General features: G+C 72.6%; 95 protein-coding genes, 5 tRNA genes, 2 pseudogenes and 1 riboswitch (2 of these 103 running past the window's edge). Of the genes and pseudogenes, 54 read left to right on the top strand and 48 right to left on the bottom strand.

Features of this window, described 5'->3' with window-relative positions:
* The 6 genes from Nocox_RS29125 to Nocox_RS29100 all read left to right on the top strand — a co-directional run.
* A protein-coding gene (locus tag Nocox_RS29125; RefSeq protein ID WP_246649910.1) for a carboxyl transferase domain-containing protein crosses the window boundary here: on the top strand, window positions 1-661 show its 3' end. 893 nt of this gene lie to the left of the window's left edge; the window shows 661 of its 1,554 coding nt (coding positions 894-1,554); its start codon lies off the left edge, out of view; its stop codon occupies window positions 659-661.
* A 2-nt stretch (window positions 662-663) separates the two neighbouring features.
* The gene (locus Nocox_RS29120) at window positions 664-2,637 is read left to right on the top strand and encodes an acetyl/propionyl/methylcrotonyl-CoA carboxylase subunit alpha (protein WP_211212510.1); all 1,974 of its coding nucleotides are present in this window, start codon (window positions 664-666) and stop codon (window positions 2,635-2,637) included.
* Window positions 2,638-3,543 carry a hydroxymethylglutaryl-CoA lyase gene (locus Nocox_RS29115; RefSeq protein ID WP_020540602.1) on the top strand — a complete coding sequence of 302 codons (906 nt, stop codon included), beginning with the start codon at window positions 2,638-2,640 and terminating at the stop codon, window positions 3,541-3,543.
* Between the two features lie 2 nt (window positions 3,544-3,545).
* Window positions 3,546-4,682 (top strand): acyl-CoA dehydrogenase family protein, encoded by a 1,137-nt coding sequence (locus Nocox_RS29110; RefSeq protein ID WP_020540601.1) that lies wholly within the window; start codon window positions 3,546-3,548, stop codon window positions 4,680-4,682.
* A gap of 66 nt (window positions 4,683-4,748) precedes the next feature.
* Window positions 4,749-5,183 carry a GNAT family N-acetyltransferase gene (locus tag Nocox_RS29105; RefSeq protein ID WP_020540600.1) on the top strand — a complete coding sequence of 145 codons (435 nt, stop codon included), beginning with the start codon at window positions 4,749-4,751 and terminating at the stop codon, window positions 5,181-5,183.
* A 49-nt stretch (window positions 5,184-5,232) separates the two neighbouring features.
* A complete protein-coding gene (locus Nocox_RS29100; RefSeq protein ID WP_020540599.1) occupies window positions 5,233-8,244 on the top strand; it encodes a helix-turn-helix transcriptional regulator in 3,012 nt (1,003 codons plus the stop codon).
* Window positions 8,245-8,366: 122 nt separating this feature from the next.
* Here Nocox_RS29100 and Nocox_RS29095 read toward each other — a convergent pair whose 3' ends face one another.
* The 4 genes from Nocox_RS29095 to Nocox_RS29080 all read right to left on the bottom strand — a co-directional run bounded on the left by Nocox_RS29095 (window position 8,367) and on the right by Nocox_RS29080 (window position 14,168).
* The gene (locus Nocox_RS29095; RefSeq protein ID WP_020540598.1) at window positions 8,367-9,572 is read right to left on the bottom strand and encodes an MFS transporter; all 1,206 of its coding nucleotides are present in this window, start codon (window positions 9,570-9,572) and stop codon (window positions 8,367-8,369) included.
* A gap of 240 nt (window positions 9,573-9,812) precedes the next feature.
* Window positions 9,813-12,233, bottom strand: a complete 2,421-nt coding sequence (locus Nocox_RS29090; RefSeq protein WP_219495515.1) for a hypothetical protein — start codon at window positions 12,231-12,233, stop codon at window positions 9,813-9,815.
* 82 nt (window positions 12,234-12,315) lie between these two features.
* Window positions 12,316-13,245, bottom strand: coding sequence for a carbohydrate kinase family protein (locus Nocox_RS29085; RefSeq protein ID WP_020540597.1), 930 nt, complete (start codon window positions 13,243-13,245; stop codon window positions 12,316-12,318).
* Window positions 13,242-14,168, bottom strand: a complete 927-nt coding sequence (locus tag Nocox_RS29080; protein WP_020540596.1) for a pseudouridine-5'-phosphate glycosidase — start codon at window positions 14,166-14,168, stop codon at window positions 13,242-13,244. Before Nocox_RS29080 ends, Nocox_RS29085 begins: the two co-directional genes overlap by 4 nt.
* A gap of 172 nt (window positions 14,169-14,340) precedes the next feature.
* Here Nocox_RS29080 and Nocox_RS29075 point away from each other — a divergent pair, with 172 nt between their 5' ends.
* On the top strand, window positions 14,341-15,855 hold the full coding sequence (locus Nocox_RS29075; protein WP_020540595.1) for a phytoene desaturase family protein: 1,515 nt from the start codon (window positions 14,341-14,343) through the stop codon (window positions 15,853-15,855).
* 91 nt (window positions 15,856-15,946) lie between these two features.
* Here the strand turns inward: Nocox_RS29075 and Nocox_RS29070 are convergent, their stop codons facing one another.
* Window positions 15,947-16,507 carry a TetR/AcrR family transcriptional regulator gene (locus tag Nocox_RS29070; RefSeq protein ID WP_020540594.1) on the bottom strand — a complete coding sequence of 187 codons (561 nt, stop codon included), beginning with the start codon at window positions 16,505-16,507 and terminating at the stop codon, window positions 15,947-15,949.
* Between the two features lie 84 nt (window positions 16,508-16,591).
* Here Nocox_RS29070 and Nocox_RS29065 point away from each other — a divergent pair, with 84 nt between their 5' ends.
* The 4 genes from Nocox_RS29065 to Nocox_RS29050 all read left to right on the top strand — a co-directional run bounded on the left by Nocox_RS29065 (window position 16,592) and on the right by Nocox_RS29050 (window position 21,101).
* A complete protein-coding gene (locus tag Nocox_RS29065) occupies window positions 16,592-17,794 on the top strand; it encodes a cytochrome P450 (protein ID WP_020540593.1) in 1,203 nt (400 codons plus the stop codon).
* Between the two features lie 62 nt (window positions 17,795-17,856).
* Window positions 17,857-18,555 (top strand): response regulator transcription factor, encoded by a 699-nt coding sequence (locus Nocox_RS29060; protein ID WP_026213803.1) that lies wholly within the window; start codon window positions 17,857-17,859, stop codon window positions 18,553-18,555.
* A complete protein-coding gene (locus Nocox_RS29055) occupies window positions 18,552-19,916 on the top strand; it encodes a HAMP domain-containing sensor histidine kinase (protein ID WP_051112411.1) in 1,365 nt (454 codons plus the stop codon). The genes Nocox_RS29060 and Nocox_RS29055 overlap by 4 nt, the downstream gene beginning before the upstream one ends.
* A 9-nt stretch (window positions 19,917-19,925) precedes the next feature.
* Window positions 19,926-21,101: a bifunctional glycosyltransferase family 2/GtrA family protein gene (locus Nocox_RS29050; protein WP_033407902.1), complete on the top strand. Its 1,176-nt coding sequence runs from the start codon at window positions 19,926-19,928 to the stop codon at window positions 21,099-21,101.
* Between the two features lie 61 nt (window positions 21,102-21,162).
* On the opposite strand, the gene Nocox_RS29045 is transcribed toward Nocox_RS29050, so the two are convergent.
* The 10 genes from Nocox_RS29045 to Nocox_RS29000 all read right to left on the bottom strand — a co-directional run bounded on the left by Nocox_RS29045 (window position 21,163) and on the right by Nocox_RS29000 (window position 33,705).
* On the bottom strand, window positions 21,163-21,429 hold the full coding sequence (locus tag Nocox_RS29045) for a hypothetical protein (RefSeq protein ID WP_020540589.1): 267 nt from the start codon (window positions 21,427-21,429) through the stop codon (window positions 21,163-21,165).
* A gap of 69 nt (window positions 21,430-21,498) precedes the next feature.
* Window positions 21,499-22,350, bottom strand: coding sequence for a helix-turn-helix domain-containing protein (locus Nocox_RS29040; RefSeq protein WP_020540588.1), 852 nt, complete (start codon window positions 22,348-22,350; stop codon window positions 21,499-21,501).
* Between the two features lie 56 nt (window positions 22,351-22,406).
* Complete coding sequence (locus Nocox_RS29035) at window positions 22,407-22,667, bottom strand: hypothetical protein (protein ID WP_020540587.1); 261 nt, start codon at window positions 22,665-22,667, stop codon at window positions 22,407-22,409.
* Between the two features lie 102 nt (window positions 22,668-22,769).
* Window positions 22,770-23,783, bottom strand: coding sequence for a phosphotransferase family protein (locus tag Nocox_RS29030; protein WP_026213801.1), 1,014 nt, complete (start codon window positions 23,781-23,783; stop codon window positions 22,770-22,772).
* A gap of 58 nt (window positions 23,784-23,841) precedes the next feature.
* Window positions 23,842-25,545, bottom strand: coding sequence for an acyclic terpene utilization AtuA family protein (locus tag Nocox_RS29025; RefSeq protein ID WP_020540585.1), 1,704 nt, complete (start codon window positions 25,543-25,545; stop codon window positions 23,842-23,844).
* Complete coding sequence (locus Nocox_RS29020; protein WP_020540584.1) at window positions 25,542-26,315, bottom strand: enoyl-CoA hydratase-related protein; 774 nt, start codon at window positions 26,313-26,315, stop codon at window positions 25,542-25,544. The genes Nocox_RS29025 and Nocox_RS29020 overlap by 4 nt, the downstream gene beginning before the upstream one ends.
* Window positions 26,312-28,246 (bottom strand): ATP-binding protein, encoded by a 1,935-nt coding sequence (locus Nocox_RS29015; protein WP_020540583.1) that lies wholly within the window; start codon window positions 28,244-28,246, stop codon window positions 26,312-26,314. Before Nocox_RS29015 ends, Nocox_RS29020 begins: the two co-directional genes overlap by 4 nt.
* On the bottom strand, window positions 28,243-29,775 hold the full coding sequence (locus Nocox_RS29010) for an acyl-CoA carboxylase subunit beta (protein ID WP_084685239.1): 1,533 nt from the start codon (window positions 29,773-29,775) through the stop codon (window positions 28,243-28,245). Before Nocox_RS29010 ends, Nocox_RS29015 begins: the two co-directional genes overlap by 4 nt.
* A 166-nt stretch (window positions 29,776-29,941) precedes the next feature.
* Window positions 29,942-32,161, bottom strand: coding sequence for a serine/threonine-protein kinase (locus Nocox_RS29005; protein WP_084685226.1), 2,220 nt, complete (start codon window positions 32,159-32,161; stop codon window positions 29,942-29,944).
* Between the two features lie 182 nt (window positions 32,162-32,343).
* Window positions 32,344-33,705: an FAD-binding oxidoreductase gene (locus tag Nocox_RS29000; protein ID WP_246649586.1), complete on the bottom strand. Its 1,362-nt coding sequence runs from the start codon at window positions 33,703-33,705 to the stop codon at window positions 32,344-32,346.
* A 52-nt stretch (window positions 33,706-33,757) separates the two neighbouring features.
* On the opposite strand from Nocox_RS29000, the gene Nocox_RS28995 reads away from it, so the two are divergent.
* A complete protein-coding gene (locus tag Nocox_RS28995) occupies window positions 33,758-34,327 on the top strand; it encodes a hypothetical protein (protein ID WP_157382763.1) in 570 nt (189 codons plus the stop codon).
* Window positions 34,328-34,337: 10 nt separating this feature from the next.
* Here Nocox_RS28995 and Nocox_RS28990 read toward each other — a convergent pair whose 3' ends face one another.
* Window positions 34,338-35,549 (bottom strand): aspartate aminotransferase type Ic, encoded by a 1,212-nt coding sequence (locus Nocox_RS28990; RefSeq protein ID WP_020540578.1) that lies wholly within the window; start codon window positions 35,547-35,549, stop codon window positions 34,338-34,340.
* A 168-nt stretch (window positions 35,550-35,717) separates the two neighbouring features.
* On the opposite strand from Nocox_RS28990, the gene ctaD reads away from it, so the two are divergent.
* The 3 genes from ctaD to Nocox_RS28975 all read left to right on the top strand — a co-directional run bounded on the left by ctaD (window position 35,718) and on the right by Nocox_RS28975 (window position 41,250).
* Window positions 35,718-37,376, top strand: a complete 1,659-nt coding sequence (gene ctaD, locus Nocox_RS28985) for an aa3-type cytochrome oxidase subunit I (RefSeq protein WP_020540577.1) — start codon at window positions 35,718-35,720, stop codon at window positions 37,374-37,376.
* Window positions 37,377-37,519: 143 nt separating this feature from the next.
* Window positions 37,520-40,267, top strand: coding sequence for an immune inhibitor A domain-containing protein (locus tag Nocox_RS28980; RefSeq protein ID WP_246649585.1), 2,748 nt, complete (start codon window positions 37,520-37,522; stop codon window positions 40,265-40,267).
* A gap of 44 nt (window positions 40,268-40,311) precedes the next feature.
* The gene (locus Nocox_RS28975; protein ID WP_051112409.1) at window positions 40,312-41,250 is read left to right on the top strand and encodes a diacylglycerol/lipid kinase family protein; all 939 of its coding nucleotides are present in this window, start codon (window positions 40,312-40,314) and stop codon (window positions 41,248-41,250) included.
* A gap of 16 nt (window positions 41,251-41,266) precedes the next feature.
* Here the strand turns inward: Nocox_RS28975 and Nocox_RS28970 are convergent, their stop codons facing one another.
* Window positions 41,267-42,055, bottom strand: coding sequence for an SWIM zinc finger family protein (locus Nocox_RS28970; protein WP_020540574.1), 789 nt, complete (start codon window positions 42,053-42,055; stop codon window positions 41,267-41,269).
* Window positions 42,056-42,058: 3 nt separating this feature from the next.
* Entirely contained in the window at window positions 42,059-45,037 is a 2,979-nt protein-coding gene (locus Nocox_RS28965) for a DEAD/DEAH box helicase (protein WP_020540573.1), read from the bottom strand.
* Window positions 45,038-45,344: 307 nt separating this feature from the next.
* Here Nocox_RS28965 and Nocox_RS28960 point away from each other — a divergent pair, with 307 nt between their 5' ends.
* From Nocox_RS28960 to Nocox_RS28945, 4 genes are read left to right on the top strand one after another with little or no spacing between them, the layout of a single operon-like run.
* Complete coding sequence (locus Nocox_RS28960; RefSeq protein WP_020540572.1) at window positions 45,345-45,725, top strand: phage holin family protein; 381 nt, start codon at window positions 45,345-45,347, stop codon at window positions 45,723-45,725.
* Complete coding sequence (locus Nocox_RS28955) at window positions 45,722-47,008, top strand: DUF3618 domain-containing protein (protein WP_020540571.1); 1,287 nt, start codon at window positions 45,722-45,724, stop codon at window positions 47,006-47,008. The genes Nocox_RS28960 and Nocox_RS28955 overlap by 4 nt, the downstream gene beginning before the upstream one ends.
* A complete protein-coding gene (locus Nocox_RS28950; protein ID WP_020540570.1) occupies window positions 47,009-47,989 on the top strand; it encodes a YihY/virulence factor BrkB family protein in 981 nt (326 codons plus the stop codon).
* A complete protein-coding gene (locus Nocox_RS28945; RefSeq protein ID WP_020540569.1) occupies window positions 47,986-48,471 on the top strand; it encodes a protease inhibitor I42 family protein in 486 nt (161 codons plus the stop codon). Before Nocox_RS28950 ends, Nocox_RS28945 begins: the two co-directional genes overlap by 4 nt.
* Here the strand turns inward: Nocox_RS28945 and Nocox_RS28940 are convergent.
* Entirely contained in the window at window positions 48,407-49,003 is a 597-nt protein-coding gene (locus tag Nocox_RS28940) for a TetR/AcrR family transcriptional regulator (RefSeq protein WP_020540568.1), read from the bottom strand. The genes Nocox_RS28945 and Nocox_RS28940 overlap by 65 nt on opposite strands.
* A gap of 7 nt (window positions 49,004-49,010) precedes the next feature.
* A complete protein-coding gene (locus tag Nocox_RS28935; RefSeq protein ID WP_020540567.1) occupies window positions 49,011-50,537 on the bottom strand; it encodes a DHA2 family efflux MFS transporter permease subunit in 1,527 nt (508 codons plus the stop codon).
* 55 nt (window positions 50,538-50,592) lie between these two features.
* Between Nocox_RS28935 and Nocox_RS28930 the strand changes: the two genes are divergently transcribed.
* From Nocox_RS28930 to Nocox_RS28910, 5 genes are read left to right on the top strand one after another with little or no spacing between them, the layout of a single operon-like run.
* Window positions 50,593-50,997, top strand: coding sequence for an HIT family protein (locus Nocox_RS28930; RefSeq protein WP_020540566.1), 405 nt, complete (start codon window positions 50,593-50,595; stop codon window positions 50,995-50,997).
* A 55-nt stretch (window positions 50,998-51,052) separates the two neighbouring features.
* On the top strand, window positions 51,053-52,234 hold the full coding sequence (locus tag Nocox_RS28925; protein WP_020540565.1) for a sensor histidine kinase: 1,182 nt from the start codon (window positions 51,053-51,055) through the stop codon (window positions 52,232-52,234).
* Window positions 52,235-52,267: 33 nt separating this feature from the next.
* On the top strand, window positions 52,268-53,017 hold the full coding sequence (locus Nocox_RS28920) for a LytR/AlgR family response regulator transcription factor (RefSeq protein WP_020540564.1): 750 nt from the start codon (window positions 52,268-52,270) through the stop codon (window positions 53,015-53,017).
* The gene (locus tag Nocox_RS28915) at window positions 53,014-53,454 is read left to right on the top strand and encodes a hypothetical protein (protein ID WP_020540563.1); all 441 of its coding nucleotides are present in this window, start codon (window positions 53,014-53,016) and stop codon (window positions 53,452-53,454) included. The genes Nocox_RS28920 and Nocox_RS28915 overlap by 4 nt, the downstream gene beginning before the upstream one ends.
* Window positions 53,451-54,938 (top strand): sodium/solute symporter, encoded by a 1,488-nt coding sequence (locus Nocox_RS28910; RefSeq protein ID WP_020540562.1) that lies wholly within the window; start codon window positions 53,451-53,453, stop codon window positions 54,936-54,938. Before Nocox_RS28915 ends, Nocox_RS28910 begins: the two co-directional genes overlap by 4 nt.
* 3 nt (window positions 54,939-54,941) lie before the next feature.
* Here the strand turns inward: Nocox_RS28910 and Nocox_RS28905 are convergent, their stop codons facing one another.
* Entirely contained in the window at window positions 54,942-55,937 is a 996-nt protein-coding gene (locus Nocox_RS28905; RefSeq protein ID WP_033407900.1) for a LacI family DNA-binding transcriptional regulator, read from the bottom strand.
* 152 nt (window positions 55,938-56,089) lie between these two features.
* Between Nocox_RS28905 and Nocox_RS28900 the strand changes: the two are divergent.
* From Nocox_RS28900 to Nocox_RS28875, 6 genes and pseudogenes are all read left to right on the top strand, one after another.
* Window positions 56,090-57,284: pseudogene (locus Nocox_RS28900) on the top strand (RNA-guided endonuclease InsQ/TnpB family protein); the annotation flags it as partial.
* A gap of 51 nt (window positions 57,285-57,335) precedes the next feature.
* Window positions 57,336-58,547, top strand: coding sequence for a trans-sulfuration enzyme family protein (locus Nocox_RS28895; RefSeq protein WP_020546449.1), 1,212 nt, complete (start codon window positions 57,336-57,338; stop codon window positions 58,545-58,547).
* A gap of 103 nt (window positions 58,548-58,650) precedes the next feature.
* Entirely contained in the window at window positions 58,651-58,980 is a 330-nt protein-coding gene (locus tag Nocox_RS28890) for a DUF485 domain-containing protein (RefSeq protein ID WP_026215012.1), read from the top strand.
* Between the two features lie 17 nt (window positions 58,981-58,997).
* Entirely contained in the window at window positions 58,998-60,596 is a 1,599-nt protein-coding gene (locus Nocox_RS28885) for a solute symporter family protein (protein WP_051112729.1), read from the top strand.
* A gap of 211 nt (window positions 60,597-60,807) precedes the next feature.
* On the top strand, window positions 60,808-61,539 hold the full coding sequence (locus tag Nocox_RS28880; RefSeq protein WP_020546446.1) for a TioE family transcriptional regulator: 732 nt from the start codon (window positions 60,808-60,810) through the stop codon (window positions 61,537-61,539).
* A gap of 71 nt (window positions 61,540-61,610) precedes the next feature.
* The gene (locus tag Nocox_RS28875; protein WP_020546445.1) at window positions 61,611-62,636 is read left to right on the top strand and encodes a polyprenyl synthetase family protein; all 1,026 of its coding nucleotides are present in this window, start codon (window positions 61,611-61,613) and stop codon (window positions 62,634-62,636) included.
* A gap of 23 nt (window positions 62,637-62,659) precedes the next feature.
* Here Nocox_RS28875 and Nocox_RS28870 read toward each other — a convergent pair whose 3' ends face one another.
* The gene (locus Nocox_RS28870; protein ID WP_020546444.1) at window positions 62,660-63,595 is read right to left on the bottom strand and encodes an aldo/keto reductase; all 936 of its coding nucleotides are present in this window, start codon (window positions 63,593-63,595) and stop codon (window positions 62,660-62,662) included.
* Window positions 63,596-63,631: 36 nt separating this feature from the next.
* Here Nocox_RS28870 and Nocox_RS28865 point away from each other — a divergent pair, with 36 nt between their 5' ends.
* Both Nocox_RS28865 and Nocox_RS44030 read left to right on the top strand, forming a co-directional pair.
* Entirely contained in the window at window positions 63,632-64,618 is a 987-nt protein-coding gene (locus tag Nocox_RS28865) for an alpha/beta hydrolase (protein WP_020546443.1), read from the top strand.
* A gap of 77 nt (window positions 64,619-64,695) precedes the next feature.
* Window positions 64,696-64,785 (top strand): annotated as a pseudogene (locus Nocox_RS44030) (TetR family transcriptional regulator); the annotation flags it as partial.
* Window positions 64,786-65,073: 288 nt separating this feature from the next.
* On the opposite strand, the gene Nocox_RS43335 reads toward Nocox_RS44030, so the two are convergent.
* The 5 genes from Nocox_RS43335 to Nocox_RS28830 all read right to left on the bottom strand — a co-directional run bounded on the left by Nocox_RS43335 (window position 65,074) and on the right by Nocox_RS28830 (window position 71,721).
* Window positions 65,074-66,831, bottom strand: a complete 1,758-nt coding sequence (locus Nocox_RS43335; protein ID WP_020546441.1) for a wax ester/triacylglycerol synthase family O-acyltransferase — start codon at window positions 66,829-66,831, stop codon at window positions 65,074-65,076.
* A 142-nt stretch (window positions 66,832-66,973) separates the two neighbouring features.
* On the bottom strand, window positions 66,974-68,023 hold the full coding sequence (locus Nocox_RS28845) for a sulfite oxidase (protein WP_020546440.1): 1,050 nt from the start codon (window positions 68,021-68,023) through the stop codon (window positions 66,974-66,976).
* Between the two features lie 142 nt (window positions 68,024-68,165).
* Entirely contained in the window at window positions 68,166-68,756 is a 591-nt protein-coding gene (locus Nocox_RS28840) for a TOPRIM nucleotidyl transferase/hydrolase domain-containing protein (RefSeq protein WP_020546439.1), read from the bottom strand.
* A 269-nt stretch (window positions 68,757-69,025) separates the two neighbouring features.
* Window positions 69,026-70,711 carry a DNA polymerase/3'-5' exonuclease PolX gene (gene polX / locus Nocox_RS28835; RefSeq protein ID WP_020546438.1) on the bottom strand — a complete coding sequence of 562 codons (1,686 nt, stop codon included), beginning with the start codon at window positions 70,709-70,711 and terminating at the stop codon, window positions 69,026-69,028.
* A gap of 41 nt (window positions 70,712-70,752) precedes the next feature.
* Window positions 70,753-71,721, bottom strand: a complete 969-nt coding sequence (locus Nocox_RS28830) for an aldo/keto reductase (RefSeq protein ID WP_026215011.1) — start codon at window positions 71,719-71,721, stop codon at window positions 70,753-70,755.
* A gap of 77 nt (window positions 71,722-71,798) precedes the next feature.
* On the opposite strand from Nocox_RS28830, the gene Nocox_RS28825 reads away from it, so the two are divergent.
* A complete protein-coding gene (locus Nocox_RS28825) occupies window positions 71,799-72,287 on the top strand; it encodes a carboxymuconolactone decarboxylase family protein (protein ID WP_020546436.1) in 489 nt (162 codons plus the stop codon).
* Here Nocox_RS28825 and Nocox_RS28820 read toward each other — a convergent pair.
* On the bottom strand, window positions 72,265-73,302 hold the full coding sequence (locus tag Nocox_RS28820; RefSeq protein WP_020546435.1) for a zinc-dependent alcohol dehydrogenase family protein: 1,038 nt from the start codon (window positions 73,300-73,302) through the stop codon (window positions 72,265-72,267). The two genes, Nocox_RS28825 and Nocox_RS28820, sit on opposite strands and share 23 nt — an antisense overlap.
* 89 nt (window positions 73,303-73,391) lie before the next feature.
* On the opposite strand from Nocox_RS28820, the gene Nocox_RS28815 reads away from it, so the two are divergent.
* Both Nocox_RS28815 and Nocox_RS28810 read left to right on the top strand, forming a co-directional pair.
* Window positions 73,392-74,789 carry a glutamate-cysteine ligase family protein gene (locus Nocox_RS28815; RefSeq protein WP_026215010.1) on the top strand — a complete coding sequence of 466 codons (1,398 nt, stop codon included), beginning with the start codon at window positions 73,392-73,394 and terminating at the stop codon, window positions 74,787-74,789.
* A 78-nt stretch (window positions 74,790-74,867) separates the two neighbouring features.
* Window positions 74,868-75,881 (top strand): LVIVD repeat-containing protein, encoded by a 1,014-nt coding sequence (locus tag Nocox_RS28810; RefSeq protein ID WP_157383390.1) that lies wholly within the window; start codon window positions 74,868-74,870, stop codon window positions 75,879-75,881.
* A 19-nt stretch (window positions 75,882-75,900) separates the two neighbouring features.
* Here Nocox_RS28810 and Nocox_RS28805 read toward each other — a convergent pair whose 3' ends face one another.
* A complete protein-coding gene (locus Nocox_RS28805) occupies window positions 75,901-76,632 on the bottom strand; it encodes a PaaX family transcriptional regulator C-terminal domain-containing protein (RefSeq protein ID WP_026215009.1) in 732 nt (243 codons plus the stop codon).
* Window positions 76,633-76,662: 30 nt separating this feature from the next.
* On the opposite strand from Nocox_RS28805, the gene Nocox_RS28800 reads away from it, so the two are divergent.
* On the top strand, window positions 76,663-78,360 hold the full coding sequence (locus Nocox_RS28800) for an acyl-CoA dehydrogenase family protein (protein ID WP_020546431.1): 1,698 nt from the start codon (window positions 76,663-76,665) through the stop codon (window positions 78,358-78,360).
* A gap of 43 nt (window positions 78,361-78,403) precedes the next feature.
* On the opposite strand, the gene Nocox_RS28795 is transcribed toward Nocox_RS28800, so the two are convergent.
* Window positions 78,404-79,198: an RpnC/YadD family protein gene (locus Nocox_RS28795; RefSeq protein WP_157383389.1), complete on the bottom strand. Its 795-nt coding sequence runs from the start codon at window positions 79,196-79,198 to the stop codon at window positions 78,404-78,406.
* A gap of 55 nt (window positions 79,199-79,253) precedes the next feature.
* Between Nocox_RS28795 and Nocox_RS28790 the strand changes: the two genes are divergently transcribed.
* The 3 genes from Nocox_RS28790 (at window position 79,254) to Nocox_RS28780 (ending at window position 82,438) form a co-directional block, all read left to right on the top strand.
* Complete coding sequence (locus Nocox_RS28790) at window positions 79,254-79,994, top strand: crotonase/enoyl-CoA hydratase family protein (protein ID WP_020546429.1); 741 nt, start codon at window positions 79,254-79,256, stop codon at window positions 79,992-79,994.
* Window positions 79,995-80,066: 72 nt separating this feature from the next.
* Complete coding sequence (ligD, locus tag Nocox_RS28785; protein ID WP_020546428.1) at window positions 80,067-81,266, top strand: non-homologous end-joining DNA ligase; 1,200 nt, start codon at window positions 80,067-80,069, stop codon at window positions 81,264-81,266.
* 203 nt (window positions 81,267-81,469) lie between these two features.
* Window positions 81,470-82,438, top strand: a complete 969-nt coding sequence (locus Nocox_RS28780) for a trypsin-like serine peptidase (RefSeq protein ID WP_020546427.1) — start codon at window positions 81,470-81,472, stop codon at window positions 82,436-82,438.
* A 68-nt stretch (window positions 82,439-82,506) separates the two neighbouring features.
* Here the strand turns inward: Nocox_RS28780 and Nocox_RS28775 are convergent, their stop codons facing one another.
* Window positions 82,507-83,958, bottom strand: a complete 1,452-nt coding sequence (locus Nocox_RS28775; RefSeq protein WP_246649583.1) for a cellulase family glycosylhydrolase — start codon at window positions 83,956-83,958, stop codon at window positions 82,507-82,509.
* Window positions 83,959-84,128: 170 nt separating this feature from the next.
* Between Nocox_RS28775 and Nocox_RS28770 the strand changes: the two genes are divergently transcribed.
* From Nocox_RS28770 to Nocox_RS28760, 3 genes are read left to right on the top strand one after another with little or no spacing between them, the layout of a single operon-like run.
* Entirely contained in the window at window positions 84,129-84,713 is a 585-nt protein-coding gene (locus tag Nocox_RS28770) for a PadR family transcriptional regulator (RefSeq protein WP_026215008.1), read from the top strand.
* Window positions 84,710-85,450: an ABC transporter ATP-binding protein gene (locus Nocox_RS28765; protein WP_020546424.1), complete on the top strand. Its 741-nt coding sequence runs from the start codon at window positions 84,710-84,712 to the stop codon at window positions 85,448-85,450. Before Nocox_RS28770 ends, Nocox_RS28765 begins: the two co-directional genes overlap by 4 nt.
* A 5-nt stretch (window positions 85,451-85,455) precedes the next feature.
* A complete protein-coding gene (locus Nocox_RS28760; protein WP_020546423.1) occupies window positions 85,456-87,276 on the top strand; it encodes an FtsX-like permease family protein in 1,821 nt (606 codons plus the stop codon).
* 2 nt (window positions 87,277-87,278) lie between these two features.
* Here Nocox_RS28760 and Nocox_RS28755 read toward each other — a convergent pair whose 3' ends face one another.
* Window positions 87,279-88,208, bottom strand: a complete 930-nt coding sequence (locus tag Nocox_RS28755) for an SDR family oxidoreductase (RefSeq protein ID WP_157383388.1) — start codon at window positions 88,206-88,208, stop codon at window positions 87,279-87,281.
* Window positions 88,209-88,400: 192 nt separating this feature from the next.
* On the opposite strand from Nocox_RS28755, the gene Nocox_RS28750 reads away from it, so the two are divergent.
* Window positions 88,401-89,555, top strand: a complete 1,155-nt coding sequence (locus tag Nocox_RS28750; RefSeq protein WP_246649582.1) for a thiamine pyrophosphate-binding protein — start codon at window positions 88,401-88,403, stop codon at window positions 89,553-89,555.
* Window positions 89,556-89,655: 100 nt separating this feature from the next.
* Here the strand turns inward: Nocox_RS28750 and Nocox_RS28745 are convergent, their stop codons facing one another.
* Window positions 89,656-90,429: an IclR family transcriptional regulator gene (locus Nocox_RS28745; protein ID WP_026215006.1), complete on the bottom strand. Its 774-nt coding sequence runs from the start codon at window positions 90,427-90,429 to the stop codon at window positions 89,656-89,658.
* An 80-nt stretch (window positions 90,430-90,509) separates the two neighbouring features.
* On the opposite strand from Nocox_RS28745, the gene pobA reads away from it, so the two are divergent.
* On the top strand, window positions 90,510-91,697 hold the full coding sequence (gene pobA / locus Nocox_RS28740; RefSeq protein ID WP_020546419.1) for a 4-hydroxybenzoate 3-monooxygenase: 1,188 nt from the start codon (window positions 90,510-90,512) through the stop codon (window positions 91,695-91,697).
* Window positions 91,698-91,706: 9 nt separating this feature from the next.
* Complete coding sequence (locus Nocox_RS28735) at window positions 91,707-92,018, top strand: DUF6401 family natural product biosynthesis protein (RefSeq protein ID WP_211212805.1); 312 nt, start codon at window positions 91,707-91,709, stop codon at window positions 92,016-92,018.
* Window positions 92,019-92,339: 321 nt separating this feature from the next.
* Here Nocox_RS28735 and Nocox_RS28730 read toward each other — a convergent pair whose 3' ends face one another.
* The 6 genes from Nocox_RS28730 to Nocox_RS28705 all read right to left on the bottom strand — a co-directional run bounded on the left by Nocox_RS28730 (window position 92,340) and on the right by Nocox_RS28705 (window position 95,816).
* Entirely contained in the window at window positions 92,340-93,191 is an 852-nt protein-coding gene (locus tag Nocox_RS28730; protein ID WP_085996072.1) for a mechanosensitive ion channel family protein, read from the bottom strand.
* Between the two features lie 164 nt (window positions 93,192-93,355).
* A tRNA-Val gene (locus Nocox_RS28725) sits at window positions 93,356-93,427 on the bottom strand.
* 19 nt (window positions 93,428-93,446) lie between these two features.
* Window positions 93,447-93,518: transfer RNA gene (locus tag Nocox_RS28720), tRNA-Gly, on the bottom strand.
* A gap of 48 nt (window positions 93,519-93,566) precedes the next feature.
* Window positions 93,567-93,637 (bottom strand) — tRNA-Cys (locus Nocox_RS28715).
* A gap of 15 nt (window positions 93,638-93,652) precedes the next feature.
* Window positions 93,653-93,724, bottom strand: a tRNA-Gly gene (locus Nocox_RS28710).
* Window positions 93,725-93,815: 91 nt separating this feature from the next.
* Window positions 93,816-95,816, bottom strand: coding sequence for an N-acetylmuramoyl-L-alanine amidase (locus Nocox_RS28705; protein WP_246649580.1), 2,001 nt, complete (start codon window positions 95,814-95,816; stop codon window positions 93,816-93,818).
* Between the two features lie 172 nt (window positions 95,817-95,988).
* Between Nocox_RS28705 and Nocox_RS28700 the strand changes: the two genes are divergently transcribed.
* The 7 genes from Nocox_RS28700 to Nocox_RS28670 all read left to right on the top strand — a co-directional run bounded on the left by Nocox_RS28700 (window position 95,989) and on the right by Nocox_RS28670 (window position 104,175).
* The gene (locus Nocox_RS28700) at window positions 95,989-96,264 is read left to right on the top strand and encodes a hypothetical protein (protein WP_026215198.1); all 276 of its coding nucleotides are present in this window, start codon (window positions 95,989-95,991) and stop codon (window positions 96,262-96,264) included.
* A 23-nt stretch (window positions 96,265-96,287) separates the two neighbouring features.
* On the top strand, window positions 96,288-98,108 hold the full coding sequence (glmS, locus tag Nocox_RS28695; RefSeq protein ID WP_020547355.1) for a glutamine--fructose-6-phosphate transaminase (isomerizing): 1,821 nt from the start codon (window positions 96,288-96,290) through the stop codon (window positions 98,106-98,108).
* Window positions 98,109-98,177: 69 nt separating this feature from the next.
* Complete coding sequence (locus tag Nocox_RS28690) at window positions 98,178-98,966, top strand: SAM-dependent methyltransferase (protein ID WP_020547354.1); 789 nt, start codon at window positions 98,178-98,180, stop codon at window positions 98,964-98,966.
* Window positions 98,967-99,082: 116 nt separating this feature from the next.
* Complete coding sequence (locus Nocox_RS28685) at window positions 99,083-100,060, top strand: Bug family tripartite tricarboxylate transporter substrate binding protein (RefSeq protein ID WP_020547353.1); 978 nt, start codon at window positions 99,083-99,085, stop codon at window positions 100,058-100,060.
* Window positions 100,061-100,064: 4 nt separating this feature from the next.
* Window positions 100,065-100,259: riboswitch (cobalamin riboswitch) on the top strand.
* 92 nt (window positions 100,260-100,351) lie between these two features.
* Window positions 100,352-102,529: a ribonucleoside-diphosphate reductase subunit alpha gene (locus Nocox_RS28680; RefSeq protein WP_020547352.1), complete on the top strand. Its 2,178-nt coding sequence runs from the start codon at window positions 100,352-100,354 to the stop codon at window positions 102,527-102,529.
* 35 nt (window positions 102,530-102,564) lie between these two features.
* A complete protein-coding gene (locus Nocox_RS28675; RefSeq protein WP_020547351.1) occupies window positions 102,565-103,560 on the top strand; it encodes a ribonucleotide-diphosphate reductase subunit beta in 996 nt (331 codons plus the stop codon).
* A 541-nt stretch (window positions 103,561-104,101) separates the two neighbouring features.
* A tRNA-Leu gene (locus tag Nocox_RS28670) sits at window positions 104,102-104,175 on the top strand.
* Here the strand turns inward: Nocox_RS28670 and Nocox_RS44240 are convergent.
* From Nocox_RS44240 to Nocox_RS28620, 9 genes are all read right to left on the bottom strand, one after another.
* Entirely contained in the window at window positions 104,135-105,541 is a 1,407-nt protein-coding gene (locus Nocox_RS44240) for a family 20 glycosylhydrolase (RefSeq protein ID WP_425517804.1), read from the bottom strand. The two genes, Nocox_RS28670 and Nocox_RS44240, sit on opposite strands and share 41 nt — an antisense overlap.
* Window positions 105,538-107,418, bottom strand: coding sequence for a hypothetical protein (locus Nocox_RS28655; RefSeq protein ID WP_020547349.1), 1,881 nt, complete (start codon window positions 107,416-107,418; stop codon window positions 105,538-105,540). The genes Nocox_RS44240 and Nocox_RS28655 overlap by 4 nt, the downstream gene beginning before the upstream one ends.
* A complete protein-coding gene (locus Nocox_RS28650) occupies window positions 107,415-108,401 on the bottom strand; it encodes an ABC transporter ATP-binding protein (RefSeq protein WP_219495512.1) in 987 nt (328 codons plus the stop codon). Before Nocox_RS28650 ends, Nocox_RS28655 begins: the two co-directional genes overlap by 4 nt.
* Complete coding sequence (locus tag Nocox_RS28645) at window positions 108,394-109,365, bottom strand: ABC transporter ATP-binding protein (RefSeq protein ID WP_020547347.1); 972 nt, start codon at window positions 109,363-109,365, stop codon at window positions 108,394-108,396. The genes Nocox_RS28650 and Nocox_RS28645 overlap by 8 nt, the downstream gene beginning before the upstream one ends.
* Entirely contained in the window at window positions 109,362-110,207 is an 846-nt protein-coding gene (locus Nocox_RS28640; protein WP_020547346.1) for an ABC transporter permease, read from the bottom strand. The genes Nocox_RS28645 and Nocox_RS28640 overlap by 4 nt, the downstream gene beginning before the upstream one ends.
* Entirely contained in the window at window positions 110,204-111,208 is a 1,005-nt protein-coding gene (locus Nocox_RS28635) for an ABC transporter permease (RefSeq protein ID WP_033411260.1), read from the bottom strand. Before Nocox_RS28635 ends, Nocox_RS28640 begins: the two co-directional genes overlap by 4 nt.
* On the bottom strand, window positions 111,209-112,900 hold the full coding sequence (locus tag Nocox_RS28630; RefSeq protein ID WP_157383470.1) for an ABC transporter substrate-binding protein: 1,692 nt from the start codon (window positions 112,898-112,900) through the stop codon (window positions 111,209-111,211). It abuts the gene before it with no gap.
* A 349-nt stretch (window positions 112,901-113,249) separates the two neighbouring features.
* Window positions 113,250-113,804 (bottom strand): dihydrofolate reductase family protein, encoded by a 555-nt coding sequence (locus tag Nocox_RS28625; RefSeq protein WP_020547342.1) that lies wholly within the window; start codon window positions 113,802-113,804, stop codon window positions 113,250-113,252.
* 143 nt (window positions 113,805-113,947) lie between these two features.
* On the bottom strand, window positions 113,948-114,448 hold the full coding sequence (locus Nocox_RS28620; protein ID WP_033411257.1) for a GNAT family N-acetyltransferase: 501 nt from the start codon (window positions 114,446-114,448) through the stop codon (window positions 113,948-113,950).
* A gap of 110 nt (window positions 114,449-114,558) precedes the next feature.
* On the opposite strand from Nocox_RS28620, the gene Nocox_RS28615 reads away from it, so the two are divergent.
* A complete protein-coding gene (locus tag Nocox_RS28615) occupies window positions 114,559-114,969 on the top strand; it encodes a hypothetical protein (protein WP_020547340.1) in 411 nt (136 codons plus the stop codon).
* Between the two features lie 2 nt (window positions 114,970-114,971).
* Window positions 114,972-115,075, top strand: partial view of an FAD-dependent oxidoreductase gene (locus tag Nocox_RS28610; protein WP_033411254.1) — the start only. 1,402 nt of this gene lie beyond the right edge of the window; 104 of the gene's 1,506 nt are visible here — the first part of the coding sequence; its start codon is at window positions 114,972-114,974; its stop codon lies off the right edge, out of view.

Here is a 115,075-nt window from a genome sequence, read left to right as displayed (position 1 = left end):
CTACGACGTGCGCGAGGTCATCGCGAGGATCGTGGACGGCTCGCGCTTCCTGGAGTTCAAGGCCGAGTACGGCCACACCCTCGTCACCGGCTTCGCCCACCTGCACGGCCACCCGGTCGGCATCGTGGCCAACAACGGCATCCTGTTCAGCGAGTCGGCCATGAAGGGCGCCCACTTCATCGAGCTGTGCGACCAGCGCCGCATCCCCCTGGTCTTCCTGCAGAACATCAGCGGCTTCATGGTCGGCAAGGCGTACGAGGCGGGCGGCATCGCCAAGCACGGCGCGAAGATGGTCACGGCCGTCTCCTGCGCGCGGGTGCCCAAGTTCACCGTGGTCATCGGCGGGTCCTTCGGGGCGGGCAACTACGCGATGGCGGGCCGGGCGTACGCGCCGCGCTTCCTGTGGATGTGGCCCAACGCCCGCATCTCCGTGATGGGCGGCGAGCAGGCCGCGAACGTCCTCACCACCGTCGGCACCGCCGACGCCGACGCCATCAGGGCCCAGTACGAGCACCAGGGCAACCCGTACTACTCCACGGCCAGGCTGTGGGACGACGGCGTGATCGACCCGCTCGACACCCGCACCGTCCTCGGCCTGGCGCTGTCCGCGGCGGCCAACGCCCCGCTCGAACCCGCCGGATACGGCGTCTTCCGGATGTGATCATGATCTTCGACCGTGTTCTCATCGCCAACCGGGGCGAGATCGCCGTGCGGATCGCCCGCACGCTGCGCCGGCTCGGCGTCACGGCGGTGGCCGTGCACACGCCGTCCGACGCCGGGGCCCGGCACGTACGCGAGGCGGACCTCGCCCTGGAGGTGCCGAGCTACCTGGACGCCGAGGCGATCGCGGGGGCGGCGCTCGCGTCCGGGGCGCAGGCCGTGCACCCCGGCTACGGGTTCCTCGCCGAGAACGCCGCGTTCGCGCGGGCCTGCGCCGCCGCGGGGGCCGCGTTCGTCGGGCCGCCGGCCGAGGCCATCGACGCCATGGGCGACAAGATCCGGGCCAAGGCCACGGTGTCGGCCGCCGGGGTGCCTGTGGTGCCGGGCGGGGCCGAGCCGGGCGACGTCCTGGAGGAGTGGCGGGAGTTCCCCGCCCTGATCAAGCCGTCCGCGGGCGGCGGCGGCAAGGGCATGGTGCTGGTGCGCTCGGCCGCGGAGCTGCCCGACGCGCTGGCGTCGGCGCGGCGGACCGCGCGGGCCGCGTTCGGCGACGCCACGCTGCTCATCGAGCGCTACGTCGACAGCCCCCGCCACATCGAGATCCAGGTCCTGGCCGACTCCCTCGGCGGCGCGGTGCACCTGGGCGAGCGCGAGTGCAGCCTGCAGCGCAGGCACCAGAAGGTCATCGAGGAGGCGCCGTCGCCGTTCGTCACCCCCGAGCTGCGGGCCCGCATGGGCGCGGCCGCCGTGGAGGCGGCGCGGGCGGTCGGCTACGTCGGCGCGGGCACCGTCGAGTTCATCGTGGACGGGGCCACCGGCGCCTACCACTTCATGGAGATGAACACCCGCCTCCAGGTCGAGCACCCCGTCACCGAGCTGGTGACCGGCCTCGACCTCGTGGAGCTGCAGCTCCGGGTGGCGGCCGGCGAGCCGCTGCCGTTCGGCCAGGACGACGTGCGGCTGAGCGGGCACGCCGTCGAGGCCCGCGTCTACGCCGAGGACCCCTCGCGCGGCTTCCTGCCGACGGGCGGGCGCGTCCTGCTGCTCCGCGAGCCGGGCGTCCCCGGCCCCGCCGCCCAAACGGCCGGCGCCGGCCCGCTGGTCCGTACGGACTCGGGGCTGGCCGAGGGCGGGGTCGTCGGCAGCGAGTTCGACCCCATGCTCTCCAAGGTGGTCGCCTGGGCGCCGGACAGGAAGGGCGCGCTGCGCGCCCTCGACCGCGCGCTCGCCGGCACCGCCGTGCTCGGCGTCGTCACCAACGTGCCGTTCCTGCGCGCCCTGGCCGCCCACCCGGCCGTCCGCGCGGGCGAGCTGGACACCGGCCTGGTCGAGCGGGCGCTGCCCGAGCTGGTCACCGACGCCGCAGCCCCCGCCGACGTGCTCGCCGCCGCCGGGCTGGTCTTCCACGCGCTGCCGCAGGGCGACGACCCGTGGGAGGTCACCGACGGCTGGCGGGTCGGCGAGCGGGCCTGGACGACCTGGCGGCTGGCGTCCAGGGACGGCGTCCACGAGGTACGCGTCCGCGGCCTGCCCGCCGAGTCGGCCGAGGTGCTGCTCGACGAGCGCCCGGCGCCCGCCCGCCTGCGCGCGGACGGCCAGGAGGTGGCCGTCACGCTGGACGGCGGGACCACCCGCTACCTGTGCGCCCGCGACGGCGACACGCTCTGGCTCGGCCGCGACGGCCGGGCGTGGGCGTTCACCCGCCACCTGATCGGCGACCCCGGCGACCGCCCCGGTGCCGCCGCCTCCGGCGACGGCGTCGTACGCAGCCCGATGCCGGGCACCGTCCTCGTCCTCAAGGCGCAGCCGGGCGACCGGGTGAGCGCCGGGCAGCCGCTGGTCGTCGTCGAGGCCATGAAGATGGAGCACGCCGTCACCGCCCCCTGCGCCGGCGTGCTCGCCGAGCTGCCGGTCCAGCCCGGCCAGCCGGTCGACATGGACGCCGTCCTCGCCGTCGTGACTCCTGAGGAGGCTTAGATGCCGCATCCCATGGACGGTCTTCCCAAGCAGGTCACCGTCTACGAGGTCGGCCCGCGCGACGGGCTCCAGAACGAGGCCGCGGTCGTGCCCGTCGAGGTGAAGGCCGAGTTCATCGACCGCCTCGCGGACGCCGGCCACAGGGTCATCGAGGCGACGAGCTTCGTCCACCCCAAGTGGGTGCCGCAGCTCGCCGACGCCGACGAGCTGCTGGCCCGGCTGCACCGCAGGCCGGGTGTCCGCTACCCGGTGCTGGTGCCGAACGAGCGCGGCCTGGACCGGGCGCTCGACCGCGGCGTCGACGAGATCGCCGTCTTCGCCAGCGCCACCGAGACGTTCGCCGCCAAGAACCTCAACCGCAGCCTGGAGAGCCAGTTCGAGATGTTCGAGCCGGTCGTCGCCAGGGCGCTCGACAACGGGATGCGGGTGCGCGCGTACGTGTCGATGTGCTTCGGCGACCCCTGGGAGGGGCCGACCCCGATCGCGCAGGTCGTCCGGGTGGGCGAGCGGCTGCTCGGGCTCGGCTGCTACGAGCTGTCGCTCGGCGACACCACCGGCGTCGGCACCCCGGGCCACGTCACCGCGCTGATCAAGGCGTTCCGCTCCCCTGAACGGCTGGCCGTGCACTTCCACGACACCTACGGCCAGGCGCTCGGCAACACCCTGGCCGCCCTCCGCGCCGGCGTGACCACCGTGGACGCCTCCACCGGCGGCATCGGCGGCTGCCCCTACGCCGAGTCCGCGACGGGCAACCTCGCCACCGAGGACCTCGTCTGGATGCTGCGCGGACTCGGCATCGACACCGGGCTCGACCTGGGCAAGCTCGTCGCCACCAGCACCTGGCTGGCCGGGCTGCTCGGCCGGCCCAGCCCATCCCGCGTCGTACAGGCGCTCGCGAAAGGCTGACCATGCTCAAGGACGAGTACGAAGAACTGCGCAAGACGGTCGAGGCGTTCGCCCGTGACGTGGTGGCCCCCGTGATCGGCGACTACTACGAGCGCGAGGAGTTCCCGTACGACATCGTGCGCCAGATGGCCGCGATGGGCCTGTTCGGCCTGCCCTTCCCCGAGGAGTACGGCGGCATGGGCGGCGACTACTTCGCCCTCTGCCTGGCCCTGGAGGAGCTGGCCCGGGTGGACTCCAGCGTGGCGATCACCCTGGAGGCGGCCGTCTCGCTCGGCGCGATGCCGATCTACCGCTTCGGCACCGGCGAGCAGCGCGCCCACTGGCTGCCCCGGCTCGCCTCCGGCGCGGAGCTGGGCGCGTTCGGCCTGACCGAGCCGGGCGGCGGCACCGACGTGCCCGGCGGCATGCGCACCACCGCCGTGCTCGACGGCGACGAGTGGGTGATCAACGGGTCGAAGGCGTTCATCACCAACTCCGGGACCGACATCACCAGCGTCGTCGGCGTGGCCGCGCTCACCGGCGAGCGGGAGATCTCCACGATCCTCGTACCGGCGGGGACGCCCGGCTTCACCGTGTCGAAGAAGTACTCCAAGGTCGGCTGGAACGCCTCCGACACCCGCGAGCTGTCCTTCTCCGACTGCCGCGTACCCGCGGCCAACCTGCTCGGCGAGCGCGGCCGCGGCTACGCCCAGTTCCTCCAGACCCTGGACGAGGGCCGCATCGCGATCGCCGCCCTCAGCGTGGGCCTCGCCCAGGGCTGCGTGGACGAGTGCCTCAAGTACGTCAGGGAGCGCCGCGCCTTCGGCAACCCGATCGGCCACTACCAGGCCATCCAGTTCAAGGTCGCCGACATGGAGGCCCGCGCCCACACCGCCCGCCTGGCCTACTACCACGCGGCCGAGCGCATGCTGGCCGGGGCGCCGTTCAAGAAGGAGGCCGCGATCGCCAAGCTGGTCTCCTCCAACGCCGCCATGGACAACGCCCGCGACGCCACCCAGGTGTTCGGCGGCTACGGCTTCATGAACGAGTTCCCCGTCGGCCGCTTCTACCGCGACGCCAAGATCCTGGAGATCGGCGAGGGCACCAGCGAGGTCCAGCGGATGCTCATCGCCCGCCAGCTCGGCCTGGCCGACCTGTGAGGTTCCCGGCCCGCGAGGGCTTCCATGTTTGCGCCACCGGCGCGGAAGGATCTACTGTCAAGGGTCATGACGGCTGACGATCTTCTCATCAGGAGGGCGGAGAAGGCGGACGCGGACGAGGTGTTCGCGCTGGCCCGCGACTTCGGGCTGACGTTCCGGCCCGAGCGCGACGCCTTCGACGCCGCCCTCCCCGAGCTGCTGGCGAACGACTCCGCCCTGCTGCTCGTGGCCGTCGCGGAAGGCAGGGTCCGCGGCTATCTGCTGGGCTTCACGCACCTCACGCTGTTCGCCAACGGGCCGGTCGCCTGGGTCGAGGAGGCCATGGTCCAGCCGGGCTCGCGCCGTCAGGGCATCGGGCGGACGCTGCTGGAGGAGTTCGAACAGTGGGCCCGCTCGCGCGGCGCCCGCTACGTCGCCATGGCCACCCGGCGGGCGCCGGAGTTCTACCACGCGCTCGGCTACGAGGCTTCGGCCACGTTCTTCCGCAAGGTGCTGCGCTGAGCGCGATCAGCGCGCGGATCTGTCGGGGTGCGGTGGCATCCTTGCGTACGTGACCGTTCATGCCGTCAGCCCGCTGTTCGTCGGGCGTGTCCGCGAGCTCGCCGTCCTCCGCGACGCGCTCGCCGAGGCGCGCGCCGGCGTGCCCGCCACCGTGCTGGTGGGCGGCGAGGCCGGGGTCGGCAAGACCCGGCTGCTGGTCGAGTTCGCCGACCGCGCCGACGACGCTCTCGTGCTCGTCGGCGGCTGCCTGGAGCTGGGCACCGAGGGCCTGCCGTTCGCGCCGTTCACCGCCGTGCTGCGCGGGCTCGTGCGGCGGCTCGGCCGCGACGGCGTCGCGGCGCTCGTGCCCGGCGGCGCGACGGGCGGGCTGGCCCGGCTGCTGCCCGAGTTCGGCGAGCCGGGCAGGGAGGGCGCCGAGGCCCGCGCGCGCCTGTTCGAGCTGGTGCTCGGGCTGCTGGAGCGGCTGGCCGAGGAGCGCCCGGTCGCGCTCGTCATCGAGGACGCCCACTGGGCCGACCGCTCCACCCGCGACCTGCTGTCGTTCCTGGTCCGCTACCAGCGCACCGCCGGGCGGCTGCTGCTCGTGGTCACCTACCGCAGCGACGAGCTCCACCGCACCCACCCGCTGCGGCCCATGCTGGCCGAGCTGGGCCGGGTGGAGTGGGTCACCCGGGTCGAGCTGCGGAGGCTGACCCGCAGGGAGGCCGTCGCACAGGCGGCCAGCATCCTGGAGCGCCGGCCGGCGACCGCCGACATGGACCTCATCTACGCCCGCAGCGAGGGAAACCCGCTGTTCGTCGAGGCGCTGCTGAGCGAGGGCGGCGGCCGGGGCGACCTGCCCGAGTCGCTGCGCGACCTGCTGCTCGCCCGCGTCGAGCGGCTGCCGGAGGAGACGCAGGAGCTGCTGCGGGTGGCCAGCGCGGGCGGCCAGCGCATCGAGCACGACCTGCTGTCGGCCGTCGCCGGGCTCGACGACACCGCCCTGTCCCGTGCGCTGCGCCCGGCCGTCGCCGGCAACGTGCTCGTGGTCGACGGCGAGGGCTACAGCTTCCGGCACGCGCTCATCCGCGAGGCGCTCCACGACGACCTGCTGCCGGGCGAGCACACCCGCCTGCACACCCGCTACGCCGAGGCGCTGGAACGCGACCTGTCGATCCTGCCCGCCCCGCGCGGTGCGATCGAGCTGGCCCACCACTGGCACGCCGCCCACGACTCCACGTGGGCGCTGGTCAGCGCCTGGCGGGCGGCCGCCGCCGCGCGCACCTCCACCGCCTACGGCGAGCAGCTCCGCATGCTCTCCCGCGTCCTGGAGCTGTGGGACCAGGTGCCCGACGCCGCGGGGCGGATCGGCGCCGACCGGCTCGACGTGCTGCGGCAGACCACCGTGGTCGCCCACCTGGCCGGCGAGTACGAACGCAGCATCGCCCTGGCGGGCGCCCTCCTGGCCGAGCTCGACCCCGAGACCGATCCGGTGCGCACCGCCGTCGTCCTGCGCCAGCGCGGCCTGACCCGCTACGACCTGGGCCGCCCCGGCAACCTCGACGACCTGCGCCGCGCCGCCTCCCTGGTGCCCGCCGAGCCCCCCACGCGGCTGCGCGCCCAGGTGCTGGAGAGCCTGTCCCGCATGCTCTTCAGGCCCGAGGACGAGGACGAGAAGATCGCCACCGCCGAGATCGCCCGCGAGATCGCCCGCGCGGTCGGCGACGCCAACGTCGAGGCCAACTCCCTGATCACCGCCACCTGGGCGCGCTACCGCTTCCACGAGGTCGAGGCGCAGATGGAGGCGTTCGCCGAGGCGCGCCGCATCGCCGCCGCCGCCGACGCCTACAACGCGCTCATGCGCTGCGCGATCTCCGAGTCCGACGCGCTGGAGGGCGCGGGATGGCACGAGCGGGCCGCCGAGGTCGCCCGCGCGGGCATCGACGACTCCGCCCAGTACGGCCTGGCGCGCACCTCCGGCACGTTCCTCACGATCAACCTCGCCGAGCCGCTGGTCTCGCTCGGGCGGTGGGACGAGGCGCTGGAGGTCATCGAGCAGGCCCTCGACCTCACGCCGCCCGCCCCCTACCGGGCGAGCCTGCAGGGGTTCGCCACCGACATCGCGCTCGCGCGCGGGCAGCTCGACCGGGCCGAGCACCTGCTCGACGTCTCGCGCGGGGTGCTGTCGCGGGGCGCCCACCGCGACCAGACGCTGCTGCCGCACCTGCGGCGGAAGGTGCGGCTGCTGGAGGCGCGCGGCCAGGTCGCCGAGGCGGTGCGGGAGGTGACCGAGGCGCTGGCCGAGCGCGACCTGATCTCCAGCCCGCGTTACGTGTGGCAGCTCCTGGTGACCTTCGCCCGTCTCCTGACCGGCGTCGCGGCCGGCGCGGCCGGCGGCAGGATGTCCATCGAGCGGGCCTCCGTGGCGGAGCAGGCGGCGGCCGCGCTGCCCCGCCTGCGTGAGGTGGCCCGGCGGATCGGCACGGAGGGCGCGCTGCAGGAGGCGCAACGGCTCACCTTCGAGGCACTGATGGGACCAGAGCCGGCCGCCTCCGGTGCGGAACCGTCGGTTGGCGACGTGGCGGCGCGGGCCGGGTGGCGGGTTAAGGCGTGGGAGGCCGCGGCCGGCGCCTGGGTCGATCTCGGGCAGCCCTACATGGAGGCCCGCGCCCAGCTGTGGTGGGCGCAGGCGCTGCTCGCGGCGGGCGACCGGCAGGAGGCGGCGGCCCGGCTGGAGCGGGCCCGCGAGCTGGCCGCCCGGCTCGGCGCCGCGCCGCTGCTGGAGCAGCTCGAAGCCGTCCGCCGCCGGGCCCGCATCGGTGGCGGTGGCGGTGCCGGGGTTGGCGCGGCCGACGAGCCCGCAGGCGACGGGCCGCCGCTCGGCCTGACGGCGCGCGAGCTGGAGGTGCTGCGCGAGGTGACGAACGGCCGCAGCAACCGCGAGATCGCCGAGACGCTGGTCATCTCGGTGAAGACGGTGAGCGTGCACGTCTCCAACATCCTGGCCAAGCTCGGCGTCGCCGGCAGAGGCGAGGCCGCCGCCACCGCCCACCGCCTGCACCTCTTCGACGACCTCCCCTGACCGTCCCGCCCTGACCGGCCCTGCCCTGTTTTGGTCGGACCCGCTCCGACCGACCCGCTCTGACGTGCCCGCCTTGCCCGCCGGCGAAGCCGTCCAAAGGGCCGGCGACCCCGCTGCCGGGGTCAGCCGGCGGGCAGTGGCCGGGTGGTTCTGCGGCCGACCAGCAGGAGTACGCCGACGGAGATCACGATCCCCACGGCGATGACCGGCACCAGCGCCTGCAGGTCGAGTCCTTCGGCCACCAGGCCGAACAGCGGCGGGCCGAGGAGGGAGCCGATGCTGCCCGCCTGGGCGACGACGCCGTTGCCGACGTCGGCGTGGTCGAGCCGCTCCAGCACCAGCGGCAGGGCGGCGATGACGAGGGCGCCGAGAAAGCCGTTCTCGATCGAGATGACGCCCGCCCCGGTCAGCGCGGCCGGCGACGAGCCGTGGCCGCCGAACATGAGCCAGGCGGCGGGCAGCGTGAGCAGCCCGGCCAGCGCCAGGACGCCGACCGGCGTGCCCCGGCGCAGCAGCACCCCGACGGTGACCCCGCCGAGCGCGCTGAGCAGCGAGATCACGGCGGTGACCGCGCCCGCGGAGGCGGCCGAGTGGCCGTACCGCTCGACCAGGAGCGTGGGCAGCAGGACGAGCACGGGGATGGTCACGAGCACGGCCAGGCAGAAGGCCGCGGCCAGCAGGCCGGGCCAGGCCAGCGCCCGCACGCGGGGCACGGGCCCGGTCTCCTGGTGCCGGGCGGAGCCGCGCGGCAGGCGCACCCGTACGACGAGCGCCATCACGAGCGTCAGCCCGGCGAGGACGCCGATCCAGCCGCGCCAGCCGATCGCCGTGCCGATCGCGCCCCCGGCGAGCGTGCTGGCGCCCAGGCCCACCGCGACGAACGTGGCCCAGACGGACAGCGCGGTCCCGCGGTCGCGTTCCCTGGCCAGCCGGACGATCAGCGCGGGGCAGGCGATGGTGACCAGCAGGTATCCGACGCCTTCGACGCCCCGGGCGGTCAGCAGCCAGGCGTAGCCGCTCGCGACCGCCCCCGCCGCGCTCGCCACCGCCGTCAGGACGAGCCCGGCGACCAGCGACCGCTCGGCGCCGAAGCGGCGGATCAGGTAGCCGGCGAGCAGGCCGACGGCGGCTCCGACGCCGACCACCGTGGAGATGACCCAGCCCAGTTGCGCCAGCGACAGCCCGAGTTCGGCCGCCACGGCCGGCCCGACGGGGGCGAACTTGCCGAGGCTCATGGCCGCGACGACCCCTCCGAGGTAGACGACGGCGATCGTGCCCCAGGGGGTGCGTGGCTGGGCCGAGGTTTCGGCGGTCGTCCCGGCGTCCATGGATCTCCTTCGCGTCGTTCCGTACATGCTCGTCCGGGTTCGAGCATCGTCGCGTCGGATGTGGCGATCAAGACGGTGGCCGGAACCGCGACGCCGGCAGTTCCCTGGATCGGCGGTGGCAGCTCGGATGGCCGCGTGTTCAGGTGCGCCGCCGGCTCAGCGGAGGCGTTTTCGTCGCCGAGGATCGCATCCGCCGGGCTCCTCGGCCGGCGGGGCCGTTCGTGTGGATGAGCGTGGGGCTCAGCCGGTCAGCTGGGCCTCCAGGCGGTAGCCGTCCACTGTCACGTACACCTGGTCGCCGGGGCGGGCGTTCAGGCGCATGAGCACCGGCTGGAGCGAGTCGAAGACCGGCTGGTGGCCCTGCCAGACGAGGACGATCGCGTTGTCGCCGGGGCCGGTGACCGACAGCAGCGTGCCGGGGCGCATGCCGAGCTGGGCGGCGTACCCCTCGGGGACCGGCACGGGGCCGCCGCGCAGGTGCTCGGGCGTGACCTCGATGCGCTGCCAGCGGCGCGGGTCGGAGGACGGGCTCGGCAGCGGCGGGGGCGGCGTCGCCGGGGCGCCCGCCAGGCCGGCCGGCAGCATGCCGGACCGGCCGCCGGACAGCGCCGACAGCGTGGCGAGCGCGGCCGACGGGTCGATCGAGCCGCTCGTGGCGGCCGGGATCGGCTGGCCGCCGCGGTGGTGGTGGCCGTTCGCGCCCGGTGTGCGGCGGGGGAGGGGCTGGGACGGGGACGGCGCCGAGGCCATCGGGTCGGCGGACTCCGGCGGCAGGGCCTCCAGCCATGCCTTGGCGGAATGGGCGCGGATGCCCAGCTCGGCCATGAGCTCCACCATGTCGGCGTCCGGCAGGGCCGTGGCCAGGAGCCGGCGCGTACGGGCCTGGAGGCCGTGGATGTCGCCCACCACGAGCCAGCCGTCCTGGAGACGGCGGTCGGGCATGAGGGTGACCAGCACCCGCCAGAGCGGGGTGCGCAGCGAGGGCACCATCACCGGGTGGGCCGGGTCGGCGCCGATCAGCTGCTCCTCGGTGGCCGCCGCGCCCAGCCACTCGGTCAGGCGGAACATGTGCCCGGTCACCGGCGCGGACTCCGAGGAGCGTAGCCAGGTCAGCACCCGCTCCTCGGCCGTGCGCTGCGCGTGGGAGAGGGCTTCTCGCTCGACCAGCAGCTTGTGGGCGAGCGTGCGGAGGCTGATCGGGTCCTCGGCGAACAGCCGGTGCACGGCCACGGCCAGCTCCAGCTTGTCCAGGCCGCGGAAGAGGTTGTCGACGACGCGGACCATGGCGTGGTCGGTGTCGAACGGCACCGGGGACGATGCGGCGCCGCCGGTCTTCGCCGGGGCCGCGCCGGGGACGCCCGGGACGGCGGGGAAGGAGCCGGTCTCCTCGCGGCCCGGCTGCCGGGCCGCGGGGCGCTGCGGCAGGCGGTCGGCCGCGCCGGGCTGACCGGCCGACGCCTGGCCAGGCTGACCGGGCAGCTGAGAAGGCTGACCGGGCGCCTGAGAAGGCTGGCCCGGCTGGCTCTGCTGGGCCTGTTGTCCGGGCTGCGGCGATTGGCCGGGCTGAGGCGGCTGGCCGGGGGTCTGGCGCTGGGGCAGGGCGCCGTTCTGCGGCTGGGCGGCGAACGCGCCGCTCTGCGCCGGGAACGACCCCGTCTGGCGCGGCTCCCCGGGTACGGCCGGGAACGACCCCGTCTGGCGCGGCTCCCCGGGTACGGCCGGGAACGACCCCGTCTGGCGCGGCTCCCCGGGTACGGCCGGGAAGGACCCTGTATGACGCTGTTCGCCGGGTACGGCCGGGAAGGAGCCCGTGTGGCGGTCGCCGCCCTGTGCGGGGAACGAGCCCGTCTGGCGCGGCTCGCCGGGGTGCCCTCCTGCCTGCGGCTCCCCCGAGCGTCCGGGGAACGCCGCCGCGGGGCGCTGCGGCAGCCCGTTGCCCTGCCCGCCGGACGGCCCGCCTGGCTGCCCGGCGCCCGGCCCGCTCTGTCCGCCGGGCTGCGCGGCGAAGGGACCGCTCTGGCCGCCCGCGGAGGCGGCGAGCGGGTCGTTCCGGCCGGGGGAGGAGGGGAGCGGGTCGTCGGCGGGGGCGGCGAAGGGGCCGCTCTGGCCGTTGGGGGAGGGGGCGACGAAGGGGCCGCTCGAAGGCACGGCGGGGAAGGAGCCGGTGTTCCTGGACTCCTCAGCGCCGCCCGCCCCCCGCTGCACCGGCAGCGTCAACTCGGGCCGGCCGGCGGCGGGGAGGGCCGGGATGCGGCCGAGGATCTCGCGGAGGACCGCGCCGACCACCACCTCGGGCGTGGCGGACGGGGTGCCGAGGTCGCTGGGGGACAGCCGGCGCAATCGCTGCCAGCCGCCGAGGCCGATGACCGCCGTACGGGTGGCCTCGGACCAGCCGGGCAGCGCCGGGTCTACGGGATGCACGGTCAGGGCGGGCACCAGGTCGCACAGGGGCAGGTGGTCCCAGCGGGCGGTGGCCAGCCGGCCGAGGCGTTCGCAGATCCAGTCGAGTCCCGCCGTGCCGAGCGCCTTGGAGAGGGGGAGGGAGGACCACCATCCCGCGGGCAGGCGCGGGTCGCCCAGCGCCTCGGCCACCTGCTGTGGCCGGCTCCAGCGCAGAGCTGGGACTAGGTCGCTCAGGCAGATCGATGACTCGACTTCCATCGGCGGACCTTATCCTCCCCAGTGTGCCGCGTGTGCTGCCCGTTGCGCATGTGGCTCATGGTGCAGCCTACGCGGCAAGCTATCAATCAGTGTGAATAGGGTAAAGACGGTTCAGATCCAAACCGTACCGTGGACGACCCCCCACCTGGGCCACACATGCGGCACCCGCACGACATCCTTCCTCCAGAGCGGCTCTTTCCCCGCATCCCCGCAAGGTGGCGGCGAGAAACCCGGCGGCGAAGGCGTCCCCAGCTCCGGTCGTGTCCACGACCTCGCCCGGCAGGCCAGGCACCCGCGCGGTGATGGTTCCGTTCACCGCCGCCAGGGCGCCGTCGGCGCCCAGTTTCACCACGGCTGTGCCGTATTTCTCACTCAGCGCCTCCGCCGCCCGCTCCGCCGTGGGCGCGCCGGAGAGCAGCAGGGCCTCGTCGAGATTGGGGATGACGAGGTCGGCCGCGGCGGTCTCGGCCATGAAACGTTCGGCGCCGAAGTCGCGCAGGGGCTTGGTCGAGGCCGGGTCCACGCTGACGGTGACCCCGGCCGCCGCCGCGTCCGCCAGGGCGGCCCTGACGAGGCCCAGGCCCGGCGGGGCGAACAGCACGTACCCGGACAGGTGCAGCCGGGCCACCCCCTCCAGCAGGGCGGGGTCCCAGTCGCGTTCGGAGATCAGGCCGCCCGCGCCCCGGTTGGTGAGCATGGACCGCTCGCCGCTCGGGTCCACCATCGCGATCACGACGGCGGTGGGGTGGTCGGGGTCCACGGTCACCTGGGGCCGTACGCCGGCCTTGACCAGCTCGGCGACGTGCCAGTCGCTGCTGTCGTAGCCCAGCCTGGCCAGCAGCCGGGCGTCGGCGCCCAGGTGGGCGGCCCAGGCGGCGGTGTTCGCGCCCGAGCCGCCGGGACGCAGCACGATGTCGGCCGCGGTGTCGGTGCCCGCCAGGACGGGGGAACCGTGCAGCGCCACCACATCGGTGACCGCGTCCCCGACGACCAGGAGACCGTGGTCGGTCATGAGTCGGCCCAGCTCACGGCGATCCTCGCGGCGAGGGCGACGTTGCCGCGCACGGCGGCGAGGTTGGCCTCCAGGGAGGCGCCGCCCGTGCCGTCGACCAGGTAGCCGAGCAGGAACGGGGTGATCGCCTGGCCCTTGACGCCCTCGCGCTCGGCGGCGGCCAGCGCCTCGGCCAGCACGCGGTCGTGCAGCTCGGGGTCGAGCTGCCGGTCCACGGGGACGGGGTTGGCGACGATCAGTGCCGTCTCCTGGCCGCCGAGGGAGTCCTGGCCGCGCATGATCGCCGCCGCCTCCTCGGGCGACTCGATCCGCCAGTCGATCGGCAGGCCGGAGGTGTTCAGGTAGAAGCCGGGGAAGGCGTCGGTGCGGTAGCCCACGACGCTGACGCCGCGGGTCTCCAGGCGCTGGAGCGTCGCGGGCACGTCGAGGATCGACTTCACGCCCGCGCAGACGACGGTGATCCGGGTACGGGCGAGCGTGTCGAGGTCGGCCGACTCGTCCTGGTCCTCGGTCCAGCCCCGGTGCACGCCGCCGAGCCCGCCGGTGGCGAAGATCCGCACCCCGGCCCGCGCGGCGAGGAACGACGTGGCCGACACCGTGGTCGCGCCGCTCGCCTTGAGCGCGGCGGCCACGGGAAGGTCCCGCTGGCCCAGCTTGCGCAGGCCGGGCTCGGTCGCGATGCGCTCAAGCCCGGCCGCGTCCAGCCCGATGCGGGGCACGCCGTCGAGCACGGCGATCGTGGCCGGCACCGCTCCCGCAGCACGGACGATCTCCTCCAGTTCGCGCGCGACCTCCAGGTTGCGCGGCTGCGGCAGGCCGTGGGAGATGATCGTGGACTCCAGCGCCACGACCGGGGCGCCGCCGGCCAGGGCCTCGGCTACCTCGTCGGACGGCTGGAGGACGGAGTCGGCGGTGCTGCGCATGGTGGGTCTCGTACTCCTTGCGAAATCCTGGGGCTTTGTGCAGAAGAGCGAACTTTACGGCATCGCTCGCCGGCAATGCAGGTTACGGCCCTTCCCGTGATCGGTCATCCCGTCGATGATCACACGTCCCGGGCGTTGACGTGGGGCGTGGTATGGGACGTAAAGTGCGGGGATGGGCGCGTATGACGTGATCGTGGCGGGAGCCGGGCACAACGGGCTGGTGGCCGCGGCCTACCTGGCCCGGGCCGGTCGGCGGGTGCTGGTGCTGGAGCGGTACGACCACGTGGGCGGCCTGGCGATCTCCACGCGCGCCTTCCCCGGGGTGGACGTACGGCTGTCCCGCTACAGCTACCTGGTCAGCCTCCTCCCGGCCGGGATCGTCCGCGACCTCGGCCTCGACCTGGAGCTGCGCCGCCGCCGCTACGCCTCCTACACGCCGGTGGGCGGCACGGGCCTGCTGGTCGACAACGAGGACGCCGGCCGTACGGCGGCCTCCTTCGCCGCGGTCACCGGCGGCGAGAGCGACCACAAGGCCTGGCAGGACTTCTACGCCATGACCGGGCGGGTGGCCGAGACCCTGGCCCCCACCCTCCTCGAACCCCTCCGCCCGCCCGCCGAGATCGAGCGCCTGGTCGGGCCGGAGGCGTGGCGGGCGCTGTTCGCCGAGCCGATCGGCCGCGCCGTGGACGCGCGCTTCGCCGACGACACCGTCCGCGGGGTCGTCCTCACCGACGCGCTCATCGGCACCTTCGCCGACCCGTCCGCCGACCTGCTCGCCAACCGCTGCTTCCTCTACCACGTGATCGGCGACGGCACGGGCGAGTGGAACGTCCCGGTGGGCGGCATGGGCGCGGTCTCGGGCGCGCTGGAGGCGGCGGCCCGCCGCGCGGGCGCGGAGATCAGGACCGGCGCCGAGATCATCGGGATCGCGCCGTCCGGGGAGGTCACGTTCGCCGACGAGCGCGGCGAGCACACCGTGACCGGCGGCCACGTGCTGGTCAACCTGCCGCCCGCGGTGCTCGACCGGCTGCTCGGCCGCGAGCCGGCCGTCCCCGAGGGGGCGCAGCTCAAGGTCAACATGGTGCTGAGCCGGTTGCCCAGGCTCAAGGACGCCTCCGTGGACCCACGCGCGGCCTTCAGCGGCACCTTCCACATCAACGAGACCCGCGACCAGCTCGCCCGCGCCCACGCCCAGGCGGCGGCCGGGCGGATCCCGGAGCTGCCGCCCGCCGAGGTCTACTGCCACTCGCTCACCGACCCGTCGATCCTCGGGCCGGAGCTGCGCGGCCGGGCCGAGACGATGACGCTGTTCGGCCTGCACATGCCCGCCCGGCTGTTCCGCGAGGACCCGGAGGGGGCGCGCGCGGCGGCCCTGCGTGCGACCTTCGCCTCGCTGGACGCCGTGCTCGCCGAGCCCATCGAGGACTGCCTGCTCCGGACGCCCGACGGCGCCCCGTGCGTCGAGGCCAAGAGCCCGGTGGACCTGGAGCGGGAGGCCGGACTGCCCGGCGGCCACATCTTCCACACGGACCTGAGCTGGCCGTACGACGAGGACGGCCGGGGCGGCTGGGGCGTCGAGACCGAGCACGAGCGCATCCTCATGTGCGGCGCGGGCGCCCGGCGGGGCGGCGGCGTGAGCGGCATCGGCGGCCACAACGCCGCGATGGCCCTGCTCACCCGCGCGTAACCCCACCCAGCCGCCCGCCGCCCAGCCGCCCGCCGCCCAGCCGCCGGTCGCCCCCGCCCACCGGCCCCACCGCCGGCCGCGCGGCCCGCCGCTAGTAGCCGCCGGAGACCAGCTTGCCGGCGACCTCCAGTGCCACCGCCGTGCGCCGCTCGTCCGGCAGCTCCAGGTCGAACAGGAACGGCACGCTGCCCAGGACCACCGCGAGCACCGCCAGCCGGGCCTCGAACCCCCGCACGGGATCGTCGCCGGGCGCGGCCAGCACCGAGATCATCGCGATCAGGCCCTGCTGCATGCGCTCCCCGGCCGGCAGCTCGCGCATCACGCCCTGGTTCACCTGGGCGAACCGGAACAGCGGCCGCCACTGGTCCTCCAGCAGCCCCGAGATGCGCGCCAGGACCTCCTTCCTGGCCTCGGCCGTCGAAGGCTGCTCCCCGGCCCACGCCACCAGCTCGTCCATCGACTCGGTGAGCCGCTCCACGACGCTGGCGAGGATCGCCTCCTTGGTCCGGAAGTGGTAGTAGAGCGCCGGCCGGGTGATCTCCAGCCGTTCGGCGACCTCCTGCAGCGTGGTCTTGTCGTATCCGCGCTCGGCGAACAGCTCCAGCGCGACCTGCTGGATCCGCTCTCGTGTGTCCGTCCGCCGCCCTGCCATGCCGCTCCTATCCTTGACGCACGCTCCCGCATTGCTTACTTTCATGTAAGTAAGCAATGCGGTCCCGCCTGTAGGGAGCAGACTATGGCTCAGATCTTCCCCGTCCAGCGCAGGTGCCCCTTCGCGCCGCCCCCCGAGTACGCGGACCTGCGCGAGCAGGCCCCGCTCGTCCGCGCCGAACTGCCCGGCGGCGCCGTGTGGCTGGTCACGCGGCACGCCGAGGCGCAGCGGGTCCTGTCCGGGACGGGCATCAGCACCAGCCCCGCCACGCCCGGCCACCCCCACCACGTCTTCCTCCCCGGCGGGGCCACCCCGGAGCGCAGGGCGCTCCTGGCCGAGAACGCCCCCGGGCACTTCATCGACCTCGACCCGCCCGAGCACACCCGCTTCCGCAAGCTGCTCATCCCGGAGTTCACGGTCCGCCGCGTACGGGAACTGCGCCCCGGCATCCAGGACATCGCCGACCGGCTCATCGACGACATGCTGGACAAGGGACCGGAGGCCGAGCTCGTCGCCGACTTCGGGCTGCCGCTGCCGTCACTGGTCATCTGCCGGCTGCTCGGGGTCCCGTACGCCGACCACGAGTTCTTCCAGTCGCGCACCCGCGCGATGCTCGGCGCGCTCGGCGACGAGCAGGTCCGGCTCGCCGCGGCGTCCGAGATCAGGAACTACCTCGACGCGCTCGTCACCGCCGCCGAGAAGGGCCCCGAGGACGACCTCCTCGGCCGGGTCATCACCAGCGGCCGGCTCACCCACGACGAGATCGTCGGCGTGATCTTCTTGCTGCTCGTCGCCGGCCACGAGACCACCGCCAACATGATCCCGCTGGCCGTGCTCACCCTCCTGCGCCACCCCGGCCAGCTCGCCGCGCTGCGCGCCGACCCGGACGGCTGGCCGATGGCGGTCGAGGAACTGCTCCGCTACCTCTCCGTCGTCGACTGGGTGGCCTTCGACCGGGTCTCCACGGAGGACCAGGAGATCGGCGGGCAGCTCGTACGCAGGGGCGAGGGCATCTTCGTCCTCGGCGCCTCCGCCAACCGCGACGAGCGGGCCTTCGAGCGTCCCGACGACTTCGACGTCCGGCGCGGCGCCCGCCACCACGTGGCCTTCGGCTACGGCGTGCACCAGTGCCTCGGCCAGAACCTGGCCCGCGCCGAGCTGGAGATCGCCCTGCGCGCGCTGTTCGAGCGCCTGCCTGGCCTGCGCGCCACGGTGCGCGACGAGGAGGTGCCCGCCAGGTACGACGCCGCCGTCTTCGGCCTCACGTCCCTGCCCGTCACATGGTGAAACCAGAGCGTAAGGACGACCCGTTCATAGGGTTCTCATGATGTTCCCTTAGCGTTTGCTGCATGAGTGAGGCCGCACGGTTGCTGGTAGTCGACGACGAGCCCGCGTTGCGCGAGGCGCTCCAGTCCAGCCTCGAGTTCGAGGGCTACAAGGTCGTCACCGCGAACGACGGGCAGGCCGCGCTCGACGAGCTGGCCCGCGCCTCCTACGACGCGGTGCTGCTCGACGTCATGATGCCGCGGCTCGACGGGCTGACCGCCTGCCGCCGCCTGCGGTCCTCGGGCAACCACATCCCGGTCCTCATGCTCACCGCCCGCGACGCGGTGGGCGACCGGGTCTCGGGGCTCGACGCCGGGGCCGACGACTACCTGGTCAAGCCGTTCGAGCTGGACGAGCTGCTGGCCAGGGTCCGCGCCCTGCTGCGGCGCGGCGCGCTGAGCGCCGGCGGCCCTGAGGGTGACACGCTGACCTACGCCGACCTGCGCATGGACCCGGCCACCCGCGAGGTCACCCGCGGCGACCGCCGGCTCGACCTGACCAGGACCGAATACCTGCTCATGGAGCTGTTCCTGTCGCACCCGCGCCAGGTGCTCACCCGCGACCAGATCCTGAGCGAGGTGTGGGGCTTCGACTTCGAGCCCACCTCCAACTCCCTCGACGTCTACGTCATGTACCTGCGGCGCAAGACGGAGGCGGGAGGCGAGCCGCGGATCATCCACACCGTCCGCGGGGTGGGTTATGTCCTGCGGGCCGCCGCGTGAGACCTCGCAGCCTCCGGGCTCGGCTGACGCTCCTGGTGACGGGCGCGGTGTCGTTCGCCGTCGTGCTGTGCGCGGTCCTGTCGTGGTTCATCATCCAGATGCTGGTCCTCGCGCAGGTGGACCAGAGCATCCTGGAGAACCAGGGGGACGTGAAGTACCTGCTCCACGAGTGCCGTCCGGAAGGCACGCAGGGCCCCTACTTCGAGGGCATGGCCACGGTGCTCCGTCCCGACGGCACCACCTGCTCGCTCGGCCGGCCCATCGCGCCCACCCAGGACGACCGCAAGGCGCTGGAGCCCATACCGGAGCCCCTCTACCGCAACGGGGTGACGACGGACGGCAAGCGGGTGCGCGTCGTGACCGTCAACGTGGAGCCGGGCCTCGCCGTGATGGCGGCCCGGCCGCTCTGGCACGTCGAGCGCACCCTCCGCTACGCCGCGGTCGGGCTCGGCGGCATCGCCGCGCTGGGCGCGCTCGGCGCGGCCATGGCGGGCCTCGCCGTCTCGCGCGCCGCCCTGCGCCCCGTGGGCGAGCTGACCAGGGCGGTCGAGCACATCGCCCAGACCGAGGACCTCGACACCCGCATCCCCGTACGCGGCACCGACGAGATCGCCCGCCTGTCGTCGTCCTTCAACGCGATGACCGCCGCCCTGGCCGGCTCGCGCGAACGCCAGAAACAGCTCGTCGCCGACGCCGGCCACGAGCTGCGCACCCCGCTGACCACCCTGCGCACCAACATCGACCTGCTGCTGCGCAGCGAGCAGACCGGCCGCAGCATCGACCCCGACGCCAAGCGGCGGCTGCTGGTCAACGTCAAGGCGCAGTTCGCCGAGCTGTCCACGCTGGTCGCCGACCTGCTCCAGCTCGCCCGCGGCGACAACGACCACGAGCCGCACGTCGAGCTGGCCTTCCACGAGGTCGTGACGGCGGCGGTGGAGCGCGCCCGGCTGCGCGGCGCGCGGGTCGTCACCGACCTCGAACCCTGGTACGTCGCCGGCAACGCCGCCTCCCTGGAGCGCGCGGTCATCAACCTGCTCGACAACGCGGCCAAGTTCAGCCCCGACAGCGGGGTCGAGGTGTCGCTGCGGAACGGGCGGCTGACCGTCCGCGACCACGGCCCCGGGCTGCCGGAGGAGGAGCTGCCGCACGTCTTCGAACGGTTCTGGCGCTCGCCGTCCGCGCGTGGCCTGCCCGGATCCGGGCTCGGCCTGGCCATCGTGGCCCAGGCCGTGGCCGAGGCGGGCGGTCAGGTGAGCCTGGCGAACGCGCCCGGTGGCGGAGCCGTCGCAACAATGGACCTTCCCGGAACTCTCCTTCGTGGCTCAGAATCGGATAAGTCCGGTCAAAGATCCGAATCGTGAGCTGGGTGCATGGACACGACAGCAGTGGGGACCCGCCTGGTCGAGGTGGTCGTCCCCGTGTACGACGAGCAGCGGGCGCTCCGCGCGAGCGTCACCCGCCTCCACGGGTACCTCACCAGGAACTTCCCCTACGGATTCCGGATCACGATCGCCGACAACGCCAGCACCGACGACACCTGGCGGATCGCCACCGAACTGGCGCAGGAGCTGCCGCACGTCCACGCCGTGCACCTCGACGAGAAGGGCCGCGGGCGGGCGTTGCGGCTGGTCTGGTCGCGCAGCGAGGCCGACGTCGTCAGCTACATGGACGTCGACCTCTCCACCGACCTGGACGCCTTCCTGCCGCTGGTCGCGCCGCTGCTGTCGGGGCACAGCGACCTCGCCATCGGCACCCGGCTGGCGCGCGCCTCGCGGGTCGAGCGGGGACCGAAGCGGGAGTTCATCTCCCGCTCCTACAACCTGCTGCTGCGGTCGCTGATGGGCGCCGGGTTCTCCGACGCCCAGTGCGGCTTCAAGGCCGTGCGCACCGACGTCGCCCAGGCCCTGCTGCCCGGTGTCGAGGACGAGGAGTGGTTCTTCGACACCGAGCTGCTGCTGCTGGCCGAACGCTACGGGCTGCGCATCCACGAGGTCCCCGTCGACTGGGTGGACGACCCGGACAGCCGGGTCGACATCCTGCGCACCGCCCTGGACGACCTGCGCGGGATGGCCAGGGTGGCGCGCAAAACGCTCTCCGGCGCCGCCGGGATCCCCGTACCGCCCCGGATCCAGCGGGCCGAGCTGCCGCGCGGCATGGCCCGCCAGCTTCCCCGCTTCGCGGTCGTCGGGGTGGCCAGCACCCTGGCGTACCTGGCGCTCTACTCGCTGCTGCGGCCGGCCATCGCGCCGCTCGCCGCCAACGCCGTCGCGCTGCTGGTCACCGCCCTCGCCAACACCGCCGCCAACCGGCGCTTCACCTTCGGCGTCACCGGCTCGGCCGGGGCGCTGCGGCACCAGTTCGAGGGGCTGATCGCTTTCCTCGTCGGGCTGGCGCTCACCTCGGGAACCCTCGCGCTGCTGCCCTCGGGGGTCCCGCACGGCGTCGAGGTGGCCGCGGTCATCGCCGCCAACGCCGCCGCCACGCTCGTCCGCTTCCTGCTCCTGCGCGTGTGGGTGTTCAACCCCCGGCGGAGGACCGCGCGATGAACCTCGCGGCCGGCACGCCGGGCCGCCGGCTGACCGGCCGGGCCGCGGAAGGGCCCGCGGCTCAGGCGGGGAGGGCGGCGAGGAGGAAGGCGAGGCGGGCGGCGGCGGACTCGACGTCGTCCGTCGTGCCGAGCCGGTAGCCCCACGAGGTGACAAACGCGCCCTCGTCGGAGCAGGTGACCGTCTCCGCGAGCGTGGCGGAGAAGCGGTTGCGGACCGACACGTAGGCCGGGTCGCTGGACAGGGCCAGGCTCTGGACGGACAGGTCGGCGTGACGACCCGCGTGCCAGGCGAACCGCTCGAGGCTGAGCGCCGTATCAAGCATCATGCGTCACCTCCGCAACGTCTCGCGCCAGAATTGCACGATCTTGCGGCGGGAGGCAAGCAATTGCTGCGGTTAAAATGGCGTTTGTTTCCGGTACGTGTGCAGAATGCGCATCATCACCTCCCGCCCGCTCTCGTCGAACTCGGCGACCTTCGCGAAACCGTCGAAAGCCTGCACGTAGAAGGCGATGTCATCCGGCTCGCGCAGGACGAGGTCCTTCGTCATGGTGGCCACGCCCACCATGGTGTCGTTGTAGATCCAGAAGCCGTTGATCGGCGCGGACGGCAGCTCGGTCTCGGCGGGGATCACGCCGAACTCGACGTTGGGCAGCGTGCTGACCGCGAGCAGCCGGTCGATCTGCCCGCGCATCACGTCGGCCGGGGCCAGCATTGTGCGCAGCGCGGACTCCGGCACCACGAACCGGAAAGTGCGGCCCCGGTCGTAGAGGATCTCCTGGCGCTGCATGCGCACCCGTACGGCCGCGTCGATCTGGTCGGCGGCGCTGTAGAGGCGCTTGACCTTGCGGAAGACGTGCCGGGCGTACTCGGTGGTCTGGAGCAGGCCCATGATGATGCCCGGCTCGAAGGCGCGGAACAGCTTGGTGCGCGCCTCCAGGTCGCGCATGTCCTCCTGGATCGCGGCGAGGCCGCTGCGGTAGCGCTGCTTCCAGCTGTCGTGCCGCTCCTGGAGCGCGAGGGCCTGGCTGATCAGGTCGTCCGTCGTGTCGGGGGCGGCGCCGACCGCCTGCGCCCACGTGACCACGTCGTCCTCGGTGGGGGTCTGCCTGGCGTTCTCCAGGCGGGAGACCTTGGACGGCTGCCAGCGCACCCGCTCGGCCAGCTCCTTGCCCGACAGGTGGGCGGCTTCCCTGAGCTGGCGCAGCTGACCGCCGAGGTCGATCCGCGCCTGCTGAAACGACGTCACGCCGCAAGAGGCTAGCCCTGGTTGCGCCGATCAGCCAGGGCCCGCCGCAATTGTGATCAAGCGGTGGCCGAGGGTGTTCCGCCGCTGGTGGGGAAAGCGGTTGCCGGCCCGCTGGGGAGGACCCGGCGGGCGATCTCGGTGATGAGTTCGCGGGGGACCTCGACCGCGGTCTCGCCGGCGAGGACGTCGCGGAGATCCGCGAGCGCCTCGGCGTCGGTGACCTCGAGGCCCTGGACCACGATCGTGCCGCGGTCGGTCTCGTACAGGGTGGGACAGGCGCCGGCCTCCGAAGTGGAGCCGAGGAACCTCATGCGCATGACGATCCTTCCCCGATGCAAAGGTGCAATTGCGCGCAATTGTACGACTCGGGGAGTGCTTTGTGATCGTTTTTCCGGAAATTGTGCTTTTGAGAAGTGAGCTCAGTCCAGGGCGCCCTCCATGAACTCCCCGGCCCGCTGGAAAAGACCCAGCGTCATCGCGTGCAGCAGGTCACCGGTCTCCTTCGGGGCCTTGCCGGCGTAGGCCCGCGCGTGCGTGCCCTCCAGCACGATGCCGAGCTTGAAGCAGGCCATCACCGCGTACCAGCCGACCGCCGACAGGTCGCGCTCGGACAGCGCCGTGTAGTAGGACGCCAGCTCCTGGGGCGAGGGAAGACCCGGCACGTGAGCGTTGCCTGTCGGCCAGGTCGCCAGCAGCCAGCCCAGGTCGAGCAGCGGATCGCCGACCGTGCACATCTCCCAGTCAACGATCGCCGCCAGCCGCGGGCCGTCCCAGGCGAACATGAGGTTGGCGAAGTGGTAGTCGCCGTGCATGATCCCCGGCGTGTACGAGCGGGGCAGCCTGCGGCTCAGCCAGTCGGCGGTCTCGCGCAGCCCGGGGATGTCGGGGCCGGGATAGCCGTCGAGCTCGGAGTAGGAGTCGAGCTCCTTGAGCCAGCGCGGCACCTGCCGCTCCAGGAAGCCCTCGGGGCGCCCGAACCCCGGCAGCAGGCCGGGATCGACCCGGCCCAGCTCGGCCAGCGCGGCGGCGGCCTCCAGGCCCATCCTGTGCCGGATCGCCGGATCGGAGGCGTGCGGCTCGGGAAGTCCCGTGGAGGGGTTGAACCCGTCCACCGGCTCCATGAGGTAGAAGACCGGCTCCCGCTCGGTCTGGGCGGCCACGAGCGCCGGCGCGGGCACGCGCGTGCCGCGCAGCGCCGTCAGCACCCGCGCCTCGCGGCGCAGCACCTCGTTGCTCCTGCTGCGGGCGTGGAGGGGCGGGCGGCGCAGGACGTACGACCGGCCGCCGCGCTCCAGGCGGACCATGACGTTCTGGGTGCCGCCGGCCACCGGGGCCACCCCGGTGATCGGGCCGCCGGGCAGCCCTTGGGCGTCCATCCACGCGCCGAGCGCGTCGAAGTCGATCGCGCCGACGTCGATGTGCGTGGAGGTCATGATCACCCCTCGACAGAATCATGTTCTAGCGGGACCTTACGAGAGCCCCACCCCTCGGTCAACCCGCCGGTCGCGCCAGCGCGGCGGGGACGTCGACCAGCTGCGCGCGCAGCTCCTCGCCCAGGGCCTTGGCCTGCGGATCCATGCGTGGGCTCGCGGCCACGCCCCTGCCGAGCAGGCCGTGGACGACGAAGTTGAGCGCCCTGAGATCGGGCAGCTCGTGTCGCTCGACGCGGTGAGCGGCCAGCTCGGGCAGGAGCGCGGCCAGCCGCCCGGCCGTGAGGTACGACTCCAGCCAGGCGTACCGCTCGTCGGTGTCCACCCAGACGCCGAGGTTGGCGTTGCCCCCTTTGTCGCCGGAGCGCGCCCCCGCGATCCGGCCGAGCGGGAGCCGCACGCACGGCCCCGAGGGGACGGCGGCCCGCCTCCCGGCCGCCGGCGCGGGAACCGGCTCCGCCGCCGCCACCGCCGCCGAGGCCGCGGGCGCCGGATCGGACGGCAGCTCCTCGCCGTTGACGAAGACCCGCGGGTGCACCTCGGCGGCCGGGACGAGCACCGGCCAGTAGACCCCGTACGGGGAGGCGTCGCCCGGCGGCGAGAGGGCGTAGAAGCCCGGATAGCCGGCCAGCCCCGTCTCCACCACCGCCGAGGAGAAGGCGCGGCCCGCCGTGCGGCGGTCGGCGTCCATGACCGTGATCCGGAGCAGGCCCGAGCCGGTGAGCGTCACGTCCACCGCGTCGAAGGACTCCTTCGGGATCCGCGCCCAGATCGCCTCCTCGGCCGCCCGCGCCTTGGCCTCGACGTCCAGCCCGGTCAGCACCAGCGTCATCGTGTTGCGGTAGCCGCCGAGGAAGTTGACCGCGACCTTGAGCGTGTCCGGCGGCGGCTCGCCGCGCACCCCCGAGATCAGCACCCGGTCCGGCCCGTCGTCGGTGAGCGTGATCGTGTCGAACCTGGCGACCACGTCCGGGCCGAGGTAGCGGGGGCCGCCCAGCTCGTACACGAGCTGCGCCGTCACCGTCCCCACCGACACCAGGCCGCCCGTCCCCGGATGCTTGGTGATCACGGCGGAGCCGTCGGCGCGCAGCTCGGCGAGAGGGAAGCCGCAGTGCGCCAGGTCCGGCACGTCCTGGAAGAAGGCGTAGTTGCCGCCCGTCGCCTGGCAGCCGCACTCGATCACGTGCCCCGCCACCACGGACCCGGCGAGCGCGTCCAGGTCGCCGGGACCCCAGCCGTGGCGCCAGATGCCGGGACCCGTCACCAGCGCGGCGTCCGTCACCCGGCCGGTCACCACCACGTCCGCCCCCGCCGCGAGAGCCTGGGCGATGGGCCGGCCGCCGAGGTAGGCGTTCGCGGTCAGGGGCGTGGCGCGCAGGCGCTCGCCGGTGTCGGCGTTGACCAGGTCGAGGTCGCGGCCCATGAGGTCGTCGCCCGTCACGTGCGCGACGGTCGCGGACACCCCCAGGCGGGCGGCCAGCTCGCGCACGGCCTCGGCGCAGCCGGCCGGGTCCAGACCGCCCGCGTTCGAGACGATCCTGATGCCCCTGTCGAGGCACGTGCCGAGGACGTCCTCAAGCTGCCGCAGGAACGTCGGCGCGTATCCTGGCCGGCCCTTCAGCCGGTTGCCGGCCAGGATGAACATCGTCAGCTCGGCCAGCCAGTCGCCGGTCAGCACGTCGATCGGGCCGCCCTCGACCATCTCGCGGGCGGCCGAGAGCCGGTCGCCGTAGAACCCGCTGCAGTTGGCGATCCGCAGCGTCATCCCGAGACCCACTTCGGAGGGCGCTTCTCCCAGAACGCCGCGATGCCCTCCTGCCCCTCCTCCGAGGTGAACCGCTCCGCCGACAGCTCCGTCATCCGCCGCAGCCCCTCCTCGAACGGCAGCCCCGGCACCTCCCGCACCAGCCGCTTGGTGATCGCCAGCGCCTCCGGGCCGCCCTTGACCAGCAGCTCGGTGTAGTGCGCGACCGCCGCGTCCAGCTCCTCCTCCGGGACCGCCCGCGACACCAGCCCGATCTCGGCCGCCCGCGCGGCGTCGAAGACCTCGCCGGTCAGGAAGTACTCGGCCGCGGCCCGCGGGTCGAGCCGCCGCAGCACCGGCACGGAGATCATCGCCGGCACCACGCCCAGCCGCACCTCGGTGAACGCGAACGAGGCCGTCAGCGGCGCCACCGCGAAGTCGCACGAGGCCACCAGCCCGAGCCCGCCCGCCCGCGCGGTGCCGTTGAGCCGGCACACGACCGGCTTCGGGCTCTCCCACAGCAGCGTGAAGACCTCCGGCAGGGACGCCGTCACCGGCGCGCCCGGCCGGCCCTCGGCGGCGCGCTGCTCCTTCAGGTCGGCACCCGAGCAGAACACCGTGCCGGTGGCCGTCAGCACGATCACCCGGCACTCGGGCTCGGCCAGCGCCCAGGTCAGCCGTTCCTTCAGGTCGGCCAGCAGGCGGGCCGACAGCGCGTTGCGGTTGGGCGGCGAGTCGAGCGTGACGGTCGCGACACCGTTCGCCAGGCTTGCGTGCACCAGGCTCGTCATAGGTCCCCCTCGTGAATGACGGCGAGCACGGCTCCCGCCTCGACCTGCCGGCCCTGCTCGACGTGCAGGCCGGACACCACGCCGTCGGCCGGAGCGGTGATCCGATGCTCCATCTTCATCGCCTCCAGCACCAGCACCGCCTGGCCCTTGACGACGCGGTCGCCGGGCGCCACCTCGACGCGCAGCACGCTGCCCGGCATCGGGGCCAGCAGGGAGCCGGGGACGACGTGCTCGACGGGCTCGGGCAGGCGGGGGAGCGGGGTCAGCTCGGCGCGGCCGCCCGGGTGGCCGCCCGTGTGGTCCACGTACACCGGGCCGCCGGCGTCGTAGCGGGCGACGGCGAAGGCGTGGCGGACGCCGTCCCGCTCCAGGACCACCCGGTCGGGCGCGGCGCTGACGGCGGTGACTCCGGCGGGCAGCGGGTCGTAGACGACGTCGGCCGTGCGGCCGTCCCCTGTGGTGAAGGCGGTGCGGCGCGGCTGGGAGCGGACGTTGCGCCACCCGCCCGGCAGGCCGCCGAGCACGGGGGCGCGGCGGCGGTTGTCCGCGGCCAGCGCGAGCGCGGCGGCCAGCCCGGCCAGCCCACTCTCCCCGGCCGGCCCACTCTCCCCGGCCGGCGCGGGCGGGGCCGTCGCGAAGGGGCCGCCGGGGTCGAGGAAACCGGTGTGGGTGTCCCCGGCCACGAAATCCGGATGGGTCAGGATCCGCAGCAGCAGGTCGCGGTTCGTGGCGAGGCCGTGCAGCCGCGCCCGCCGCAGCGCCGTCACGAGCTTCCTGACCGCCTCCGCCCGCGACGCCCCGTGCGCGATCACCTTCGCCAGCATCGCGTCGTAGTAAGGCGGCACCACCGACCCGGACTCCACCCCCGAGTCCACCCGGACGCCGGTGCCGGGCCCGCCGACCTCGAAGCGCCGCAGCACCCCCGACTGCGGCAGGTAACGCTCGTCCTCCGCGTAGAGCCGCACCTCGACGGCGTGCCCGGACGGCCCCGGCGGCTCAGGCGGCAGCGCGCCGCCCTCGGCCACCTCCAGTTGCAGCCGTACGAGATCCACCCCGTGCACCAGCTCGGTGACCGGATGCTCGACCTGGAGCCGGGTGTTCATCTCCAGGAACGCCACCCGGTCGCCCCGCACCAGGAACTCGACGGTCCCGGCCCCGACGTAGCCGATCGCGGCCGCCGCCCGCCGGGCCGCCTCGCACAGCCGCTCGCGCGCCTCCGCCGCGATCCCGGGGGAGGGGCACTCCTCGACGACCTTCTGGTGCCGCCGCTGCACGCTGCACTCGCGCTCGCCCAGCGTCCACACGGTGCCGTGCGCGTCGGCCAGCACCTGCACCTCGACGTGCCTGGCCCGCTCCCACAGCGGCTCGGCGAACACGGCGGGATCGCCGAACGCCGCCTCCGCCTCCCGCCGCGCCGAGGCGACCTCACGCGCTAGCTCCTCCGGCCCGCGGACGATCCGCATGCCCCGCCCGCCGCCTCCGGCCGACGCCTTGACCAGCAGCGGGAACTCGCCGGGCGCCGCCAGGTCGAGCGAGGGCAGCACGGGCACCCCGGCCGCCGCCATGAGCCGCTTGGCCTCGATCTTCGAGCCCATCGCGGCGATCGCCCCCGGTGGCGGGCCCACCCACACCAGCCCGGCCGCCAGGACCGCCCGCGCGAACTCCGCGTTCTCCGACAGGAACCCGTAACCCGGATGCACGGCGTCCGCCCCGGAGGCGCGGCAGGCGGCCACGACGCGGCCAATGTCCAGATAGGTCTCGGAAGGGCGGGCGCCCGGCAGGCGTACCGCGAGATCGGCCTCCGCCACGTGCGGCGCGCCGGCGTCGGGGTCGGCGAAGACCGCGACCGTCTCGATCCCGAGCGCCCGGCAGGTACGGAAGACGCGCCGGGCGATCTCACCCCGGTTCGCGACGAGCAGGCGGCTGATCACGGCCGGAACACCCCGAACCCGGCCGGCTCCGGCACCGGCGCGCTGTTGACCGCCGACAGGCACATCCCCAGCACCGTACGGGTGTCGCGCGGATCGATCACCCCGTCGTCGTAGAGCCGGCCCGACAGGAAGAACGGCAGCGACTCGGCCTCGATCTGCGCCTCCACCATGGCGCGCATCGCCGCGTCCGCCTCCTCGTCGTACGCCTGCCCCCTGGCCTCGGCCGCCGCCCGCCCCACGATGGACAGCACCCCGGCGAGCTGCGCGGGCCCCATCACCGCCGACTTGGCGCTCGGCCAGGCGAACAGGAACCGGGGCTCGAAGGCCCGCCCGCACATGCCGTAGTTGCCGGCGCCGTACGACGCCCCCATGACGATCGTCAGGTGCGGGACCGTCGAGTTGGACACCGCGTTGATCATCATCGCGCCGTGCTTGATGATCCCGCGCTGCTCGTAGTCCCTGCCGACCATGTAGCCGGTCGTGTTCTGCAGGAACACGAGCGGGGTCCTCGACTGGTTGGCGAGCTGGATGAACTGCGTCGCCTTCTGCGACTCCTCGCTGAACAGCACGCCCCGCGCGTTCGCCAGCACCCCCACGGGATAGCCGTGCACACGCGCCCACCCGGTCACCAGCGACGTCCCGTACAGCGGCTTGAACTCCTCGAACGCGCTCGCGTCCACCACCCTGGCGATCACCTCGCGCGGGTCGAACGGCACCCTCAGGTCCTCGGGGACGACGCCCAGCAGCTCCTCCGCCGGATAACGGGGCTCCTCGGCGGGCAGCGGCGTGACACCCCGCTTGCGCCAGTTGAGCGAGCGCACCACGCGGCGGCCGATGCGGAGCGCGTCGTACTCGTCCTCGGCCAGGTAGTCGGCCAGGCCGCTCACCCGGGCGTGCATCTCCGCGCCGCCCAGCGACTCGTCGTCGGACTCCTCACCGGTCGCCATCCGCACCAGCGGCGGGCCGCCCAGGAACACCTTGGCCCGGTCGCGGACCATCACCACGTGGTCGCTCATGCCGGGGACGTACGCGCCGCCCGCCGTCGAGTTGCCGAACACCAGCGCCACCGTCGGCACGCCGGCCGCCGACAGCCGCGTCAGGTCGCGGAAGACCCGGCCGCCCGGGATGAAGATCTCCTTCTGCGTGGGCAGGTCCGCGCCGCCGCTCTCGACCAGGTTGACGTACGGGAGCCGGTTGCGCAGCGCGATGTCGGCCGCGCGCAGCGTCTTGCGCAGCGTCCACGGGTTGGTCGCGCCGCCGCGCACCGTCGGGTCGTTCGCGGTGATCACGCACTCGACGCCCTCGATCACCCCGATGCCGGTCACCACGCTCGCCCCGACCGGGTAGTCGCTGCCCCACGCCGCCAGCGGCGACAGCTCCAGGAACGGCGAGTCGGCGTCCACGAGCAGCTCCACCCGCTCGCGGGCGAGCAGCTTGCCGCGCCGCCGGTGCCGCTCGACGTACTTGCCGCCGCCGCCGGCCACCGCCCTGGCGTGCTCGGCGTCCAGTTCGCCCAGCTTGGCCAGCATGGCCTCGCGGCGCGCCAGGTATTCCTCGCTCCCGGGATCGAGCCTGCTTCTGATCACGGCTTCCCCGCCGGAGACGCGACGATCACGCCAAGTACGGTAGCGTCCGGCCCCCCGATGCGGAAGAGCCGGACGCCTCGGCCTGACCGGCGCGGCCTCCTTGCAGTGGCTACTTGCAGTGGCTCCAGCCGGACTTCCAGCTCGCCGTCCCGATGGAGCCGCCCCAGATCACGCACTTGCCCTTCGCGGGCAGGCGCACCGGGCCCGCGTAGGCGCTGAACATGCCCGGGTTGCTCGCGCTCGATCCGCCCTTGACCTGGAGGATGGCGTTCATCTTCACCTTGCCGGTGAACAGCAGGGCCGACATCATGACGACGCAGTTCTTGCCCGCGGTCGCGTTGTACAGCAGGTAGACCCGGTCGCTCTCGCCGACCACGTGAGAGTCGACGATCTTGTAGCCCGATCCGCACACCGCGGCCGGCTTGTACGGGTTCGGCTTCGGAGCGACCGTCGGCTTGGTGGTGGCAGGCTTCTTGGTCGGCGCCACAGAGGGGACGCTGGGACCGGCCGTATTGGTGGCGGCCGGCTCGCTCGGCTCCACCTCGGGGTCCACCGAGGTGGTCGACTTCTTCTTCGTCCTGGTCGGCTTGGGCGTCGAGGTGGCCTGCGGGCGCTCGGTGGTCGTCTGCGGGCGCGGCTGCGTCGTCACCGGGGCGGTCGGGATCTGGGCGACCGGCTGCTCGGAGTTCTTCTTCTTGCCGGTCTTCTCCGGCTCCTCGATGTCCAGGGTGCCGACCGGGACGGGGCTGTCCGTGGGCAGCACCGGGTCGGCGGTCGGCTGAGTGGACGGGGGCTCGCCGGGCTTGCCCGCGCCCGAGCCGCCGTCCTCGGTGCTCCGCGAGGCGTCGCCCACGGCCACCACCGGCACCTGCTTGCTGTTCGCCTGCACCACGACGGCGCCGGCGACCACCAGCAGCGCCGCCGCGGCGGCCCCCGACAGGGCGAGCGTCATGGTCCGCCGCTGCTTGGCCGGCGCCCCATCACCACCGCCCTGGCCTCCGGCGGGCTGGGAGCGAGGAGCACTGTACGCCCCGTGGCCGCCACCCTGCCCGGGCCTCCCGGGCCCACCCGCCTGGGGCGGAACCCCCGGCCCGCCCGCCTGCGGCGGAACACCAGGCCCGCCCGCCTGCGGCGGAACACCAGGCCCGCCGGCCTGCGGCCCGCCCTGAGCGCCGGGCTGGACCGCACCGGCGCCACCGTGCCCCGACCTCGCTCCACCAGACGCGCCGGGACCCGCGGCCTGGGCGCCGGGAATGCCCTGGCCTGCGGGATGGCCGGGGCCGGTGGTGGGGGGCTGGGCGGGGCCGTTCTGGATGGCGGCGGCGAGGTGCGGGAAGGCGCCCTGCTGGGGCGGGAACATGGGCTGTGGCCCGCTCCCGGCCTGTCCCCAAGGGCTGGGAACGGCGTCCTGCCCCGGCTGTCCGGAATGCCCCGGCTGTCCGGGGTGCCCGGCGTGGCCAGGCTGGGCGGGGCCGGTGAGGTGTTGGCCGGTGACCGGTTCGATGGCGGCCTTGGGGGCGGGCTGGCCGGTGAGGCGGAGGATGAGGTCGCCCGCCGTGGGCCGCTGCGCCGGGTCCTTGGACAGGCAGGCGGCGACCAGCTCCCCCAGCTCGCCGTCCATCCCGCCCAGCTCGGGCTCCTCGTTGAGGATCCGGTTCATGACCACGGGGATGGAGTCGGCCCCGAAGGCGGGCTTGCCGGTGGCGGCGAAGACCATGGTGACGCCCCAGGCGAACACGTCCGCCGCCTCCGACACCGCCGCCCCGCTGAGCTGCTCGGGCGCCAGGTACGACGGCGTCCCCATCGCCATGCCCGTGGCCGTGGCGCCGGGCGAGTCGAGGGCGCGCGCGATGCCGAAGTCGATCACGACGGGCCCTTCGGGCCCCATGAGGACGTTGGCCGGCTTGAGGTCGCGGTGCAGGATCCCGGCCCGGTGGATGGCGGCGAGCGCGGTGGCCGTGCTGATGGCGAGCCGTTCGAGCGCCGCGCCCCGCCGCGGCCCCTCGGTGAGGACGAGTTCGCGCAGCGACGGCCCGGGGACGTACTCGCTCACGATGTACGGCCGGCTGCCGTCCAGGTCGGCGTGGAGCACGGGCGCGGTGCAGAACCGCGCGACCCGCTGCGCCACCGCCACCTCGCGCAGGAACCTGGTGCGCGCGTCGGCGTCGGCCACGAGCGCGTGGTGCAGCAGCTTGACGGCGACCTGTTCCCCGGTGTCGCTCTTGCCGAGATAGACAACGCCTTGGCCGCCCTCGCCGAGCCGGGCGACGATGTCATACGCCCCCAGCCGCCGCGGATCGTCCGCCGCCAACGGCTGGAACTGATTCACGTCGGACCCCCATTACAACCCCAACAGATGGGGCAAAACGCTACCAGCGTGGTAACCGGGGCGTCTGCCGGTCCGGTCAGAAGTTTCTCGTCCTGACCCGGCGAGTCAGCTCCCACCGCAGGTCGTGTGCACCTCGAAAGTCAAGGTCACGGCTTGGCAAACTCCGGACGCCCGGCATGCTCCTAGATCGCTTTCCCCGGGTTGAGCAGGCCCAGAGGGTCGAAGACGGCCTTGATGCCCCGCTGCACCTCGGCGGCCACCGGCCCCGACTCCAGCGCCAGCCACCGCTGCTTCAGCAGCCCCACCCCGTGCTCACCGGTCAGCGTGCCGCCCAGCTCCAGCGCCCGCGTGAACACCTCGTCGGCCGCGGCCCACACCTCGGGGGGTGGCTCGGCGGCGCCGTGGCCGAAGACGAAGACAGGGTGCAGGTTGCCGTCCCCGGCGTGCGCGACCGTGCAGATGCGCACCCCGTGCCGGGCGGCGGCGGCCTCTATGGCGGTGATCATGTCGGGCAGCGCCGAGCGCGGCACGCACACGTCCTCCACCAGGCACGCGCCGAGACGCTCGGTGGCCGGGTACGCCAGCCGCCGCAGCCCCACGAGCTCCTCGGTCTCGGCCGGGCCGGCGGACACCGCCACGAACGAGGCCCCGTTGTCCCCGCAGATCCGCTCCATCCGGCGGACCGCCGCCTGCCCGTCGCCCGCGTCCGACTGGCCGATGAGCATGGCCTGCGTGCCGGGTTCCAGCCCGATGTTGCGCCAGTCGTCGATGGCTTCCAGCGTGGCCCGGTCGAGCAGTTCCATGAGCGACGGCCGGCAGCCCGCCGCGATGATCGCCGACACGGCCGCGCCCGCGTCCCGCAGCGAGCCGAACTCGGCCGCGAACGTCGCCGGCGGCGCCGCGGGCGCGGGCCGCAGCCGCAGCGTGGCGGCGGTGATCACGCCGAGCGTGCCCTCGGAGCCGACGAACAGCCCGGTCAGGTCGTAGCCGGTGACGCCCTTCATCGTGCGCCTGCCGGTCTCCAGCACCCGTCCGTCGGCCAGCACGACCTCAAGGCCGAGCACGGAGTCCCTGGTCACGCCGTACTTGACGCAGCGCAGCCCGCCCGCGTTCGTCGCCAGGTTGCCGCCGATCGTGGAGATCTCGTACGACGACGGGTCCGGCGCGTACATGAGGCCGTGCTCCCTGGCCGCCCGGTCGAGGTCGGCGGTGATGACGCCCGGCTCGGCGACGGCGATCTCGTCGGCCGGCGACAGCTCCCTGATGGCGGTCATCCGGGCCAGCGACAGCACGATCGCCCCGTCCCCGGCGACGGCGCCGCCCGCGAGGCCGGTGCCCGCGCCGCGCGGCACCACCGGCACCCGGTGCTCGCTCGCCCACCGCAGCGTGGTCACCACGTCGTCGCGGGAGGCGGCGAGGACGACGGCGAGGGGCCTGCCGGGCTCCAGGAACGTCCGGTCCCGGGCGTAGGAGTCGATCACGTCGGGGTCGGTCACGACCTGGGCTTCGGACAGGGAGTGCACCAGGGCATCAATCGGTCTCACGCTGAGCAGCCTACGGTTTGCGCAAGGCGGCCCTAAAGGACAAACTGCCCGGGTGGAAGTCAGGTGCCCGGTGTGTTCGGAGACCGACCAGGTCGTCGCGGTCCCCGGAGCGGTCGCCGCCGGGACCACGTACAAGATCGGTCGGGCCCGTCTCCCCGGCGCCAGGGAGGTCGCCGACCTGCCCACCGCCGCCGTGCTAGGCGCGTCCAAGCACGTGATGAGCCGCACCCAGCTCGCGGTGTGGCTGTCGTTCCCCAGCCGCCACTACACGGCCTGGACCAGGAACCAGGGCTATCTGCTGCTCCTCGGCGCGGCCCTCGTGCACCTGGTCGTCTCGCTGGTCATCGCGATGGGGCAGGACCCGCAGTGGGGCGAGGTCCTGCTCGCGCCGTTCTGCCTGACGGGCCTGTTCTGGGGGTTCGGGCTGCTCAACGTGCTCGGCGCGCGCGGCGCCCGCAAGCGCGACGCGCAGGAGGCGCCGGCCAGGGAGCAGGCCCTGGCCGTGTGGGAGCGCCTTCACTACTGCGCGCGCGACAACGTCGTCTACGAGCCCGGGGTCGGCGTCTCGTTCCATCCGAGCGAGACGCGCGAGTACATCTTCGGCTTCCGCCCCGGCCGCTGAGCCGGGAGGCTCAGGCGAGCCCCCGCTCCTCGGCCACCAGCCGGACGCAGACGGCCAGGCCCTCGATGGCCTGCTCCAGCTCGTCCAGCTCCGGGTAGGTCGGCGCGATGCGGATCGTCCGGTCGTCGGGGTCCTTGCCGTAGGGGTGGGTGGCCCCCGCCGGCGTGAGCGCGATGCCGGCCGCCTTGGCCTTCGCGACGACCTCGGCCGCGTGCGGCACCTCCAGGGTGATGAAGTAGCCGCCCTCGGGGCTGGTCCAGCTCGCGAGCCCGCTGAGCCGCTCGGAGAGCACCTTGTCCACCAGCTCGAACTTCGGCCCGATCAGCGCGGCGTGCCGGCGCATGTGCGCCTCCACGCCGGCCGGGTCGCGCAGGAACTCCACGTGCCGGAGCTGGTTGATCTTGTCGGGGCCGATGGACTGCTTGGCGGTGTTGCGCAGGAACCACTCGACGTTCGCCGGCGAGGAACCGAAGAACGACACGCCCGAGCCGGCCAGCGTCACCTTGGACGTGGAGGCGTAGACGAACACCCGGTCGGGGTTGCCCGCCGCGGCGGCCAGCGCCAGCAGGTCGGCCAGCTCCGCCGGGGTGTCGGTGAGGTGGTGCACCGCGTAGGCGTTGTCCCAGAGGATGCGGAAGTCGGGCGCCGCGGCCGGCATCGCGGCCAGCCGCCGGACGGTTTCGTCGCTGTAGACGACGCCGGTCGGGTTGCTGTACTTCGGCACGCACCACATGCCCTTGACGCTCGCGTCGGAGGCGACCAGGCGCTCGACGACGTCCATGTCGGGACCGTCGGCGGTCATCGGCACCGGCACCATCGTGATGCCGAGGCGCTCGCAGATCGTGAAGTGCCGGTCGTAGCCGGGCACCGGGCACAGGAACGTGATCCCGGGCTCCTCCACCCACCGGCGGGCCGCGCCGGGCACCGCGTCGAGCAGCGCGTGCACCACGGTGTCGTGCATGAGCGCGAGGCTGGCGTTGCCGCCCACGACGAGCTGCCCGGCCGGCACCTGCAGCAGCGGGGCGAAGAGCTCGCGCAGCTCGGCGAGACCCTGGAGGTTGCCGTAGTTGCGGCCGTCGGTGCCGTCGGCGGCCCGGTAGCTGGTGGGCAGTTTGAGCAGATCGTCGGAGAGGTCGAGCTGGCGCGGTGACGGCTTGCCCCGGGTGAGGTCGAGCGAGAGCCCGCGCTGGACGAGGGCGTCGTAGTCACGCTGTGCGGTCACGAGAGATCTCTCCTCAGGATCGGATCGGTGCCCGCCCAAGGATAGAAGAATCGGCGGCGTGCGAAGTCGCCGGGGGCGAATCTCCGGGAACGGCTTCACGGGCGGCGATCCGTGGCGTGCAATGGGGGGATCGGGGGCATCCCCACTCCACACCGGAGGGAGCAGCCGATGACGACCGTCCGCGAGACCTCGACCGAGCAGGTCGAACGCCGCCGTACCGGCACCATGATCGTGTCGTGGCTGTCGACGACGGACCACAAGGTCATCGGCTATCTCTACCTGATCACCTCGTTCGCGTTCTTCCTCGTGGCCGGGGTCATGGCGATGGTGATCCGGGCCGAGCTGGCCAGGCCCGGCATGCAACTGGTGAACCAGCAGTTCTACAACCAGCTCTTCACCATGCACGGCACGATCATGCTGCTGCTGTTCGCCACGCCGCTGTTCGCCGGGTTCGCGAACGTGGTCATGCCGCTGCAGATCGGCGCGCCGGACGTGGCCTTCCCCCGGCTGAACGCGGTGGCGTACTGGTTGTTCCTGTTCGGCGGGATCATCGCGGTCGCCGGGTTCTTCGCGCCGGGCGGGGCGGCCGACTTCGGCTGGTTCGCGTACACGCCGCTGGCGTCGTCGACGTTCTCGCCGCAGGTGGGCGGCGACCTGTGGATCATGGGGCTGGCGCTGTCCGGGCTCGGCACGATCCTCGGCGCGGTCAACTTCATCTCCACGATCATCGGCATGCGGGCGCCCGGCATGACGATGTTCAGGATGCCGCTGTTCACCTGGAACGTGCTGCTGACCAGCATGCTCGTGCTGATGGCGTTCCCGGTGCTGGCCGCCGCGCTGCTGGTGCTGGAGTCGGACCGCAAGCTCGGCACCCAGGTCTTCCTCGCCGGCAACGGGGGGCCGCTGCTCTGGCAGCACCTGTTCTGGTTCTTCGGCCATCCCGAGGTCTACATCATCGCGCTGCCGTTCTTCGGCATCATCACGGAGGTCATCCCGGTCTTCAGCCGTAAGCCGATCTTCGGCTACATGGGGCTGGTCGGGGCGACGATCGCGATCGCCGGGCTGTCGATGACCGTGTGGGCGCACCACATGTTCCCGACCGGGCAGGTGCTGCTGCCGTTCTTCTCGTTCATGACGTTCCTCATCGCCGTGCCGACGGGCGTGAAGTTCTTCAACTGGATCGGCACGATGTGGCGGGGCCATCTGAGCTTCGAGTCGCCGATGCTGTTCGCGGTCGGCTTCCTCGTGACGTTCCTGCTCGGCGGGCTCACCGGCGTCATCCTGGCCTCGCCGCCGCTCGACTTCCACATCAGCGACACCTACTTCGTGGTCGCCCACTTCCACTACGTCGTCTTCGGCACGGTGGTGTTCGCGATGTTCGCGGGGTTCTACTTCTGGTGGCCGAAGATGACCGGGCGGATGCTGGACGACCGGCTCGGGCGGCTGCACTTCTGGCTGCTGTTCGTCGGCTTCCACACCACGTTCCTGGTGCAGCACTGGCTGGGGCAGATCGGCATGCCCCGCCGTTACGCCGACTACAGTCCCGGTGACCACTTCACCACGCTCAACGAGATCTCCTCCGCGGGCGCGTTCCTGCTGGGCGCCTCCACGCTGCCGTTCCTGTGGAACGTGTGGAAGACGGCCAGGAGAGCGCCCAAGGTCACGCTCGACGACCCCTGGGGCTACGGGAACTCGCTGGAGTGGGCCACCTCCTGCCCGCCGCCCCGGCACAACTTCACCAGCATTCCGCCCATCCGCTCCGAGCGGCCCGCCTTCGATCTGCACCACCCCCGTGAGACGGGGGAGCGGGAGCCGGGTTCTACCTGATCATCGGCGGTTGATGGCCTAAATGTGGTGTTTTGATCACGTTTCAACAACATACTTTACTAATCGTTGATTAACGCTCTAGCGTCCGGCATTGCACACCCTATGGCCATTCGCCCGGAGATCCCGGGCAGAAAGGGTTCCTGGTGCCCAGCACTAAGCGCTTATTGGCAGCTTTCCCGGCGGTCGCCCTGCTTGGCGCCGCCCTGTCCGTGCCCACCGCTCAGGCGGCCTCCGTCGCCCGCTACGCGCCCACGGCCGCGGACTACTACATCAACTACGCCCCGCCGTCGGTCGAGCGGGACCCGCGTGAGCCGGGCCTCGCCGACCAGAAGGCCCGCTCGCTGACCCCGGCCCAGAAGTTCGACCGGAAGTTCAGCAGCGGCAACCCGGCGGCCGGGCGCATTCTGGCCGCACGGGAGCGGGAGGCCATCAGGACCGGCCGCAACCCAGCCGAGTGGATCTTCAAGAACAGCAAGCAGACCCGCACGGCCAAGCTCCTGACCGTCCTCGTCGAGTTCAACGAGCAGGCCAACGACGACTTCTCCGGCTTCAACCGGCTGCGCACCGTCAACAGCGCCCCGGACGACTGCGTCGTCGAGCCGGCGGGCACGCTGATGAACGGCCCGCTGCACAACAACATCCCCGACCCGGCCACCCTGCCGCACGCGGACAACAACTCCTTCTGGGTCAAGGACTTCAGCACCGAGCACTTCAACAAGATGCTCTACAGCGACAAGGGCATCACCGAGCGTGTGCGCAAGGACCTCAAGGACCCGCGCGACGGCAAGCCCGGCATCGACATCTCCGGCTTCACGATGAAGAAGATGTACGAGGAGATGTCCAAGGGCGCCTACTCGGTCACCGGCTCCGCGGTCGGCTGGATCAAGGTCCCGCACTCCGAGGCGTACTACGGCGCCGCGGCCTGCGGCGGCGCGCCCCAGGACATGTCCGGCCACCCGAGCAACGAGCTCGGCGCCCAGCAGCTCGCCATCGACTCGGTCAACGCCCTCGCCCAGGCCCAGCCGGACTTCCCGTGGGCCGACTACGACGTCGAGGACATCTCCGACGCCGACGGCGACGGCAACTTCCAGGAGCCCGACGGCGTCATCGACCACCTGGTGCTGGTGCACGCCGGCAAGGACAAGTCCTCCGACGGCGGCGCCGAGGGCACCTACGCCATCTGGGCCCACTCCAGCGCGGTCGCCGGCGGCTACACCGTCCCCGGCACGGACAAGAAGATCTCCAACTACATCGTGCAGCCCGAGGACTCCGGCGTCGGCGTCTTCGCCCACGAGTACGGCCACGACCTCGGCCTGCCCGACCTGTACGACACCTCGGGCCAGGCCAGCTCCGCCGTCGACTTCTGGGACCTGATGTCCAGCGGCTCGCACTCCGGCCCGATCTTCCAGTCGATGCCGGCCCACATGGGCCTGTGGGACAAGTGGGTGCTCGGCTGGGCGAACCCGAAGACGTTCGAGCCCGGCGACGCCTCCAAGCTCGTCACCGTCGGCCAGTCCTCGCGCACGCCCAAGCTCACCGCCGACGGCGTCCGGGTCAACCTGGCCTCCGAGCCGCTGCAGATGATCACCCCGCACAGCGGGTCCAACGCCTGGTGGACGAACCTCGACCAGGAGTGGGCCAACGTCTCGCTCACCCGTGACCTGCCCGTCCCGTCCGGCTCGGACGTGCGGCTGTGGATGTGGAACAACTACGAGATCGAGCAGGACTGGGACTTCGGCTTCGTCGAGGTCTCGACCGACGGCGGCCAGACCTGGACGCAGCAGAAGATGTTCGACGAGGCCGGCAACGAGGTCACCACGCCCGACGGCTACCCGGACCCGAACAAGAACCTCAAGACGTTCGGCGGCAAGAAGTACGGCATCACCGGTGACACCGGCGAGCAGTGGCGGCACGACTACGTCGACCTGACGGCGTTCGCCGGGCAGACCGTCAAGTTCCGCCTGACGTACAACACCGACGCCGCCTACACCCCGCGCGGCTGGCACGTCGACGACTTCGTGCTCACCAACGGCGGCGAGACCGTCTGGAGCGACGACGTCGAGGGCGGCGACAACGGCTGGAAGGCCACCGGCGGCACCTTCACCAACACCAGCGGCCAGGGCTGGACCCGCAACAACGGCGAGCGCGAGGTGCAGCGCTTCTACCTGGCCGAGTGGCGCAACTTCGACGGCTTCGACAACGGCCTGGCCTACACCTACGACACCGACTACCTCCGCGAGGGGGCGTGGAAGGTGCAGCGGGTGAAGTACAACGCGCCCGGCCTGCTGGTGTGGTACCGCGACTCGACCTACACCAACAACTCCGTCGCCAACAACCTGCGGCTCCCGCCGAGCCTCGGACCCAAGGGCAGCCTGCTCGTCGTGGACTCCCACTTCGAGCCGCTGCGCCGCACCGGGGTCGCGGCCGAGAAGGACCCGACGGCCAACAAGAACCTGCAGGGACGCGTCCAGACGTCCAACGCGGCGTTCGGGTTCGGCAAGACGTACCCCTTCAAGGAGTGCATCGAGGCGGCCGGCGAGCCGTTCAGCGCCTACTGCACGGACTTCCCCGCGCAGAAGGGCGTGACGACCTTCACCGACGCGAAGACGTGGTATCCGGGCATCGAGCTGCTCAACGGCGGCCTGGCCTACCGGGACTTCGACGCCTCGGCGGTCGTGCCGTCCAAGGGCGACCAGACCTACAGCACCCGCGTCGTGCACGCGGACGGCACCCCGGCCCCCGAGCTGTACGGCCAGGTGGCCGCCGGTTCGGTGCTCGGCACCGGCAACCCCGGTGACGAGGGCAAGGCGCTCGGCGTGCAGTTCAAGCTGATCAGCCCGCTTCCGGGCAACCTGGGCGCGATCGTCCAGGTCGTCCCGCCGAAGAAGTAGATCATGGGCCGCCGGGTCTCCCGGCGGCCCTACCATAAGTGACCATGAGCGACTTGCGCACCAAAGCCGAGCACACCGCGGCGATCCAGCGGGATCGCCGGGTGGCCGTGGTGGTGAACACTCGCTCGCGGCGGGGCCGCCGTCACTACTTCGAGGTCATCGAGCAGCTCCACGAGTCGGGCTACGAGCCTCTGGCGGAGCTGTCGGTCTACAACCCCAAGCGCCTGCGCGAGCTGCTCGACACGGCGCTGGCGACCGGCCCCGACCTGCTCATCGTGGGCGGCGGCGACGGCACCCTCTCCTCGGCCGTGCGGCACGTGGCCCACCGCGACGTGGCGCTCGGCGTGCTGCCGCTCGGCACCACCAACAACTTCGCCCGCAGCCTCGGCCTGCCGCTCGACCTGTCCGGCGCGATCCGGGTCTTCTCCACCGGCAAGGTGGCCGACATCGACCTCGGCATGGCCGACGACCGGCCGTTCGCCAACCTCGCCAGCTTCGGCGTCTCGGTGGAGGTCGCGGGCAAGGTCAAGCCGTGGCTCAAGCGCCTGCTGGGCCGGCCGGCCTACCCGCTGACGGCGCTGACGATCCTGCCCGGCCACCGGCCCTTCCGCGCCTTCATCACCGTCGAGGGGCAGCGCCACGAGCTGCTCACCCACCAGCTCAACATCGCCAACGGCCGCTTCCACGGCGGCTGGCAGGTGGCCAGGGACATCAGCATCGACAACGGCACGCTGGTGGCCTACCAGCTCGGCTCGGGCAAGAAGCTCCGCCTGCTCGGCGAGACCCTGATCAGGGCCACCACCGGCCGCTGGCGCAGCCTCGCGGGCGGGCCGTTCGTGGTCGGGCGGGAGATGCTGCTGGAGACCGATCCGCCGATGGCCGCCGACGTGGACGGCGAGGTACGGCTGCGCACCCCGATCAGGCTGCGCGTGGTGCCCAACGGGGTGCGCGTGATGGTGCCCGACTCCTTCGAGGACCGCTGACCGCCCGCCCCTGGCGTCAGAGGGCCGCCGGGCCCTCGCCCATGCGCTCGTAGGCGGGGGCGAGCACCCGGCCCAGGTCGCCGGGCGGCGGGAAGACCCGCAGCAGCAGCGCCGGGGAGGCGGCCGCCGGCCGGCGCTCGGGCGGATGGGCGGTGGCGCCGGGGGCGTAGAAGTCGGCCAGCCGCTCGGCGAACGGCACGTCCTCCACCTCGGGGACGCCGGGGCCCTCGCCGGCGGCCAGCGACCCCAGCAACTGCTCGCGGGTGCGCCCGCGCCAGGCCAGCACCAGGAACGGATCGTCGTCGAACGCCTCCGCCAGCAGATAGAGCACCGCCGACAGGTGCTTGCACGGAAAGCCCCAGTCGGGGCACGAGCAGTCCATGTCGAGGTCGCGCGGGAACAGGTCGGCCCCCGCCGCCGCGAACAGCTCCTCGATCTCCTCCGGCATCTCCCCGGCCAGCAGCCGGGCCCGGTGCACGGCCTGCGCCGCGATGGCCTCCTCCAGCCCGGCCCACCGGCTCTCGCCGAACGCCTCGATCCTGATCACGACGTCGTACGGCTCCCGCCGCGAGCCCTGCACGGCCGCCCTGACCTCCCCGGCGGCCAGGTCGATCGACAGGACCTGGCCCTGCCGGGCGTAGGCCCGGCCGCGGGTCAGCCGGCCCTTGTCGCAGACGCGCTCCAGGATGTCGATGAACCGCCGCGACCACCAGGTGGAGCCGATCGAGCCGCGCTTCGAGCGGGCCCGGAGACCGCCCTCCACGCGGATCGGGCCCCGGTGCTCGAACTCCTCGAACCAGGCCATCCTCTAGCTCACCCCCGCCTCGCCCGCCGGACTGCCCGTCAGGCGGAACACCTCGCGCAGCTCGCCGGTGGACAGGTCGGTCAGCCACTCCTCGCCGGCGCCCACCACCCGCTCGGCCAGGGCCTTCTTGCGCTCGATCATCTCGTCCACGCGCTCCTCCAGGGTGCCGGCGCAGATCAGCTTGCGCACCTGCACGTTCTTGCGCTGCCCGATGCGGAAGGCCCGGTCGGTGGCCTGGTCCTCGACGGCCGGGTTCCACCAGCGGTCCACGTGCACCACATGGCTGGCCGCCGTCAGGTTGAGCCCGACACCGGCCGCCTTCAGCGACAGCACGAACAACATCGGCTCCGGGTCGTTCTGGAACCGGTCCACGAGGCGGTCGCGGGTCTTCTTCGGCAGGCCGCCGTGCAGCAGCAGCACCGGGCGCTCCAGCCGCCGCTCCAGGTAGGGCTGGAGCAGGCCGCCGAACTCGGCGTACTGGGTGAACAGCAGCGCCTTCTCGCCCTCGGCCAGGATCTCCTCGCCGAGCTGCTCCAGCCGGGCCAGCTTGCCCGAGCGGCCCGCCAGGCGGGAGCCGTCCTTGAGCAGGTGGGCCGGATGGTTGCAGACCTGCTTGAGCTTGGCCATCGTGGCGAGCACCAGGCCGCGCCGTTCGATGCCCTCACTGCCGTCGATCTTCGCCAGCATGTCGTCCACGACCGCCTGGTAGAGGCTCGCCTGCTCGGCCGTGAGCGAGCACCACTCCTTGACCTCCATCTTCTCCGGCAGGTCGGAGATGACGGACCGGTCGGTCTTCAGCCGGCGCAGGATGAACGGGCCGGTCGCCCGCCGCAGCGCGTGCGCGGCCTCCTCGTCCTCGCGGGCCTCGATCGGCTCCTGGAAGCGCGTACGGAACCGGGAGCGCGACCCCAGCAGGCCCGGATTGGCGAACTCCATGATCGACCAGAGCTCGGCCAGGTGGTTCTCGACCGGCGTCCCGGTCAGGGCCAGGCGGGTGGCCGCCGGGATCGCCCGGACGGCCCGCGCCTGCAGCGTGCCGCTGTTCTTGATGGCCTGGGCCTCGTCGCACACCACCCGGCGCCACTCGTGCCGCTTCAGGACCTCCAGATCGCGGTGGGCGGTGCCGTACGTGGTGATCACCAGGTCGGCGTCCCGGACGAGCGCGGCGTCGCGGGCCGCCCCGTGGTGGACGTAGACGCGCAGGCCCGGCGCGAACCTGGCCGCCTCGCGCTGCCAGTTGCCGACCAGCGACATCGGGCACACCAGCAGCGTCGGCGCCCCCGGCCCCTCCCCGTCGCGCCCCTCGTGGACCAGCAGCGCCAGCGTGGTGACCGTCTTGCCCAGCCCCATGTCGTCGGCCAGCACCCCGCCGAGGCCCAGCTCCGACAGGAAGCTCAGCCATGCCAGCCCGCGCTCCTGGTAGGGGCGCAGCACCGCGTCCAGGCCCGCCGGCGTCGCGATCGGCCGCAGCCGCCGCTCGGCCTGGCCCGACAGCAGGTCGCCCAGCACGCCGTCGGCGTCCACCTCCAGCAGCGGCAGCTCGCTGTCGTGCCGGGCCACCAGCTCCAGGATCTCGCCCGCCGCCGCCTCCCCGGCCCGCGCCCCCTCCACGGCGCGCAGCGCCGCTTTGAGCTGCCGGTCGTCCAGCTCCACCCACTGGCCGCGGACCCGGACCAGCGGCACCTTCAGCCGGGCCAGCTCGGCCAGCTCCTCCTCGCTGATCGTCTCGTCGCCCACCGCCAGGTCGACGCGGAAGTCGACCAGCTCCCGCATGCCGAACCCCTGGCTCACGGCCGCCGTCTGCGCCTTGGTCCTGGTGGTCAGCCTGAGTCCGAGCTTCGCGCGGCCCGCCCAGCGGGGGAGCTGCACGCCGAACCCGGCCGCCTGGAGCAGCGGCGCGGCCTGGCGCAGGAACCCGAACGCGCCCGCGGTGTCCAGGGCCAGCTCGGCCGGCTCCGGGACCCGCAGGGCGCGCTCCAGCTCGGGGTAGAGCCGGACGGCGCGGCCGAGGCCGGTCAGGAGCTCGCGTTCCGGGGCCGGGGGCAGGCCGGGGGCGCGCTCACCGGCCCAGAGGGCGGCGGCGGGGACGTACAGGCTGGGGTCGTCGGCGGCCTGCAAGGCCAGCTCGACCCGCCAGGCGTCCTCCCCGCCGTGAGCCGGGTCCCCAACGGGCTCCATGAGGCGGAAGCACACGCGGGCCGCGCCCTCGGCCGCCGTGGCGGCGTCGTGCCACGCGGCCAGCTCGGCGCGCAGCTCGGGGACGTCGGGGCAGGACGGGTCGGGGCCGGTCAGGGCCGCGAGCCAGCGGTCCTCCGGGGTGGCGGGGCGGGTGACCAGCGGCTCGGTGAGCGCCCGCCGGACGAGCGCGTCCGCGAACGTCTCCAGCGCCGCGCGCAGGACGTCGGTGGAGTGCCGCTCGGTGCCGGAGGTCCGGCACGCGGGCGGCATGGCGAGGGCCAGGTCGCGGACGTACGCGCCGTCGGCCCCGGTCAGGACCGGCCGCCACACCGCCCGCGCCCCGCCCGCCCCGAGGGCGAGCTGGGGGAGCACGCGGCCCCTCCTGACCAGGTCGCGGGCGAGGTCGGCGACCGCCGCCCAGTGCCGGAGGGTCGCCGTCCCCGGCCGGCCGGCGAGCAGGCGCAGCGCCGTGCCTGCGGGCGGGACGACGGCCGGCACCCGCCACAGCCGCAGCCCCGGCCGCGCCGTCGAGGCGAGCCGCCCCGTCTCCGGCGACGGCAACGGCTCCCTGGCCGACCCCGGCAACAACAGCTCCAGCGTCCGGCCACCGAGCCCAAGGGACTCGGCGGGCTCGCCCGCCTCGTTCAGGCCGAGTGCGGCGGCGACGGCGGCGGCCGGGGCCGCGAAGGGATGGGGGCGGGGGCCGGCGCCACGACCGGGCCGCGCCGCAGGCCCGCCGCCCTCGACGTCCTCCGCCCAGAAGGCGAGCCCGTCCTCCGCCCAGACCCCGTGTACGACCAGCACCAGGGCAGATTACCGTCACTCCCGGGAAACCGTTCGCGCTTATATAAGCGGACCTTGAAGGAGTAAAATGGAAACATGACGAGTACTCCCGGACCGTGGTGCGAACGCCCCAAGCCGCAGGCCCCGCCGTGCGAGCTCCCGTCGCCGTGGAGCAGGCCGAAGCAGCCCGACAACTGGTGTGACGTGCCCAAGGATCCCGTGCTGCAGGTCCTTTCCTTCGTCCTGAAGTCCGCCAGGCGGAAATAGCCCGTGATAGAAGGCCAGGTGCCTGGGTAGTCGCCTCACTCGACGGAGGAGGCGAACGATCGTGAACGACACCCAGAAACTGGTCAGTGATCTTTCCGAACAGGTCTCCCGGCTGGTCAAGGACGAACTCCGCCTGGCCAGGATGGAACTCACCGAGAAGGGCAAGCGCGCCGGTTTCGGCGCTGGCCTGTTCGGCGCGGCCGGAACGGCCGCCTTCTTCGGCGCCGCCGCTCTCGTGGCCGCCGTCATCCTGCTCCTCGCTCTGGCCATGCCCGCCTGGGTCGCGGCCGCCGTCGTGGGCGTCGTCCTGTTCGTCGTCGCCGCCGTCCTGGGCCTGGTCGGCAAGAACCAGGTCAAACGGGCCACGCCGCCGGTCCCCGAGGAGACCATCGCGAGCGTCAAGGCCGACATCGACATGGTGAAGGAAAGGGCTCATCGATGAGCGAGACGGATCCTGGATACAGCGACCAGCACGCAGGCAACGTGGGCGCGCACCGGGCCCCTGTGGGCGCTCCGACCGAGCCTGAGTCCATCAACGTGCCGCCCACCCGGCGCGGCGCCGAGGAGAACGCCCTGCGGGCGGAGGCCGCGCGGGAGGGCCACGAGACCTTCATCCCCGAGGCGCCCATCCGCGACGAGCGTGCCGAGGCCATCGAGAGCCTGCGCGAGGAGGAACGTTCCATGCGGGAGGTGAGCGGCACCGACCGCGAGCGCGGTGGACGGAGGCGCGCCGCCGACGAGGACGAGGACGACGGGAGAGCCGCCGTGCGCAGGGACATCGAGGAGACCCGCGAGCAACTGGGCCGCACGGTCAGCGCGCTGGCGGGCAAGGCGGACGTGAAGTCCAGGGCCGGCCACGCCGCCGAGGCGGCCAAGGACCGGATGGCCGAGGCCGCGGGCACCGTCAGGGCCCGCGCCGCCGAGGCGGCCGGCGTGGCCAGGGGCCGGGCCGCCGAGGCCGCAGGGGTGGCCAGGGAGCGGGCCTCCGAGGCGGCCGAGGTCGCCAGGGAGCGGGCGGTGGAGACCGCGGGTGTCGCCAGGGAGCGCGCGTCCGAGGCCGCCGGCCGGGCCGCCGAGGCCGCGGGCGTGGCCAGGGAGCGGGCCGCGGAGACCGCGGGGACGGTCAGGGCCCGTGCCGCCGGGGCCGCCGGCGCGATCAAGGACAAGACCTCCGAGATGGCCGTCCAGGTCGGCGACCACACGCCCGAGCAGGTGAAGGCCGTCGCCGGGGAGGCGAGGCGGCGTCCCGCGCTGCTCGCCGCCGTCGTCGCGGGGGCGGTCGCCGCCCTCGTCGTACGGCGGATGACGCGCCGCCGCGCCGCCGCCCGCCGCACGATGGTGGAGCGCGTGGTGCGGGGCGACCTGGCGGGCCGCGTGATGAAGGCCCGCCTGACGACCGGCCGGGTGACGAAGGGCGGCGTCATCAAGGGCGCCGTCGTCAAGGGACGCCTCACGGGCCGCCCGACGGTGGGTCGTGTGGTCCGAGTCCGCGTGTGGGGCCGTCCGACGGTGGCCCGTGTGGTCCGCTACCGGCTGTTGGGCCGTCCGACGGTGGGTCGTGTGGTCCGGGACCGCGTGTGGGGCCGTCCGACGGTGGGCCGTGTCGTCCGGGACCGGCTGTTGGGCCGTCCGACGGTCGGTCGTGTGGTCCGGGACCGCGTGCTGGGCCGTCCGACCATCGGTCGTGTCGTCCGCCGTCGCCTGATGGAGCTGCGGAGCCGGTAGGTGACCGTTTCCCGAGACGCCTCCGAGCGGGCCGCCGGAGCCACCGGCGTGCCCGACGGACCGGGCGAGTTCCCCCGCCGGACCTGGTGGACGGTGCTGAGGCGGACGGTCGTCGAGTTCAAGGACGACCGCCTCCAGGATCTCGCCGCCGGGCTCACCTACTACGCGGTCCTGTCGATCTTCCCCGCGCTGATCGTGCTGGTGTCGGTGTTCGGGCTGCTGGGGCGGGGCGACGCCGCGGCCCAGCTCTCCGCCGTCATGGTGCTGGTGCCCGCCGAGGTGCGCGACCTGATGGTGACGAGCATCCAGGCGGCGCAGAACGGCGCGGGCGCCGCGGGCGCCGTGGCGGTCGTCGGCCTGCTGGTCGCGCTGTGGTCGGCCTCCGGCTACATCGCGGCCTTCATCAGGGCCGGCAACGCGATCTACGACATCGGCGAGGGCCGCCCGTTCTGGAAGACGACCCCGCTGCGGATCGGCCTCACCCTGCTGGCCACCGTGCTGCTGGCGCTCGGCGCGATCGCCGTCACCCTCACCGGCGACCTCGCCACGGCGCTCGGCCGCGCGCTCGGCCTGGGCGAGACGGCGGTGCTCGCCTGGGACATCCTCAAGTGGCCGCTCATGGTGCTGGTCGCCACCGGGCTGATCATGCTGCTGTACTGGGCCGCGCCGAACGTGCGCCAGCCCGGCCTGCGCTGGATCTCGCCGGGAGGCATCCTGGCCATCGTGCTCTGGGTGATCGTCTCCGGCGGGTTCGCCCTGTACGCGGCCAACTTCGCCTCCTACGGCAAGACGTACGGCGCGCTCGCCGGGATCGTGGTGTTCCTGGTCTGGCTGTGGCTGTCGAACATGGCGCTGCTGCTCGGCGCGGAGCTCGACGCCGAGCTGATCAGGCAGCGCTCGATCGCCGGGGGCCGCCCGGCCGAGCGGGAGCCGTACGCCGTGCCCCGCGACCCGCCGAAGGCCGATAGCCTGCCGGAATGACACTTCGTACGGTCGCCGCCGGGCTCGGCCTGCTGCTTCTCGCCGGCTGCGGCGGGTGCGGGGCCGGCTCGGCGGTGAGCGACTTCGGCACGGTGGTCAAGGGCGCCAAGGGCGCCACCGTGCCGGTGGAGCTGCGCAGCGGGCAGCGTTTCTCGCTGGCGGTGACCGGCAACGCGTCGGTGGGCGACAGCTGGTCGCTGAAGGCGCTGCCGGACCCGAAGGTGGCCTCGTTCATCAGCGAGGAGCGCCAGGGCGGCGGTGACCAGCCCGGCGCGGGCAGCACCGTCTATTTCGTGTTCAACGCCAAGCAGCCGGGCACGGCCGAGATCAGGCTGTTCGACTGCTGGCGCTGCGGCACCGGCGCCACGCCGCAGAGCGAGGAGAGCCGCAGCCAGTCGGGCGAGGCCGTCTTCACGCTCACGGTGACGAAGGACGGCCCGGCGACACCCCGCGGACCAGCACCTTCAGCACCGTCGAGCTGACGGCGGCGGGGTCGGCGGGCCCGGCGGCGAGCCGGCGCAGGCCCTCGCCGAGCACGCTCCAGCCCAGGTGGGCCACGAGGTCGGGGTCGTCGTGCCCGGCCTCGGCCAGGATGCCGCGCAGCGGGCCGATCATCGTCTCGTGGAGCTGGTCGAGCCGGTCGCGGCAGTCCGGCGGCAGGTCCACGGCGCTCAGGGCGCGCAGCAGCGCGTGGTCGGGGTGGGCGGCGAAGGACAGCGTCACCTCGCCGTAGGCGCGCACCCGCGTCTCCAGGTCGTCGCCGGTCGCCGCCGCGCTCGCCAGCCGGCCGGCCCAGCGCGGGATAGCGTCCTCCACGAGCTGGGCGAGGATGTCGGCGGTCGAGGAGAAGTAGCGGTAGACGCTGGAGCGGGCCAGCCCGACCCGGGCCCCGACGGCGGCCGGGGTGAGCCCTGCGGCGCCCTCGGCGGACAGGATCTCCATCGCCGCCGCCAGCAGCGCGGCGTGCCGGCCGGCGCGATGGTCGGCCACCGTGGCCGCGCTGATCCTCGGCACCGCTGTCTCACTCCTCCTCGCGTCGTCCCTCTCCAGTATCGGGCAGCAGCAGCGTCACCCCGACCCCGGCGAACAGCACGATCCCGGTGAAGACGGTCACCCGGCGGGTGGCGTCGGCGGCGGCCGCGACCGCGGCGGAGTGTCTGGCCGGGTCCTTGATCATGGCGACGGCCGCGCCCGCGCTGTCGCGCACCGCCTTGCCGAGGGCCGGGTCGGCGGGCAGGCGCTCGGCCATGGCCGAGCCGAGGCCGGTCACCAGGACCGAGCCGAGCACGGCGATGCCGATGGCGGCGCCGAGCTGGCGGATCGCGCTCTGCAGGCCGGAGGCGACGCCGGACTGCTGGGGCGGCACCTGGGCCAGCGTGAGGTTCGGGAGCTGGGCCGAGGCGAAGCCGACGCCGACGCCGTACAGGACGAGCCAGGGCACCAGCGTCCAGTGGCCGAGCGACGGGGAGACGGACAGGCCGACCGCGATCGCGCCGACGGCCTCCAGGGCCAGGCCGAGCCGGACGATGAGGCGCGGGGTCAGCCGGAGCTTCGGCACCACGCCGCCGGCCAGGAACGTCCCGAGCGCCAGCGAGGCGATGACCAGGCCGGCCTCGAACGCGGTGAACGCCATCGCCGACTGCAGGAACAGCGGCAGCACGAGGATCATGCCGAACTCGCCGAGGGTGACGATCATCGCGGTGAGGCAGCCGTACCGGAAGGAGGGGATGGCGAGCAGCGACAGGTGCAGGATCACCGGCCGGCCCGCCCGCGCCCGCGCCCGCTCGACCAGCGCGAACGCCGTGAGCGCCAGCACCGCCAGTGCGAACGCGAACGGGATCGGCGAGATCGTGTGCCCCTCGGCCGGCGCGAACCAGCCGTAGCGCTGGCCCTCGATGAGCCCGAACACCAGCGCCGAGGTGCCGACGACGGACAGCAGCACGCCGGGCACGTCCCAGCCGCGGGCGTCGGGGTCCCTGGACTCCGGCACCTTGAGCGTGCCGAGCAGCACGAGCAGGCCGATGGGCAGGTTCACCCAGAACGCCCAGCGCCAGCCGTGGTCGGTCACCAGCCAGCCGCCGAGCAGCGGGCCGAGCGCGGCCATGCCGCCGATGATCGAGCCCCAGACGGCGAAGGCGATCGTCCTGCGCGGCCCGACGTAGAGGGAGTTGATGATGGCCAGCGTCATCGGCACCACCATCGACGCGCCGACGCCCTGGAGCACGCGGGCGCCGATGAGCAGCGCGCCGCTGCCCGCCATGGCCGCGAGCACGCTGGCCACCAGGAAGACGACCAGGCCGAGGGCGAACATGCGCCGCCGGCCGCGCGCGTCGCCGGTACGGCTGAGCGGGACCAGCAGGGCGGCGAAGGTGAGCGAGTAGATCGAGTTGACCCACTCGACGTCGGTCGCCGACAGCGACAGGTCGGCCATGATCGAGGGGACGGCCACGTTCACGATGGTCGCGTCGATGATGATCATCGACATGCCGACGCCGAGCACGAAGAGGGGGAGCCAGCTCTGCCGGGTCCGCTCGTTTAGCGACACCATGTCCTTAAAGATAGCAACAAGCTGTCGCCAAGTGTCGAGCCGATAGGGTCGAGCGGTGAGCACAGACCTGTTCTGCGAGATCGTCGCGGGCGAGCGGCCCGCGCACCTCGTGCACTCCGACGACGTGGCGGTCTCGTTCCTCGACGCCCGGCCGGTCTTCAAGGGCCACGTGCTGGTCGTGCCGCGCGTCCACGCCGAGACGCTGGCCGACCTCGGCGACGTCGGGCCGTTCTTCACCCGCGTGCAGGCCCTGGCACGGGCGGTCGAGGAGGGGCTGGAGGCCGACGGCACGTTCGTCGCCATGAACAACCGCATCAGCCAGAGCGTCCCCCACCTGCACGTGCACGTGGTGCCGCGGCACCGCAAGGACGGCCTGCGCGGCTTCTTCTGGCCCCGCACCCGCTACGACTCCGCCGAGGAGGCCGCGTCCTACGCCGCCCGCGTCGCGGCCGCGCTCTGAGCCGCCCGCCCGGCCCCGTGTGCGCGGGGCCCGGCCTCGGCTAGGCTTCGGCCGCGTGGAGTACGTCGTCGGCAGCGCCGTGGTCGCCGTGCTCGTGGGCGTGCCCGCGATCGTGCTGTGGCGCGTGCTCCGGGGCCGCCGCGAGCTGGGCACCAGCCCGGCCGAGCGGGCCACGTTCGAGACCCTGCACACCGCCTCGCTGGCCGGGCCGCCGCTGCGCGCCGGGCTCACCGACGACGGAGCCGAGCGCGCCTCCCGGCACCTGCGCGCCCTGCTCAACGCGCCCGCGGTGGCCATCGCCGACGCCGAGCGGCTGCTCGTCTACGACGGCGAGGGCGACGACCACCACGCCGAGCGGGCCTTCGAGCACGCCGCCGCCACCCTGGAGGACGGCCGCACCCAGGTGCTCACCCTCGACTGCGACCTGCTCGAATGCCCGATCAGGCAGGCCGTCGTGGTGCCGCTCACCACCGACGACCGGGTCGTCGGCGCCCTCATCGCCTACAGCCAGAGCGCCTCGGCCGGGCTGGTCCGCGCCGCCCAGGAGGTCGCCGGCTGGGTGGACTCCCAGCTCGAACTGGCCGAGCTCGACCGCTCGCGCACCCGGCTCATGGAGGCCGAGGTACGCGCGCTGCGGGCGCAGATCTCCCCCCACTTCATCTACAACTCGCTCACCACGATCGCCTCCTTCGTCCGCACGGACCCGGAGCGGGCCAGGGAGCTGCTGCTGGAGTTCGCCGACTTCACCCGCTACTCCTTCCGCCGGCACGGCGAGTTCACCACCCTCGCCGAGGAGCTGCGCTCCATCGACCGCTACCTGATCCTGGAGCGGGCCAGGTTCGGCGACCAGCTCCAGGTCACCCTCCGCATCGCGCCCGAGGTGCTGCCCGTCGCCGTGCCGTTCCTGTGCCTGCAGCCGCTCGTCGAGAACGCCGTACGGCACGGGCTGGAGAGCCGCAACGGCGTCGGCCGCATCACGATCGTCGCCGAGGACGCCGGGGCCGAATGCCGCATCAGTGTCGAGGACGACGGCCTCGGCATGGACCCCGACCGGCTGCGGCTCATCCTCGCGGGCGAGATCGTCCCGGCGGGCGGCGTCGGGCTGGCCAACGTCGACGAGCGGCTGCGCCAGGTCTACGGCGACGAGTACGGCCTCGTCGTCGAGACCGGCGAAGGAGCGGGCACCAAGGTCAACATCCGATTGCCGAAATATCACCCGGGCGTCTCTGCCCGTTGACCTTGATCTTTGTTGTCGGTTTCATCACTGTCTATGGCACTACTCCGGGTCCTCGCGGTCGACGACGAGCTGCCCGCCCTCGAAGACCTGTCGTACCTGCTGCGCACCGACCCTCGCATCGGCGAGGTCGCCACCGCGCGGGACGGCGCGCAGGCGCTGCGGCTGCTGGACCGCGCCATCGCCGACGGGCGGCCGATCGACGCGGTGTTCCTCGACATCCGCATGCGCGGGCTCGACGGGGTGGTGCTCGGGCGGCTGCTGTCGCAGTTCGCCAACCCGCCCCGGGTGGTGTTCGTGACGGCGTACGAGGAGCACGCCGTGGACGCCTTCGAGATCAAGGCCGAGGACTACCTGCTCAAGCCGGTACGGCCGGAACGGCTCACCGAGGCCATCCGGCGCGTCGCCGTCTCGGCGGACGTGCCGGCGGAAGGCGGCGAGAGCGACACGATCCCGGTCGAGCTGGGCGGGGTGACCCGCTTCGTCTCCAGCGCCGACGTCATCTACGTCGAGGCGCACGGCGACTACGCCCGGCTGCACACCGCGGCCGGCAGCCACCTCGTCCGCATCCCGCTGGCGACGCTGGAGGAACGGTGGGCCCCGGCCGGGTTCCTCCGCGTGCACCGCAGCCACCTCGTGGCCGTCAAGCACATCGACGAGCTGCACATCGACTCGGGCAGGTGCACCGTCCGGGTGGCCGGCACCGAGATCCCGGTCAGCCGCAGGCACACGCGGGAGCTGCGCGACCTGCTGGTCCGGCGCGCGCGGAAGGGACGCCAGGAATGACGACCGGAGGAACGCCCGCGACGCCCCCGGAGGAGCCGCGCCCCGGCCGTCGTCCCGGCCGCGGCGGCGGCCAGACGGCCCGGCGGGTCGCCGTGACGAGCCCGCGCGCCGCCGCCGCGCGCCGCCCCCGCTATCCCGCCACCCGCGAGATCGACGAGCAGACCGGCCTCGGCGAGGTCTACATGCGCTCCCTGCTGCGCACCCAGTTCCGGCTGGCCCTGTTCGTCTGCACCGTGCTGGCCTGCGTGGTGGGCGGCCTGCCGCTGCTGTTCCTGCTCATCCCCGAGCTGCGCGAGGTCGAGCTGCTCGGCGTGCCGCTGCCGTGGGCGGTGCTCGCCGGGCTCATCTACCCCGCCTTCGTCCTCGGCGCGTGGCTGTACGTCCGCCAGGCCGAGCGCAACGAACGCCACTTCGCCGAGCTGGTCGAACGCCGATGAGCCTCACCGCCGTGCTGGTCGTGGTGGTGGCGGCCGTGCTCATCGGAGCCTTCGGCATCCGCGTGTCGCGCACCACGTCCGACTTCTACGTCGCCTCCCGCACCGTCAGCCCGCTGTGGAACGCCTCCGCCATCGGCGGCGAGTACCTGTCGGCCGCCTCCTTCCTCGGCGTCGCCGGGCTCATCCTGGCCTTCGGCGTGGACATGCTGTGGCTGCCCGTCGGCTGGACCGGCGGCTATCTCGTGCTGCTGGTGCTGGTGTCCGCGCCGCTGCGGCGCTCGGGGGCGTACACGCTGCCCGACTTCGCCGAGGCCCGGCTGGAGTCCATGACCGTGCGCAGGACGGCGAGCGTGCTGGTCGTCCTCATCGGCTGGCTCTACCTGATGCCGCAGTTCCAGAGCGCCGGGCTGGTGCTGCGGGAGATCACCGGCGCGCCCCCGTGGGCCGGCGGGCTGCTGGTGGCCGTGGTCGTGGCGGTCAACGTGCTGTCGGGCGGCATGCGCTCGATCACGTTCGTGCAGGCGTTCCAGTACTGGCTCAAGCTGACGGCGCTGGCCGTGCCGCTGGTGTTCCTGCTCATGGCCTGGCGCGCGGGCGGCGCGCCCGGGGTGAGCGCCGCGGACGCCGCCACCTGGCAGACGCCGCTCAGCGGGGGCAGGGAGTACGGGCTCTACTCGACGTACTCGCTGATCCTGGCCACGTTCCTGGGGACGATGGGGCTGCCGCACGTGCTCGTGCGCTTCTACACCAACCCCGACGGCCAGGCCGCCCGCCGTACGACGCTCGTCGTGCTCTCCCTGCTCGGCGCCTTCTACCTGCTGCCCGCCATGTACGGCTGGCTCGGCCGCCTCTACGCCGCCGACCTGACCCGCACCGACACGGTCGTACTGACGCTGCCCGCCCGCATGATCGGCGGCACCCTGGGCGACCTGCTGACGGCGCTGCTGACCGCAGGGGCGTTCGCGGCGTTCCTGTCCACCTCGTCGGGGCTGACCGTCTCCGTGGCGGGGGTGATCGCCCAGGACCTGCTCAAGGGCGGGGTGCGCTCGTTCAGGATCGCCACCCTCATGGCCGTGGCGGTGCCGCTGGCCCTGGCGCTGTGGGCGCGCCAGCTCCCGGTGGCGGACGTGGTGGGGCTGGCCTTCGCGGTCGCGGCCTCGTCGTTCTGCCCGCTGCTGGTGCTCGGCATCTGGTGGCGCCGCCTCACCACGACGGGGGCGCTGGCGGGGCTGCTCGTGGGCGGCGGCCTGGCCTGCGGCGCGGTGCTGGCGACGATCATGGGAGCGCCGTACGACGGCTTCACGGCGGCGCTGCTGGCCCAGCCCGCGGCGTGGACGGTGCCGATCGCGTTCGTGGTGATGGTGTCGGTGTCGTTCCTGACCCCGCACCGGGTGCCGGCGAACGTGGCGCGCGTCATGGTCCGCCTGCACACCCCCGAGAACCTGGACCTGAACCGCGGCGACTGGCGCCCGCGCTCCTCCTAGGGGTCAGGGGGGCGGGAGTTCGCCGGAGCCGCGGGGGACGAGCTCGACGGGCACCTTCACCAGCCGTGACGTGTCCTCCGGCGGGCGCAGCAGCAGGTCCACGGCGGTCCGCGCGAGCAGCGGCACGTCGTAGCGGACGACCGTCACCCCGGGGCTGAAGACGTCGGCGAGGGCGAAGTCGTCGAACCCCACGTACGCGGGCCGCTCCGGCCGCTCCCGCAGCGCCCGCAGGATCCCGATCGCCGCCCGGTTGTTGGCGGCGAAGAACGCGGTCGGCGGATCGGCCAGGTCGAGCAGCCGCGACACCTCCTCCGCCACCCGGCACGGGTCGAAGACCCCGTGCACCACCAGCCGTTCGTCGGCGGGCAGCCCGGCCGCGGCGAGGGCGGCGCGGTAGCCGGCGGCCCGGTCGTGGACGGAGCTCAGCCCGTCGTCGTCGGAGATGAGCGCCACGCGCCGGTGCCCGCGCGCCAGCAGGTGCTCGGTGGCGGCCCGGCCGCCCCGCTCGTCGTCGAGCACGACCACGTCGGCCGCGGCGAGGCCGCGCGGCACCCGGTCCACGAACACCATCCGGAGGCTCGCGTGCTCGGCCAGCCATCCGTGGTCGGCGGCCGACGGCACGACGATGAGGGAGTCGACGCCGCGCGCCGCCATCGACTCGATGAGCATGCGCTCCTTGTCGGGGCTCTCCTCGTAGGAGCCGAAGACGACCAGCGCCTCGTGCTCGGCCGCGGCGGCCTCCACGGCGGCGGCGAGCCGCGCGTAGAACTCGTTGGAGATGTTCTCCATGACCAGGCCGAGCGTCAGCATCGTGGCGCCGCGCGCGAGCCGGGCGGCGGCCTCGTTGCGGCGGTAGCCGAGCGCGCTGATGGCCGCCCGGACCCGCTGCTGCAGCGACGCGCGCACGTGCGGCTCCTGGTTGACCACCCGGGAGACGGTCTTGAGGCTCACGCCCGCCCGCCGGGCCACGTCCGCCATGGTCGGCTTGCGCGCTGTCATCAGATACCTCCGAGGAGACCCCCGCCTTCAGGCGGGGCAGGAATCGGACTCCTGCGGAGCAGGGCAGGAGCAGGCGATACGCCGTCAGGCGGACCGCCGTCGTCTTTCGGATTCGGCCGGTGCGCGGGTGATCTCGCACATATGATCGAGGGGTGGCGCAGCTGGTGAAGCGGGCCTACAAGTACCGCTTCCATCCGACCTCCGAGCAGGCAGAGGAGCTTGTCCGGACGTTTGGTTGCGTGCGCCTGGTCTACAACAAGGCATTGGAAGAGCGGACCCGCGCCTACAGGCTGGAGGGCCGCGGCGTCTCCTACGCGGAGTCGTCGGCCGCGCTGACGGCGTGGAAGAAGACCCCCGAGCTGGCGTTCCTGTGTGAGGTGTCGTCGGTGCCGTTGCAGCAGACGCTGCGGCATCTGCAGGCGGCGTTCGCGAACTTCTTCGCCAAGCGGGCCAAGTACCCGGCGTTCAAGTCCCGTAAGCGGTCGCGGGCGTCGGCCGAGTACACCCGCTCGGCGTTCCGCTGGCGTGACGGCCGGCTCACCCTGGCCAAGATGGCAGCTCCGCTGGACATCGTGTGGTCGCGCCCACTCCCGGAGGGGGCTGAGCCGTCCACGGTCACGGTGTCGAGGGACGCGGCGGGGCGGTGGTTCGTGTCCCTGCTGGTGGAGGAGAAGATCGCGCCGTTGCCGCCGGTCGAGCAGGCCGTCGGGGTGGACGCGGGCCTCACCATGCTGGCGACGCTGTCGTGCGGTGAGCAGATCGTCAATCCGCGTCATGAGCGTCGTGAGCGGCGCAGGCTGGCCAGGGCGCAGCGGGCGCTGGCCCGTAAGGAGAAGGGGTCGAAGAACCGGGCCAAGGCCCGGCTGAAGGTGGCGCGGGTGCATGCCCGGATCGCCGACCGCAGGCGCGACTATCTGCACAAGGTCACCACCCGGCTGGTTTCCGAGAATCAAGTGATCGCCGTGGAGGACCTGTCGGTCCGCAACCTGGTCAGGAACCGCAGGCTGGCTCGCGCCGTCTCGGATGCGGGGTGGCGGGAGCTGCGGCGCATGCTGGAGTACAAGGCTGCCTGGTACGGGCGCACGCTGGTGGTGGCGGACCGCTGGTTTCCCTCCTCCAAGTTGTGCTCGGTCTGCGGGGCCCTGCGGAACGACATGCCGTTGAGCGTCCGCGAGTGGACCTGTGCGTGCGGCGTGGTCCATGACCGGGACGTGAACGCGGCCAGAAACGTGCTCGCCGCCGGGCTGGCGGAGAGCTGAAACGCCTGTGGAGCTGGTGTAAGACCTCAAACGGGAGTCCTCCTCCCGGGCGGGGCGATCGGCGGTGAAGCAGGAAGGCCGACCGGCGATGGTCGGAATCCCCCTCGTGCACGAGGGGGAGGATGTCAAACTCTGCCCCATGAATGACGAATGGATCTGCGGCCGGCTGGGCGAGGACGAGCCGTGGACGCTGGGCGCGGTCAATCCGCCGGTGTTCGAGAACTCGCTGTTCACGTTCGCGACGGCCGAGGAACTGGGCGAGGCCATCAGGAACGAGGACGAGCGCTACGTCTACTGGCGGGGGACCAATCCGACGGTCGACCTCGCCCAGCGTAAGCTCGCGGCGCTGGAGCGGGGGGAACGGGCCAAGTGTTTCGGCTCGGGGATGGGCGCCATCGCGGCGACGATCTCGTCGCAGGTGTCGGCCGGTGACCACGTGCTGGTGCTGGGCGCGGTCTACGGGCCGACCACGCAGTTCCTGCGCTACCTGGAGAAGTTCGGGGTCACGCATACGCACGTGGGCGACCTCGCGGAGTGTGACAGCGCTATCAACGAGCGGACGCGCCTACTCTACTTCGAGTCGCCCTCCTACATGGCGTACGCGATCGTGGACATCGCCGAGGTCGCGGCCTGGGCGCGCGGGCGCGGCCTGGTGACGGTGATGGACAACACCTGGTCCACGCCGCTGTTCCAGAAGCCGCTCACGCTGGGCGTGGACCTGGTGGTGCACTCGCTGTCAAAGTACATCGGCGGCCACAGCGACCTGGTCGGCGGCGTGGTCGTCGGCCCGGCCCGGCTCGTCAGGCCGCTCGCGCTGACCGAGTACCAGCTCTACGGCGCCGCCATGTCGCCGCACGACGCGGCCAAGGTGATCAAGGGGCTGCGGACGCTGTCCGTGCGCATGGCGGCCCACCAGGAGCGGGGGCTCGCGGTGGCGCGGTTCCTGGCCGGCCATCCGGGGGTGCGGGAGGTCAACCATCCTGGCCTGCCGTCGCATCCGGGGCACGCGATCGCCGCGCGGCAGATGTCGGGGTTCTCCAGTCTGTTCAGCGTCGAGCTGGCGACGGACGACACCCACCAGGTCGCGACTTTTCTCGACAGACTGCGGCATTTCAGGATCGGCGTGTCCTGGGGCGGCTTCGAGAGCCTGGTCAACGCCCCGGCCCTGTCCACCGAGGAGAGCGTGCGCGCCACGATGGGCATCCCGGCCGGCCTGGTCCGCCTGTCCGTCGGCCTCGAACCGGCCGGCACCCTGATCGAGGATCTCGATCACGCGCTGAAAGGGGTGAACGGGATGACCGACCGCTCGTCGCGCGAGAAGGACCTTTCGCCGCAGGTCCACCCCAACTAATCGCCGCTCGGCGGCGGCTCGGCGAACAACCCCGTCCCAGCCCTCCACGCGGGGTAGGTTGCGCTCTTACGTTGAGCGTGATCCGCATCACAGTGGAGGTCTCGTGACGACTCAAGAACATGACGCATCGGTCTATGAAACCGTCCAGGAGAGCAGTGAGTTCCAGGAACTGAAACGCCGCTTCCGCGCCTGGACGTTCCCCATGACCGTGGCGTTCCTCGTGTGGTACCTGCTCTACGTCGTGATGTCGGGCTGGGCGCGCGGGTTCATGGCCACCAAGCTGCTCGGGGACATCAACGTCGGGTTGATCTTCGGGTTGCTGCAGTTCGTGTCCACCTTCCTGATCGCGTGGGCCTACGCCAGGCACGCCGACAGGAAGCTGGATCCCATCGCCGACAAGCTGCGTCACGAGGTCGAGGAGAAGACGAAGTGAGCTCCACCACCCTCGGGATGATCCTCTTCCTCACCTTCGTCGCGGCGACGCTGGGGATCACCTTCTGGGCGAGCCGGCAGACCAAGACGGCCGCCGACTACTACGCGGGCGGCCGCTCGTTCAGCGGCGTGCAGAACGGCCTGGCGATCGGCGGCGACTACATGTCGGCCGCCTCGTTCCTCGGCATCGCGGGCATCATCGCGCTGTCCGGCTACGACGGGTTCCTGTACTCCATCGGGTTCCTGGTGGCCTGGCTGGTCGCGCTGCTCCTGGTCGCCGAGCTCATGCGCAACTCCGGCAAGTTCACCATGGCCGACGTGCTGGCCTTCCGGATGAGCCCGCGCCCGGTCCGCACCGCCGCCGGCGTCTCGACGATCGTGGTCAGCATCTTCTACCTGCTGGCCCAGATGGTCGGCGCGGGCGCGCTGGTCGGCCTGCTGCTCGGCATCACCAGCGACGCCGGCAAGGCGTGGACGATCGTCGGCGTGGGCGCCCTGATGATCGTGTACGTCGTCTTCGGCGGCATGAAGGGCACCACCTGGGTCCAGATCGTCAAGGCCGTGCTGCTCATGGGCGGCGCCGCGCTGGTGACGGTGCTGGTGCTCGGCAAGTTCGGCTTCAACCTGTCGGCGCTGCTCGGCCAGGCCGCCGCGACCAGCGGCCCCAAGGCCAACCCGGAGGCCTTCCTCAGCCCCGGCCTGAAGTACGGCACCGAGGCGCAGGGCCTGGCCGGCAAGATCGACCTCATCAGCCTCGGCCTCGCCCTGGTGCTGGGCACGGCCGGCCTGCCGCACATCCTGATCCGCTTCTACACCGTCCCCACCGCCAAGGACGCCCGCAAGTCCGTCCTGTGGGGCATCGGCATCATCGGCGTCTTCTACCTGCTCACCCTGGTCCTCGGCTTCGGCGCGGCGGCCCTGGTCGGCAAGACGGCGATCGCCGAGGGCGACGCGGCGGGCAACACGGCCGCGCCGATGCTGGCCCAGCGGATCGGCGAGGAGATCTTCGGCTCGTTCGGCGGCACGATCCTGCTCGCGCTCATCGGCGCGGTGGCCTTCGCCACGATCCTGGCCGTGGTCGCCGGTCTCACCCTGGCCTCCTCCTCCAGCTTCTCCCACGACCTGTACGCGCACGTCTTCAAGCGCGGCCAGGCCACCGAGCGGCAGGAGGTCGTGGTGGCGCGCATCTCGGCCCTGGTCATCGGCGCCGTCGCGATCGGCCTCGGCATCCTCGCCCAGGGCCAGAACGTGGCGTTCCTGGTGGCCCTGGCCTTCGCGGTAGCGGCCTCGGGCAACCTGCCCGCCATCCTCTACAGCCTGTTCTGGCGGCGCTTCAACACGGCCGGCGCGGTGGCGGCCATCTACGGCGGCCTGGTCTCCGCCCTCCTGCTGGTGATCTTCTCGCCGGTGGTCTCCGGCGCTCCGACGGCCCTGTTCAAGACGGTGGACTTCCACTGGTTCCCGCTGAGCAACCCGGGCATCGTGTCGATCCCGATCGGCTTCCTGTGCGGCTGGCTCGGCACGATCCTGAGCAAGGAGCACAACGAGGCCAAGTACGCCGAGATCGAGGTCCGCTCCCTGACCGGCGTCGGCGCCGAGAAGGCCGGCCAGCACTGACCGCGAGCGTGAGGCGCCTCCTGCCCTGAGGGCGTCTCATCACCGGAGGCGTCCACCCCCGCCCGGGCGCCTCCGGCTCCGAAGGGCCCGGTCCCGTCACGGGGCCGGGCCCTTCCCGCGCGCCCGGCCCCACGCGGCGAAGCGGACGCCTCCGAGGGGCCGCGGCGGTATCGTCGGACCTTTCTTCGAGGCTTTCCGGCGAGGAGCGGCGGTGGCACGAGACGGGGGGCGGCTGCGGCCGGTCGACCTGGCGCGCGGGCACGGGCTGTCCACGCAGGCGGTCCGCAACTACGAGGAGGCGGGCATCCTGCCGCCCGCGGACCGGACGGCCGCCGGATACCGCGTGTACACGCCGCGGCACGCGCAGGCGCTGCGGGCGTTCCTCGCCCTGGCGCCCGCCCACGGGCACGCGGCGGCGACCGCGATCATGCGGGCGGTCAACGCGGGCGAGGTCGAGGACGCGCTGCGGCGGGTGGACGAGAGCCACGCCCAGCTCCTGGACGACCGCCGCACCCTGGAGGCGGTGGAACGCGCGCTGACCGACCTCACCCGGCCCCCGGCCGGGCCCGCCCCACCGGCCGCCGCCGGGGGCGGGCCTGACCTGACGTTCATCGGCCCGCTGGCCCGCCGGCTGGGGCTGCGGCCCGCCACGCTGCGCAAGTGGGAGCGGGCCGGGCTGGTCCGCCCGCGCCGCGACCCGCGGACCGGTTACCGCGTCTACTCGGCCGCCGACGTACGCGACGCGCGGCTCGCCCACCAGCTCAGGCGCGGCGGCTACCCGCTGGAGCAGATCGCCCCGCTCATCGAGCGGGTACGCGCCGCCGGCGGCGTCGAACCCCTGCGGAACGCCCTGGACGGCTGGCGCGGCCGCCTCGCGGTCCGGGGCCGCGCCATGCTGTCGGCCGCCGCCGAGCTGAACGCCTACCTGTCGCTGCCCGACTGACCGCTACGCGCCGTTCGTCACTTTTGGCATAGGGTCCTGGAAGGGGCGTCGGACCGGGGGAGGAGCGCGAGGTGAACGTCAGCCGTCCCCCGGCCACCGCCGGGGAGGCCGCGGCCTTGGAGCGCTGCCGCCGCCTGGTCGAGCCCGCGCTCCGCGAGGCGGTCGCCGGCCTGCACCCCTGGAGTTCGCGGATGGCCGGGTTCGCGCTCGGCTGGTCGGACGCCGACGGCCGCCCCCAGACCGGGGACGGCGGCAAGGGCGTGCGCCCCGCCGTCGTCCTGCTCGCCGCCGAGGCCGTGGGCGCCGACGCGGCGGACGCACTGCCCGGGGCGGTGGCGGTGGAGCTGGTGCACGCCTTCTCCCTGGCACACGACGACATCATCGACCACGACGAACGGCGCCGGCACCGCGAGACCCTCTGGAAGGCGTACGGGCCGGGCCCCGCCCTGCTGACCGGCGACGCGCTGCTGGCCCTGGCCGTCGCCCAGCTCGCCACCGTCCCGGAGGCGATGCGGCTGCTGTCGGCGGCCCTCACGGAGCTCGTCCACGGGCAGAGCGCCGACATGGCCTTCGAGAACCGTCCCTGGCGCGGGCCCCACGCGGTCACCGTCGAGGAGTACACCCGGATGGCGGCGGGCAAGACCGGCGGCCTGCTGGGGGCCGCGGCGGCGCTCGGCGTCACGCTCGGAGGGGCGCCGCCGGAGGCGGCCGAGGCGATGTGGCGGATGGGCTGCGACCTGGGGGTGGCCTTCCAGATCGCCGATGACGTGCTCGGCATCTGGGGCGATCCCGCCGTCACCGGCAAACCGGTGCACAGCGACCTGCGGCGCGAGAAGAAGACGCTTCCCGTGCTGTGCGCGCTCGCCGCGGGCGGGACGGCCGCCCGCGAGCTGTCGGCCGTCCTGGCCGCGGGGCTGGAGGACGAGGACGCGGTCCGCGCGGCGGCCCGGCTGGTCGAGGAGGCGGGCGGGCGCGCCGCCGCCGGCGCGCTGGCCGCCCGCCACCTCTCCGCTGCTCTCCACCTCCTGGACGCGCACCTTCCTCAGGCGGCCGACCTGCGCGCCCTGTGCGAGTCCCTGGTCCACCGCACCCGCTGACCGCCGCCGGGCCGGCGGGCGGGTCAGCCGGCGGGGCGGGAGGCGGTGTCCAGCAGGGCGAGCTCCTGCTCCGTCAGCTCCAGCTCGGCCGCCGCCATCAGCGCCTCCAGCTGCGCGACGTCGCGCGCGCTGGAGATCGGCGCCGCCACCGTCGGCTGCGCCGCGAGCCAGGCCAGCGCGACCGACGCCTGCTCCACGCCCCGCGCGTCGGCCACCTCGGCGAGCGCCCGCAGCGTGCGCCGCCCGTGCTCGGTGGCGAGGTATTCGGCCGCCGACGCGGCCCGCGGGCTCTCCACGGTCACGCCGGGCGCGTACTTGCCGGTCAGGAAGCCGCGCGCGAGCCCGAAGTACGGCGTGCTGGCCAGCCCCTCCCGGGCCACGACGTCTCGCAGCTCGCCCTCGTACCCGCGCTCGACCAGGTTGTACTCCTGCTGCAGGGCCACGTAGCGGACGAGCCCTTCCTTGGCGGAGATCTCGACCGCCTCGGCGAGCCGCCGCGCCGTGTGGTTGGACGCGCCGACGTGGCGCACCTTGCCCTCGCGCACGAGGTCGTCGAACGTGGCCAGCGTCTCCACCAGCGGCGTCTCGTGGTCGTCCACGTGCGCCCAGTAGAGGTCGATGTAGTCGGTGCGGAGCCGCCGCAGCGAGTCCTCGACCGCCGTGCGGATGGTCGCGGGAGCCAGGCCGCGCAGCCCCTCCAGCATGCCGACCTTGGTGGCGAGGACGACGGAGTCGCGGAGGTGCCGCTCCGCGAGCCACTCGCCGATGATCATCTCGGACTTGGACTCGCCGGTCGCCCAGGACGGGTAGACGTCGGCGGTGTCGATGAAGTTGCCCCCGCCCTCGACGTAGGCGTTGAGGATGGCGAACGAGGTCTTCTTGTCGGCCGTCCAGCCGAAGACGTTCGTGCCGAGTGCTACCGGGAAAACGGACAGGTCCGTGGTGCCTATCGATCTCATCCCGCTATTATCCGACGATCCGACAAGGAGGCCCGGATGGCGCCCCGATTACGTGGATGCCTGGTCGGCGCGGTCGTCGCCGGCGGTCTGTTCCTGCTGGGGCTGGCCCTGCTGCTGCCCCGCGGCCCGCAACGGGAAGGGCCGGAACCTGCCGCTTCCGCGTCCGTAACCCCGCGCTCCCCGAGCCCGCCGTCCGCGGCGGAGGTCGTGGGCGAGCGGCGCCTCGACGAGCGCAGGCTGGAGCTCACGATCCGCTCCCCGGCCCTCGGGAACGAGACCACCGAAGTACGCCTGCTCCTCCCGCGCGGCTGGGAGTCCCGCCGCGAGTGGCCCGTACTGTGGCTGCTGCACGGCGGGCTCGACGACCACACCTCCTGGACCGCCAGGACCGACGTCGACGCGCTCACCCGCGACACCGGCGTCATGGTCGTGATGCCGGACGGCGGCAAGTGCGGCAGCTACTCGGACTGGTGGAACGGCGGCGACGGCGGCCCGCCCCGCTGGGAGACCTACCACCTGCGCGAACTGCTCCCCCTCCTCGAAGCCCGCTACCGGGCGGGCCCCGACCGCGCCGTCGCGGGCTACTCCATGGGCGGCCAGGGCGCGATGCTGTACGCGGCCAAGGGCCTGTTCAAGGCGGCCGCCTCCTTCAGCGGCGCCGTGAACATCACCGCCCCCGGCGTCCCCCAGGCCGTGATGGCAGGCACGACGGTCGGCTGCTTCGGCACCGACTGGAAGCGCATCTGGGGCGACCCGGAGGCCCAGCGGGCGGTGTGGCGGGCGCACAACCCGTACGACCTGGCGGAGAAGCTGAAGGGCGTCGAGCTGTACGTGGCCGCCGGCGAGGGCGACCTGGTGGAGGACCTGGCCAACCGGGCCGCCCGCTCCTTCGCGGCCCGTCTCGACGACCTCGGCGTCCCGGTGCGCACGCACTTCTACCGTGGCGGCCACAACCACACGTACTGGCAGCGTGAGCTGCACCGCGCCTACCCGATGCTCGTGGCCGCGATCGGCGCACGGTGACGCCTCTCACATGGGGGAAGAGGGCGTGACGCCGGCGCGGCGGTGCCGCTAATGTTCGTGCTGTGGTGACGGGTGACATGCGCACGCGCATCCTGGACGCGGCGGAGGAGCTGTTCGCGGGTTCCGGCTACGAGGCCACACCGACGGCTGTCATCGCCAACCTCGCGAAGGTCCCCAAAGGGCTCATCTCCGACTACTTCCCCCGCAAGATCGACGTTCTGGTCGCTCTGATCGACGAGCGCACCCACATCGAGGAGGGACGCGACGTCGACGCGGTGCCGGGCGACCCGGCGGGCACGCTCGCCCGGCTCGCCCGCGCGCTGCCGCTGCGCGCCTCCCCGGCGATGCGGCGCATCCTGTTCCGCGAGGCCGACACGCACGGCTCGGTCAAGGAGCGGCTCGGCCGGCTCAACGGCGAGCTCGTCCGGCGTGCCAGGTTCGCGCTGGAGCTGGCGCTACCCGGGGCCCGCGGCGACGCGGCGAGGCTGGAGGTCGCCGCCGCCATGTTCGCCGCCGTCCTCATCTACCAGGAGAACCTCTGGCAGCTCACGGGCCACCAGATCGATCCTGACGCCGTCGCGGAACTCATCGCCCACGCGCTCGTCTAGCAGCTCCTCCAGCGCCTCGCGCAGGTGCCGCAGCAGGCTCCAGACGTCGTCCACGCGCTCGGGGCAGGCGACGAGGCCGAAGTCGAGCATGCCGTCGTAGGAGAAGCAGGTGATGCTCAGCCCGCCGCTCATGTCCGTCAGAACGGACATCGGGTAGTAGGACAGCACCCTGCCCCCGCACAGGTACAACGGGAACTGCGGCCCTGGCACGTTGCTGATGATGAGGTTGACCGGCGGCAGCGTCATGCCCGCCAGCCGGAACACCGCCGGCGTGGCCAGCGCCGTCACCGGGGCGGGCAGCAGCGAGCACAGCTCCTGCAGCCAGGTGGCCGGAGCCAGCGCGAACCTGCGCTTGGCCCGCAGCATCGTCGCGCCCACCACCCGCAGCCGCTCCCGCGCGTCGGGCACGTCGGTGGGCATCGGGGCGATCATGGCCGAGATCTGGTTGCCCGCCGCGTCGCGGGCGCCGTGCTTGCGCACCGCGACCGGCACCGCCACGACCAGCGGCTCCTTCGGCAGGGCGCCGCGCTCGGACAGCCAGGCGCGCAGGGCCGACGCGCACAGGGTCATGATGACGTCGTTGACGCTGACGGAGTTGGCCTTGGCGACGTTCTTGACGTCCTTGAGCGACAGCGACCCGAACGAGACGTGCCGCCGCGCGCTGATCGGCCCGTTGAACGGCGTGCGCGGGGCGGCGAGGCTCGGCAGCTCGGGCCGGTCCCGCCGCTGACCGGACACCAGCCGCGCGGCCCGCGCGATCGCCTTCGCGCCGGGCAGCCGGGACGCCAGCGGGATGGCGTCCATGTCGCCGGCCACCCTGACCGCCGACCCCACCGCCCGCACCGGCTGCGTCACGGACCGCGCCGCCGCCCCCGCCAGCATCCCGACCACCCCGGGCCTGCCGCCCGCTCCCTCCACCGGCCTGGCCCCGCCCGCGCGCCTGGCCATGCCCTCAGGGCCGGCCCCGCACGTGGAACGGCCCATGCCTCCGGGCCGGGCGGTGTCCTGGCCGTCCAGATGGCCGGTCTCCCCGGGACGGGGAGCGGCCTCCGCGTGCGGTGCGGCCTCCCCCTGAGGAGCCGCGCCGGCGCGGGCCTCCGGGGGCTGCGGGCTGCGGCGGGTGAGGTGGCCGTCGGGGGTGAGGTCGAGGAGGGTGGCCAGGGTCTCGGCGCCGGAGACGCCGTCGATGGCGGCGTGGTGCACCTTCGTGTAGACCGCCACCCGCCCCTCCGGCAGCCCGTGGATGAGGTGCATCTCCCACAGAGGATGGGAGCGGTCCAACCGGCGGGCGTGCAGCTCCGCGACCGCCTCGGCGAGCTGCCAGTCGCTGCCCGGCTGGGGCAGGGTCAGCTCGAACAGGTGGTTGCCGATGTCGAAGCAGGGGTCGTGCGTCCAGTAGGGGCGGTCGAGCCCCAGGGGCACCTCGGCCAGCCGGAGGCTCAGCGCGGGGGAGAGGTGCAGGCGGTCGAGCAGGAGGTCCGCCAGCGCGTCCCGGTTGACGGAGCCCTCGCCGGAGTCCAGGATCGCCAGGCCGGCCACGTGCGCGGCGGTGGTCGCGGTCTCGACGTTGAGGAACTGGGCGTCGAGGGCGTTGAGCTGGCGCATCTGCTCTCCTTTCTCCGTCCTACGGGCAGCATCACACGGGCGGATTTCCGTGAGGTTTCCGGGAGAGTGTTTCAGATGAATCGGTCCGCTTCGCGCATGCTGTGAGAAAATGGCCAGCTCAGCAGCTATCCGTGACAATTATCTAGCCAAGAACAACCTCAATCGGGTGTTGCACCACAGCGTAAAAGTGGTACCCGAACGGGTGCCGGGGGATGGTGAGCGGCTGCGTGGCGCCCGTCTCGTCGGTCGCCCTGGCCATGAGCACGTACCGGCCCGGCCGCCGGGGCGCCCAGGTGACGTGCCACTGCGCCCAGGCGCTGACCAGGTGACTTCCGTGCACCTCGGCCTCGCGCCAGGTGTCCCCGCCGTCGAAGCTGACCTCGACCCGCACGATGCGGCCCCGCCCCGACCAGGACCGCCCGTGCAGCACCAGGGGCACGCCGCTGATCGGCAGCCGCGCGTTCCAGGCGAGCTCGAACGCGCTCTTCACCGGCTGCGTGGTCACGTCCGGGTAGAACACGGTGTTCCACGGGCTGAGCAGGGGGCTCGTCGACACCTCCATGTCGCCGAGCCATTTGATGGACGCTATTCCCACCCATCCCGGCACCACCAGGCGGGCGGGGAAACCGTGGTCCGGGGGCAGGGGCTCGCCGTTCATCTCGTACGCCACGAGCACGTCGTCCATGGCCTTCTCCACGGGCAGCGGGCGGCGTACGTGCCCGTAGTCCTCGAACGGGGCGTCCAGGCCGGACGGGAGCACGTCCACGGCGTCGGGCCGCACGCCGGTCTCCTTGAGCAGGTGCCTCAGCGGCACGCCGCGCCAGCGCGCCACCCCGATCGCGCCCAGCCCCCACTGGGTGCCCGGCGCGGCGTCGTGCTGCTGGCGGCCGTAGAACCGGCGGCCGTTTCCCGCGCACTCGATCGCCACGTCGTACGTGCGTGACGGCATGGCGCGCAGCTCCTCGTAGCCGAACGCGCGCGGACATCGGAGGCCGGGACCGTGCAGGCGCAGCCGCCAGGTGGCGGCGTCGATGAGCGGCGTGGCGGTGTGGTTGCGGACGAAGAACCGGTCGATCGGGGTGTGGTATCCCTGGCCCGACATCGCCTCCCACCGCATCTCGGCGTTCTCGCCGCGCACCAAGAACAGGTGGCCGGGCAGGGGTTTCAGGATGGTCGCCGTGGCGTTCCTCATGGCTGTCACCTCGCTATCTGGTATTCCCTACCTGTAAACCATTTAATCTCCTTCCGGCGGCACCCGCGGCGGCCTTTGCCGAAACGGGCCCTCCGTGTCACCCTTCCCTGGGCTCCGGCTCCAACCGGACACGGCCGGCGGCTCACCCGGCGAGCGGGCTCGGACTGTCGCTCAGGACGTGGGCCAGCAGCAGGTCGAGGGGCCGTGGCACGCGGTCGGGTTCGAGCGCCGCGACGAGCAGGCCGGAATAGCGGATCTTCCGGCCGCTGCCCGCGCCCATGAACCGGCGCAACTGGTCGTGCGTGGACCCTCCGCGCCAGGCGGGCTGCCGCTGGAGCGTGCGGAACGAGCCCAGCTCGCCTTCGGCCTCGATGACCCGTTCGACCGCGTCGGTGCCGAGTGCCCGGATCAGCTCGTCCTCCAGGTCGGCCACGCAGACGAAGAACCCGAGCGCCTCCAGGCCCTCCCGGTCGAGGCCCGTGCCGAGGCCGGCGCGTTCGAGACTGCGCCGGTAGTCGCCCTCCTCGCCGGCGTCGCACAGGCCGGCGAGCCGCAGGCCGAGGCCCGCGGGGCCGAACCTGGCGACGTACGTCCCGATGTTCGTGGCGCCGCCCATCGCCACGAGGGAGATGCCCTCCGCCGCCAGGTCCCGGCCACGGCGCTGGGCCAGCACCTCGAACGCCGCCTTGTCGCTGGCGCCCTCGACCAGGACCACGGTTCGTGTCTCGCTCACGTGCTCACCCTTTCACCCGGCCCCGACGTTGTTCATCCGCTTTTGCACGCCCTCCCAAGCCGGGCGGACAGGGCGGAGTGCGTCCGGTTTCGGGCAAAAGTTGATGAGGGCCGCCAGATTTATGGTGTTATATCCAGATTTCGAGAGCAGGCTAAACCAGGAAAGGGGGATCACCCCATGGGACCAGCACTGTGCGCCCTCAGCACCGGACCCAGAAGAGCCCCCGCCCGCCACGGACCCTCGCCCGCTACGGAGCCCGCCCGCCGGTGTTACCGGGAACGCCCGAAGAAGGCCAGGAGGCGTTCGAGCGGCCAGGTGTTGATGACGTCGTCAGGCGTCAGCCAGGCCCGCTGCGCGATCCCGACGCCGAAGCGCTGGTGCGCGAGGTGCGGGATCGCGTGCGAGTCGCTGTCGATGGAGAACTTGACCCCGTGGTGCTTGGCCAGCCGCACCAGGTCGGACGGCAGGTCGGAGCGGTCGGGATAGGAGTCGATCTCCATCGCGGTGCCGGTGCGCGCCGCGGCGCGGAAGACGGCGTCCCAGTCGGCGTCCACCGGCTCGCGCTTGCCGATCTTGCGGGTGGTGGGGTGGCCGATGACGTCGACGTACGGGTTCTCGCAGGCGGTGATGAACCGGCGCGTCATCTCGTCCCGGGACATGCTGAAATGCGAGTGGACCGACGCCACGCACATGTCGAAGTCCCGCAGCACCTCGCCGGGCCAGTCGACCGACCCGTCGGGGGCGATGTTGAGCTCGGAGCCGTGCAGCAGCCGCATGTCCGGATATTTCTCCTGCAGCCGGGCCAGCCGCTCCCGCTGCTCCAGCGCCTTGTCCAGCGTCATCCGCTGCATCGACAGGTCGGGCGCGTGGTCCGTCACCGCGTAGTAGGCGTAACCGCGGGCGTGCCCGGCGGCCACCATGTCCTCCAGCGGGGCGATGCCGTCGGTCAGGTCGGTGTGCGTGTGCAGGTCGCCCTTGAGGTCGGCCAGCTCCACCAGCGCCGGCAGCTCGCCCCGCAGCGCCGCCTTGACCTCGCCGCCGTCCTCCCGCATCGGCGGCGGGACGTACTGCATGCCGAGCGCGTGGTAGATGTCCTCCTCGGACTCGGCCGCGATCACCCGCTCGCCCTCGAACAGGCCGTACTCCGACAGCTTCCACCCCTTCTTCACCGCCATCTCCCTGATGGCCACGTTGTGCTCCTTGGAGCCGGTGAAGTACTGCAAGGCCGCGCCCCAGGAGCCGGCCGGGATGCGCCGCAGGTCGACCTGGACGCCCGACGTGGTGCGGACCGAGGTCTTCTTGTCGCCGGCCGCGATCACCTCCGCGACGTAGGGCTGCGCGCGGAACTCCTCCATGATCGACTCGGGTGCGACCGCGAGGATGTCGATGTCGCCGATCGTGTCCTTCATCCGCCGCAGCGACCCCGCGTACGCGATCCGCTCGGCGCTCAGCGACCCCATCACCTGCTCGGCCAGCGCCATCGCGACCCCGATGTGCACCCGCCTGCCGGACTGCTCCAGTTGCTCGACGCCCTTCAGCAGATTGGCCAGCGTCTTCGGGCCGAGACCCTTGACGCCCTTGAGCCGGCCCCCCTCGATGGCCTCGCGCAGCGCGTCGGTCGAGTCGATGCCGTAGTCCTCGAACAGCATGATCGCCGTCTTCGGGCCCAGGCTCGGCACCCGCGTCAGCCTCCGCACGCCCTCGGGCACCCGCCCCCGCAGGTCGTCGAGCTGCCGGAAGCTGCCCCGCTGGAGAAACTCCTCCATCTTCTTGGCGATCGCCTCGCCGACCCCGGGCACCGAGCGCACGTCGGTCACCGAGATGTCCTCGGGGAACCCGGCGATGGCCTTGGCCGCCTTCTGGTAGCTCCGCACCCGGAAGGCGTCGCCGCCGCAGAGCGCGAACAGCTCCGCGTATTCCTGCAGCGCCGACGCCGCCTCCTCATTTGCCCGCATGCCCCTAACCCTAGAGGCCCGCACCGACAATCCTGGAAGGCTCAGAACCGCACGTCACGCGGCCGGTACGGCTCCGCCAGGAACGCCAGCTCCTCCTCCGACAGCCGCACGTCCACGGCCGCCACCGCGTCGTCCACGTGCCGGTCCTTGGTGGCCCCGACGATCGGCGCGGTGACCGCGGGCTGGTGCAGCAGCCAGGCCAGGGCGACCTGCGCGGCCGGCAGCCCGCGGTCGGCGGCCACCCGCGCCACGCGGTCCACGATGACCTTGTCGTTCTCCGGGTCGTACAGCGCCTCGATGCGGGCGTCGGAGCCGGCCCGGGCGGTGGACGCCGCCGCGCCCGCCCTGGCCAGCACGCCGCGCGCGAGCGGGCTCCACGGGATCACGCCCACGCCCTGGTCGAGGCAGAGCGGCAGCATCTCCCGCTCCTCCTCCCTGTAGAGCAGGTTGTAGTGCGGCTGCATCGACACGAACTTCGTCCACCCGTTGAGCTCGGCCACGTGCTGGGCCTTGGCGAACTGCCACGCCGACATCGAGGACGCGCCGAGGTAGCGCACCTTGCCCGCCCTGACCACGTCGTGCAGCGCCTCCATCGTCTCCTCGATGGGCGTCTCGGGGTCCCAGCGGTGGATCTGGTAGAGGTCCACGTGGTCGGTGCCGAGCCGGCGCAGCGAGGCGTCGATGCCGGCCATGATGTGCTTGCGCGACAGGCCGCCGTCGTTGGGACGGTCGCTCATCGGGAAGTACACCTTGGTGGCCAGCACGTAGTCCTCGCGGCGCGGGAAGATCGCGCGCAGCACGTTTCCGGTCACCACCTCGCTCTCGCCCCGGCTGTACATGTCGGCCGTGTCGAAGAAGGTCACGCCGGCGTCCGCCGCCCGGCGGATGATCGGCTCCGCCTCGTCCTGCGGCAGCGCCCAGTCCTGGCGGGCCGGGTCGCCGTAGCTCATCATGCCGAGGCACACTCGCGAGACCCGCAGCCCCGTGCCACCCAGTCGTGTGTAATCCATACCGCTCACCCTAGGGGGCGGAACGTACGCTTTTCCGCCCTGTCGACCCGTTCCCGGATCCGGGGGATGCTGCGAACATGGAACCCCGCGTGCGGCCCCTGCCTCCCGAGGAGTGGGACGGCTTCATCGAGGCCAACCCCTACAACGTCTTCGCCACCCTCGCCCGCCATCCGGCGCTCTACCGGGCCTGGCTCGGCTTCGGCGGCGCGCTGCTCGACGGCACGCTGCCGGCCCGCGACCGCGAGCTGGCCATCCTCCGCACGGCGCACCACAGCCGCAGCGCCTACGAGTGGGCCCACCACGCCCGCCTCGGACGCGAGGCGGGCCTGACGCAGCTGGAGATCGACTCGGTACGCCACCCAGACGCGCTGTGGCCGGTCGAGGACCGGCTCGTCCTCCAGGTCGCCGACGACCTGCACTACGGCGGCGACCTGACCGACGCCACCTGGGCCGCGCTCTGCGACCGCTACGACGAGGCGGGCAGGATCGAGCTGGTCATGCTGGTCGCCCACTACCGGATGCTGGCGCTGGTGCTGCGGACGCTCAGAGTGGCGATCGAGGAGTGATGACGGTGACGCCCGGCACCGAGCCCATCGCGGCGAGGGCCTTGCCCGCGTCGGCCAGCCCGATGGTCCGGGTGACGAGCTGGTCGGGGTGGAGCACCCCGGCCCTGATCAGCTCCAGCATCTGCGGGTAGGCGTGCGCGGCCATGCCGTGGCTGCCGAGCAGCCGCAGCTCCTGGCCGATCACGCGGTCCATCGGCACCGGCGTCGGCCCGCCGGGCAGCAGGCCCACCTGGACGTGCCGGCCCCGGCGGCGCAGGCTCTCGACCGAGGCGGCGCAGGTCTGGGGGCTGCCCAGCGCGTCGAGTGACACGTGCGCGCCGCCCCTGGTCAGCTCGCGCACCTGGGCCGCGGCGTCGCCCGCCGAGGCGTTGACGAAGTGCGTCGCCCCGGCCTGCTCGGCCAGGTGCAGCGCGTCGCCGCTGACGTCCACGGCCACGACGCGCGCCCCGGCGGCCGTGGCGATCATGACGGCGGACAGCCCCACGCCGCCGCAGCCGTGCACCGCGACCCACTCGCCCGGCCGTACCTCTCCCACCTGGGCGACGGCGCGGAAGGCGGTGGCGAACCGGCAGCCCAGCCCGGCCGCCGTGACGAAGGCCATGTTCTCGGGGACGGCGACCAGGTTGACGTCGGCGTGGTCGATCGCGACGTACTCGGCGAAGGAGCCCCAGTGGGTGAAGCCCGGCTGCGTCTGCCGCTCGCACACCTGCTGCTCGCCCGCCGCGCAGGACGGGCACGTGCCGCAGGCGCACACGAAGGGCGCGGTCACGCGCGCGCCCGGCCGCCAGCCGCGCACGTCGGGGCCGACGGCCTCGACGACGCCCGCGAACTCGTGGCCGGGGACGTGCGGCAGGGCCCTGATGTCGGGGTCGTGGCCCTGCCAGCCGTGCCAGTCGGACCGGCACAGCCCCGTGGCGAGAACCCTGATCACCGCGCCGTGCGGGGCGGGGGCCGGATCCGGCAGCTCGCGCACGTCGAGCTCGCCCCCGAAGATGTCAAACGCAACCGCTCGCATCTCATGAGCTTAGAGTGAGCCGCCGTGACCTGCGCAAGCGCCCGCACTGTCACAGGTGTGGAATCCGGCGGGCAGGACAGTTAGGGGTGATGGGACAAGACTTGGACAAGGAGCGTTTCACCGAGGAGGAGTACCTCCGCTTCGGCGAGCGCATCCGCGGGCAACTCGGCACGCTGCGCGAGATGCTCGGCACCCCCGGCTTCGGTCAGGGCCCGGTGACGATCGGCGCGGAGCTGGAGCTGTTCCTCGTCGACGAGCGGGGCCGGCCCCTCCCGCGCAACAGCGAGGTGCGCGAGGCCCTCGGCGACCCCCGCGTGGTGCTGGAGCTCGGCCGCTACAACCTCGAGGTGAACCTCACCCCTACGACGCTGGAGGGCAAGCCGTTCGAGCTGCTGGGCGCCGAGATCCAGGACACCGTGAGCAAGGTGGACGCGGCGGTCGAGGGCGGTGGCGCGCTGCCCATCGGCATCCTGCCCACCCTGGAGACCGGGGACTTCACGGTCGGCGCGATGAGCGACCAGAACCGCTACCGGGCCATGAGCAGGGGCCTGCGGCGCCTGCGGCTGGAGCCGTTCCTCGTCAAGATCGACGACCTGGAGCTGTCGGTCGAGGACGTCATCCTGGAGAGCGCCAACACCTCCTGGCAGGTGCACATCCGCACGCCGCCGGAGCGTTTCGCGCGGCTGTTCAACGCCGCCCAGCTCGCCATCGGGCCGGTGCTGGCGGCCTGCGGCAACTCGCCGATCTTCCTCGGCCCGCGCAAGTGGGAGGAGACCCGCATCGCGCTGATGGAGGAGGCCGCCGACGACCGCGACGTGGCGCGGCTCGAACGGCGGGACGGGCGGGTCACGTTCGGCTCCGACTGGGTGCGCGAGGGTGCGATCGAGCTGTTCGAACGGTACGTGGCGGACTACGAGCCCATCGTGCCCGACCTCGTCGACGACGCCGGGCCTCACGACGTGCCCGAGCTGCGGCTGCACCAGGGCACCATCTGGCAGTGGAACCGGCCGGTCTACGACCCCGCCGACGGCGGCCACCTGCGCATCGAGATGCGGGCGCTGCCCGCCGGGCCCTCGTGCGCGGACATGGCGGCGAACACCGCGTTCCTGGTCGGGCTCACGCTCTCGCAGGCCGAACGGGACCTGACCGGCTACCGCTTCGCCGAGGCGTACCAGAACTTCTACCGCGCCGCCATGCACGGGCTGGACGCCAAGCTGTCGTGGCCGGGCTGGGACGGCGAGCACGAGGCCGCCGACCTCGTTCTCCGGTTGCTGCCGGAGGCGCGCGAAGGGCTGCTCGGCGCGGGGGTGGCGCCCAGCGACGCCGATCGCGCCCTGGAGATCATGGAGCAGCGTACGCGCCTGCGCCGTACGGGCGCGGTGTGGCAGCGCGAGACGCTGGAGAGCTTCGGCGGCGACGTCGAGCGGCTGGTCCGCCGTTACCGTGAGCTGGCCCTGTCGGGATTGCCGGTGCATATGTGGCGTTGAGTCACAACCATCCCCCTTCCCGTTCCGTCACACTGGGTAAAAGGACGGAAAAGGAAGGAAGTTATGTCGGCGACGGGGATGGTAATAACCGATAAATCACCTTTCGCCCTCAAAAGGGCAACGGGGGACCTCGCGGACGGAGCGGCCAAACTGGCCGAGGAGATCGGCGCCACCGCCGTCGAGGCGGTGCTGGCCCAGGCCAACCGGGCGGCGGCACGCAGAGGAGCGACCGCCGCCCTCGGCCCGATGCAGCCGAGACCGGCCGAATGGTACGCCTTCGACGCCGGCGACCAGGACACCGTCGACTGGTACCCGCAGGGCCTCACCGGCAGCACGGACTCCGGCGAGATCGGCGTGCCCACGCTCGTGGCGAGCTGGTACTTCAAGCCCATGGCCGGCGAACGCGGCATCCGGGTGACGTTCCTGAGCCCGCGGACGCTGAAGTACCGGCACGCGCTGCTCGTGCTGGCCAGGCCCGACGGCTCGTACGGGCCGATCAACATCCACGCGGGCGGCATCGCCATCGACGGCGACCTGCTCTACGTGGCCGACACGGTGCGCGGCCTGCGCGTCTTCGACCTGCGCAACATCCTCGACCTGCGTACCGCCCAGAACGACCTCGGCGACGCCGACCGCATCGGCCGGAACGGCGGCAGGTTCCACGCCTTCGGCTACCGCTACGTCATCCCGCAGACCGACATGTGGCAGCTCGCGACCGCCGGCCCGGTCTTCTCCTTCGTCGCGCTCGACCGCAGCGGCGGCGCCGGCAGGCTGATCACCGGGGAGTACCGCGAGAACGACCCCGGCGGCCGGGTGGCCCGCTGGAACCTGCCCTTCACCGGCGGCGAGCCCGCCGAGGCGTACGTCATGGGCCGGCCCAAGATCCAGGGCGCGCTCTCCCAGGGCGACACTTGGTACCTCAGCCAGACCGGCGGCTCGGCCCGCAACGGCAAGCTGCTGGTCCACCGCGGCGGCCAGTTCCAGACCAGGCCGTTCCCCATCGGCCCCGAGGACCTCACGGTGCACGACGGCAGACTGTGGAGCGTCACCGAGTTCAAGGGCAAGCGCGTCCTCTTCGGCGTCAGCCTGTGAGCCGGTTCGCGCGCGAGGCTCAACCGGCGAGGTGCCGCAACAGGACCTCGCGGTAGCGGGCGTCGAAGGCGTCGTAGCGGGCCCGCAGCTCCGCCCCCGGCCACCCCGCCGGCAACAGCTCCGGCGGCAGCAGCGGATCGGCCAGCAGGTGGCGCAGCACCGCGGCCGACACCAGGAAGCCCTCCGCCAGCCCGTCCGCCCGCTCCAGCGCTCCCTCCAGACGGCGGGCCTCGGCGGCCCAGCCGTCGAGATCCCACAGCAGGGGAGTGGGATCGCGGCGAGGGCGGCCGTCGATGAGCGTGCACTGGGCCGTGACGACCTCCGGCCAGGCCGAACGCACCAGGTTCGCCGGCCGCATCCACGTGCCCTCGCGCAGCTCGGCCAGGCGCAGCGCGGTCATCGCGTGCCGGAGCGCCACCCGGTCGGCGGGCGCGCGCCGCTCGGCGGTGACCACCGCCACCTCCCACGTGCCGTCCCAGGGCCTGGTGCGGGGGTCACGGCTCTCGTCCTGGCGGGCCTGGCGCTCGATCAGGCGCGGCGAGAGCGTGTAGAAACCGTCCTCCTGGACGAGGTCGCCCGCGGCCACCATGCGGGACAGCGCCACCCGTACGGTGCCCTCGGCGACGCCGAACAGCGCGCCGATGCGGACGAGATGCCGGGCGGGCAGGCGCGGCGGATGGCTGCCGAGCAACGCGCTCAGCACGGCCGAACGGGCGCTCAAGGTGGTGGTGCCGATATTACGCTCTTCCATCGCGCGTCGAGTATATGTAACACTCGCGGCATGGGGCGCTATCTCATCGAACCCTTCGACCGCAGCGACCGTTACGCCACCGAGCGCTACCAGGGCGCGGCCGGGCGCAACTGGTGGGCCTGCGATCCCACGCTGCACCTGCTCATGCGGCGCCACCTGGGCGACGGCTACGCCTGGGCCGAGCCGCACCTCGACCGGCTCGGCGCGCTCATGGGCGGCCCGATCGCCGCCTGGGCCGAGGAGACCGACCGCAACCCGCCGCGGCTGGAGAAGTACGACAAGTGGGGCAGGGACGTCAGCGAGGTCGTCATGCCGCCGTCGTTCCACGCCGCCCGGCAGGCGCTCATGGCCGACAACTTCACCTCGCCCGCCTTCGCCCAGCAGGCCCGCGCCAACGGGGCGAACCCGTCCGCGCTCTCCGCCGCCTGGACGTACCTGCTCGATCAGGCCGACATCGGGATGGGCTGCGCGCTCGGCACGGGCGGCGACATGGTGGTGCAGCTCGCCGAGAAGCACGCCCCTCAGGACGTCCGCGACCGGGTACGGGAGATCTTCGCCAACGGCTACTACTCCGGCGAAGCCGCTCAGATGTTCACCGAGCGGACCGGCGGCTCCGACCTCGCCGCCCTGGAGGCCACGGCCGTGCCCGCCGGCGACGCCTGGCTGCTGACCGGCTTCAAGTGGTTCGCCTCCAACGCCAACGGCTCGGCGTTCGTGGTGCTCGCCCGGCTGCCCGAAGGCGCGGTGGCGCCGTTCCTCGTGCTGTGGGAACGGCGTGACGGCAGCCGTAACGGCGTACGCATCCGGCGGCTCAAGGACAAACTCGGCACCCGCTCCGTGGCGTCGGGCGAGGTCGAGTTCGCGGACGCGGAGGCGTTCCTGCTCATGGACCGTCCGGACGGCGACGACAGGGCAACTGCTGCGGCCACGTCGGGCGCCTCGGCCTCCGGGCTCGGCACCATGATGAAGCTCACCAACGGCTCCCGGCTCGGCGTCGCCATGATGGGCCTCGGCGTGGCCCGGCGGGCACTGGTCGAGTCGATCTGCTACGCCCGCGCCCGCGAGGCGTTCGGCCGGCCGCTCGCCGAGCAGCCGCTGATGCGCCGCAAGCTGGCCGAGCTCGTCGTCGAGGTGGAAGCCGCGCAGGCGCTCGTCTTCGACGGCCACCTCGGGCCCCGCCTCCGGCTCGCCCCCGCCCTGATCAAGCTGCGCGCCTCCCGGCTCGGCCTCACCGCCGCGAGCGACGCCGTCGAGGTGCACGGCGGCAACGGCTACATCGAGCAGTGGCCGGTCGCCCGCCTCCTGCGCGACGCCCAGGTCAACCCGATCTGGGAGGGCGGCGACCACATCCTCTGCCTGGACGTACGCCGCGCCATGGCCAAGGAACAGGCCCACCTGCCCTTCCTCGACCGGCTGCGGACCGCCGCCACCTCCGACCTGGTGCACACCCGCATCGACGACCTCACCAAGGCGATCACCGCCTGGGCCGCCCTGGAGCCCGCCGTGGCCGAGGCCCGGTTGTACCCGCTGGCACAGTTCATGGCCGACGTCTACGCCGCCGCCCTGCTGGAGGAACAGGCCGGGTGGGGCCTGGACGACGGCCGCAAGTCGCTGGTCGCCCGCCTCTACGCCGACGCCCACCTGGCCGACCGCGGCCCCCTGCGCGGCCTCGACGCCCCCGCCGACGACCCCTTCGACCCACTCGTCACAGGAGCCTTCACCGGCTGAAAGGCCTCCGGGACCGTACGCCTCTTCCTTCAGGCGAAGGCCGCTACTGGCCGGGCTCGTCGAACAGGTCGTGCGCCGTCCGGACGGTGGCGGCGCGCGCGGCCCAGGCTTCGAGCGTCTCGACGTCGGTGCAGCCGGTGACACGGGCGCGGACGTCGTCGCTCACGTCGAGCCCTCGCGCGGACAGGAACAGCAGCACCAGCTTCGCCGCCTCCCGAGCCTTGCCCTCGGCCTGGCCCTCCGCCTTGCCTTCTGCCTTGCCTTCTTCGAGGCCGCGGCCGTAGTGCTCGCGGGCGAAGGGGCTGTACACCGGCCAGGACGTGGACGCCATGAGTTCCTCCAGCAGGCATCGGATCTCGAACGAGGACATGCTGTACGCGTATTCAGTGTACTTCGTAGCGTAATCAGTGGCCGTGTCGTTCAGCGCGGCCGTGAACGCCTCCACCACCTTCCGCTGCTTGCCGTGCACCATCACCGACATGACCGCCAGCGCCATGTTGGCGGCGGCCTGCGAGGCGTCGGTGATGACCGGGATGTCGTCGGGCCCCAGGACCTGGGCCCGGAGTCGGTAGCCGGTCAGCCCGGTGTCGATCGGTTGCGCGTAGTACTCGGCCGCGGCGCGGTCGGGGCAGACGATCAGGACCGTCACGTCGCATCTCATCAGCAGCCAGAGCGCGGCGGCGTACCGGGAGAGTTGTTTCGGGTCCTTGGACTTGTCCTGCTGGACCTCGATGATGACGGCGTGCAGAGGAGAGATGTGGGGCCCCAGGGTGAGGACCACATCGGCGTCGAAGTCGTCGGAGGGCCGGGTGCTGAAGGTGCGTTCCTCCCGGCGCATCAAGGGAGTGTCGGGAAGAGGCGTACGCTCGGCAGAGCTCACCGAGGAGGGGCTGATGACCGTACGTGTGGAGCGCCAGGGGCCGGTCACCACTGTGGTGATCAGCCGGCCGGAGGCGCGCAACGCCGTCGATCGCAAGACCGCCGACGCGCTCGCGGACGCCTTCCGCGGCTTCGAGGAGTCCGACGCCGCCGTGGCGGTGTTGTGGGGCGAGGGCGGCACGTTCTGCGCGGGCGCGGACCTCAAGGCGCTGGACAACCACGTCGGTGAGGACGGCGACGGGCCCATGGGGCCGACCAGGATGCGCCTGGGCAAGCCCGTCATCGCCGCCGTCGCCGGTCACGCCGTGGCGGGCGGGCTGGAGCTGGCCCTGTGGTGCGATCTGCGGGTGGCCGAGGAGGACGCGGTGTTCGGGGTGTTCTGCCGCAGGTGGGGCGTGCCGCTCATCGACGGCGGCACGGTACGCCTGCCGAGGCTCGTCGGCATGTCCCGCGCCATGGACCTGATCCTCACCGGGCGGCCGGTGGGCGCGCGGGAGGCGTACGAGATGGGGCTGGCCAACCGGATCGTCCCGAACGGTGAGGCCCGGGCGCGTGCGGAGGAGCTGGCTCGCGAGATCGCCCGCTTCCCGCAGGCGTGCCTGCGGGGCGACCGCATGTCGGCGCTGGAGCAGGAGGGGCTCGGTGAGGCGGAGGCCATGCGGAACGAGCTGCGGCACGGGCTGGTGTCGCTGCCGGACGCCGGGGACGGGGCGGCGCGCTTCGCCGCGGGCGCGGGCCGTCACGGCCGCTTCTGACGCCGCATCTCGTGACCTGACACGGCCTGCGGGCGGCGGCTGATTGTCGGGGGTGGCACGTATCGTGAGGTCATGCCTGAGATCGAGGTCGCCGGCCGGGAAGTGCGCATCACCAGCCCCGACAAGGTGGTCTTCCCGCGCACCGGGCGCACCAAGCTCGACCTGATCCGCTACTACCAGGCCGTCGGCGAGGCGGCGCTGCGGGGTGTGCACGGGCGGCCGATGGTGCTGAAGCGGTTCGTGCACGGCATCGAGGAGGAGGCGTTCTTCCAGAAACGGGCTCCGGCCAAGCGGCCCGGCTGGATCGACGTGGCCGAGCTGAAGTACCGCTCGGGGCTGAGCGCGGAGGAGGTGGTCTGCACCGATCTGGCGCAGGTGCTGTGGGTGGTCAACCTCGGTTGCGTCGACCTCAACCCCCATCCCGTACGCGCCGACGACCTGTCCCGCCCCGACGAGCTGCGCATCGACCTCGACCCCGTGCCCGGCGTGCCGTGGTCCGACGTGCTCAGGACCGCCGAGGTGGCGCGCGAGGTGCTGGCCGACCACGGGCTCGTGGCCTGGCCCAAGACGTCCGGATCGCGCGGCTTTCACGTGTACGCGAGGATCGAGCGGCGCTGGCCGTTCGCGAAGGTACGCAAGGCGGCCGAGACGGTGGCCCGCGAGGTCGAGCGGCGCGCCCCCGACCTGGCCACCAGCCGCTGGTGGAAGGAGGAGCGGCACGGCGTGTTCGTCGACTTCAACCAGAACGCCTACGACCGCACGGTGGCCTCCGCCTACTCGGTGCGTGCCGTGGCGGACGCCCGCGTGTCCACGCCTCTGACCTGGGACGAGGTGCCGGGCTGCCGGCCGGAGCTGTTCACGATCGAGACCGTGCCGCGGCGGCTGGCCGAGCGCGGCGACCCCTGGGAGGACCTCGACCTGCATCCCGGCTCCCTCGACGGGCTGCTGGAGCTGGCCGAGGAGCTGGGCCCCGCGCCCAAGCCGCCCAAGGGGGAGGGGCGCAGGCAGCAGACGAAGCCGGTGATCGAGATCGCGCGGGCCGAGCACAAGGACGAGGCCCTCGCCGGTCTCGAACGCTGGAAGGCCAGGCACCCGGAGGCGGCGGCCCGGCTGGAGCCCGCCGACGTGCTGGTGGACGGCATGCGGGGGCGCAGCAGCGTGTGGTACCGCGTCCGGGTCAACCTGCACCACGTGCCCGAGGGTGAGCGGCCGGAGCAGGAGCCCCTGGAGGTCGACTACGACCCCTGGCGCCGCGCGCCCGGGGGCGATTGAGCCCGGCAGCGGCGGGCTGGTGGCCGCTGCGCTGGCTGGTGGTGACTGAGCGCGGGCTGCGGCGGTGGTGCAGGCGCTGCAAGGTTCGGAGGGCTGCCCTGCCAAGCAGTCGAAACCCAGTTCGGAAAAGCCTTTATCTCTGCGGTCTCCGCTGTTTACGATCTTCCTGTTGCTCCGCGCGGGCCGTCACCGAGGCGGCCGACGTGGTCTCGGCCCCGCTCGTCCGGGACGTGACGGAGGCGCGGCAGGCCGTGGCCTACTGGCTGGCTGACGGGGGCGCGAACCTGAGGAACGCCACTCCCTTCACCCCGCCGTACGACGTCCGCGGCGAACGCACCTCCGGCACCGTCGTGCCGCCCGGCAAACCGATCAAGATCGGCCCGGCCTCCCCGCTGGCCGAGGGTGAGCCGCCCCGTACGGCGGGCAAGGTGTTCTTCGTCGGCGGCGACCAGCAGCCGCACTGGTGCTCGGCCGTCGCCGTGCAGAGCCAGTACCGCAACCTCGTCGCCACGGCGGCCCACTGTGTGTACGACATGGCGGGCGCGGCGCCCACCACCACCGATCACTGGGTCTTCATCCCCGGCCCCGCCACCGACGGCACGCACCCGCACGGCATCTACGCCGGAAGCCGGGTGTTCACCCACCTCGACTTCACGGCGTACGACGACCCCGACCGTGACGTCGCCTTCGTCAACGTCTACAGCGGCGTCGTCCCGTCCGCCGACGGCACGCTCACCACCAACGGCCGGCTGGTGGACATCGTCGGCGGGCAGGGGTTGGCCTACAACCAGCTCATCGACGAGACGGCCGCGCCCGAGGTCGACGTCTTCGGCTTCCCCGCCGGCCCCCACCCCGACGGGACCACGCCCTACACGGGCCAGAGCCTCGAACGTTCCGCCGGGCGGGTGTCCGCGACGAGCCTGTCCAGCCCGTCCGCGGACCAGCTGGTCGGCGTCGAGTCCCCGTTCACGGGGGAGGGATCGCTCGGTTCGGCCTGGCTGCAGCGCTACGAGGACGAGCTCGGTCTCGGCTGTCTCAACGGCGTCACGGTCGGGGTCTCCGACACCGATGGTGACGGCCGCTACGACACCGGGGTCTCCCCGTACTTCGACACCCCGCTGGCCGACGTCTACAAGGCCGCGTCCGTGAGCTGGACCGGCCGCCTGACCTAGACGGGGCCGAGGGCGTCCCGCGTACCTCCGGTACGGCCGCGGGACGCCCGTGCCGCGCTCGCGAGGGGTCAGAAGTCGTCGGCGGTGCGGATCCGGTCGCGGATCCAGACGCCGGCCTCCTTCAGCCGGCCCGTCCCGGCGAACGGGCCGTTCGGGCAGGTCCCCGTGGTGAAGACGGCGCCCGAGCGGAAGTCGTCGGAGAAGTTCCAGTTCACCCAGCTGATCTTCTTCTGGGCGAGCAGGTCGAGATACTGCTGCGACCTGGTGAAGTTGTTCGCCCCGTCGCCGGACGCGCTCTGGGTGCCGAACTCGGTCACGAAGATCGGCAGCCGGTCGGCCGCCCGGGACAGCGTGTTCAGGTAGTCGGCGCCGTGCGAGGCCGCGTAGAAGTGGAACGTGTACATGATGTTGGCGGCGTTGACCGGGTTGTTCACGATCTCGGTCTCGTCGGCGCCGGCGGAGACGCCGAGCGACGACCAGGCGCGGGTGCCGACCAGGATCGGGGCGTCGGGGTCGTGCTGCCGGATCACCGGGATGAGCTGGTGGGCGTAGTCGCGGATGACGGACCACGTGACGGCGTCGCCGTTCGGCTCGTTGGCGATCTCGTACAGGACGTTCTTCTTGGCGTTGTGCCGCTGGGCGATCTCGGTGAAGAACGTCTTGGCCCGGCCGAGGTTGTACATCGGGTCGCCGGGGTCGAGCATGTGCCAGTCGACGATCGCGTACATGCCGCGGGCGGTGGCCATCTCGATCAGCGAGTGGACGCGGTCGGTGAACAGCCGGGGGTTGGTCTCGTAGCCGTCCTCCTGGATGTACATCGAGATGCGCAGGACGTCGGCCTTCCAGTCGCCGGCGAGCGCGTCGAGCGACGCGGTGTTGAGGCACTGGCTGTACCACTGGATGCCGTGGCTGCTCATGCCGCGAAGCTGGATCTGCTTGCCGTTCTCGTTGCAGAGCTTGATGCCGCAGACGCGCAGCTGCCCGTTGGCCTGGACGGGGGTGCCGCCGCCCACGCCGCCCGCCGGGGTCCCGTAGACCTCCAGCTCCCAGAGGGAGTAGCCGTACGGGGTGCCGCGCTGGGTGCCGTACACCCGTACGTACCGGCCGGCGCCGCTGACCGTGAGGTCGTCGACCGCGCCGTCACCGCTGGTGGTGGAGTAGACGTCGCTCCAGGTGGAGCCGTCGGGCGAGGTCTGCACCCGGTACGCGGTGGCGTGGGCGACCTCCCAGGTCAGCCGGACCCGGGAGACGTTGTGCGCGGAGCCGAGGTCCACCCGGATCCACTGCGGATCCACCCCTTCCGCGCTGGCCCAGCGGGTGGACGGGTTGCCGTCGACCGCCTTGCCCGGCTCCAGGCCGGCGGCCTCGATCGAGGAGGCCGTCACGGCCTTGCCCTGGGACACCAGCGGGTCGGCCGCCGCCCGCCGCGCCGTGTCCGCGCCCGCGCCGGACGGCGCCACCAGCGGTAACGCCATCGCGGCCACGACGGCCATGATCCTCGCCACTGCACTTCGCCTCACGTACGACTCCGATTCTCCCGGGGGGACGGTCAGGTTAGGAAAGTTTCCTAACGTGCGGCGCAGCCTAAGTTGACGTCGTCCCTGACGCAAGGCCCAAAGTGCCGGAAAAGTCGGCGTTTGACACCTCTCATGGGTAACCGCTATCTATAGGCCAACCGTTAGGGGGTCCCATGCAGGACGCGGTGCTGGCGATGCTCGCCAAGGAGCCGTCGCACGGCTACCAGTTGCACGCCCGGCTGCGGCGCACCCTCGGCCCGCTGGGCGAGGCGATGAACCGCGGCCAGATCTACGTGACGCTGGCCCGGCTGGAGCGGGCCGGGCTCGTCGTCTGCGAGCGCGCGGACGGCCTGCCCGAACGGCCGGAGCGGAAGGTCTACGCGCTGACGCCGGCCGGGCAGCAACGGGTGACCGCCTGGCTGTCCGAGGTGGGCTGGCCGAAACCGGACCTGGCGGAGTTCCATCTCAAGTGCGCCGCCGCCGCGGCGGCCCGGCTGGCCGACCCGGTGGAGCTGGTGGCGGCGCAGCGCCGCGAGCTGCTGCGCCGCCTGCGCGAGGCGCAGCAGGCGGCGCTCGCCGAGCCGCCGGGGTCGGGCGCCGGCCTGCTGCTGGAGGGGGTCGTGCTGCGGTTGCGGGCGGACCTGCGCTGGCTGGAGGTCTGCGAGCGGGCCTGGTCCGAGGCCGGCGACAGGGCCGGCGACAGGGCTGACCACGGGGCCGGCGACGGGGTCGATGACGAAGCCGAGGGTGGTGGATGAACGTGTCAGGCGCCGCGGTCCGGGTCCACGGCCTGGTGAAGACGCACGGTCAGGGGCAGAGCCGGGTCCGCGCCGTGGACGAGGTCGACCTGGAGGTGCCCCAGGGGCAGACGCTGGCGGTGATGGGGCCGAGCGGCTGCGGGAAGTCGACCCTGCTGCACCTGCTGGGCGGCCTGGAACGGCCCACCGGCGGAGAGGTGTGGGTGGGCGGGCGGCGGATCGACACGCTGAGCGAGCGCGCTCTGGCGCGGCTGCGGCGCCGGGCGGTGGGGTTCGTCTTCCAGGCGTTCCACCTGGTGGAGGAGTTGTCGGCGGCCGAGAACGTGGAGCTGCCCGCGCTGCTTGCCGGCCGCTCGCGCCGCCAGGCCAGGCGGCGCGCGGGCGCGCTGCTGGAGCGGGTCGGGCTCGCCGAACGTGCCCGGCACCTGCCGTCGGAGCTGTCGGGCGGGCAGCGCCAGCGGGTCGCGATCGCCCGCGCGCTGGTCAACGATCCGCTGGTCGTCCTGGCCGACGAGCCGACCGGCAACCTCGACACCGCGGCTACCCGCGACGTGCTGCGGATCTTCGCGGAGCTGCGGGCCGCCGGGCAGACGTTCGTGATCGTCACGCATGACGAGCGGGTGGCGGCCACCGCGGACCGGCTGATCTCGATGCGGGACGGGATGTTCGTCGACGACACCCGGCTGGCCGGCTCCAGCCCGCGCGGGCTCGGCGGCCTGATCGGGCTGGAGGACTGAACGCCATGAGCGCCGACGGCAAGTGCGGCAGTGTCGTGGGGGCTGGCGTGCTCGTCGTGCGGCTGGTGGCGGCCGACGTGCGCCGGCACCGGGCGCAGGCCGTGCTGCTCCTGCTCGCGGTGACGGTGGCCACGGCCACGATGGCCCTCGGCCGGTCCCTGAACGGCGTGAGCGACGGGCTGTACGCCCAGACCCGCGCGGCCACCGCCGGGCCTGACGTGGTGGCGCTCTCCGGCGACACGGGCCGCGAGGTGACCTCGGCGCTGGCCGAGCTGGCGGACGCCCCCGAGGTGGTCGCCCACCACGGCCCCTACCGCGTCGTGTACGCCACCCTCACCGTGCGCGGCGGCACGTCGTCCCCCGTGGTCGTGCAGGGCTTCGCCGAGCGGCCCGGCGCACTCAACCGGCCGCTGGTGACCTCGGGCCACTGGGTGCGCCCCGGCGGCACGGTCCTCGAACGCGGCTTCGCCACCGCGCTCGGCGTCGGCGTCGGCGACCGGGTCGCCATCGAGGGCCGGTCGTACCCGGTCGTCGGGATCGCGGTCAGCGCGGCCACCCCCATCTACCCCTGGGCGGCGCAGATCGGGCCCGGCGGCGGCCCCAGCGACTACAGCGGCCTGGCCTGGATGACCCGGGCGGACGCCAGGACGCTGGCGGCGTCCCACGATCTCCCCGTGACCACGGCCATCGACCTCCGGCTGCGCGACCCCGCCGGCGCCGAGACCTTCCGCCACGCCCACGGCCGGCCCAGCCTCAGGCTTACCTTCCACTCCTGGCAGTTCTTGGCCCAGCAGGACCTGACCATCCTCAGGAACAGCCAGCCGATCCTGGTCGTCGGCAGCTGGCTGCTCAGCTTCCTGGCCGTCACCGGGGTGGCGGCGCTGGCCGCGGGCCGCGCCGCCGAGCGGACCCGCCGGGCGGGGCTGCTCAAGGCCGTCGGCGCCACTCCCGGCCTGATCGCCGCCGTCCTGCTCACCGAGTACCTGGCGGTGGCGCTGGCCGGCGACGTCCTGGGGCTGGTGGCCGCCCGCCTGGCCATGCCCGCCGTCGCGAGCCCCACCGCCAGCAGGATCGGCGACGCGGCCGGGCTGAGCGGCGGCGTCGTGGCCGCGGCGACCGTTCTCGCGGTGGCGGTGGCGGTGCTGTCCGCGCTGCGGCCGACGCTGCGCGCCCTGCGCACGGCGACCGTCACGGCGCTGGCCGCGGACGTGCGCCGGCCCCGCCACCGGCCCCTGCTGACCCCGCTGTCCGCGCTGCTGCCCACGCCGCTGCTGCTCGGGCTGCGGCTGACCGCCCGCCGGCCGGGCCGCGCCGTGCTGCAGGCGTGCTCCACCGCGACCACGGTGATCGCGCTGGTCGCCCTGCTGACCCTCCGCGTCCAGACCGAGAGAGGGTACGGCCTGGACGGCTCCTCCGCCCTGCCCAACCTGCGCGGCGAGCACGACCGCGGGCTGATGCTCGCGGTCACCGTCCTGCTCGTCGCCTTCGCGATCGTGAACACCCTCACCTTCACCTGGACCACCGCCATGGAGGCGCGCGCGAACCTGGCGATCGCGCGGGCACTCGGCGCCACCCCGGCGCAGCTCGCCGCCGGGCTGTCCGCCGCCCAGCTCCTGCCCAGCCTGCCCGGCGCCGTTCTCGGCGTGCCTCTGGGCGCCGGCCTGCTCTCGCTCTTCGCGGCGAGGAACGCGGTCGAGCCTCCCGCCTCCTGGCTGTTCGGCGCCGCGCTCGTGACGCTCCTCGCGACGGCGGCGCTCACCGCCCTGCCCGCCCGCCTCGCGGCCCGCCGGCCCGTGGCGCGGGCGCTCAGCGCCGAGACCGGCTGAACTCAGCCGCGGGTGGGGCGCTCGTAGCCGTCGTCGCCGCCGTAGACGCGCACGTCCGGGTCCAGCTCCGGCTGGGTGGCCGGGCTGGTGGGGGAGGCGGTGTGCTCGGAGGCGAAGTCGTCGGAGTCGGGGAAGGCGTCGGCGCCGCCGTGGCGCGCGGCGCGGGCCGTGGCGGGCGGCGTCAGGTAGGCGTCCCAGGTGATCGTGCCGCGGGGCGTCGCGTCGGTGGTCAGCTCGCCGGCGCGCTGGGCCGCGTACAGCCGGCCGGGGAAGCGCATCGGCAGGCAGAGGCGGCGCAGGCCGTGCAGGCGGCACCAGGTGCGGGCCAGCCGGGCGTGGTCGAGCACCTCCGGCCCGCCGAACTCGACCGCCGTCCCGAGCGGCTCGCCGCCGACGAGCTCGGCCACCCGCGCCGCGACCTCGCCCGTGTGCACCGGCTGCATGAGCACGGTCGGGTCCACGAGCAGCACCGGGAGCGAGGCGTAGTCGCGCAGCCGCCGGTGCAGCCACTGCTGGAACGGGGTGCTGCGGAGCACGGTCCAGCCGATCCCGCCGGCCGCGACCAGCCGTTCGGCCTCCAGCTTGTACGTGAGATACCCGACAGGAGCGCGGTCGGCGCCGACCATCGAGGTGAGCAGCAGGTGCCCGACCCCGGCCTCGCGGGCGGCGAGGACGAGCCGGCGGGTGCCCGGGATGTCGGCGGCGCCGCGTCCCCGGCGCCCGCTGGTGGCCAGGTGCGCCACCGCGTCCATGCCGGCCAGCGCCTCCGGGACGCCGTGCCCGGAGAACAGGTCGCCCCAGACCCATTCGACGTTGCCGCGGCTCTCCCTCCTGGTACGGCTCAGCGCCCGCACCTGGTGACCCGCTTTCACCAGTGCGGGCACCAGGGCCCTGCCCAGCATGCCCGTCGCTCCCGTGACCAGAATCCGCATGCGGCCCCTCTACCCCCGATCCCGCCGGTCTGACATGTCCGCGCGCGTACGGGGTAGGGGCGCGAATCGCGGCGGAGGACCTGATCGAGCGGCTGGCGGAATGGGGCGTGGACACCGTCTTCGGCCTTCCGGGCGACGGCATCAACGGGATCATGGAGGGTTACGCCGCCATCGTGACCGGGGGTGCGCTTCGTGCTCGTGCACCATGAGGAGGCGGCGGCCTTCATGGCCACCGGCTACGCCAAGGCGACCGGCCGGATCGGCGTCTGCCTGGCCACGTCGGGGCCGGGCGGCATCCACCTGCTCAACGGGCTCTACGACGCCAAGCTCGACCACGTGCCGGTGCTGGCGATCACCGGCATGCAGGAGACGTCCGTGCTCGGCACCGGCTACCAGCAGGAGGTCCACCTGGACCGGCTGTACGCCGACGTGGCCGAGTACAACATGATGATCACCAACCCGGCCCAGCTCCCGTCGCTGGTGGACCAGGCTGTGAGGACCGCGTACGCGCGCCGCGGCGTCGCCCATCTCACCCTGCCCAACGACCTTCAGGTGGCCGAGGCGGACGCGGAGCCGTACGCGCACGTGGCCCCCGCCCGCACGCCGAACACCGCGCCCGTCTACCTCCAGCCGCCCGGCATCCCCCGCCAGGAGGACGTGGAGTGGGCCGCCGACGTGCTGAACAGGGCCGAGCGGCCGGCCGTGCTCGTCGGTCAGGGCGCGCTGCACGCCCGGCGTGAGGTGCTGGCCGTGGCCGAGGCGCTGGGCGCGCCCGTGGTCAAGACGCTGCCCGGCAAGGCGGTCGTCCCTGACGACTCGCCGTACACGACGGGCGGGATCGGGCTGCTCGGCACCCGGCCGAGCGAGGAGCTGATGGAGGAGGCCGACGTCCTGCTCATGGTGGGCACGAACTTCCCGTACTCGAAGTTCCTGCCGGAGCCGGGCAGGGCGCGCGTGGTGCAGTTCGAGGCCGACCCGGTCCGGGCGGGGGCGCGGATCGCGACCGACGTGCCCGTGGTGTGCGACGCCAGGGAGGGGCTGGCCGCGCTGCTGCCGTTGCTGACTCGCCGGGGCGACAGCCCTCATCTGGCGAAATATCAGAAGATGATGGCCAAGTGGCGTGCCGACATGAAGTCCCTGGAGAACCCGGGCCGGGACCCGGTCGCCCCGCAGTACGCCGTCTCCGTCCTGGACGACCTCGCGGCCGACGACGCCATCCTGACCTGTGACAGCGGCACCGTCGCCACCTGGGCGGCCCGTCACTGGCACATCCGCGGCGAGCGCGAGTTCTACCTGTCGGGCACGCTCGCCTCCATGGCCAACGGGCTGCCGTACGCCCTCGCCTGAGCCGCCGATGCCCGGCAAGGTCACCTACGACCAGGCCAGGAACTTCGCGCAGGCGTTCCTCAAGGGCAGCCGCACCGCGCGGCCATCGCCGGGACGCTGTTCAAGGACCGGATCCAGCGGATGGGGGACTAGCGAACGCGCGGCCGATCCCCCCGGCCGCGCGCAGCAGCGGCTCGACCAGGCGGGGCAGCTCGCGGGCGCGGCGCGAGGAGAGCACGATGCCGAGAGCGGCCATGGCCCGCCCGTCGACCAGGACGGGCGCGGCGGCCGAGCAGGAGCCGAGCGTCATCTCCTCGTAGGTGAGCGCGTACCCCTGGGCGCGCACCGCGGCGAGCTCCCTGGCCAGCCGGCCCGGCTCGGTGATGGTGTGCGGGGTGGGCCGTTCGAGCGTCCGGGCCAGGTACGACGTGACGAACCAGTCGGGCTCGTGGGCCAGCAGCGCCCGGCCGACGCCGGTCGGGTGCATGGGCAGCCGGCCGCCGGTCCTGGAGACGATGGGCACGGCGCGGCGGCCGTACACCTTGTCCACGTACAGCACCTCCATGCCGTCGCGGACGGCGAGGTGCACGTTCTCGCCGGTGGTGCCGAACAGCTCCTGCAGCCACGGGTGCGCGAGCGCCACCAGCCGGCCGGGGGCGAGCTGCCCGAGCTCCCACAGCCGCAGCCCGACCCGCAGCCGCCCGTCGGGGCCGCGGGCCAGCGCCTGCCACTCCTCCAGCTCGGCGACCAGCCGGTGCGCGGTGCTCAGCGGGACGCCGCTGCGCCGGGCCAGCTCCGTCAGCGTGAGCTGGGGGTGTGCGGCGTCGAACGCGCCGAGCAGGGCCAGCACCTTGGACGTCACGGTGCGGCCCGGCTCCCGGGATCCTCCTGCCATGAGGTAAATCCTGCCCTAGTATTCCACTGAGCGGAAGCCGGCCCTCCCCGCGGAAGGGGACGAGGCATGATGCTTCGGTCATGCGAACTCAGGTCGGGATCATCGGCGCGGGCCCGGCGGGCCTGCTGCTGTCTCATCTGCTCCACCTGCGGGGCATCTCCTCCGTGGTGCTGGAGCGGCGCAGCCGCGACTACGTCGAGCGGCGGGTACGGGCCGGCGTCCTGGAGCAGGGCACCGTGGACACGCTCGCCGAGGCCGGCGTCGGGGAGCGGATGCTGCGCGAGGGCCTGCCGCACCACGGCATCGAGCTGCGCTACGGCGGCGCCGGCCACCGCATCGCCTTCGAGAAGCTGGTGCCCGGCCGCGCGATCACCGTCTACGGCCAGCAGGAGGTCGTCAAGGACCTCATCGCGGCCCGGCTGGCGGCCGGCGGCGACGTGCGCTTCGAGGTCGAGAACGTGGCGCTGCACTCCCTGGAGTCCGAGCCGTACGTCACCTTCGGCGACGGCGAGCGGCTCGACTGCGACGTCATCGCGGGCTGCGACGGCTTCCACGGCGTGTCCAGGCCGTCGGTCCCCGAGGGCGTCCTGACCGTCTTCGAGCGGGAGTATCCGTTCGCCTGGCTGGGCGTCCTGGCCGACGTCGCGCCCTCGTCCGAGGAGCTGATCTACGCGAGGACCGATCGCGGCTTCGCGCTGCACAGCATGCGCTCGCCCGCCGTCAGCCGCTTCTACCTCCAGGTCCCCGCCGACACGCGGGTGGAGGACTGGCCGGACGAGCGGATCTGGGACGAGCTGCGGGTCCGGCTGGAGAGCGTGCCGGGCTTCACGCTGGCCACCGGCCGGATCACCGAGAAGGGCGTCACGCCGATGCGCTCGTTCGTGACCGAGCCCATGCAGTACGGCCGCCTCTACCTGGCCGGGGACGCCGCCCACATCGTGCCGCCGACCGGGGCCAAGGGGCTCAACCTGGCGGTGGCCGACGTGCGGGTGCTGACCGAGGCGCTGGCCGCGTACTTCGACGGCGGCTCGACCGCCCTGCTCGACGGCTACTCGGAGACGTGCCTGAAGCGGGTGTGGCGGGCGCAGCACTTCTCGTGGTGGATGACGACGCTGCTGCACACGTTCGAGGACGAGGACGCCTACGGGCGGCGGCTCCAGCTCTCCTATCTGGACTACGTCACCTCGTCCGAGGCCGCCGCGACGACGCTCGCGGAGAACTACGTCGGCCTGCCGTTCCCCGATGACGCAGGTCTAAACGTGCTTTAAGGTGATTTGGTGGTCTTTGAGGATGGTTGGGCGTCTTCGCCCCTGCGCTGGCTGATGAACACGCTGGGCACCTCCCAGCTCGCCCGCATGGGCGCAGAGCCCGGGCTGGTCGCCGCCGTCGACCAGCACGCGGCCGAGCTGCGGGAGGCGATCCCCCTCGACCGTGAGACGCTGGGCGACTACCTGCTCGGCTTCCTCGACGAGCTCCGCCACCGCGGCTGGATGTTCACCGGCGAGCAGGACGCGCCGTCGCTCCGGCTGACGGCGGTGTGCTGGCTCGCCCGCGAGCACGGCTTCCTCGGCGACGAACTCCCCGCCTGATCCCGCGCGGCGGCCGGTCCGTCCCGCACGCGCCGCCGTCCGCACGCGCCGCCGTCCGCACGCGCCGCCGTCCGCACGCGCCGCCGTCCGCACGCGCCGCCGTCCGCACGCGCCGCCGTCCGCACGCGCCGCCGTCCGCACGCGCCGCCGTCCGCACGCGCCGCCGTCCGCACGCGCCGCCGTCCGCACGCGCCGCCGTCCGCACGCGCCGCCGTCCGCACGCGCCGCCGGCCGGCCGCGTGTGGCGGCCGGCCGGCGGGGTGGGCCCGTCCCCTCCCGGCGGGTGGGCGCTGCCGGGGAGGCGGGCCGTTCTCGGAGGGGTCAGCCCGGAGGCATGTCGGAGCGGTGCGACCCAGGAGGCATGCCGCCAGGAGGCGTGGACCTGCCCCCCTGCGTCGTGCCCGGCCTGCCGGTGGCCGTCGCGCCCGGCCCGGTGCGGATGGGTGCGGTCTCCTCTCCGCTCATGGAGGCGGCGTCCTGCCGCCCGCGCTGGTACGCCTCGGCGTGCGCCCTGGCCTGCGGCGCCTCGGCCTCCATGCGGCTCAGCCAGCGCTCCCAGCGCTGCTGCATCGGCCGGATCAGGCCGCCGCCGATGCCGATGGCGAGGATGGCGCCGATCGTCGCGAGCACGGTGACCAGCACCGGAGTGGTGACCGTGGTGGCCACGCCGATCTGGTTGAGCGCGGCGATGATGCCCAGCGCCCAGATGAACACGGCGGCCGCGGCGGCGATCCAGCGGCCGTAGGACAGCCCGCCGAGAGCCCCGTTGAGGATGTCCTGCACGGCCCTGGCGATCGCGCCGGCCACCACGATGATCACGATGGCGACCAGTGCCAAGGGCAGCCACGCGACCACGCCGGTGAGCAGCGTCGAGATCGGGTTCGGCCCGAAGACGCTGAAGGCTATCTGCAGGGTGATCAGCGCGATGGCGTAGAAGACGATCCTGCCGAGCAGGCTGCTGGCGTCGTACTTGCTGCGTTCGAGCCAGCGGCGCACGCCGCTGCGTTCCACCGCGCGGTCGAAGCCGACCCGCTCCAGGATCTTGTCGACCACCTTCTCCAAAGCCTTGGCGATCAGGTAACCGATGATGAGGATCACCAGGAACGCGACCAGCCTCGGCACGAACGTCGCGATCGATCGCCAGGCGTCCGTGAGGCCCTGGCCTATGTTGATATCCACGCTTTCCTCCTCCGAGGAGCCAATGACACGGCGCTACCCGGAGAGCAACGGCGCATGCGCAAAGGGACACCAAAACTTCTCATGGCGGGACAAAACGCCGAGAGGTTGGGCGCGGAAAGCAGAAAGGCCCCGCGGTGGGCGGGGCCTTTCTCAGGGGGTGGACGATACTGGGATTGAACCAGTGACCTCTTCCGTGTCAGGGAAGCGCTCTCCCGCTGAGCTAATCGTCCATGTTGAGTTGAAACTCAGAGCGGAAGACGGGATTCGAACCCGCGACCCTCACCTTGGCAAGGTGATGCTCTACCACTGAGCCACTTCCGCGTGGTGCTGCCTTTACTTTAGCGGATCCTGCGGGTCCACCGTTCAGCGAGGTGGAGACGGGATTTGAACCCGTGTAGACGGCTTTGCAGGCCGCTGCCTCGCCTCTCGGCCACTCCACCAGGAGTCACACTCCGAGCGGAAGACGGGATTCGAACCCGCGACCCTCACCTTGGCAAGGTGATGCTCTACCACTGAGCCACTTCCGCGTGAACCCCGGGCTACATGTTCCGGGCCACGGGAAAACCATATCGTCTCCGCGGAGTGCCGCGCGCACTCAGCGGCCCGTGCGGCGAAAATTCACGAGATCAGCCGCACGTCCTTCGCCATGACGAACGCGATCCGGTGCCCGAGCTGGATCTGGTGGTAGCGGGTGGTGCCGGTCGTCGTGACGTGCCGGGACGGGCTGAGGGCCCCGGCGGAGTAGTGGGAGCCGGTGATCGTGTCGCCCACCGTGTACGTCTGCCCCGGCCCGATCCGGTACTGCAGCGGCGTCAGCGGCTGCGCCGCCGCCTTCGTGTACGCCGACCGCTCCGGATAGGCCCGCCCGTACACCCGGGTGCCCGCGCGCAGCGGCGTGGCCAGCGGCCCCTTGGCGGGCACGGCGACCGGCCGCCCGGCCGGGTTGCGGAACCACGCCTTCTGCCCGAGGTACCAGATCGCCGTCCAGTCGTCCCGCCGCTCCGCGACCGCGTAGCGCTGGCCGGTCGAGGCGCGGGCGGCGTGGTCGTACACGCTGTACGTGCTGGCCTTGTCGCCGTGCTTGCCGATGTCGCTGACCAGGGGGGCGTTCTCGCGCGGCGCGGTGTGCAGCCAGACGGTGGACGCGCCGTGCGGCGGGCACTCCTTGCCCGCCTTCGTGGTGACGCAGCCGGTGAAGCGCGGGCGGTTGTCGTCGTACGACGGCCGGATCATCACCGAGTCGCCCTTCCGCGCGCCCCGCAGCGGCCGGCCCATCAGCTCGAAGTAGTGGGCCCAGTCCCAGTAGGGCCCCGGGTCCTCGTGCATGCCGGCGACGGTCTTGGGCGTGGTGCCGGGGACGTTGTCGTGGCCGAGGATGTGCGCCCGGTCGAGCGGCACGCCGTGCTTGGCGGCGAGGTAGCGCACCAGCCTGGCCGAGGACCGGTACATCGCCTCGGTGTACCACGCCCCGCCCTTGGCGAGGTAGCCCTCGTGCTCGATGCCGATCGAGCGGGTGTTGACGTCCCAGTTGCCGGCGTGCCAGGCGAGGTCGTTGGTCTTGACGTGCTGGGCCACGTGCCCGTCGCGGGAGCGGATCGTGTAGTGCCAGCTCACGTACTTGGGGTCGCGGATCATGGTCGGGATGCCCTGGTAGCCGCCTTCGGTGTCGTGGATGACGATGTAGTCGACGTGCCGGGTCTTGAACAGGCGGTCGTGGTTGCCGTAGTCCTTGTTCCCCTTCTTGCCGAAGCGCTCGTGCGCGGCCGGCATCCACTCGCAGGCCAGGCTCGCCGGGCACTCCGCCGAGGAGGAGCGGCCCGAGGCCGCGGTCACCTCGGCCGGGTCGTACAGCGCGGCGGTGTCGTCGGAGTCGGGGAACACGACGTCCTCGTCCTCCTCGGGGTAGGGCTCCCGGTGAGCCCGCGGCACGCGCAGGCCGGGCACCGGGTCGAGGCTCACCAGGTAGCCGTCGTCGGTGCGCCGCCGCATGCCCGCCCTGATCACCGCGAACACCTCGTCGGCGAACTGCCGCGCGGCGGCCGGGTCGTCGGCGCCGGAGAAGCGGGCGACGGCGTCGTACCAGTCGGCGGGGTCGGAGCTCGCGCTCCGGCCGGCGCTCTGGGTGGCGTGGTAGGAGGCGAGCAGGGCGGCTCCGGCGCGGATGTTGGCGGCCGGGTCGTCGCGCAGCCGGGCGGGCGCGACGCCGATGAGCCGCCCGGCCTCGGGCAGCGTCGTGCTCGGCGGCTTCGCGGCGGCGCTCAGCGGGGACAGCATGTGCACAGGGCGGGGCGGCATCGGACGGGCGTCGTCGCCCCGGGCGTCCCCGAGCGCGTCGCCGGGGGTGGGCGCGCCGGCGGGGACGGCGTCCACGAGGTGCATCGGTCCGTAGCCGCCGGCCGTGCTGGGCCGCCCGGCGTGCGTGTCCCACCGCGAGCCCAGGTAGGCCACCCCCAGCAGCACGCTCTGCGGCACCCCGAACTCGCGGGCGGCCGCGGCGAAGTCGGCCTGCCGCCCGGCCGGGACCTCCCGGTCGTGCGCCGTCACCGGCACAAGGGCGGCGAGCAGCGAGAGCGGCCAGGCCAGCCAGAAGTGCATGACATGTCCCCCGAAGAACGTCACGAATCGACTACCGAGCGTAACCTTCCCCGGAAAGTGGTGAGTCAGACGGGGCGGCTGTTACTGCTGGGACTGACGGCTGATGTGCCAGGGAAATGTGAGGAAGTGTTAAACCCTGCCCGATTTCGGGCAGGATGTTGGCGTGTCTCGTTCCAGATGCGTAGTGTCCTCCTCTGTGTCCACGGCACGGCATCCCTACGAGGACCTCATCGCCCACCTCATCCGGACGAGCGCGCTCGGCCCGGGGGAGGCGGCGCGCGTCGTCGCCGACGTGCTGGCCTACTTCTCGGAGACGGCCGAGGAGTACGTCCGGCGCCGTCACGGCGAGCTGAAGGCGCGCGGCCTCACCAACGACGAGATCTTCCCCAGGATCGCCGCCGAGTTACGCGGTCGCCGGGTGGCCGCGCCCGAGCTGTCGCTGCGGCAGCTCCGCAGGATCGTCTACGGATAACCAGAAACACAAAGGAGACCTCGATGTGCGGAATCGTGGCCTATGTCGGCCCCAAGGACGCGGCGCCCATCCTCCTGGAGGGGTTGCAGCGGCTCGAGTACCGAGGCTATGACTCCGCCGGGCTCGTGGTGTCCAACAAGGGGCTGAAGCTCCGCAAGGTCAAGGGCCGGGTGGCCGACCTGGCCAAGGTCGTGCCCGCCAGGTTCAAGGGCGGGCTCGGCATCGGGCACACCCGCTGGGCCACGCACGGCGTCCCGAGCGACGAGAACGCCCACCCGCACCTCTCGGCCGACCAGCGCATCGCGGTCGTGCACAACGGCATCATCGAGAACGCCGCCGAGCTGCGCGCCAAGCTGATCGCCGACGGCGTCGCGTTCGCCTCGGAGACCGACACCGAGGTGCTGGCCCACCTGATCGCCCATGCCGTGGACGAGAACGACACCCTGGAGGAGGCGGTCAGGAAGACGCTGAAGAGCATCGTCGGCACGTACGGCATCGCCGTCATCGACGCCGAGCGCCCCGGCGAGGTGGTCGTGGCCCGCAACGGCAGCCCGATCGTGCTCGGCATCGGCGAGAAGGAGATGTTCGCCGCCTCCGACGTCGCCGCCCTGATCCGCTACACCCGCCAGGTCGTGCACCTGGAGGACGGCGAGCTGGCCGTGCTCAAGGCCGACGGCTTCCACACCTTCGCGAGCGACGCCCGCGAGACTGCCAAGGAGCCGCTGACCGTCGACTGGGACGCCGGCCACTACGACACCGGCGGCTACGAGCACTACCTGCTCAAGGAGATCTCCGAGCAGCCCGAGACGATCACCAGGACGATGTCCGGCCGCCTCGACGAGCGCTTCCACGTCGCCCACCTCGGCGGGCTCAACATGGACGCCCGCGAGACCCGCTCGTTCCGCCGGGTGAAGATCATCGGCTGCGGGTCGGCGTATTACTCGGGCCAGATCGGCGCCCAGCTCATCGAGGAGCTGGCGCGCATCCCCGCCGACGCCGAGCCGGCCAGCGAGTTCCGCTACCGCAACCCGGTCGTGGACCCCGACACGCTCTACGTCGCGATCAGCCAGTCCGGCGAGACCTATGACACGCTCGCCGCCGTCCAGGAGCTCAAGCGCAAGGGCGGCCGGGTCATCGGCATCGTGAACGCCGTGGGCAGCGCCATCGCCCGCGAGGTGGACGGCGGCATCTACCTGCACGCGGGGCCCGAGGTCTCGGTCGCCTCGACCAAGGCGTTCACCTCCACGGCGGTCGCCTTCGCGCTGCTCGCGCTGCACCTCGGCCGGGTGCGCGACCTGTCGCCGGCCGACGGGCGGCGCATCGTGGAGGGCCTGCGCCGGCTGCCCGGCCAGATCGCCGACATCCTCACCCAGGGCGACAAGATCGCCGAGCTGGCCCGCAAGTACGCCGGCCACCCGAGCATGATGTTCGTCGGCCGGGTGCGCGGCTACCCGGTGGCCAGGGAGGGCGCGCAGAAGCTCAAGGAGATCTCGTACGTGCACGCCGAGGCGTACCCGGCGAGCGAGCTCAAGCACGGCCCGCTCGCGCTGATCGGTCCCGAGATGCCGACGGTCGCGATCGTCCCCGACGACGAGCTGCTGGACAAGAACCTCACCACGCTCGGCGAGATCCGCACCCGGGGCGGCCAGGTGCTCATGGTCGGCCACCGCGAGCCGGAGGCCAAGCTGGCCGACGACGTGATCGTGATCCCGAAGAACGAGGTCGAGCTGGACCCGATCCTGCTCACCATCCCGCTCCAGCTCCTCGCCTACCACGCGGCGGTCGCGCTGGACCGGGATGTCGACAAGCCGCGCAATCTCGCCAAGAGCGTTACTGTTGAGTAATTGAGTCCAATTAAGCCACATTTCGCTCTGGGTAGTGTTATCTGGCTCCGGACGGCATAAATTCGATACGTGCGGCAGTTCGACCAGCAGCGGCCCAATCTCGCACGCATGTACGACTACATGCTCGGCGGGACGGACAACTTCGCGGTCGACCGCCTGGCCATCGAGCAGCTCGCCGAGCTGGTCCCGGAGGCGGTCCCGCTGGCCCGCGCGAACCGGGCCTTCCTGCAGCGTGCCGTGCGCTACGTGGCCGCCGCCGGGATCGACCAGTTCGTCGACCTGGGCAGCGGGCTGCCCACCCAGGGCAGCGCGCACGAGGTGGCGCCCGGTGCCCGGGTCGTCTACGTCGACCACGACCCCGTCGTGGCCGCCCACGCCAAGGCCCTGCTCGCCGCGAACGTGGGCAGGGCCGTCTGCGTCGAGGCCGACCTGCTGGACGCCGACGACGTGCTGGACAAGGCCGGCGGCTTCCTCGACCTGGACCGGCCCGTCGCCGTCCTGCTGGTGTCGATCCTGCACTTCCTGCCCGACTCCGCCCGGCCGGACGCGGCCGTGGCCCGGCTGCGCGAGCGCCTCGCCCCCGGCAGCTTCCTGGTGATCAGTCACGCCACCACGATGGGACGGCTGGAGGACGAGGAGGGCGGGCGCGGCTACCGGGGCTCGTCCGGGAGCGGGGGAGCGGACCGGCGGCCGTCCGAGATCCGGCGGTTCTTCGGCGATTTCTCCCTTGATCCGCCCGGACTGGTGCAGGCCGTCGACTGGCGGCCGGACCGGCCGAAACTCGTGGGCGACTGGGCGTTGCCGTCGTCGCTCATGGCGGGTGTGGCCCGCAAAATCGATCACTCCGCTTCCGCCTAAAAAGCGACATTTCGCCAAATATCGGTTGGTGGGGTCGGGCGCGTAAATGTGTATCTCTGTGTAATGTGTCAATAACTTGGGGTAAGGGGGATTCGGGGAGCTTCGGGGAGAGACACATGCGCCGTCGGCGGTTCCTGGCAAGCCTGCTGGCCGCGTCCGGCGCGGTGGCGGGATCGGCCCTGACCGGAGCGGCGCTGACCGGCTGCGGCGCCCGGCAGGTCCCCGGCGGGCGCGCCGGGCTGCGGACGCGGTTCGCCATCAACCCGGCCGCCCGCCGCTGGAGCGAGGTCGGCCAGGCGCTCGCCGGCGCGGCCCGCGCCGCCGGGTACGAGACCGGCACCGGCACCAAGGTCACCGTGAGCGGCCTGTCCGCGATGGCAGCCGCCGAGCTCAACAACGGCCAGACCCTGCTCGACGCGGCCACGCCCCTCGCCCGGCTGGCCGGCGACGTCGAGGTCGTGGTCGTGCCGGGCAACTCCCGCTTCAAGGACTTCGAGGGCTTCGCCGCCCACCTGCTGGCCCGCCCCGGCGAGACGCCGGTGGCCGGCGGCCCGCAGGGCGCGCCCGGCCACCTGCTGTTCGGCCTGATCGCCAAGGGCATCGGCGCCGACAGCCGTCAGGTCGACTACACCGGCTACCCCGGCACCCAGGAGGTCGTGACCGCCCTGCTGTCCGGCAAGGCAGCGGCGGCCACCGGCGTGCTCGCCGACTGGCGGGAGAACCTCTCGCGCGGGCGGCTCAGGGCGCTCGCGGTCTCCTGCGCCCAGCGGGTGCCCGAGGTGGACGCGCCGACGTTGCTGGAGTCCGGCGTGCGGGTCGACTTCACCGACTGGACCGCCGCCTTCGGCCCCGGCGGCATGCCGGACGAGAGCCGTGAGGCCGCCGTGCGCATGTGCGAGGAGGCGACGTCCTCCACCGGCTGGCTGGCCGCCTGCCGGGCCGCCGGCTGGATCTCGATCCCGCTCAGCGGCGACGACTTCGTGCTCTGGCTGGCCTCCGAGGTCGAGCGCACCCGGGCCGTCCTCCACGATCTGGGGCTGATCAACTCGGCCCGCGCCACAACCTGTGGGGGTAGTTGCGGGAACGGCCACTAGATGTAGGATCCAGGTCGTCGCTGGTTCGCCCCCCGGGGCGGAGTGAAAGGGAACCCGGTGCGAATCCGGGGCTGCCCCGCAGCGGTGAGCGGGAACGACCGCCGTCATGAGCACTGGAGCCATCCGGGAAGCGACGGCCAGTAGGAGCCGATGAGGTGTGCCCGCGAGCCCGAAGACCTGCCCGCGACGTGACCGTCCATGGCCCCGAGGGAGGGCAGGCGGGGCGACGCGGCCTGCCCGCGCGGCTCTCGCGTGCCCTTCTCCGGGAATGAGCTCGCGAGGAGAGAGCACGTGACGCAGATCGTCGAGGCCGCCAGGCGTCCGGACGCGGCCGGCCGCCGGCTGGCCATCGAGGAGGCCGCCGCCCGGGTGATCACGGACCCGGAGAACTCCCGGATCGCCGCCCGGCTGCTGGCCGAGGAGATCGCCGAGGAGGCCGCCGGGCACGGGGTGCGCTCCTTCTCCGAGTCGGTGGCCGCCTGCCACGCGGCCGGGCTGCTCCAGGACCGGCTGGCCGCGTTCGTCGCCGGGCACGCCGCCGAGCTGGACGCCCTCGTCGACCCGGCGGCCGACGACCGTTTCGAGTATTTCGGCCTGCGCACCGTGTACGACCGCTACCTGCTGCGCCACCCCGAGACCCGGGCGGTGCTGGAGCGGCCGCAGCACTTCTTCCTGCGCGTCGCCTGCGGGCTCGCGGACAGCGTGGCGGAGGCGGCCGAGCTGTACGGGCTGATGTCGGCGCTGGCGTACCTGCCCAGCTCGCCCACGCTGTTCAACTCCGGCACCCGCCGCCCGCAACTGTCGTCGTGCTTCCTGCTCGACTCGCCGCGCGACGAGCTGGAGGCCATCTACGAGCGCTACGGCCAGGTCGCCCGCCTGTCCAAGTACGCCGGCGGCATCGGCATCTCCTGGACCCGGGTCCGCTCGCGCGGCTCGCTGATCCGCGGCACCAACGGCCACTCCAACGGCATCGTCCCGTGGCTGCGCACCCTCGACGCCTCGGTGGCGGCGGTCAACCAGGGCGGCCGGCGCAAGGGCGCCGCCTGCGTCTACCTGGAGACCTGGCACGCCGACGTCGAGGAGTTCCTGGAGCTGCGCGACAACACCGGCGAGGACGCCCGCCGCACCCACAACCTCAACCTGGCCAACTGGGTGCCGGACGAGTTCATGCGCAGGGTCGAGGCGGACGAGGTGTGGTCCCTGTTCGACCCGAAGGAGACGCCCGACCTCACCGACCTGTACGGGGAGGAGTTCACCGCCGCCTACCGCGCGTACGAGGCGGCCGGCCGCTTCGTCCGGCAGCTCCCCGCCCGCACCCTGTACGGCCGGATGATGCGCACCCTCGCCCAGACCGGCAACGGCTGGATGACCTTCAAGGACGCCGCCAACCGCACCTCCAACCAGACCGCCCGCCCCGGCAACGTCATCCACCTGTCGAACCTGTGCACCGAGATCCTGGAGGTCACCGGCGACGCCGAGACCGCCGTCTGCAACCTGGGCTCGGTCAACCTGGCCGCCCATGTGGTGAACGGGAACCTGGACTGGGAACGGCTGCGCGGCACCGTCCGCACCGCCGTGCGCTTCCTCGACCGGACCATCGACCTCGGCTTCCACCCGACGCCCGAGGCCGAGGCGGCCAACCTGCGCTGGCGGCCGGTCGGACTCGGCGTCATGGGGCTCGCCGACGTGTTCTTCGCGCTGCGGCTGCCGTTCGACTCGCCGCGGGCGCTCGACCTGTCCACCAGGATCGCCGAGGAGATCGCGCTCACCGCGTACGACACCTCGGCCGACCTCGCCGCCGAGCGCGGCCCGCACCCCTCCTACGCCGACACCCGCGCCGCCGGGGGAGTGCTGCACCCCGACCACTACGGGCCGGCCACGCCCCGCTGGGACGCGGTGCGCGCCAAGATCGCGCGGACCGGGCTGCGCAACTCCCTCCTGGTCGCGATCGCGCCGACCGCCACCATCGCCTCCATCGCCGGCTGCTACGAGTGCATCGAGCCGCAGGTGTCCAACGTGTTCAAGCGCGAGACCCTGTCCGGCGAGTTCCTGCAGGTCAACCGCTATCTGGTGGCCGACCTGCGGGCGCGCGGGCTGTGGACGCAGGAGATGCGCGACGCGATCAAGCGCGCCGACGGCTCGGTCCAGGACGTGCCCGGCCTGCCCGCCGACCTGAAGACGCTCTACCGCACTGCGTGGGAGCTGCCGCAGAAGGCGCTCATCGACCTCGCCGCGGCCCGCCAGCCGTACGTGGACCAGTCGCAGTCGCTCAACCTCTTCATGGCGGCCCCGACCATCGGCAAGCTCTCCTCGATGTACGCCTACGCCTGGAGGAAGGGCCTCAAGACCACCTACTACCTGCGCTCGCGCCCCGCGACCCGCATCGCGCAGACCACCGTGGCCCCGGCGGCCCCGGACGCCGTCGCGTGCTCCCTGGAGAACCCCGAGACGTGCGAAGCCTGCCAGTAGAAGCCCTCCCCGAACGACGCAAGGAGCCCGACGTCATGCTGCTCGACCCCGGAATGGACCTCACCCTGCGCCCCATGCGCTATCCGGACTTCTACGAGCGCTTCCGCGCCGCCATCCGCAACACCTGGACCGTCGAGGAGGTGGACCTGCACGGCGACCTCGCCGACCTGGCGCGGATGACGCCGCAGGAGCGGCACCTGATCAACCGGCTGGTCGCCTTCTTCGCCACCGGCGACTCGATCGTGGCCAACAACCTCGTGCTCAACCTCTACCAGCACGTCAACGCCCCGGAGGCGCGGCTCTACCTGAGCCGGCAGCTCTTCGAGGAGGCGGTGCACGTGCAGTTCTACCTGACGCTGCTGGACACGTACCTGCCGGATCCTGACGAGCGGGCCAAGGCGTTCGCCGCGGTCGAGCACATCCCGTCCATCAGGGACAAGGCCGCGTTCTGCTTCAGGTGGATCGACTCGATCGGCGGGCTCGACCGGCTGGAGGACGCCGGCCAGCGCCGGCGGTTCCTGCTCAACCTCATCTGCTTCGCCGCCTGCATCGAGGGCCTGTTCTTCTACGGCGCGTTCGCCTACGTCTACTGGTTCCGCTCCCGCGGCCTGCTCGGCGGCCTGGCCACCGGGACGAACTGGGTGTTCCGCGATGAGTCCCTGCACATGGAGTTCGCCTTCGGCGTGGTGGACACCGTACGCGCCGAGGAGCCGTCGCTCTTCGACGACGAGCTGGGCGAGCAGGTGACCGCCATGCTGGAGGAGGCGGTCGCCGCCGAGCTGGCCTTCGCCGAGGACCTGTGCGGCGAGGGCATGCCGGGCATGGGCGTGGACCAGATGCGCCAGTACCTGGAGTACGTCGCCGACCAGCGGCTGACCCGGCTCGGCCTGCCCCGCCGGTACGGCTCGGCCAACCCCTTCGCGTTCATGGAGCTCCAGGACGTGCAGGAGCTGGCGAACTTCTTCGAAAGGCGCGTGTCCGCTTACCAGGTGGCGGTTGAGGGCAAGGTGAGCTTCGACGAGACGTTCTAGGATTTCCGGGGAGGCAAGGGCGTGCAGTCTCCGGCGGACTAACCGATTCTCGTGTTCTCGGTGATCGGATCCATCCTCCTGGTCGAAGTGGTCCGCCGGGTGCAGCCGCGTGCCGGCCGTGGTCCATCTGCGGGTGGACTGGACGCTGCAGGTCACCGACGTGCTGCCCAACGGGCTGGAGATCGCGGCGAGCGCCGGATAAATGGGTGGCCCGCCGCCGATCATCCTCGTACCGTGGTACATGTCCGGCACCGAGGAGACCACAGCAGAAAGGCGGCGGAATGCGGCTCATGACCCACGAAACCGCCCTGTGCTCCGCGAGCCTGCTCGCCGGACGGCGACGGCTTTCCGGGTGACCACGGTCACCGACCACCGGAAAGCCGCCTCGATCCCCTGACCGAGGCGGCTTCTTCATCTTCCTTCGCGGCGGCCCTGAAAGAAGAGGGCCGCGGGCCACGGCCTGGCCGACGGGATTGGCGCCCCCCGGCCGGACCCCGCCCACACCCCGGGCCGGCTCACGCCGGCCGAGCCCGGGGTCCACGCCGCTCTGGCCCAACTGGCAGAGGCGCCGCCCTCAGGAGGCGGAGGTTCGGGGTTCGAATCCCTGGAGCGGCACGTGCCGGGCCGTCGTGACCCGGAGGGCCCGGACGGCGTGCGCCCGGAACTCCGGGTACGGCAGGCCGGACGTGCTCGCGCTCCACATCTTCTGGGCGAGCACCCCCACGGTGTCCTCGATCAGCTCGTACATCCGCTCCTCGCCGTACGTGGCGTGCACCAGGTCGTTCCACAGGGCCGGCATGGCGCCGAGCAGGCGGGGGTCGTCCGGGGCGAGGCGCTGCCCGCCGGCGAACACGTGCGGCTCCCAGTGCTCGTGCAGCCAGGCGCCGTCGAGGCCCTGGCCCCGGTAGTAGTCCGCCTCCGGGACGATGTAGAGCAGGTCGTCGTTGCTGTTGATCAGCGGGTAGGTGTCGCCCTCGGCCCCTTCCGGCCCGTAGAAGCCGTTGTTCCAGCTGTTGATCACGACGTCGGGGTCGAACCCGGTGGTGTCGCCCGTGGGGGACAGGCGGGTGAAGCCGCCCCAGGCGCGGGGCTGCTTGCCCAGCGACCGCAGGTGCGCGGCCATGTCGTTGAAGAACCGCTTCCACAGCTCCTTGCTCTGGTAGTACTCGTCGGCGCCGAAGTGCGCGGCGGGCCCGCGGAACCACGGCACGAACTCCTCGAACACCTCCTTGACCAGCTTCGTCGCCGCCGGGTTGGCCAGGTCGAGGTGGTCGGAGTTGCCGCCGTCGTGCCCGACGGAGGGTTCGCAGGCGATGAACGCCCGCGCGTGGGCGGGCGCGTCGATCTCCGGCACGATCGTGACGGCGTGCGCCGCCGCGGCGTCCTCGAACCCGTCCCAGTCGGCCCGCGTGTACGACTCGGCGGCGGCCAGCCCCGGAAAGGCGTCCGAGCGCAGCCGGAAGGCGGACACCGCCCGGCTCCAGTCGCCGTCCGGCGGCTCGATCTCGTTGTCGTTGAGGTGCAACTGGAGCTCGTTGAGCTTGAACGTGCCCATCAGCCCGATGAGCCGGTGGATCATGGGCGGCGTGACGAAGCGGCGGCCGACGTCCAGCATGTAGCCGCGGACCGGGTAGTTCGGCCAGTCCTCGGCGACGCCGGCGGGGGCGCGGCCGTCCTCGCCGAGGATCTGCAGCAGGCTGCGGGTGCCGTAGAAGAGCCCGGCCGGGCCCGGCGCCTCGATGAGGACCCGCTCGGGCGTGATCTCCAGCCGGTAGCTCTCGGGGCCGCGCCCGGTCCCCGTGAGGGCGAGCACGATGTCCCCGCCCCCGGGCCCGTAGGGGACGCCCAGCTCGGCGGCGAACCGCCGGGCCTGCTCCGGGGCGGTCCCCGAGACCACCCGCGAGCCGCCGCCGAGCCGGAACTCGCCGGTCCCGCCCGTCCACTGCTGCAGGGCGGGGATCACCACGGGACGCTCGTTCATGCCGGCCACTCCGCCATCAGGTAGCCGCGGTGCGGCAGCTCCACGTCCTTGAGGTCGGCCGGACGGGGCTCGGCCAGCGGCGCGAGCAGGGTCGTCACCGCGTCCTCCGGCACGCCGGACAGCACCGGCCTGGCCGGGTCCGCCGAGCCGTTGACGACCGCCAGCCGCCACCGGCCGCCGACCCTGGCGAGCTGCGGCATGAGGTGCGGCCCGCCGGTGACCATGGGGAAGTCCCCGCCCAGCCACCGGACCGCCCGCTGCGCGAGCGCCTGCCCGTCGTCGCAGCGCGCGAGCCGTTCGGGGGCGCAGGCGGCGAGGGTGAGCACCCGGCCGCCGAGCGCGTTGACGTAGGCGACCCGCCCGTCGCCCCACAGCTCGTCGCGCGGCGTGAGCACCTGGGTCCACACTTCGGCGGCGGGGCCGGCGGCCAGCCTCGCCAGGGCGGGCTGCAGGTTGACGCTCAGCAGGCCGCCGCCGTCCACGATCCGCTCCATGCTGTACGGCCGCCGCGACGGCGTCCACCGGTCGGCCACCTCCTCGACCCGGACACCGAGCAGCGAGCCGTACCCGCGCTCGGTGAGGATCAGCGCCGCGTGCCCGTCGAGCAGCACCCCGCCGGAGAACAGCTCCTCCACCCGCTCGTCGGGCAGCCCCCAGGCGACCTTGCCGAACAGGGCGGTGACCGGCGCGATCCCCGCCCGGATCGGGACGCCGTACGGCAGCAGGTAGTCGGCCGGCCGCAGCGGGTCGGCGATCAGCCCCTCGACGGTGCCGTCGCCCTGCACCCGGGCCGCCGTGTCCGGCCACCAGGGGACGCCCACGCCGTGCGTCTCCAGGTCGCGGCCCGCGGTGCGGTCGAGGGCGGGACGCGAGCGGTCCAGCAGCTCGCCGATCCGGGGATAGCGCTGGGGCTCGCCCGTCACGAAGGGGTGCAGGTCGAGCAGCATGGCGTCCGCGCCGGACAGCCGCGCCGCGACCATCTCCGACCACGTCTGGGTGTCGGACTTGGTCCACTCGGTGTGGGGCGAGTTCTCGATCTCCGGGGCCACCTCGGCGCCGGCCGGGCGGATCGCGCGCTGGAGTTCGAGCATCCCGAGGGTGTACGACAGCCGCGCGCCCGGGACGTCGCCGTACGGCGCGAAGTGCGGCCGGTGCACCTCGGCCCGCTCGAAGACCGACGCCCAGTCGCGTCCCTCGATCGAGGCGATGTCCAGCCGGGAGCTCATCAGCCCGAGCACGGCGCGCCCGGCGACCGCGTCCTTGATCGCGTCGAGGACCTCCAGCTGGGCCTCCCGCCAGGTCCGCTGGAGCAGCGCCCGCCACGGGTGCGGCGGCCCGCCCGCGGTGATCGCGGCGACCAGCTCCTCCCGGGTGGGCTCCGCGCCGGCGAGCGCCGCGAACCGCGTCAGCATCTCGGGCTCGAACCCGCCGCCCCAGGTCAGCGGCTCGTGGTTGTGGTAGCGGAAGTCGTCCTCCACCCACAGGACGCGGAAGCCCAGCGCGGCGAAGCGCCCGTAGTGGCCGGTCACCCACTCGCGCCAGACGGGGCAGGCGAAGGACGCGCAGGTGGTGGCGACCTCGCCGAGCGGCGAGACCATGGGCGCGAAGCCGAGGTCCTGGACGCGGCCCCGGTCGGTGTGCCCGGCCGTGATCCACGGGTTGAGGCTGCTGACGATGCCGTGCCGGTCCAGCACCTCCTTGGCCTGGGCGATGTGCTCGAACCACAGGTCCTCGCCGACGCCCGCAGGATGGCCGGAGTGCAGCTCCTCCGCGCCGTAGAACAGCACCACCTCGGGGATGGCGTGGTCGACGCAGTAGCGGGCCAGGCCGGTGGCGTCCCGTCCGGGCAGGACCTGGTAGCGAAGGTGGTACGTCATGGGGTCGGGGTGTCCTCCGGTCGGGTGGCGTGCAGCCAGCAGGTGGTCCATCCGCCGTCGGGGAACTCGACGCGCGGCGGGACCTCCGTCCGGCACTCGTCCTTGGCGAACGGGCAGCGTGGATGGAAGCGGCAGCCGGGCGGCGGGTCCACCAGGCTGGGCGGCTCGCCGAGTTTCTCGCCCACGGTGAACGCCGAGCTGCCCGCGGCGCGCTCCGGGTCGGGCGAGGAGTCGATGAGCAGGCGCGTGTACGGGTGCTTCGGCCGCTGGATGACCGACTCCGCGGGGCCGCCCTCGATCATCTGGCCGGCGTACATGACGAAGATGTCGTCCGACAGGTAGCGGGCGCTGGCGATGTCGTGCGTGATGTAGAGCAGCGCCAGCCCCTCCTCGTCGCGGAGCCGGGCCAGCAGGTTGAGCACGTCGAGCCGGATCGACACGTCCAGCATCGAGATCGGCTCGTCGCCGAGCAGCACCGACGGCCGCACGGCGAGCGCCCGCGCGATGGCCACCCGCTGCCGCTGGCCGCCCGACAGCTCGTGCGGCAGCTTGCGGGCGAACTCCGCCTCCGGGGTCAGGTTGACCTTGCCGAGCAGCTCGCGCACGTCCTCGTCGGCGGCCGGGTGCGCGTGCAGCCTCAGCGCCCTGCGCAGGTTGTGCTCCACCCGGCGCAGCGAGTTGAGCGAGGCGAACGGGTCCTGGAAGACGAGCTGCACCTCGCCGGCGAAGCGCTTGTCCGGCCCCGTCACCGGCTCGCCGCGCAGCCGGATCTCCCCGGAGGTCACCGGGTAGAACTGGGCCAGCAGCCGGGCCAGCGTGGTCTTGCCGCTGCCGCTCTCGCCGACCAGCGCGGCGATCCGTCCCCGGTGGAGGCGCAGCGTGATGTTCTCCACGGCGCGGACCGTCACGTGCCTGCCGACGCCGTCGCGCGCGTGGAAGTGCTTGGTCACGTCCTCGGCGGCGAGGATCGGGGTCTCAGACATGCGTCCTCTCTCGGTCGTGCAGGTGACAGGCCGCCAGGCCGCCCCCCACCGGCAGCAGCTCCGGCCGCCGCTGCGCGCAGGCGTCGAAGCGCCGCGCGCAGCGCGGCTCGAACGCGCACCCGGGCGGCAGGTCGCGCAGCGCGGGCGGGCTGCCGGGGATGCCGCTCAGCTTGGTGACCGGCGCGCGCAGCGGCGGGAACGAGTCGCGCAGGCCCTTGGTGTACGGGTGCTTCGGATCGGCGTAGATGGCGGCCGCCTCGCCGATCTCCACGATGCGGCCGGCGTACATGACGGCGATCCGCTCGGCCAGCTCGACCAGCAGCGACAGGTCGTGCGTGACGAACACGACCGAGAAGCCGAGCCGGTCGCGGAGCTGGAGGATCTGGGAGAGGATCTGGCGCTGCATGACGACGTCCACGGCGGTGGTGGGCTCGTCCATGACGACCAGCTCGGGGTCGCAGGCCAGCGCCAGCGCGATCATCGCGCGCTGGCGCATGCCGCCGGACATCTCGTGCGGGTAGGACCGGGCCCGGTCGGGCGAGATGCCCACCATCTCCAGCAGCTCGGCGGTGCGCCTTTCGACGTCGCGGTAGCCGTGCGCCTTCAGCACGTCGGCGAACTGGGCGCTCAGCCGGGCGACCGGGTTGAGCGCGTCCATGGCGCTCTGCAGCACCACGGCGATCTTGTTCCAGCGGATCCTCCGGAGCTCCCGGTCCGTCCTGGCGGCGATGTCGACGGGCTCGCCGTCGCGGGGGTGCAGCCACACCTGGCCGCCGGTCAGCGCCGCCGGCGGGCGCAGCAGCCGCGTGATCGCCATGATGAGGGTGGACTTGCCGCAGCCCGACTCGCCCGCCACGCCGAGGATCTCGCCGCGCCGGAGCTGGAAGCTCACGTCGTTGACGGCCCGTACGGTCCCCTTGGCCGAGATGTAGTCGACGTTCAGCCCTTTGACGTCCAGGATCATGCGAGCGCCTTTCTCATCGCCTTGATGTCGGCCGTGCGCAGGCGCGGGTTCATGACCTCGTCGATGCCGAAGTTCACCAGCCCGGTCGCGGTGCCGAGCAGCGCGATGCACAGGCCGGGCGGGACGAACCACCACCACATGCCGTTGAGCAGGGCCACCTGCCTGGCCTGGTCGATGATGGTGCCCCAGCTCACGGTGTCGGCCGAGGAGATGCCGAGGAAGGCCAGCCCGGCCTCGGCGAGGACCGCGCCCAGCACCAGGTGGAGGAACATCGCGGAGATCCAGCCGGCCAGGTGCGGCAGCACCTCGACGAAGATCAGGCGGGTCTTCGTCTCGCCGAGCATGCGCATGGCCATGACGAAGTCCCGTCCCCGCAGGGAGAGCGTCTGCGCCCGCAGGGTGCGGGCGCCCGGCGCCCACCCGAACAGCCCGATGATCAGCGCGATCGTGATCGGGCCCGTGTCCTGCACGTAGCCCGCCACGATGAGGGTGAGCGGGAGCACGGGCAGGACCAGGAACATGTTGGTCAGGAAGGACAGCAGCGCGTCGATCCTGCCGCCGAAGAAGCCGGCGGTGACGCCGACCACGACCGCGAGGACGATGCCGATGACGCCGGCCACCGCGCCGACCACCATCGAGTTGCGCGTCCCGGCGATCACCTGGGCGAGCACGTCGGTGCCCTGGCTGGTGGTGCCGAGCAGGTGGCCGCCGCCGGGCGGCCGGCTGATCGCGTCGTAGTCGATCTTCCAGGGCCCGATGCCCATCAGGTCGTTGAGCCACGGACCGATGACCGCGACCACGGCGAAGAAGGCGATGATGCCGATGCCGACGCGGACCTTCATCGGCCTGCCTCCCTCGTGCGCGGGTCGATCATCACGTAGACGGAGTCGGCCACGAAGTTGGCCAGCAGCACGGTGAGCGTCGTCAGCAGGAAGACGCCCTGCATGAGCGGGTAGTCCCGCTTGCTCACCGCGTCGTAGAGCAGGTAGCCGATGCCGGGATAGGAGAAGACGATCTCGGTCAGCAGCGCGCCGCCGAGCACGCCGCCGATCGCCATGGCGAAGCCGGTGACGCTGGGCAGCAGGGCGTTGCGGGCGGCGTACCGGAACATCACCCGGCCGCTCGACAGCCCCTTGGCCCGGCCGAGCAGGACGTAGTCCTCGCTGACGGCCGTGACCATCATGTTGCGCATGCCGAGCAGCCACCCGCCGAAGGCGGAGAAGACGATCGTCGCGGCGGGCATCACCAGGTACTCCAGGACGCTGCCGAGGAAGCCCGGCCCGCCGTACAGGTCGGGGTCGAAGCCGCCGCCCAGCGGGAACCAGCCGAGCACCAGGCCGAACACGTACAGGGCGATGAGCGCCACCCAGAAGTACGGGAGCGCGCTCAGGAACGTCGACATCGGCGACAGGAAGCCGTCGAGCCGCCCGCCCGGCTTCCAGCCGGCGGCGATCCCGAGGCCGGTCCCGAGCAGGAAGGCGATCACCGTGGTGGTGCCGACCAGCAGCAGCGTCCACGGCAGGCCGGCGCCGAGCAGCTCGCCCACCGGGGTCGGGAAGCGGCTGACGGACAGGCCGAAGTCGAGCCGCGCGATGCTGACGAGGTAGTCCCCGTACTGCTGGAGCAGGCCGGCGCGGGGGTCGCCGAACAGCTTCTGGATCGCGGCCACGGTCTCGGGCGAGACGGACTCGCCCGACTGCCGCTGCAACTGCCTGACGATCACGGACGCGGGGTCCCCCGGCATGAGCCGGGGGATGAGGAAGTTCAGCGTGATCGCCGACCAGGCGGTGGCCAGGTAGAAGCCCACCCGCCTGGTCAGGAAACGCCACCTGCCCTGCCTCATCTACGCGCCCGCGGGCTTGAGGCCCTTGAGGGTCAGCACGATGTCCGGGCCGATCCCGCTGTGCGGGACGTGCTGGGTGCTGCCCGCCTCGGGCCAGCCCACCCAGCGGGTCTGGTTCATCTCGACGAACCAGTCGGCGGTGAACATCGGGGAGTACGGCACCTGGTCCAGCACGATCTTCTGGAGCTGGTGGCCGGTCTCCTTCTGCGCCTCCGGGTCGCCGACGCTGGTGCGCAGCTTGTCGAGGAGCGGCGCCGTGGACTCGTCCTTCCAGCGGCCCTGGTTCTGGTACTGGGCGTCCTTGCCGCTCGGCACGTACGTCTCGGGGTCGAGCTGGTCGGTGAAGACGGAGTACAGGCCGTTGGAGCCGCCGGTCCAGTAGAGGGCCATGTCGAAGTCGCCGTCGTTGAGCTGCGGGTCGTAGTTCTCCTCGGGCACGGCCGTGACCTTCACGTCCAAGCCCAGGTTGGTCTTCCACTGGTCCTGCATGCCCTTGCCGTACGCCATCCAGTTGGCGTACTCCTGCACGACCTTGACGCCCAGCGGGTAGGTCCTGCCGGCCTTGGCGAGCTGCCCGTCCTGGACGGTCCAGCCGCCGTCGGCCAGCGCCTTCTTGGCTCCCTCGGCGTCGAGGGCCTGCGGCTCACATCCGGGGGCCATGAAGTCGGCGTACACGGCCGGCTCCAGGCCGCACGCGTTGGCGGGCTCCTGGCCGGTGGGGGCGAGCTTGAGCAGGCTGGAACGATCCAGGCTCATCGCCAGCGCCCGGCGCACGTTGACGTCGTCGAAGGGCGCCTTGTCCATGTTGAACAGCAGCGACTCCTCGCCGCCCGTGTGGAACGTCTTGTAGACGTTGGTCTTCGGGTTGCGGGCCATGTACTCCTGCTCGGCGTTCGGCCAGGAGATGGTGGCGAAGTCGATGTCGCCCTTGAGCAGGCGGGCCTTGGTCTGGTCGTCGGAGCCGGTGGCGACGATCTTGATCGTCTTCATCGGGAACGGGCCGCCCCAGTAGTCCGCGCGCGTCTCCAGGGTGAACTGCTGCGGGGTGAACGCGGTGAGCCTGCCCACGCCCGTGCCGATCGGGTCGGGGTTCGTCCAGGTCTTGAGGTCCTTGTCCTTCCAGATGTGCTCGGGCACGATCCGGGGCGCGAAGCCGGTGACGCCGAGGGCGAAGCGGTAGAAGTCGAGCTGGGCGGGCTTCTTCCACTTGACGACCACGGTGTGGTCGCCGGTCGCCTCGGCCGAGACGTAGGTCTGGCCGCCGGTGTTCAGCTCGGGGTACTTCAGCGGGATGTTGAGCGTGAACGCGACGTCCTTGCTGGTCATCGGGGTGCCGTCGGAGAACTTCACGTCGGTGCGGAGCTTCAGCGTGACGGTCTTGTCGCCGTCGCTCCACTCCCACGACTCGGCCAGCCACGGCTCCAGCGCGCCGCCCTTGAAGACGTTGCGGCGCACCAGCGGCTCGTAGATGAGGCTGATCTGCGGCGCGATGTCGGTGGAGGGGGAGTAGATGTTGAAGTTGCGCGAGTACGTGGTCGCGTTGTTGACCCGCAGGCTGATCGAGTCCGCCGCGCCGCCGGTGGAGCCGGTGCCGGTCCCCTGGGTCCCGCCCGCGGTGCCGGGCGAGCACGCCGTCATCAGCAGTGCGAGAGCGAGTGTCCCCGCGGCGGCGGAGGATCTGAGCGTGGACATGGGGGTGCTCCTTCGTCAGGTGGGTAGGTCTGACCGGGTGCTGTCGCAGGTGGTGAGGAGGCTAGCGCTGATTTATGCAAATAAGTAGCCTTAACTGAGCATGTATCAGCAGACGATGCGGCCCTGCGATGCGATTGTGAGCATCCCGTGACTTGAATATGGAGGATAGTTTCGAAAAGACGCGCTCCTGGTGGGGCGGGGGAGGGGCCTCGGCGGCACGGGCCTGCCGGAGGGTGCCCTAATAAGGAAGAAAGTTAAGTTATTCGGGCGGCAGGGCGGGTCCGGGGCACGCCGAAACCCCCTGCCCCGGAGTCGGACCCGGGACAGGGGGAGGCGGGGTGACCAGGGGTTACCGCCGCGCGGCCGGGCGGTAGACGAGGTTCAGCACGCCCGTCGGGAACGTCTCCGAGCTGACCAGCTCCAGCGGGATGGAGGCCCCGTCGTCGAACAGCCGCTCGCCCTTGCGGACCGCGATCGGGTGCACCAGGAGGTGCAGCTCGTCCAGCAGGCCCGCCTCCAGGAGCTGGCGCACCACCGAGACCGAGCCGCTGATCGCGATGCGGCCGCCCTCCTCCTGCTTCAAGGCGGTCACGGCCTCGACCAGGTCGCCCTTGAGCAGCTCGGAGTTGCGCCAGGTGAACTCCAGGGGCTGACGCGAGACGACGATCTTGCGGGCGTCCCCGAGCGCCTTGGCGAAGCCGGCGTCCTCGCCGCCCTCCGCCTCCCGGTCCGGCCACGCGCCGGCGAAGCTGTCGTACGTCACCCGCCCCAGGAGCAGGGTGTCGGCGAGCTGCGCCGTCACGGCGGCGCCCATCGCGTCGTCGAAGTAGGGGAAGTGCCAGTCGGCCGGGTCCTGCACGACACCGTCGAGGGAGATGAACAAGCCGGCGGCGATGGTCCTCATGTGGTCCTCCAGGGAATCTCAGGTGAAAGGGGGCCGGGCGTCCCGGCCCGCCGTCGTGGTCTGGTCACAGCCTCGCGGAACCCGCTTACGCATTCCTTAAGGTCTTCCTGCGCGGCGGCGGCATCCGGCGGCGACGCGGGCCGTCAGGCGGTGGTGAAGGAGATCCACACGTCCGGGGGGACATCGGGCCGGCCGGGGACGGGGAGGCGTTCCTCGGTCCACGCCTCGCCGGCGAGCCCGGTGGCGACGCGCCGCCAGAACGCGCCGGCCGCCGTGTTCGCGTCCTGGAAGGCGATCCGCCACGGGCCGGGATGCCGGGAGATCACCTCGCGGACGACCGTCGAGCCGACGCCGGACCGGCGCGCGCCGCGTACCACGAAGAAGCTGTTGAGCACGCGCGCCGGGCCGGACAGGGCGCGCACGAACGAGAAGCCGACGGGCCGGTCGCCGCTGGTGAACAGGTAGGCCGCCCAGTCGTCGTCCTCGCACGCCTGGCGCAGCCGGTCGCCGTGGTAGGTGCCGTCGGGGCTGGGCAGGCCGCCCTGGTAGTCGGCCATGTCGTGGCGGAACATCAGCCAGAGCCGTTCGACGGTGGGGTGGTCGTCGGCGCTCACGGGCCGGACAAGGATCGAAGAAATGGTCATACAACCAATTTTCGGCCAGAAGCAACATCCGGCCGGGAAGGTAAAAACTAGCAGAGTCCGGACGCTGACCCGCGCGCATCCTTCGGGCTCCGGAGGGTAACGCGGGGTCCATGGCATACACACCCGATCAGGACCATCGCCGCCCCGACGGCGCCGACGACCAGGCGGTGAAGGCCGCCGGCATGCTGTCGGAGGCGCTGGAGACGGTCGAGCGCGCCCGTGGCCACCTCTACTCCTTCCACCAGCTCACCGGCTCCGCCCACGCGACCGTGGCCGAGGTCGTGGACCTGCTGGACGGGACCGGCCACGACGACCTGGCCAGGCGGCTGGCCGCCGAGCTGCTCGGCCGCGACGTCCTGCCCGGCCGGTGGACGTTCCAGATCGTCGAGGAGTACGACGACGACTACTACGCGGCCTTCCGCGAGCTGGAACGCGAGGTGCGCGACCGGCTCATGGCCGGCCGCCGGCACGTGTACGAGGCGGAGCTGAAGCAGCGCTCGCAGGCGGCGGGGGAGGCGTGACCATGGTGTCGTACTGGATGGACTCCGCGCCCGCGCCCGGGCACCCGCCGCTCACCGAGGACCTCACCGTGGACGTGGCCGTGATCGGCGGCGGCATCGCGGGCCT

It is taken from the genome of Nonomuraea coxensis DSM 45129 (genome assembly GCF_019397265.1).
GTDB classification, from domain to species: Bacteria; Actinomycetota; Actinomycetes; order Streptosporangiales; family Streptosporangiaceae; genus Nonomuraea; species Nonomuraea coxensis.
This window is presented reverse-complemented; position numbering and strand designations above follow the sequence as displayed.

Coding starts and splice junctions, on each gene's coding strand:
- Nocox_RS29010 (WP_084685239.1), bottom strand. CDS start 29,775: ATGCTGGCCAAGCTGGGCGAACTGGACGCCGAGCACGCCAGGGCGGTG.
- Nocox_RS28905 (WP_033407900.1), bottom strand. CDS start 55,937: ATGACAGCGCGCAAGCCGACCATGGCGGACGTGGCCCGGCGGGCGGGC.
- Nocox_RS28845 (WP_020546440.1), bottom strand. CDS start 68,023: ATGAGGAACGCCACGGCGACCATCCTGAAACCCCTGCCCGGCCACCTG.
- Nocox_RS28810 (WP_157383390.1), top strand. CDS start 74,868: ATGGTAATAACCGATAAATCACCTTTCGCCCTCAAAAGGGCAACGGGG.
- Nocox_RS28755 (WP_157383388.1), bottom strand. CDS start 88,208: ATGCGGATTCTGGTCACGGGAGCGACGGGCATGCTGGGCAGGGCCCTG.
- Nocox_RS28975 (WP_051112409.1), top strand. CDS start 40,312: ATGAGCGACTTGCGCACCAAAGCCGAGCACACCGCGGCGATCCAGCGG.
- Nocox_RS28790 (WP_020546429.1), top strand. CDS start 79,254: ATGACCGTACGTGTGGAGCGCCAGGGGCCGGTCACCACTGTGGTGATC.
- Nocox_RS44240 (WP_425517804.1), bottom strand. CDS start 105,541: ATGAACGAGCGTCCCGTGGTGATCCCCGCCCTGCAGCAGTGGACGGGC.
- Nocox_RS28945 (WP_020540569.1), top strand. CDS start 47,986: ATGACACTTCGTACGGTCGCCGCCGGGCTCGGCCTGCTGCTTCTCGCC.
- ligD (WP_020546428.1), top strand. CDS start 80,067: ATGCCTGAGATCGAGGTCGCCGGCCGGGAAGTGCGCATCACCAGCCCC.
- Nocox_RS29030 (WP_026213801.1), bottom strand. CDS start 23,783: ATGACCTCCACGCACATCGACGTCGGCGCGATCGACTTCGACGCGCTC.
- Nocox_RS28635 (WP_033411260.1), bottom strand. CDS start 111,208: ATGAGGCAGGGCAGGTGGCGTTTCCTGACCAGGCGGGTGGGCTTCTAC.
- Nocox_RS29070 (WP_020540594.1), bottom strand. CDS start 16,507: ATGGCAGGGCGGCGGACGGACACACGAGAGCGGATCCAGCAGGTCGCG.
- Nocox_RS29025 (WP_020540585.1), bottom strand. CDS start 25,545: ATGACGCTGCGGATCGCCAACTGCAGCGGGTTCTACGGCGACCGGCTC.
- Nocox_RS29115 (WP_020540602.1), top strand. CDS start 2,638: ATGCCGCATCCCATGGACGGTCTTCCCAAGCAGGTCACCGTCTACGAG.
- polX (WP_020546438.1), bottom strand. CDS start 70,711: ATGCGGGCAAATGAGGAGGCGGCGTCGGCGCTGCAGGAATACGCGGAG.
- Nocox_RS28630 (WP_157383470.1), bottom strand. CDS start 112,900: ATGTCCACGCTCAGATCCTCCGCCGCCGCGGGGACACTCGCTCTCGCA.
- Nocox_RS28640 (WP_020547346.1), bottom strand. CDS start 110,207: ATGAAGGTCCGCGTCGGCATCGGCATCATCGCCTTCTTCGCCGTGGTC.
- Nocox_RS28615 (WP_020547340.1), top strand. CDS start 114,559: ATGGCATACACACCCGATCAGGACCATCGCCGCCCCGACGGCGCCGAC.
- Nocox_RS28645 (WP_020547347.1), bottom strand. CDS start 109,365: ATGATCCTGGACGTCAAAGGGCTGAACGTCGACTACATCTCGGCCAAG.
- Nocox_RS28955 (WP_020540571.1), top strand. CDS start 45,722: ATGAGCGAGACGGATCCTGGATACAGCGACCAGCACGCAGGCAACGTG.
- Nocox_RS28865 (WP_020546443.1), top strand. CDS start 63,632: ATGGCGCCCCGATTACGTGGATGCCTGGTCGGCGCGGTCGTCGCCGGC.
- Nocox_RS28830 (WP_026215011.1), bottom strand. CDS start 71,721: ATGGATTACACACGACTGGGTGGCACGGGGCTGCGGGTCTCGCGAGTG.
- Nocox_RS28910 (WP_020540562.1), top strand. CDS start 53,451: ATGAGCCTCACCGCCGTGCTGGTCGTGGTGGTGGCGGCCGTGCTCATC.
- Nocox_RS29085 (WP_020540597.1), bottom strand. CDS start 13,245: ATGACCGACCACGGTCTCCTGGTCGTCGGGGACGCGGTCACCGATGTG.
- ctaD (WP_020540577.1), top strand. CDS start 35,718: ATGACGACCGTCCGCGAGACCTCGACCGAGCAGGTCGAACGCCGCCGT.
- Nocox_RS28920 (WP_020540564.1), top strand. CDS start 52,268: ATGGCACTACTCCGGGTCCTCGCGGTCGACGACGAGCTGCCCGCCCTC.
- Nocox_RS28815 (WP_026215010.1), top strand. CDS start 73,392: ATGGGACAAGACTTGGACAAGGAGCGTTTCACCGAGGAGGAGTACCTC.
- Nocox_RS29110 (WP_020540601.1), top strand. CDS start 3,546: ATGCTCAAGGACGAGTACGAAGAACTGCGCAAGACGGTCGAGGCGTTC.
- Nocox_RS28915 (WP_020540563.1), top strand. CDS start 53,014: ATGACGACCGGAGGAACGCCCGCGACGCCCCCGGAGGAGCCGCGCCCC.
- Nocox_RS28625 (WP_020547342.1), bottom strand. CDS start 113,804: ATGAGGACCATCGCCGCCGGCTTGTTCATCTCCCTCGACGGTGTCGTG.
- Nocox_RS29020 (WP_020540584.1), bottom strand. CDS start 26,315: ATGACGAGCCTGGTGCACGCAAGCCTGGCGAACGGTGTCGCGACCGTC.
- Nocox_RS28765 (WP_020546424.1), top strand. CDS start 84,710: ATGAACGTGTCAGGCGCCGCGGTCCGGGTCCACGGCCTGGTGAAGACG.
- pobA (WP_020546419.1), top strand. CDS start 90,510: ATGCGAACTCAGGTCGGGATCATCGGCGCGGGCCCGGCGGGCCTGCTG.
- Nocox_RS28650 (WP_219495512.1), bottom strand. CDS start 108,401: ATGTCTGAGACCCCGATCCTCGCCGCCGAGGACGTGACCAAGCACTTC.
- Nocox_RS28870 (WP_020546444.1), bottom strand. CDS start 63,595: ATGAGATCGATAGGCACCACGGACCTGTCCGTTTTCCCGGTAGCACTC.
- Nocox_RS28970 (WP_020540574.1), bottom strand. CDS start 42,055: ATGGCCTGGTTCGAGGAGTTCGAGCACCGGGGCCCGATCCGCGTGGAG.
- Nocox_RS29060 (WP_026213803.1), top strand. CDS start 17,857: ATGAGTGAGGCCGCACGGTTGCTGGTAGTCGACGACGAGCCCGCGTTG.
- Nocox_RS28805 (WP_026215009.1), bottom strand. CDS start 76,632: ATGGAAGAGCGTAATATCGGCACCACCACCTTGAGCGCCCGTTCGGCC.
- Nocox_RS29080 (WP_020540596.1), bottom strand. CDS start 14,168: ATGCGCAGCACCGCCGACTCCGTCCTCCAGCCGTCCGACGAGGTAGCC.
- glmS (WP_020547355.1), top strand. CDS start 96,288: ATGTGCGGAATCGTGGCCTATGTCGGCCCCAAGGACGCGGCGCCCATC.
- Nocox_RS28675 (WP_020547351.1), top strand. CDS start 102,565: ATGCTGCTCGACCCCGGAATGGACCTCACCCTGCGCCCCATGCGCTAT.
- Nocox_RS28935 (WP_020540567.1), bottom strand. CDS start 50,537: ATGGTGTCGCTAAACGAGCGGACCCGGCAGAGCTGGCTCCCCCTCTTC.
- Nocox_RS28895 (WP_020546449.1), top strand. CDS start 57,336: ATGAATGACGAATGGATCTGCGGCCGGCTGGGCGAGGACGAGCCGTGG.
- Nocox_RS28800 (WP_020546431.1), top strand. CDS start 76,663: ATGGGGCGCTATCTCATCGAACCCTTCGACCGCAGCGACCGTTACGCC.
- Nocox_RS29045 (WP_020540589.1), bottom strand. CDS start 21,429: ATGATGCTTGATACGGCGCTCAGCCTCGAGCGGTTCGCCTGGCACGCG.
- Nocox_RS43335 (WP_020546441.1), bottom strand. CDS start 66,831: ATGCGCCAGCTCAACGCCCTCGACGCCCAGTTCCTCAACGTCGAGACC.
- Nocox_RS29105 (WP_020540600.1), top strand. CDS start 4,749: ATGACGGCTGACGATCTTCTCATCAGGAGGGCGGAGAAGGCGGACGCG.
- Nocox_RS29090 (WP_219495515.1), bottom strand. CDS start 12,233: ATGGAAGTCGAGTCATCGATCTGCCTGAGCGACCTAGTCCCAGCTCTG.
- Nocox_RS28820 (WP_020546435.1), bottom strand. CDS start 73,302: ATGCGAGCGGTTGCGTTTGACATCTTCGGGGGCGAGCTCGACGTGCGC.
- Nocox_RS28770 (WP_026215008.1), top strand. CDS start 84,129: ATGCAGGACGCGGTGCTGGCGATGCTCGCCAAGGAGCCGTCGCACGGC.
- Nocox_RS28825 (WP_020546436.1), top strand. CDS start 71,799: ATGGAACCCCGCGTGCGGCCCCTGCCTCCCGAGGAGTGGGACGGCTTC.
- Nocox_RS28885 (WP_051112729.1), top strand. CDS start 58,998: ATGATCCTCTTCCTCACCTTCGTCGCGGCGACGCTGGGGATCACCTTC.
- Nocox_RS29065 (WP_020540593.1), top strand. CDS start 16,592: ATGGCTCAGATCTTCCCCGTCCAGCGCAGGTGCCCCTTCGCGCCGCCC.
- Nocox_RS29095 (WP_020540598.1), bottom strand. CDS start 9,572: ATGGACGCCGGGACGACCGCCGAAACCTCGGCCCAGCCACGCACCCCC.
- Nocox_RS28685 (WP_020547353.1), top strand. CDS start 99,083: ATGCGCCGTCGGCGGTTCCTGGCAAGCCTGCTGGCCGCGTCCGGCGCG.
- Nocox_RS28655 (WP_020547349.1), bottom strand. CDS start 107,418: ATGACGTACCACCTTCGCTACCAGGTCCTGCCCGGACGGGACGCCACC.
- Nocox_RS29120 (WP_211212510.1), top strand. CDS start 664: ATGATCTTCGACCGTGTTCTCATCGCCAACCGGGGCGAGATCGCCGTG.
- Nocox_RS28795 (WP_157383389.1), bottom strand. CDS start 79,198: ATGCGCCGGGAGGAACGCACCTTCAGCACCCGGCCCTCCGACGACTTC.
- Nocox_RS29050 (WP_033407902.1), top strand. CDS start 19,926: ATGGACACGACAGCAGTGGGGACCCGCCTGGTCGAGGTGGTCGTCCCC.
- Nocox_RS29075 (WP_020540595.1), top strand. CDS start 14,341: ATGGGCGCGTATGACGTGATCGTGGCGGGAGCCGGGCACAACGGGCTG.
- Nocox_RS28620 (WP_033411257.1), bottom strand. CDS start 114,448: ATGACCATTTCTTCGATCCTTGTCCGGCCCGTGAGCGCCGACGACCAC.
- Nocox_RS29035 (WP_020540587.1), bottom strand. CDS start 22,667: ATGCGCATGAGGTTCCTCGGCTCCACTTCGGAGGCCGGCGCCTGTCCC.
- Nocox_RS28760 (WP_020546423.1), top strand. CDS start 85,456: ATGAGCGCCGACGGCAAGTGCGGCAGTGTCGTGGGGGCTGGCGTGCTC.
- Nocox_RS28745 (WP_026215006.1), bottom strand. CDS start 90,429: ATGGCAGGAGGATCCCGGGAGCCGGGCCGCACCGTGACGTCCAAGGTG.